At 55.0% G+C, this 115343-nt stretch carries 89 protein-coding genes, 6 tRNA genes, 3 rRNA genes and 2 pseudogenes (2 of these 100 only partly in view); 23 read left to right on the forward strand and 77 right to left on the reverse strand.

Translation table 11 applies throughout. The features are described from left to right. Positions 1 to 593: the 3' portion of a sugar kinase gene (locus ACB496_RS21195; RefSeq protein WP_123429833.1), read on the forward strand. It extends 337 nt beyond the left edge of the window; only the last 593 of its 930 coding nucleotides appear in the window; the start codon falls outside the window, past its left edge; its stop codon occupies positions 591 to 593. Between the two features lie 73 nt (positions 594 to 666). Here ACB496_RS21195 and ACB496_RS21200 read toward each other — a convergent pair whose 3' ends face one another. From ACB496_RS21200 to bcsR, 9 genes are all read right to left on the reverse strand, one after another. Next, positions 667 to 2157, reverse strand: coding sequence for a M16 family metallopeptidase (locus ACB496_RS21200; protein ID WP_100778497.1), 1491 nt, complete (start codon positions 2155 to 2157; stop codon positions 667 to 669). Between the two features lie 224 nt (positions 2158 to 2381). Next, positions 2382 to 3668 carry a C4-dicarboxylate transporter DctC gene (gene dctA, locus ACB496_RS21205; protein ID WP_100778496.1) on the reverse strand — a complete coding sequence of 429 codons (1287 nt, stop codon included), beginning with the start codon at positions 3666 to 3668 and terminating at the stop codon, positions 2382 to 2384. 159 nt (positions 3669 to 3827) lie between these two features. Then, positions 3828 to 5834, reverse strand: coding sequence for a biofilm formation regulator HmsP (gene hmsP, locus ACB496_RS21210; RefSeq protein ID WP_371973676.1), 2007 nt, complete (start codon positions 5832 to 5834; stop codon positions 3828 to 3830). A gap of 119 nt (positions 5835 to 5953) precedes the next feature. Then, on the reverse strand, positions 5954 to 9451 hold the full coding sequence (gene bcsC / locus ACB496_RS21215) for a cellulose synthase complex outer membrane protein BcsC (protein WP_371973678.1): 3498 nt from the start codon (positions 9449 to 9451) through the stop codon (positions 5954 to 5956). Next, a complete protein-coding gene (bcsZ, locus tag ACB496_RS21220) occupies positions 9433 to 10539 on the reverse strand; it encodes a cellulose synthase complex periplasmic endoglucanase BcsZ (protein WP_248860316.1) in 1107 nt (368 codons plus the stop codon). Before bcsZ ends, bcsC begins: the two co-directional genes overlap by 19 nt. Before the next feature lie 6 nt (positions 10540 to 10545). Then, positions 10546 to 12978 carry a cellulose biosynthesis cyclic di-GMP-binding regulatory protein BcsB gene (gene bcsB, locus ACB496_RS21225; RefSeq protein ID WP_100778491.1) on the reverse strand — a complete coding sequence of 811 codons (2433 nt, stop codon included), beginning with the start codon at positions 12976 to 12978 and terminating at the stop codon, positions 10546 to 10548. Positions 12979 to 12988: 10 nt separating this feature from the next. Next, positions 12989 to 15607, reverse strand: a complete 2619-nt coding sequence (gene bcsA / locus ACB496_RS21230) for a UDP-forming cellulose synthase catalytic subunit (RefSeq protein ID WP_371973680.1) — start codon at positions 15605 to 15607, stop codon at positions 12989 to 12991. After that, on the reverse strand, positions 15604 to 16356 hold the full coding sequence (gene bcsQ / locus ACB496_RS21235) for a cellulose biosynthesis protein BcsQ (protein ID WP_100778489.1): 753 nt from the start codon (positions 16354 to 16356) through the stop codon (positions 15604 to 15606). The genes bcsA (ACB496_RS21230) and bcsQ (ACB496_RS21235) overlap by 4 nt, the downstream gene beginning before the upstream one ends. An 11-nt stretch (positions 16357 to 16367) precedes the next feature. Next, complete coding sequence (bcsR, locus tag ACB496_RS21240; RefSeq protein ID WP_100778488.1) at positions 16368 to 16556, reverse strand: cellulose biosynthesis protein BcsR; 189 nt, start codon at positions 16554 to 16556, stop codon at positions 16368 to 16370. Positions 16557 to 16734: 178 nt separating this feature from the next. Here bcsR and bcsE point away from each other — a divergent pair, with 178 nt between their 5' ends. From bcsE to bcsG, 3 genes are read left to right on the forward strand one after another with little or no spacing between them, the layout of a single operon-like run. Further along, entirely contained in the window at positions 16735 to 18297 is a 1563-nt protein-coding gene (bcsE, locus tag ACB496_RS21245) for a cellulose biosynthesis c-di-GMP-binding protein BcsE (RefSeq protein ID WP_102105270.1), read from the forward strand. Continuing rightward, positions 18294 to 18488 (forward strand): cellulose biosynthesis protein BcsF, encoded by a 195-nt coding sequence (gene bcsF / locus ACB496_RS21250; protein WP_100778486.1) that lies wholly within the window; start codon positions 18294 to 18296, stop codon positions 18486 to 18488. The genes bcsE and bcsF overlap by 4 nt, the downstream gene beginning before the upstream one ends. Beyond that, on the forward strand, positions 18481 to 20160 hold the full coding sequence (bcsG, locus tag ACB496_RS21255) for a cellulose biosynthesis protein BcsG (RefSeq protein WP_102105269.1): 1680 nt from the start codon (positions 18481 to 18483) through the stop codon (positions 20158 to 20160). Before bcsF ends, bcsG begins: the two co-directional genes overlap by 8 nt. 67 nt (positions 20161 to 20227) lie before the next feature. On the opposite strand, the gene ACB496_RS21260 is transcribed toward bcsG, so the two are convergent. From ACB496_RS21260 to pepQ, 18 genes are all read right to left on the reverse strand, one after another. Then, entirely contained in the window at positions 20228 to 21220 is a 993-nt protein-coding gene (locus ACB496_RS21260; protein WP_371975266.1) for a glycosyl hydrolase family 8, read from the reverse strand. A 7-nt stretch (positions 21221 to 21227) separates the two neighbouring features. After that, positions 21228 to 21707 carry a cellulose biosynthesis protein BcsD gene (gene bcsD / locus ACB496_RS21265; RefSeq protein ID WP_129034738.1) on the reverse strand — a complete coding sequence of 160 codons (480 nt, stop codon included), beginning with the start codon at positions 21705 to 21707 and terminating at the stop codon, positions 21228 to 21230. Then, complete coding sequence (locus ACB496_RS21270) at positions 21707 to 25732, reverse strand: cellulose synthase subunit BcsC-related outer membrane protein (RefSeq protein WP_371973685.1); 4026 nt, start codon at positions 25730 to 25732, stop codon at positions 21707 to 21709. The genes bcsD and ACB496_RS21270 overlap by 1 nt, the downstream gene beginning before the upstream one ends. Beyond that, the gene (bcsB, locus tag ACB496_RS21275) at positions 25729 to 28011 is read right to left on the reverse strand and encodes a cellulose biosynthesis cyclic di-GMP-binding regulatory protein BcsB (protein ID WP_371973687.1); all 2283 of its coding nucleotides are present in this window, start codon (positions 28009 to 28011) and stop codon (positions 25729 to 25731) included. Before bcsB (ACB496_RS21275) ends, ACB496_RS21270 begins: the two co-directional genes overlap by 4 nt. Then, positions 28008 to 30107: a UDP-forming cellulose synthase catalytic subunit gene (bcsA, locus tag ACB496_RS21280; RefSeq protein WP_107702658.1), complete on the reverse strand. Its 2100-nt coding sequence runs from the start codon at positions 30105 to 30107 to the stop codon at positions 28008 to 28010. The genes bcsB (ACB496_RS21275) and bcsA (ACB496_RS21280) overlap by 4 nt, the downstream gene beginning before the upstream one ends. Before the next feature lie 18 nt (positions 30108 to 30125). Then, a complete protein-coding gene (gene bcsQ, locus ACB496_RS21285) occupies positions 30126 to 30929 on the reverse strand; it encodes a cellulose biosynthesis protein BcsQ (protein ID WP_129034734.1) in 804 nt (267 codons plus the stop codon). Continuing rightward, positions 30920 to 31417 (reverse strand): cellulose biosynthesis protein BcsO, encoded by a 498-nt coding sequence (gene bcsO, locus ACB496_RS21290; protein WP_371973690.1) that lies wholly within the window; start codon positions 31415 to 31417, stop codon positions 30920 to 30922. Before bcsO ends, bcsQ (ACB496_RS21285) begins: the two co-directional genes overlap by 10 nt. A gap of 530 nt (positions 31418 to 31947) precedes the next feature. Continuing rightward, complete coding sequence (gene birA / locus ACB496_RS21295; RefSeq protein WP_102105261.1) at positions 31948 to 32910, reverse strand: bifunctional biotin--[acetyl-CoA-carboxylase] ligase/biotin operon repressor BirA; 963 nt, start codon at positions 32908 to 32910, stop codon at positions 31948 to 31950. Continuing rightward, positions 32907 to 33935 carry a UDP-N-acetylmuramate dehydrogenase gene (murB, locus tag ACB496_RS21300; RefSeq protein ID WP_371973692.1) on the reverse strand — a complete coding sequence of 343 codons (1029 nt, stop codon included), beginning with the start codon at positions 33933 to 33935 and terminating at the stop codon, positions 32907 to 32909. Before murB ends, birA begins: the two co-directional genes overlap by 4 nt. 146 nt (positions 33936 to 34081) lie before the next feature. After that, positions 34082 to 34197 (reverse strand): 5S ribosomal RNA (rrf, locus tag ACB496_RS21305). A 95-nt stretch (positions 34198 to 34292) separates the two neighbouring features. Continuing rightward, positions 34293 to 37198 (reverse strand): 23S ribosomal RNA (locus ACB496_RS21310). A gap of 207 nt (positions 37199 to 37405) precedes the next feature. Further along, positions 37406 to 37481: transfer RNA gene (locus tag ACB496_RS21315), tRNA-Ala, on the reverse strand. Between the two features lie 110 nt (positions 37482 to 37591). Further along, a tRNA-Ile gene (locus ACB496_RS21320) sits at positions 37592 to 37668 on the reverse strand. Positions 37669 to 37739: 71 nt separating this feature from the next. Further along, positions 37740 to 39279, reverse strand: a 16S ribosomal RNA gene (locus tag ACB496_RS21325). Together the 16S, 23S and 5S rRNA genes with 2 tRNA genes alongside form the textbook arrangement of a ribosomal RNA operon. A 379-nt stretch (positions 39280 to 39658) precedes the next feature. After that, positions 39659 to 40201, reverse strand: a complete 543-nt coding sequence (hemG, locus tag ACB496_RS21330) for a menaquinone-dependent protoporphyrinogen IX dehydrogenase (protein WP_312070246.1) — start codon at positions 40199 to 40201, stop codon at positions 39659 to 39661. A gap of 11 nt (positions 40202 to 40212) precedes the next feature. Then, entirely contained in the window at positions 40213 to 41664 is a 1452-nt protein-coding gene (trkH, locus tag ACB496_RS21335) for a Trk system potassium transporter TrkH (RefSeq protein WP_100778474.1), read from the reverse strand. A 39-nt stretch (positions 41665 to 41703) separates the two neighbouring features. Continuing rightward, positions 41704 to 42318, reverse strand: a complete 615-nt coding sequence (locus ACB496_RS21340) for an IMPACT family protein (RefSeq protein ID WP_371975267.1) — start codon at positions 42316 to 42318, stop codon at positions 41704 to 41706. Next, positions 42318 to 43649: a Xaa-Pro dipeptidase gene (gene pepQ, locus ACB496_RS21345; RefSeq protein WP_107702654.1), complete on the reverse strand. Its 1332-nt coding sequence runs from the start codon at positions 43647 to 43649 to the stop codon at positions 42318 to 42320. The genes ACB496_RS21340 and pepQ overlap by 1 nt, the downstream gene beginning before the upstream one ends. 188 nt (positions 43650 to 43837) lie before the next feature. Between pepQ and fadB the strand changes: the two genes are divergently transcribed. Beyond that, complete coding sequence (gene fadB / locus ACB496_RS21350) at positions 43838 to 46027, forward strand: fatty acid oxidation complex subunit alpha FadB (protein WP_100778471.1); 2190 nt, start codon at positions 43838 to 43840, stop codon at positions 46025 to 46027. 9 nt (positions 46028 to 46036) lie between these two features. Next, complete coding sequence (gene fadA, locus ACB496_RS21355; protein ID WP_100778470.1) at positions 46037 to 47200, forward strand: acetyl-CoA C-acyltransferase FadA; 1164 nt, start codon at positions 46037 to 46039, stop codon at positions 47198 to 47200. Positions 47201 to 47292: 92 nt separating this feature from the next. Here the strand turns inward: fadA and fre are convergent, their stop codons facing one another. Together fre and ubiD are read right to left on the reverse strand one after the other, a co-directional pair. Continuing rightward, positions 47293 to 47994: an NAD(P)H-flavin reductase gene (gene fre / locus ACB496_RS21360; protein ID WP_100778469.1), complete on the reverse strand. Its 702-nt coding sequence runs from the start codon at positions 47992 to 47994 to the stop codon at positions 47293 to 47295. 30 nt (positions 47995 to 48024) lie between these two features. Continuing rightward, positions 48025 to 49530: a 4-hydroxy-3-polyprenylbenzoate decarboxylase gene (gene ubiD / locus ACB496_RS21365; RefSeq protein ID WP_100778468.1), complete on the reverse strand. Its 1506-nt coding sequence runs from the start codon at positions 49528 to 49530 to the stop codon at positions 48025 to 48027. Positions 49531 to 49700: 170 nt separating this feature from the next. Between ubiD and rfaH the strand changes: the two genes are divergently transcribed. Further along, positions 49701 to 50192, forward strand: coding sequence for a transcription/translation regulatory transformer protein RfaH (gene rfaH / locus ACB496_RS21370; protein WP_102105636.1), 492 nt, complete (start codon positions 49701 to 49703; stop codon positions 50190 to 50192). On the opposite strand, the gene tatD is transcribed toward rfaH, so the two are convergent. The 9 genes from tatD to udp form a co-directional block, all read right to left on the reverse strand. Further along, complete coding sequence (gene tatD / locus ACB496_RS21375) at positions 50189 to 50971, reverse strand: 3'-5' ssDNA/RNA exonuclease TatD (RefSeq protein WP_102105637.1); 783 nt, start codon at positions 50969 to 50971, stop codon at positions 50189 to 50191. The two genes, rfaH and tatD, sit on opposite strands and share 4 nt — an antisense overlap. 41 nt (positions 50972 to 51012) lie before the next feature. Further along, positions 51013 to 51783, reverse strand: a complete 771-nt coding sequence (tatC, locus tag ACB496_RS21380) for a Sec-independent protein translocase subunit TatC (RefSeq protein WP_100778465.1) — start codon at positions 51781 to 51783, stop codon at positions 51013 to 51015. A 2-nt stretch (positions 51784 to 51785) separates the two neighbouring features. Continuing rightward, positions 51786 to 52325, reverse strand: coding sequence for a Sec-independent protein translocase protein TatB (gene tatB / locus ACB496_RS21385; RefSeq protein ID WP_102105638.1), 540 nt, complete (start codon positions 52323 to 52325; stop codon positions 51786 to 51788). A 3-nt stretch (positions 52326 to 52328) separates the two neighbouring features. After that, positions 52329 to 52583 carry a Sec-independent protein translocase subunit TatA gene (tatA, locus tag ACB496_RS21390; protein ID WP_100778463.1) on the reverse strand — a complete coding sequence of 85 codons (255 nt, stop codon included), beginning with the start codon at positions 52581 to 52583 and terminating at the stop codon, positions 52329 to 52331. Positions 52584 to 52656: 73 nt separating this feature from the next. Next, positions 52657 to 54297, reverse strand: coding sequence for a ubiquinone biosynthesis regulatory protein kinase UbiB (ubiB, locus tag ACB496_RS21395; protein WP_100778462.1), 1641 nt, complete (start codon positions 54295 to 54297; stop codon positions 52657 to 52659). After that, entirely contained in the window at positions 54294 to 54899 is a 606-nt protein-coding gene (gene ubiJ, locus ACB496_RS21400) for a ubiquinone biosynthesis protein UbiJ (RefSeq protein WP_100778461.1), read from the reverse strand. The genes ubiB and ubiJ overlap by 4 nt, the downstream gene beginning before the upstream one ends. A 13-nt stretch (positions 54900 to 54912) precedes the next feature. Beyond that, entirely contained in the window at positions 54913 to 55668 is a 756-nt protein-coding gene (gene ubiE, locus ACB496_RS21405) for a bifunctional demethylmenaquinone methyltransferase/2-methoxy-6-polyprenyl-1,4-benzoquinol methylase UbiE (RefSeq protein ID WP_100778460.1), read from the reverse strand. Between the two features lie 66 nt (positions 55669 to 55734). Beyond that, the gene (gene rmuC, locus ACB496_RS21410; protein WP_371973699.1) at positions 55735 to 57192 is read right to left on the reverse strand and encodes a DNA recombination protein RmuC; all 1458 of its coding nucleotides are present in this window, start codon (positions 57190 to 57192) and stop codon (positions 55735 to 55737) included. Between the two features lie 139 nt (positions 57193 to 57331). Then, positions 57332 to 58093, reverse strand: coding sequence for a uridine phosphorylase (udp, locus tag ACB496_RS21415; protein WP_095283865.1), 762 nt, complete (start codon positions 58091 to 58093; stop codon positions 57332 to 57334). A gap of 251 nt (positions 58094 to 58344) precedes the next feature. Between udp and ACB496_RS21420 the strand changes: the two genes are divergently transcribed. From ACB496_RS21420 to ACB496_RS21435, 4 genes are all read left to right on the forward strand, one after another. Further along, a complete protein-coding gene (locus ACB496_RS21420) occupies positions 58345 to 59151 on the forward strand; it encodes a dienelactone hydrolase family protein (protein ID WP_371973701.1) in 807 nt (268 codons plus the stop codon). Between the two features lie 180 nt (positions 59152 to 59331). After that, the gene (locus tag ACB496_RS21425) at positions 59332 to 61143 is read left to right on the forward strand and encodes a beta-glucoside-specific PTS transporter subunit IIABC (protein ID WP_371973703.1); all 1812 of its coding nucleotides are present in this window, start codon (positions 59332 to 59334) and stop codon (positions 61141 to 61143) included. Next, entirely contained in the window at positions 61143 to 62606 is a 1464-nt protein-coding gene (locus ACB496_RS21430) for a glycoside hydrolase family 1 protein (protein ID WP_371973705.1), read from the forward strand. Before ACB496_RS21425 ends, ACB496_RS21430 begins: the two co-directional genes overlap by 1 nt. Positions 62607 to 62629: 23 nt before the next feature. Next, entirely contained in the window at positions 62630 to 63466 is an 837-nt protein-coding gene (locus tag ACB496_RS21435; protein ID WP_100778455.1) for a PRD domain-containing protein, read from the forward strand. Between the two features lie 27 nt (positions 63467 to 63493). Here the strand turns inward: ACB496_RS21435 and metE are convergent, their stop codons facing one another. After that, positions 63494 to 65755 (reverse strand): 5-methyltetrahydropteroyltriglutamate--homocysteine S-methyltransferase, encoded by a 2262-nt coding sequence (gene metE, locus ACB496_RS21440; RefSeq protein ID WP_371973707.1) that lies wholly within the window; start codon positions 65753 to 65755, stop codon positions 63494 to 63496. A gap of 115 nt (positions 65756 to 65870) precedes the next feature. Here metE and metR point away from each other — a divergent pair, with 115 nt between their 5' ends. Continuing rightward, the gene (gene metR, locus ACB496_RS21445; RefSeq protein WP_107702644.1) at positions 65871 to 66824 is read left to right on the forward strand and encodes an HTH-type transcriptional regulator MetR; all 954 of its coding nucleotides are present in this window, start codon (positions 65871 to 65873) and stop codon (positions 66822 to 66824) included. Here the strand turns inward: metR and ACB496_RS21450 are convergent. From ACB496_RS21450 to pldB, 3 genes are all read right to left on the reverse strand, one after another. Next, positions 66712 to 67611, reverse strand: a complete 900-nt coding sequence (locus tag ACB496_RS21450) for a carboxylate/amino acid/amine transporter (RefSeq protein ID WP_231275210.1) — start codon at positions 67609 to 67611, stop codon at positions 66712 to 66714. The two genes, metR and ACB496_RS21450, sit on opposite strands and share 113 nt — an antisense overlap. 82 nt (positions 67612 to 67693) lie before the next feature. Further along, positions 67694 to 68494: a sugar/pyridoxal phosphate phosphatase YigL gene (gene yigL / locus ACB496_RS21455; protein WP_100778451.1), complete on the reverse strand. Its 801-nt coding sequence runs from the start codon at positions 68492 to 68494 to the stop codon at positions 67694 to 67696. Between the two features lie 25 nt (positions 68495 to 68519). Continuing rightward, on the reverse strand, positions 68520 to 69512 hold the full coding sequence (gene pldB, locus ACB496_RS21460) for a lysophospholipase L2 (protein WP_102105646.1): 993 nt from the start codon (positions 69510 to 69512) through the stop codon (positions 68520 to 68522). Between the two features lie 109 nt (positions 69513 to 69621). Here pldB and rhtB point away from each other — a divergent pair, with 109 nt between their 5' ends. Beyond that, positions 69622 to 70242 (forward strand): homoserine/homoserine lactone efflux protein, encoded by a 621-nt coding sequence (gene rhtB / locus ACB496_RS21465; protein WP_371973710.1) that lies wholly within the window; start codon positions 69622 to 69624, stop codon positions 70240 to 70242. Between the two features lie 433 nt (positions 70243 to 70675). On the opposite strand, the gene ACB496_RS21470 is transcribed toward rhtB, so the two are convergent. The 9 genes and pseudogenes from ACB496_RS21470 to pldA form a co-directional block, all read right to left on the reverse strand. Next, a complete protein-coding gene (locus ACB496_RS21470) occupies positions 70676 to 70942 on the reverse strand; it encodes a hypothetical protein (RefSeq protein ID WP_371973712.1) in 267 nt (88 codons plus the stop codon). Positions 70943 to 71146: 204 nt separating this feature from the next. After that, positions 71147 to 71239: pseudogene (locus ACB496_RS21475) on the reverse strand (RHS repeat-associated core domain-containing protein); the annotation flags it as partial. 245 nt (positions 71240 to 71484) lie between these two features. Continuing rightward, entirely contained in the window at positions 71485 to 71799 is a 315-nt protein-coding gene (locus ACB496_RS21480; RefSeq protein ID WP_371973714.1) for a hypothetical protein, read from the reverse strand. Between the two features lie 145 nt (positions 71800 to 71944). After that, positions 71945 to 72742: pseudogene (locus ACB496_RS21485) on the reverse strand (RHS repeat-associated core domain-containing protein); the annotation flags it as partial. Between the two features lie 48 nt (positions 72743 to 72790). Beyond that, positions 72791 to 73783, reverse strand: a complete 993-nt coding sequence (locus ACB496_RS21490; RefSeq protein WP_371973716.1) for a tetratricopeptide repeat protein — start codon at positions 73781 to 73783, stop codon at positions 72791 to 72793. A gap of 22 nt (positions 73784 to 73805) precedes the next feature. Beyond that, the gene (locus ACB496_RS21495; RefSeq protein WP_371973718.1) at positions 73806 to 77885 is read right to left on the reverse strand and encodes an RHS repeat-associated core domain-containing protein; all 4080 of its coding nucleotides are present in this window, start codon (positions 77883 to 77885) and stop codon (positions 73806 to 73808) included. A gap of 225 nt (positions 77886 to 78110) precedes the next feature. After that, positions 78111 to 78731, reverse strand: a complete 621-nt coding sequence (rhtC, locus tag ACB496_RS21500; protein WP_268195113.1) for a threonine export protein RhtC — start codon at positions 78729 to 78731, stop codon at positions 78111 to 78113. 61 nt (positions 78732 to 78792) lie between these two features. Continuing rightward, positions 78793 to 80622 (reverse strand): ATP-dependent DNA helicase RecQ, encoded by a 1830-nt coding sequence (recQ, locus tag ACB496_RS21505; protein WP_100780793.1) that lies wholly within the window; start codon positions 80620 to 80622, stop codon positions 78793 to 78795. 90 nt (positions 80623 to 80712) lie between these two features. Then, a complete protein-coding gene (gene pldA / locus ACB496_RS21510; RefSeq protein WP_371973721.1) occupies positions 80713 to 81582 on the reverse strand; it encodes a phospholipase A in 870 nt (289 codons plus the stop codon). Between the two features lie 160 nt (positions 81583 to 81742). Here pldA and yigI point away from each other — a divergent pair, with 160 nt between their 5' ends. Together yigI and rarD are read left to right on the forward strand one after the other, a co-directional pair. Beyond that, a complete protein-coding gene (gene yigI, locus ACB496_RS21515; RefSeq protein ID WP_095283881.1) occupies positions 81743 to 82210 on the forward strand; it encodes an acyl-CoA thioesterase YigI in 468 nt (155 codons plus the stop codon). 51 nt (positions 82211 to 82261) lie between these two features. Next, entirely contained in the window at positions 82262 to 83158 is an 897-nt protein-coding gene (rarD, locus tag ACB496_RS21520) for an EamA family transporter RarD (protein WP_100778446.1), read from the forward strand. An 82-nt stretch (positions 83159 to 83240) separates the two neighbouring features. On the opposite strand, the gene corA is transcribed toward rarD, so the two are convergent. The 8 genes from corA to lptM form a co-directional block, all read right to left on the reverse strand. Further along, positions 83241 to 84191, reverse strand: a complete 951-nt coding sequence (corA, locus tag ACB496_RS21525) for a magnesium/cobalt transporter CorA (RefSeq protein WP_095283883.1) — start codon at positions 84189 to 84191, stop codon at positions 83241 to 83243. A 150-nt stretch (positions 84192 to 84341) separates the two neighbouring features. Next, entirely contained in the window at positions 84342 to 84398 is a 57-nt protein-coding gene (ysgD, locus tag ACB496_RS21530) for a YsgD/CorL family protein (RefSeq protein ID WP_212743980.1), read from the reverse strand. A 149-nt stretch (positions 84399 to 84547) separates the two neighbouring features. After that, positions 84548 to 86710: a DNA helicase II gene (gene uvrD, locus ACB496_RS21535; protein WP_107702642.1), complete on the reverse strand. Its 2163-nt coding sequence runs from the start codon at positions 86708 to 86710 to the stop codon at positions 84548 to 84550. Positions 86711 to 86788: 78 nt separating this feature from the next. Further along, complete coding sequence (gene yigB / locus ACB496_RS21540) at positions 86789 to 87505, reverse strand: 5-amino-6-(5-phospho-D-ribitylamino)uracil phosphatase YigB (protein ID WP_100778444.1); 717 nt, start codon at positions 87503 to 87505, stop codon at positions 86789 to 86791. After that, positions 87505 to 88407 (reverse strand): tyrosine recombinase XerC, encoded by a 903-nt coding sequence (gene xerC, locus ACB496_RS21545; protein WP_371973725.1) that lies wholly within the window; start codon positions 88405 to 88407, stop codon positions 87505 to 87507. The genes yigB and xerC overlap by 1 nt, the downstream gene beginning before the upstream one ends. Beyond that, on the reverse strand, positions 88404 to 89111 hold the full coding sequence (locus ACB496_RS21550; RefSeq protein ID WP_129036360.1) for a DUF484 domain-containing protein: 708 nt from the start codon (positions 89109 to 89111) through the stop codon (positions 88404 to 88406). The genes xerC and ACB496_RS21550 overlap by 4 nt, the downstream gene beginning before the upstream one ends. Beyond that, positions 89108 to 89932 carry a diaminopimelate epimerase gene (gene dapF / locus ACB496_RS21555; protein ID WP_102105652.1) on the reverse strand — a complete coding sequence of 275 codons (825 nt, stop codon included), beginning with the start codon at positions 89930 to 89932 and terminating at the stop codon, positions 89108 to 89110. Before dapF ends, ACB496_RS21550 begins: the two co-directional genes overlap by 4 nt. Positions 89933 to 89966: 34 nt before the next feature. Then, positions 89967 to 90170, reverse strand: coding sequence for an LPS translocon maturation chaperone LptM (gene lptM, locus ACB496_RS21560; RefSeq protein ID WP_102105653.1), 204 nt, complete (start codon positions 90168 to 90170; stop codon positions 89967 to 89969). Between the two features lie 137 nt (positions 90171 to 90307). Between lptM and cyaY the strand changes: the two genes are divergently transcribed. The 4 genes from cyaY to ACB496_RS21580 all read left to right on the forward strand — a co-directional run bounded on the left by cyaY (position 90308) and on the right by ACB496_RS21580 (position 92731). Continuing rightward, the gene (gene cyaY, locus ACB496_RS21565; RefSeq protein WP_100778439.1) at positions 90308 to 90628 is read left to right on the forward strand and encodes an iron donor protein CyaY; all 321 of its coding nucleotides are present in this window, start codon (positions 90308 to 90310) and stop codon (positions 90626 to 90628) included. A gap of 239 nt (positions 90629 to 90867) precedes the next feature. Then, positions 90868 to 91347, forward strand: a complete 480-nt coding sequence (locus tag ACB496_RS21570) for an Hcp family type VI secretion system effector (protein ID WP_129036359.1) — start codon at positions 90868 to 90870, stop codon at positions 91345 to 91347. Between the two features lie 15 nt (positions 91348 to 91362). After that, complete coding sequence (locus ACB496_RS21575; RefSeq protein ID WP_371973728.1) at positions 91363 to 92226, forward strand: hypothetical protein; 864 nt, start codon at positions 91363 to 91365, stop codon at positions 92224 to 92226. After that, positions 92183 to 92731, forward strand: a complete 549-nt coding sequence (locus ACB496_RS21580) for a hypothetical protein (protein WP_371973730.1) — start codon at positions 92183 to 92185, stop codon at positions 92729 to 92731. The genes ACB496_RS21575 and ACB496_RS21580 overlap by 44 nt, the downstream gene beginning before the upstream one ends. Positions 92732 to 92782: 51 nt before the next feature. Here the strand turns inward: ACB496_RS21580 and cyaA are convergent, their stop codons facing one another. Then, positions 92783 to 95326 (reverse strand): class I adenylate cyclase, encoded by a 2544-nt coding sequence (cyaA, locus tag ACB496_RS21585; protein WP_102105657.1) that lies wholly within the window; start codon positions 95324 to 95326, stop codon positions 92783 to 92785. 345 nt (positions 95327 to 95671) lie between these two features. Here cyaA and hemC point away from each other — a divergent pair, with 345 nt between their 5' ends. The 4 genes from hemC to hemY are packed head-to-tail and all read left to right on the forward strand — an operon-like array spanning position 95672 to position 99755. Further along, complete coding sequence (gene hemC, locus ACB496_RS21590) at positions 95672 to 96613, forward strand: hydroxymethylbilane synthase (RefSeq protein ID WP_371973732.1); 942 nt, start codon at positions 95672 to 95674, stop codon at positions 96611 to 96613. Beyond that, positions 96610 to 97350: a uroporphyrinogen-III synthase gene (gene hemD, locus ACB496_RS21595; RefSeq protein ID WP_371973734.1), complete on the forward strand. Its 741-nt coding sequence runs from the start codon at positions 96610 to 96612 to the stop codon at positions 97348 to 97350. The genes hemC and hemD overlap by 4 nt, the downstream gene beginning before the upstream one ends. A gap of 21 nt (positions 97351 to 97371) precedes the next feature. After that, positions 97372 to 98559: a uroporphyrinogen-III C-methyltransferase gene (gene hemX, locus ACB496_RS21600; protein ID WP_371973736.1), complete on the forward strand. Its 1188-nt coding sequence runs from the start codon at positions 97372 to 97374 to the stop codon at positions 98557 to 98559. Positions 98560 to 98561: 2 nt separating this feature from the next. Then, on the forward strand, positions 98562 to 99755 hold the full coding sequence (hemY, locus tag ACB496_RS21605) for a protoheme IX biogenesis protein HemY (RefSeq protein WP_371973738.1): 1194 nt from the start codon (positions 98562 to 98564) through the stop codon (positions 99753 to 99755). Positions 99756 to 100324: 569 nt separating this feature from the next. On the opposite strand, the gene ACB496_RS21610 is transcribed toward hemY, so the two are convergent. From ACB496_RS21610 to trxA, 17 genes are all read right to left on the reverse strand, one after another. After that, positions 100325 to 100401, reverse strand: a tRNA-Pro gene (locus ACB496_RS21610). 42 nt (positions 100402 to 100443) lie between these two features. Further along, positions 100444 to 100530 (reverse strand) — tRNA-Leu (locus ACB496_RS21615). 22 nt (positions 100531 to 100552) lie between these two features. Further along, positions 100553 to 100628 (reverse strand) — tRNA-His (locus ACB496_RS21620). Between the two features lie 65 nt (positions 100629 to 100693). Then, positions 100694 to 100770, reverse strand: a tRNA-Arg gene (locus ACB496_RS21625). A gap of 105 nt (positions 100771 to 100875) precedes the next feature. Beyond that, positions 100876 to 102258: a bifunctional threonine/serine APC transporter ThrP gene (gene thrP / locus ACB496_RS21630; protein WP_100778430.1), complete on the reverse strand. Its 1383-nt coding sequence runs from the start codon at positions 102256 to 102258 to the stop codon at positions 100876 to 100878. 194 nt (positions 102259 to 102452) lie between these two features. Next, entirely contained in the window at positions 102453 to 103193 is a 741-nt protein-coding gene (wecG, locus tag ACB496_RS21635) for a lipopolysaccharide N-acetylmannosaminouronosyltransferase (RefSeq protein ID WP_371973740.1), read from the reverse strand. A 12-nt stretch (positions 103194 to 103205) separates the two neighbouring features. Beyond that, on the reverse strand, positions 103206 to 104555 hold the full coding sequence (gene wzyE, locus ACB496_RS21640) for an ECA oligosaccharide polymerase (protein WP_100778428.1): 1350 nt from the start codon (positions 104553 to 104555) through the stop codon (positions 103206 to 103208). Continuing rightward, a complete protein-coding gene (locus ACB496_RS21645) occupies positions 104552 to 105631 on the reverse strand; it encodes a TDP-N-acetylfucosamine:lipid II N-acetylfucosaminyltransferase (RefSeq protein ID WP_371973742.1) in 1080 nt (359 codons plus the stop codon). The genes wzyE and ACB496_RS21645 overlap by 4 nt, the downstream gene beginning before the upstream one ends. Beyond that, positions 105628 to 106878 carry a lipid III flippase WzxE gene (gene wzxE, locus ACB496_RS21650; RefSeq protein ID WP_312156710.1) on the reverse strand — a complete coding sequence of 417 codons (1251 nt, stop codon included), beginning with the start codon at positions 106876 to 106878 and terminating at the stop codon, positions 105628 to 105630. The genes ACB496_RS21645 and wzxE overlap by 4 nt, the downstream gene beginning before the upstream one ends. Before the next feature lies 1 nt (position 106879). After that, positions 106880 to 108010, reverse strand: coding sequence for a dTDP-4-amino-4,6-dideoxygalactose transaminase (gene rffA / locus ACB496_RS21655; protein WP_123429969.1), 1131 nt, complete (start codon positions 108008 to 108010; stop codon positions 106880 to 106882). Positions 108011 to 108014: 4 nt separating this feature from the next. After that, positions 108015 to 108692, reverse strand: a complete 678-nt coding sequence (gene rffC, locus ACB496_RS21660; protein ID WP_371973745.1) for a dTDP-4-amino-4,6-dideoxy-D-galactose acyltransferase — start codon at positions 108690 to 108692, stop codon at positions 108015 to 108017. Beyond that, on the reverse strand, positions 108689 to 109951 hold the full coding sequence (wecC, locus tag ACB496_RS21665; protein WP_371973747.1) for a UDP-N-acetyl-D-mannosamine dehydrogenase: 1263 nt from the start codon (positions 109949 to 109951) through the stop codon (positions 108689 to 108691). The genes rffC and wecC overlap by 4 nt, the downstream gene beginning before the upstream one ends. Next, positions 109948 to 111078 (reverse strand): non-hydrolyzing UDP-N-acetylglucosamine 2-epimerase, encoded by a 1131-nt coding sequence (wecB, locus tag ACB496_RS21670; RefSeq protein ID WP_371973749.1) that lies wholly within the window; start codon positions 111076 to 111078, stop codon positions 109948 to 109950. Before wecB ends, wecC begins: the two co-directional genes overlap by 4 nt. Positions 111079 to 111134: 56 nt before the next feature. Then, positions 111135 to 112181 carry an ECA polysaccharide chain length modulation protein gene (gene wzzE / locus ACB496_RS21675; protein ID WP_100778419.1) on the reverse strand — a complete coding sequence of 349 codons (1047 nt, stop codon included), beginning with the start codon at positions 112179 to 112181 and terminating at the stop codon, positions 111135 to 111137. A 13-nt stretch (positions 112182 to 112194) separates the two neighbouring features. Continuing rightward, positions 112195 to 113298 carry a UDP-N-acetylglucosamine--undecaprenyl-phosphate N-acetylglucosaminephosphotransferase gene (gene wecA, locus ACB496_RS21680; protein ID WP_100778418.1) on the reverse strand — a complete coding sequence of 368 codons (1104 nt, stop codon included), beginning with the start codon at positions 113296 to 113298 and terminating at the stop codon, positions 112195 to 112197. 240 nt (positions 113299 to 113538) lie between these two features. Further along, entirely contained in the window at positions 113539 to 114798 is a 1260-nt protein-coding gene (rho, locus tag ACB496_RS21685; RefSeq protein ID WP_061706582.1) for a transcription termination factor Rho, read from the reverse strand. A 330-nt stretch (positions 114799 to 115128) separates the two neighbouring features. Further along, positions 115129 to 115343: the 3' portion of a thioredoxin TrxA gene (gene trxA / locus ACB496_RS21690; protein ID WP_002437994.1), read on the reverse strand. The gene runs 115 nt beyond the window's last position; 215 of the gene's 330 nt are visible here — the last part of the coding sequence; its start codon lies beyond the right edge, outside the window; the stop codon is at positions 115129 to 115131.

Consider the following 115343-nt stretch of genomic DNA (forward strand, 5'->3'; position numbering starts at 1 on the left):
TGGAGAGCGACGAGTCTGCGGCCATCTGCGAAGAGCTGGCGACCTATGATTATCTCTACCTGAGCGGAATCAGCCTGGCGATCTTAAGCCCATCCAGCCGCGAAAAACTGCTCTCCCTGCTCCACGAATGCCGCGCGAACGGCGGGAAAGTGATTTTCGATAACAACTACCGTCCGCGCCTGTGGGCGAGCCGCGAAGAGACGCAGCAGGTTTATCAGCAGATGCTGAACTGCACCGATATCGCGTTCTTAACCCTTGATGACGAAGATGCCCTGTGGGGCGAAAAGCCGGTCGACGACGTGATTGCTCGTACGCATCAGGCCGGTGTGTCGGAAGTGGTGATTAAGCGTGGCGCCGATTCCTGCCTGGTCTCCGTGGCAGGTGCTGCCGTGGTGGACGTCCCTGCGGTGAAACTGGCGAAAGAAAAAGTGGTGGATACCACGGCGGCGGGCGATTCGTTCAGCGCCGGATATCTGGCCGTGCGCCTGACGGGTGGTACCCCTTCGGAAGCCGCAAAACGCGGACATCTGACGGCCAGTACCGTGATTCAGTATCGCGGGGCGATTATCCCGCGCGAGGCGATGCCTGACTGAGTTCGTGCACGACACCGGCTGACAAACAAAAAAAACGGCAACCATCGGTTGCCGTTTTATTATCTTTTCGCCATTACTGCGCTTGCGGAATATCCGTCGCATCCTGATGCAAATCATCGGCCGCAGGCTGAGCGGTACGCTCTTCGTGCGACATGATCTCATCCCAGGTGGCCTGTAACTCTTTCATGTTGTATTCCGGCTCGCCTTTCGGCTGCAGCAAAACAAGCGCCATATCTTGCGACAACTGCTGACGCAGATCCTGATTAATCATCTCAACGGTCAGGCTGTTCAGGAAGTCCTGGCGCAGTTTCTGATACTGCTCCGGCGCGATATCCACCACCTGATTTTGCAGGGAGCGAATGCGCTGGCTGATCAGGATATCCGTGTCAGTGCGGGCGTAGGTTGCAAACAGTTTTTGCAGCTCCAGATTCTTCTGGGCCACCAGCGCGTTGAACTCTTCTTCGCCCAGGCCATCTTTACGCACTTTGGCCAGCTCTTTGGCGACCACGCTGAGATTCGTGTTCAGTTTGTCGTTTGGCGACTCCACGTTAATCGCACACTGTCCGCGCTGGAACAGCACGCGGCAGTCGAAGCCAATCCCGATATCCTTAGCATTGTTTTTGCTGAGCGTCTGCTGAACATGCCAGAACAGCGCTTCACGGGCGAGATCGGCACGCCAGTAGCGCAGCAGCGCGGCGGATTCACGAATCGGCTGCCATGGTGTATCCCACATCAGCGACAGACGGTCCTGACGCACGGAGTCGGTCATGATGCTCACCGGCTCGGCACGCAGCGGGGCCAGCGTTGAAACCGGCGCAGGCACTTCGCGCTTACCCTTCAGATCGCCAAAGGTTTTGCCAATCTGTTCGATCACCGCGCGGCTGTCGACGTTGCCGACCACAATCAGGGTCATCGCATCCGGGGTGTACCATTTTTGATAGAACGATTTGACCTGCTCGATATCTACCGGCTGTTTGACCGGCTCTGCCGGATCGTGTCCCAGCAGCGATGAGCCTTTCAGGCGGTAACGCCACCAGCCGTCTTTAGTATCCGCAGGCCAGGTTGCCACCATGTCGCTGTTGCTCAGGGCATAGTTGACCGTATCGGGGGTGATCGCCACTTTACCGGCGGTATCGCCCAGCCACGTCAGGGCCTCTTTCAGAAGGTCGTTACGGTTGTTGGGCAGGCTGAGATTAAACATGGTGTAATCGTAGGAGACGACTGCAGGTGGAAGTGGACGTTTCGGGTCGATGCCCTGCTGCCACAGTGAACGCACCTGCACGGCTTGCAAACTGCCGCTTTGGGTCAGCGCCAGTCGAGGAATAAAATGGCTAAGCCCGCTCTGCTGCGTGCTCTCGGTTAATGAACCGGTATTGACGGAAAGACGAATTTCGATGCGGTCACTGGGACGTTGAGGAGTGGCTAAAACCTGCCACTGAAAACCATTCGCCAGTGTGCCCTGCTGCCAGGCTGGGTCGGGCTGGAGCGTATCTGCCTGCACATAACTGGCTGCTGCCATCATCAGCAAACCGCCGGTTAAGAGTCGAATTTTTGTGCCCTGCATGTAAACCCCTGATCAACATTCCTGGTTAAAAAGAGTGTCTCACTACATTGAGCACTCTGAAGATAACGTTCAAACACTTCGATTAGACCGCGTGTTCTGCGAAACGTCACGGCGAGAAGTGAAATATACCCGAAAAAAATCTTGTCGAAGTATGACAGGTATGAGCAGTTATTATGCGCAGGAGCCCGCTCCCCGACAAGGGTGAGCGGGCATAAGTGCTGAATTTATGAGGATAAACCGTGGGATTTGCTCTCTGGCACGCGATTATTCAGCGTATCGTCGAGTTTTTTATGGTCCAGCTCTTTCACCCATTTCGCCACCACCACCGTGGCAACACCGTTACCCACCAGGTTAGTCAGGGCGCGGGCTTCGGACATAAAGCGGTCGATGCCGAGAATGAGCGCCAGGCCCGCCACCGGAAGATGCCCTACCGCCGAAATGGTCGCCGCCAGCACGATAAACCCGCTGCCCGTCACGCCCGCCGCCCCTTTCGAGGAGAGCAGTAGCACCACCAGCAAGGTGATCTGATGGAAGATATCCATGTGGCTGTTGGTCGCCTGGGCGATAAACACCGCCGCCATGGTCAGGTATATCGACGTTCCGTCGAGGTTAAACGAGTACCCCGTCGGAATGACCAGCCCCACCACCGATTTACGGCAGCCCAGTTTTTCCATCTTATCGAGCATGCGCGGCAGTGCGGATTCGGAGGACGACGTCCCCAGCACAATCAGCAGCTCTTCGCGGATGTAGCGGATAAATTTGAAAATACTGAAGCCCGTCGCGCGCGCAATACTGCCCAGCACCACGACCACAAACAGAATACAGGTGATATAGAAGCAGATGATCAGCTGGCCGAGCTGCACCAGGGTGCCGACACCATATTTACCGATGGTAAAGGCCATCGCCCCGAACGCCCCGATGGGTGCCAGGCGCATGATCATATTGATGATGCCGAAAATCACCTGCGAGAAGCTTTCGATTACGTTGAAAATCAGCTGCCCTTTGCTGCCCAGGCGATGCAGGGCAAAACCAAACAGTACGGCGAACAGCAGCACCTGCAGGATATTCCCGCTGGCGAAGGCGCCAATCACGCTGCCGGGAATGACATCCAGCAGGAAGGCGACGATGCCCTGGTCTTTGGCCTGCTCGGCGTAAACGGCGACGGCTTTCGCATCCAGCGTCGAAGGATCGACGTTCATCCCCGCGCCCGGCTGCACGACGTTGACAATAATCAGGCCGATAATCAGCGCAATCGTACTGACCACTTCAAAGTACAGCAGCGCCACCGCACCGGTCCGGCCTACCGCCTTCATGCTTTCCATGCCAGCGATACCGGTCACCACGGTACAGAAGATAACGGGCGCGATGATCATTTTAATGAGCTTAACGAACGCGTCGCCAAGCGGTTTCATTTGAGCGCCCAGTTCAGGGTAGAAATGGCCAAGCAGAATACCGATGGCAATCGCTGTCAGGACCTGAAAGTAAAGGCTTTTAAAGAGAGAGGTTTTCATAGGGTGTCCTTGGAAAGAAAAACCACAGGATTCTTATGGGTACAACTTTCCTGCGGCTTTAAAATAACACCCGTAAAACATGACAGAAATGAACTTAGATCAAATATGAAACATGAATGTTAAAAACTGTGTGCTGACTCGAACAAGCCAGCAACAAAGTTAGACATTTACGTAAGAATTGTCGCCCGTAAAGTAGCGTTTTTCGAACTCTTCCGCCGGAACGGCTCGGGCAAACAGGAAACCTTGTCCACTTTCGACACCCGCCTGCGCCAGCCAGTCGCGCTGGGCTTCAGTTTCGACCCCTTCGGCAATGACGTGCAGATTCAGGCTGCGCGCCATCTGGATAATGGCTTCCACCATGCTGCTGTCGTCCGGCAGGCCGTCAACGAAGGTTTTATCGATCTTCAGGACATCCACCGGCAGCGTTTTCATGTGCTGGAGCTGACGCAGACCGGCGTAACCCATGCCGAAATCATCCAGTGCAATGCGGATACCGGCGTTGCGCAGCGGTTTCAGAATCGCCACCGCTTCGTTCGGATCGTCGATGCGACGGCTCTCCGTCACCTCCAGAATCAGGGTGTCCGGCTTGATGCGGTAGCGGTTGATCAGCTCCAGCATCTCCGAAACCATCGTCGGATGCATCAGCTGTAGCGCCGACAGATTCACCGACAGCGGCATGTTGATACCGCGCTCCTGCCAGGCCGAAAGCTGGCGGCATGACTCTTCCAGCACCCAGTAGCCGACCGTCACCATCAGGCCGCAGGATTCGATGCGCTCAATAAGCCCCTCTGGCAGCTCCCAGGAGCCATCGGGCTGCATGACGCGCAGCAACGCTTCCGCGCTGGTGACTTCGCCCGTGGCCAGATTCACCTGCGGCTGGAGCCAGATCGCAAAGTGGTGATTATCGAGCGCCGTGAGGATATCGCTCTCTTCCGTCAGGCGCTGCTGCGCCTTTTCCATCTGCTCTGGCTCGAAGAACTGGATCTGATTTTTGCCTTTACGACGGGCGGTAAAGGCCGCCGAGAAGGCGCGGCGATAGAGTTGTTCCGCCGTCAGATCGCCATAATACATCGCCAGGCCAATGCTAGCGCTTGGGCGCAGCTGAATCCCCTGGATGGGCAGCCGCTCATTAATGACAGTGAGCACTTGCTGACCTAATGTGATGGCGTGCCACGGCTCTTTCACACCGTGGGCCAGAATCACAAAATCGTAGCCGCTGACCTGCGTCAGCACCATGCGCGGCGCCAGCACCGATTTGATCTTCTCCACCAGCGTTAAGAGCAGCATTTCACGCTGGCTCTCTTTCAGCACGCCCGCCGTGTCCTGCAGGGTTTCACAGGCCACGGCCATCAGTGCGGTGGTCTGCTGGCGCGCAACGGTCTGCTCCAGCAGGGCCATCAGGAACGCCTTATTCGGCAAATCCGAGACCGGGAAGCGGGTCGCGTTACTGTTGATTTCATCATGCTGACGCATCAGGCGCTGCTGATTGATGTTGTAGCTCCGCACCAGCATGCCGATTTCATCGTCGTGGTGCAGGCGCGGCAGGGCAAGCTGGTGTCCGACCTGGTCCTGCGGGGCGAGATTATCTAACTCACGGGCAATTTTACGCAGCGGATGGACGATCAGCCGGTTGATGCACCAGGTGAGCGCCACGGTCAGGATCAGCGTCAAAAGTAAGTAAGTAGTCACTAACGTGGAGATCCAGCTCATGACAAACTTATGCATGCGATAGGCATCTGCCTGCAACACCAGATAAGCCAACGGCTGCGGGTTCGCAGGGCGTTCGAGAGAATAGAGCGGGAGCGAAATCTGCACCGGCAGCTCAAACATCCGCATGATCATCATCGGCACCGGACGTTCGGGAATAAAGCTCATCCGCAACGCCTGGAATTGATTGGGCAATACCACATCCGCGCGGCTGACGATCCCCGCAGGCTGAATGCGCTTGATGATGGTTTCTGCTTCGGGGATATCCCCTTTGAGAATGGCGGCGGAAAGCGGTTCACGGACCGAGCGGGCAATACTTTCCAGTTGCGAAGCCGTGTTGTAGCGATTCTGCTGTACGGAATGAAACAGCAAAATGACGCAAAAGACGAATACAAACACCATAGTGACGGCTGAGACCATCGCCATTTGTTTGATAGTTAAAGAACGGCTGACACGCAAATTGACTCTCCACAAAACCCGAAGCATAGGGTAACAAAGTGTTACCCTATTCCCGGCAGAGTATACCCGATCGCGACGATTTTAAGAGAGCCTAAGCGGTGGATTAAAGATAAATCCGGTTACCAGTCCGCGTAAGGGATCAGCGGTTGCGGAGGCAGGTCCATATCGCCCTGCCAGCCCTCAGCCGAGTAGCGCACGTAAATTAACGCATGACTCGGGGTGTAATCTTTCGCCTCCTGAATATCAACGCCCAGACCGACAAACCAGTTTGAGGTCACGCGACGTTCGATAATCGCCCGCGCGGTATAACCGGTACCGGACGAGCTGCTGCCATTTTCCGGCTCTTTTTTGTCGGAATACATCAGGTTGTCATCGATATCGTAGTGATTATCTGGAATCAGTCCCTGAATCGGGTAACGCATCCCGTCTTTGGTTTTGGAATGCGACCAGGAGACCGACCCGCCCAGCTCCCATGACCAGTTTTCGGTGCGTTTACGCCAGGTGACCGGCAGCGCGAAGGAGACATACTCCTGCGGGCTGTAGTAGCCGCCCTGTCCCAGAGAATAGGCACTCAAATCTTTGTCGTAATGCCAGAGCATATTCGACACGCCCACCGTCAGACGCTCGTTGTTGTCGTTGATAAGCTTATAGTAATAGCCGGTCATCCAGCGAATACGCCAGTTATCCTCGACGTTTTTGCCCTGCAAAGCGTCCATATTCAGGCTTGACCAGACGCCGTTCGCTTCGCCTTTGTCGTAACTGACGCTGACGCCACCGCCGGTTGCGCGCACGCCGCCCCAGGTGGTTCCCGTGTTCGGGTCTTTTTGTCCGGCGAAAGCCAGCAGTGAGCTGGAGATCGGGCGACGATGGGCATTCAGGGTGTAACCGATCGGGCCGAGATCGTTGCTGTAACTCAGGCCGCCGACCACATCGACGACGTCAAAGCCCATCGGCGTGGTGCCGATGTCCATCTCCCAGGTTTTGTTCTGCCAGCCAACGGCCACGCTGGCGCCGTTTTGTTTCTGGCTGGTGTTGCCGCTACACGGCGTCTCGTAACAGGTACCCCATTTCGGGTCGTAGGTGCCGCCGTTGGTATCGAAGGAACCTGCGTCCATGTTCACCATGTCGCTTCGGAAGAACATCCGTCCGTCCGACAGCGGCGCATCCACGTGCAGCATGGTGGTGTGCGCTTTCAAGTCGGAATACCCGCCCGTACCGCTGGAACCCCAGTAGTCGTGCTGCAGCGTGACGTTCACATCCTGCTGCTTATAGAGATCCGCCGCATCGCTGCGCACGCCACGTTTCAGCCAGTCGTCTTTTTCGTCATTGCGCGTCAGACGGGTGAAGCTGTCGTTATCTTCAGGGCGCGACGGGGTGACGCCGGAGGCCACCATTGCATCTTTGTAGGTTTCCAGCGCCTGCTGCGGCTGGCCGCTTTGAGCCTGGAAGTTAGCCGCGTCGCGCAGCACCAGCGCGCTTTCCATCGACGGCGGCTGCGATTTGGCCTGCGGAATAATTTTGCTGTAGGTCTGCTGTGCGGCAGTCGTATCACCGAGATCGGCCTGCACCCGCGCGATACGACGCTGCGTGTTGATCGACGGCGCCTCACCATTCTGCCCGGCAGGCAGTTTGGCAAGCTCAGCGCGGGCGGCGTCTTTATTGCCTTGCGCGATATAGACTTCCGTCAGGCCGAGCAGGGCGTCAACATTTTGCGGTTCGCGCTGCAGGACAGTGTTGTAGGCCGCAATGGCCGACGTGTTATCCCCGCGCTGCTGTGCCCAGTCGGCCAGCGTTAAATCGATACGTGAGGAGGCAGGCTGCTGGCGCAGCAGCGTTTCGGCTTCCCGCTCCTGGCCGCTTTCACGCAGGCGATTGGCGGTTTCCAGCACCTGATCGCTTTGCAGGCGGTTAGCCAGTTCCTGAATGTTGCCGCTCCACTGCGCGCGCGGCAGAGTATTCAGGTGCGCAAGGGCCGCGCGATCCTGATTGTTACCCGAAAGATATAAGCCGTAGGCATACACCTGCTCCGGATCGGCCGGTTTTTGGCTGGCCAGCTGGCGCATAAGCGTATCCGCCTGGCTGTGCTGTCCGGCACTGTAGAGATCGCGCGACAGGCGATAGGTAATCCACACATCACCCGGCGAGAGCGCCAGACGGCGGCGCTGAATTTCCGCTGCCTGTGCAAATTTACCCTCGTTTTCCAGCTGTTCTGCCTGCTGAGATAATCTGTCGTTGGTCAGGCTGCGTTCGATATCGTCGATACTGCGACGCTGGCTGGCAGAGAGCGAACGGATAAACTGGTCGGCTTTTTCCGGCGATTCCGCACGGTAGATATTCGCCAGCCCGCGCACCGCGTTGCTGTTGCCGCTGTCCATCCGCAGGGCCTGGCGGTAGAAACGCTCGGCGGCGGCGTTGTCTTTGCGCGCTACGGCGGCATCACCCAGCCCAAGCACCGCGTAGCTGTCGGTGTTATCGATAGTGCGCGCCTGCTGGTAATAACGTTCTGCCTGCGCGACATTGCTGGCTTTCAGCGCGGCATCGCCCTGCTGGATCAGCAGCCAGTAACGGTTCACTTTCAGCAGACTGTCCCATTTCCCCCGGTTATCACTCTGTGGATCGAGGGCAATGGCTTTTTCCAACTGTGCAACGGCGCGGGCACGATCGCCGCGCTGGGAGTAGGCCTGGCCCAGCGCGCCTACGGCTTCGCTGTCGGTGTGATTGGCGTTTACCGCCTGCTGCAGGTCAGATACCGCTTTATTGCCCTGTCCTGCCTCCACGGCGGCCAGCCCTTCGGCTTTGGCGCGGAACGCTGGATCGGCCAGCTGTTTTTGCTGGGCTTCCAGCTGCGAGCGGGCGGCGGTAACGTTATCGCCCGCACTGAACACCTGCAGATAATCCTGGAGTGCTTTTACGCTGCCGGCGCTGACCGGCAGGTCTTTGATCTGCTGATACCAGATATCAGAGGCCGCATCGCGCCCGGCGTTCGATCTCGCCATCTGCCTGAGAACGGCAAAGCCCTCATCACGACGGCCGTTTTTGAATAACAGCTGGGATAACGAGTTCTGCAGCTCAGTGTTGCCAGGGCTGCTGAGGTTAATTTTTTTAAGCTGATTAATAGCCTCGTTGCTGCGGGCAGGATTTTTAGCCACCACGGTCCAGTATTCCGCCGCCAGAACGTCGTTCGGTGGATCGCCAGCGAAGATTTTATCGTAGGCGGCAATCGCTTCCTGGGTATGGCCCGTTGTGGCCAGCAGGCGCGCCTGCTGCAGATCCTGACGTCCTTCTGGGGTCGAGAGCAGCATCGCATTGCGCGACGCTTTATAGGCGCTGGAGCTGGGCGCAAGCCCTTTGAGACGGTCTAACTCTTTTTGCGCCCCGGCGTTATCACCCTGACGCAGCAAATAGCGGAAACGCGCGGCGACGACATCCGGATTGTTGGGATCGATCAGTTCAAGACGATACAACGACTGGCGAACCAAATCCTCGCGGTTGGTCGATTCGCCCAGGCGCACCTGTTCCAGCAGCTGTTGCTGCTGCGGAGAATTGGCGGCCTGCGCCAGCGGCATCAGCGTCAATCCAAGGGATAAACTGAGTAAACTTAATGAGAACTTGCGCATTCCTGGCCCCAGTCAGGGTGTAATTCACCCTTTGCGGTGAAACGAAAACGGTGCTGATCCCATCCTTGTCCAAACAGGGTCAGTACGTAGCTGTAATAGGCATCGTTACCGGGAAAATGGTCGGCGACACGCTGACGTTGTACCGCTTGTGCATCGCGGTTTTGTAAAAACGGCAGCAGTGAGGCGGAGAAACCAACCGGGCCATTCCCCGTGGTTTTACCGCTGGCGACATCGACTTTCTCAGGGGGTACGCCTTTTTTTGTTGTTAGCGTCGCCATGGGTTTAAAACGCGCCAGCAGTCGTGCTTTCTGCGGGTCCCGGTCGTGCAACATGCCTGCCCAGAGATAGACGCGAATCGCATCGTAACTGCCGATAAACGTTTTTTCTGGCTTCAGTTGCCAGCCCTTATTTTTTTGATATTGCACCCAGTCCGGTGAGAACCCTTTTGGCGCGGTTTCCAGCAGCAGGCGCAAATTGGTTTCACGAAGCGTAGTCCAGGGTGCGCCAAAGCGGGTGAAATAGTTCGCCAGCTGCGGCGGGAGATAGCTTGGGTTAAAGCGCCAGGATTTCTCTTCGGCAAAGCCGACTTTGCCAGGCAGCAGCATCAGCCCCAGGCCCGGCACTTTTACCACCTCTTCACTGGCGATGCGCTTGAGCAGCGCTTTCCCGGTGGCGGTGTACTCTGGCGCTTTCCACAGACGCCCCGCCTCCAGCAGCGACCAGGCAATCCAGATATCGGCATCCGACGCTGAATTGCTGTCGATCACCGCCCAGGCGTCTTTCTCTTTCATTCCCCACAGCCAGGCGGGAAGATGCTGGCTCAAATCGCCCTGCGCGAGGTTGTCGCGCGTCCAGCCGAGCAGGCGATCAAAGGTCTGACGATCGTTCGCCGCGAGGGCAAAAAACAGCGCGTAGCTTTGCCCTTCCGACGTACTGATTTTGCGCGCGTCACTGGGATCAATGACGCGCCCGCCTTCGCTGATATAGTCCTTTTTAAACTGCTCCCATGCAGGCCAGGTGCAGGCGGCGCGAACGTTCACCGCCGCCATTACCACCATAGCCATTACGCACCAGCGAAACCCTTTCATCACCGGTTACTCACGATCCGAATGCAGGCGACGACGGCTGATAATACGCAGCAGACGCCACATCACCCACGCGAGCAGCACGACGCTTATCGCCGCGAAGACTGCCAGCAGCACCGGATGGTTTGCCAGGGCATACCACATACGCTCGAACCACGGCAGATGGCCGACGTAGTAGACGTCACCCACGCGCAGGCTGTTCACGCCGGACTCACGGATCACCGCGACCGAACCAAACATCGCGGCGCGCTTACCGCTGTCATTCATCGCGCCATTCAGCAGCTCATACCCGCGCGGGCTGTCTGCCAGCAGGGCGATGACGCTGCGCTGATCGTTGTAAGGAGACTGGAAGCCGACAATCGCTGCCATCGGTCCCTGGGAGCTGATGTTGGTCTGAGCGCTCGCTTCGCGGTCGGCCATATCCGGCATGATGCTCGGGAAGGAGGTCTGGCGCAGCGGTGTGTTCACCCAGGACTCGGTCGCATGGACCAGCAGGTCGATACGTTTATCGTCTTTCAGCTTATCCGGGATGGTGCCAATGAGCATGATATCGGCGTCTTTACCCTGAATCTGGCTGCCATCATCCGTCAACGTGACGTTCAGCGCCGGTAAACCGGTTTGCGCGCCGACGGACGCCATCGCATCGAGCAGCGTCGCCACCTGGCCTTCGTTAGGTGTTTTTGGCATCACAACGATGGTTTCAGAGAGGTCGGCCATGCGGCTGAACGGGAAGCTGGCGTTAGCAAACGCGCGCAGATCCGGCAGGGCGATAAAGTGATAATACTTCGAGAAGTCGATGGTGGAGTCATCGCCGATGACCACATGATTCGCGACCGGCTGGAAGGTGATGCAGTTATCCACCGAGCCGCCAGGCATTGGGTTCATGTACTGGAAATCAAAGCGCAACTGGTTCACCGCCCCGAGTTTCAGCGCCGGAATGGAGACGTCTGTTTTGCCGTCAAGCAGACCCTGAAGTACCGGCAGACGCAGCAACAGCTTGTTGGTGTCCTGGCTGCTGGTCAGCGGGAAGGATTGCAGGAACTGGTTGTTCAGGCTGATATCCATGCGCGAGCTGTCTTTGGTTGGCGGCGCGGTATAGCGATAGTTCAGATTGATATCGATCCCGTTGCTGCGCAGGAGATAGAGATCCGGCGGCAGGTTCAGGGAGACGTTAATCGCAGATGGCTCAAGCCCGGTAGACTGGAGCTGCTCTTCATAGGTTTTCAGTTCGCCGAAGGTCACTGCGCGATCGGTGCGGATCCAGTTTGGCGCATCGTAAGGTTTACGCGCCAGCAGCGGTTTCACGTCGCCAATGGCGACGCTATTGCCACGGAACAGCACGTTCCCCTGGGCAATGCCTTTCGCCGCCTGGACCAGGTCTTTATCATCGCGACCGAAGACCACTAACAACTTCACATACGGTTTATCCGGATGATTCATCATTTCGACGGTCGGGCCTTTCACCTCAGGGTGATCGCGGAGGAACGCCGGGCGTTTGTCGTTGGTGGCAAACACGATAGCGTTTCTTTCCGGCAGCTTGTCGAACAGTACCGGGAAGCTCTGCCCGCGCCAGCCAGAGCGGGAGCCAAACCACGAGGTGACGATGGTCGCCGCCTGCTGTTGCGCCACGTCCGGTGAACCGGCAAACACCACCGGCAAGTTCAGCTCGCGGTTATCGCGTGGATCAAAGAACGGAATCGGGAACGCGGAAAGGTCATTTTTGACCGCCAGCGTCTGGTAAGTCATGTTCAGGGAGGAGTTACGACCGACGTCCATCCACAGGGTGCTGCTGGCCGGGTTTTCGCAGACGTCGCGATAGTGGCCGACAAACTCGAGGCGCACGCGGTTAAAGTCGGTGATAAACAGCGGGTTGATCGGCACCTGCGCCAGGGTTTTCTTGCCCAGCTGTTCTTTGGTGACCGGCAGTACGCCCATCAGCTCGTCATTGAGATAGACCTTCAGCTGGGACTGAACCGGCAGCAGGGACGGCGATGGGGTGTATTCCAGATTCAGCAGCGCGCTGGAGACCACTTCATCGCTGCGTATGCCAAACTCAACGCCACCGTTCGGGTTGATCCCGCGCAGGATCATGCTGCCCGGAGGCGGCGCAATCTGCGCAAACGTCAGCTTCACGTCACGCGACGGAACGTTATCCGCAACGATAGGCGCATTCGCACCGTTCACGCCCGGCATCACCTGGCCAACCGCCTGCGCGCCCGTCGGCGTTCCCGGCAGGGTGTTCCCCTCCGTTGGCTGATTAGGCACCACGTTTTCGGTTTGCCCAGGTGCTGCGGTAACCACCGGATCCGTCGCTTGCGCCACGACAGGCACCGTCGGCGCAGGGGTTTGCGTCGAATTTTCAGGCGCCGCCTGAGCCATCATTGCGGGCAGCGAACTCATCCCAACCGCCACAGCACATATCCAGGAAAGTTTTCTTTTCATCGCGTTATCATCATTGTTGAGCCATAACCGGGTCCGGTTGTTGTTTCGCCTCATCCCGCTCAGGGCGACGAGGGATAAACGACACCACCCAGGAAACCAGCGAGGTAAGTGAACGGAAAATTATTTTCACTGACGGCGGAGCGAATTCTGCAAGGTGGCGATAACCACGGAACCCCAACTTCAGAATATCCAGCAGACTTTCCAGCGGTTTATCTTCCGGGAAGCTATCCTGCCAGAGTGCCCACGTATCCGCGCGGGCAAATGTACACTGAACAAAATCAATATGTTGCTTCTTGGTGAGCGGCATCAGCTGCAGCCCGACTTCATTGCCCAACACACGCACAACCTGCGTCGGGAATACGTACTCCTGCTGGCCACGCTTGAGCAGCAATTTCACCTTCTGCCCCTCGAGCACTTTCGCCTGGCCGTTAATCTTGATGCCTAACCCCCCGTCGGAGAAGTCGTGGACGGTACAGGAGAAGAGATGGCCATCTTCACGGGCAATCGCCGCAGGCATGGAGATTTCGACGCGATGGGAGCGACGAACCTGTTTGCTCTCCACCGATACCGCCACCGCGCCGCCGAGAATGATCAGGTTGTAGAAGACCCATGCGAGGCTGACGAAGACCGTCAGCACTTCGTTTTCCGGGCCGTAGAAGTAGCGCCAGATCCCCACCATCACGCCGAAGATATTCAGCAGGACGAGGAAAATGTACGGGCGGGAGATCACCCAGTCGACGTACTCCTCCTCCACCAGCCCGCCTTTCGCGGTGACGTTGAATTTGCCTTTATGCGGGTTAATCAGCGCCACCAGCGTTGGCGGTGCGATGTACCAGGCCAGCACCGTTTCGTAGATTTCACTCCAGAACGAATGGCGGTATTTCCCTTGAATTTTCGAGTTAGTCAGGCTGGCGTGGATCATGTGCGGCAGAACGAACAGGGCAATCATCAGCGCCGGGGCAAAGATGATGTACGCGTGCAGCAGCAGGAAGGCCAGCGGTGCCGTCAGGAAGATCAGCCGTGGGATACCGGACAAGAAGTGGAACATGGCGTTGACGTAGCAGAGACGCTGCGCGAGCTTCAGCCCTTTACCCGTCAGCGGGTTATCGAGACGGAAAATCTGCACCATCCCGCGCGCCCAGCGAATACGCTGGCCAATGTGGGCGGATAACGATTCCGTCGCCAGCCCCGCCGCCTGCGGAATACGCATGTACGCCGAGGTGTAGCCGCGACGGTGCAAGCGCAGAGAGGTGTGCGCATCTTCGGTGACGGTTTCGACGGCGATACCGCCAATTTCATCCAGCGGTTTACGGCGAATCACCGCACAAGAGCCGCAGAAGAAGGTGGCATCCCACATGTCGTTCCCGTCCTGCACCAGCCCGTAGAACAGCGTGCCTTCGTTAGGCGTTTTGCGAAAACGCCCGAGGTTGCGCTCGAACGGGTCCGGCGAGAAGAAGTGGTGCGGCGTCTGCATCATCGCCAGCTGTTTCTCTTTCAGGAACCAGCCCATGGTCATCTGCAGGAACGAGCGCGTCGGGACGTGGTCGCAGTCAAAAATCGACACAAATTCGCCCGTGGCATACTTCAGCGCGTTGTTGATGTTCCCGGCTTTGGCGTGCTCGTGGGTAGTACGGGCGATGTATTTCACCTCCACGCTGTCGGCGAACTGGCGAAACTCTTCGCGTCCGCCGTCGTCCAGAATCCAGATAGTGAGCTTGTCTTTCGGCCAGTCGATACCGAGAGAGGCGTAAATGGTGTTTTTCACCACGTTCAGATCTTCGTTATAGGTCGGAACGAAAATATCCACCGTCGGCCACTGGGCGGTGTCTTTCGGCAGCGGAACCGGCTGGCGATTCAGCGGCCAGACCACCTGGAAATACCCCAGCACCAGCACCACCCACGCGTAAGTTTCCGCGAACAGCAGGACCAAACCGCAGGTCAGGCTCACCGGGTCATCCCAGTTCAGCGTCGAGGTATAGCGCCACCAGATGTAGCGGCAGGAGACGGTCAGGGAGAGCACAATCAGCATCAGCGCCGAGAAGCGCCCTGGAATACGCCGCACCAGCAGGGCCACGCCCCACAGCAGAATCAGGAAGATAAACTGCGCCAGCGGATTAAACGGCTGAGTGATACAGAGCAGCGCCAGAATGAGCGAGAAAACGACGATCACCCCGAGAATAAAACGCCGCAAGCCGGGATGCAGATGCCCCAGCTCTTTATGTGAATCGAGATGGCTGGTCTGGTCGCTGAAGCGCTCAGGCAGTGTTTCCAGCCACTGATGGTAACGCCCGCGCACGTTCTTAAAGCGACTGTACGTGCGCCAGCGCGGTTCAGTTTTTTCGCGTTTCGCCTGACTGACGATAAGCCATAACGCCTGAATCGCGTAGCGCGCCGGATCGAGAGGGCGCGGGCGGTCAGGATCGAGATGTGGGTAAAGCTCGCGATGGCGCGCGCGAATCCGCTGCCAGCGCGGATGTTCGAGTGGGATAAACATCCAGGCCAAAATCACCCAGAAGCAGCCCAGCGCAGCGCTAAAGGCAGACGCACCGTGACGGCGATAGTTCCGGTAGCGCTCGCTTAAGCGCGCGCTAACGGGCCGGATGAGGAGCGCATTGGACAGCCGGCTCATAGGCCTCTCCCGGCAGGCTCCGGGCGTCCGGTATAGTGCAACAGGCACCAGTTCGCCAGAGTGAGGATCTCTTCCGCCGCCAGAGAATCGCTACGGTATTCGCCGAGCGGCTGTTTGGATGCCATGCACTCGGCGATGGCTTCGTCGCGATGAATGACCATCGGCAGCAGACGACGCTGGCTTTGCAGCCAGACCTGGTAGAGATCGTCCTGAATTTGGCTGTTCAGACGTAAATCGTTGATCAGAATATGCGCTCCGTTCGGGAGCACCTGCTGATGCAGGCGAACATGGCAGTTGGCATCCGCGTTCACAATCGTCAGCGTGTGATCGCAGTGTTCGATTAACTGGCGGGTGAGCGGTGAGAAGCCGCTTGGGAGATCGAGCAAAATCCACTGGTAGTGGCTTTTTTCCTGTAACAGCTGCAATGCATCGGCAAAATAACCCAGCGTGCCATAGCGGGTGTAAATGGACTCTTTTTCGCTGGCGGTCAGCTGGCCGAACGGCAGGATATCGAGCTGCGACGTGTAACGTTGTGCGGTGTCTCGCCAGTCGCGACCGTCGAGCAACGCCCGCGCCCAGCCATCAGAAGTGTCAAAGTCAACGTTAAAAGACATCCGCAGCAAATTATCGGGACAGGCATCAATTACCAGTACCGATTCGCCTAATATCTGTAATGACCATCCCAGCGCTGCTGTTATTGACGTCGTGCCAACACCGCCACGAATGCCCTGTAATCCAAGTATGGCCATCAATGGCTCCCTTATTGTTGACGGGCAAATTCAGCTAATAATGGCCAGCGTTTAATCGCCGCAGCCAGCTGTTCTCGCTGTGAAATATCGGTGTAGTCTATTTCAGGCAATGAGAAAGCCTGGCTTAACGCCAAAAAATCATTTTGGAATGTGTACCCAAGGCCAGAATCAACCGGCGTTGTTGGTTCGTTATTATGCATTTTAGTTTCATTCCTTTATTAATTCTCAACGAACAACAGAGGTAGTTGCACGGCTTCCTGCCTGCGAAAATTCATTCATATGCTAAATCTGATGGTCTTTAATTTCAATGTTAGGTTTATTTCTGAGCTTTCGCTAGTAAACTGAGATACAGGTAAATTAGTCGCGAAGAGGGACACCGTGAACCCCATATTTTCAGTTGGTATCCAGTCATTATGGGATGAATTGCGCCACATGCCAGCCGGCGGAGTCTGGTGGATCAGTACGGACCGCAATGAAGACGCTATTAGTCTTGTGAATCAAACAATTGCAGCGCAAGAGAAAAGTGCCCACGTTGCTGTGGTGACCATGGGCGAGGACCCCAAAGATATCATCAGCCTGAGTAATGAACAGGGGCCGGATAAAGTGCGTCTGTTTTCCATGCCAAACCAGGAAGATGGTCTATACTTTTTGCCCCGCGACATTCAATGCAGCATCGATCCTCATCATTATTTACTGGTGCTTAAATGCGCGAACAATACCTGGCAAAATATACCCACAGAAAAATTGCGAGTCTGGCTGGAAAAAATCAATAAATGGGTGCGCGATCAAAATTGCACGCTGCTGGTGATCAGTCCTGGTAGTAATAATGATAAGCAGTTCTCATTTTTAATGAGTGAATATCGTTCCCTGTTTGGTTTGGCCAGTACGCGCCATCAGGCCGACAGCCATCTTTACGATATTGCGTTCTGGTGCAATGAAAAAGGGGTGAGCGCCCGACAACAGCTGACGCTGAAGCATATTGCTGGCGAGTGGCATGTCGCCCAGCAGGAAGAAACCGTCGTTCAGCCACGAAACGATGAAAAACGCATTCTGAGCCACATCGCTGTATTAGAAGGCGCCCCTGCCCTCTCTGAATATTGGTCTTTGTTCGAAACCAACGAATCGCTGTTTAATGAAGCCCGCACCACGCAGGCCGCGACGATTGTCTTTTCGCTGACGCAGAATAACCAGATTGAGTCGATAGCCCGACAGATCCACACCCTGCGCCGCCAGCGCGGCAGCGCACTGAAAATCGTGGTCCGTGAGAACAACACCAGCCTGCGCGCCACCGACGAGCGCCTGCTGCTCGGCTGCGGCGCAAACATGGTGATCCCGTGGAACGCCCCGCTTTCTCGCTGCCTGACGCTCATTGAAAGCCTCCAGGGTCAGCAGTTTAATCGCCACGTCCCGGAAGAGATCTCAACGCTGCTCTCCATGACCCAGCCGATGAAGCTGCGCGGCTACCAGAAATGGGATACGTTCTGCGACGCGGTGAGCAACATGATGAGCAACACGCTGCTGCCGGCAGACGGTAAAGGGGTGATGGTCGCGCTGCGTCCGGTTCCGGGTATCCGTATCGAGCAGGCGCTGACGTTGTGCCGCCCGAACCGTACCGGGGATATCATGACCATCGGCGATAACCGCCTGGTGCTGTTTTTATCCTTCTGTCGCATCAACGACCTGGATACCGCCCTTAACCACATTTTCCCGCTGCCAACCGGAGATATCTTCTCCAACCGCATGGTCTGGTTTGAGGACAATTTGATCAGCGCCGAAATTGTGCAGATGAAACAGCTGCAGCCGGAACAATGGGGCAAACCGCTGCTGGTCGCGAGCGACAGCAAACCGGTGCTGAACGCCACCCACGACGGACACGTTTGGCGTCGCGTCCCTGAGCCGCTGCGTTTGCTGAGTGATGCAGAGGAGAGAGCATCATCATGAACAACACTGACATTATTCAGCTCGTGATCCTGTGCGCGATCATCTTCTTCCCACTTGGCTACTATGCGCGCCATTCATTACGCCGTACCCGCGATACGGTAAGACTGCTGTTTGCAAAACCTCGCTATGTAAAACCAGCTGGAACACTGAAACGGGCTTCACACGTCAAGGCAAACCGAAAACATGACTAATTCTACCTATACTGCTTCGGCACCTTCGCCGCTTTGGCAATACTGGCGCGGCCTGTCCGGCTGGAACTTCTATTTTCTGGTGAAATTCGGCCTGCTCTGGGCGGGCTATTTGAATTTCCATCCGCTGCTTAACCTGGTGTTTATGGCATTTTTGCTGATGCCCATTCCGAACCTGAAGCTGCACCGCCTGCGCCACTGGGTAGCGATACCGATTGGTTTCGGGCTGTTCTGGCATGATACCTGGCTTCCAGGCCCGGATAGCATCATGAGCCAGGGCTCGCAGGTGGCGGGCTTTAGCAGCGATTACCTTCTCGATCTGACCGAACGTTTTATCAACTGGCAGATGATTGGCGCCATTTTTGTGATGCTGATTGCATGGCTGTTCCTCTCCCAATGGATCCGCATCACGGTGTTCGTGGTGGCGATTATGATCTGGCTGAACGTCCTGACGCTGGCAGGCCCGAGCATCTCCCTGTGGCCAGCCGGTCAGCCAACAGAAACCGTGACTACCACGGGCGGCAGCGCCGCGCCGACAGTTGCCACCGCCGGAGATACGGCCGTGATCGGGGATATCCCGGCGCAAACCGCGCCACCGACCTCCACCAACCTTAACGCCTGGCTGTCCAGCTTCTATAACGCGGAAGCCAAGCGTCAGACGAAATTCCCGGCGTCACTGCCTGCCGATGCGCAGCCGTTTGAACTGCTGGTGATCAACATCTGTTCCCTCTCCTGGGCCGATGTGGAGGCTGCAGGTCTGTCGTCGCACCCGCTGTGGTCGCATTTCGATATTCAGTTCAAAGATTTTAACTCGGCCACCTCGTACAGCGGCCCGGCGGCGATTCGTCTGCTGCGCGCCAGCTGCGGTCAGCCGTCGCATAAAAATCTGTATCAGCCTGCGGGCAATCAGTGCTACCTGTTCGATAACCTCGAAAAACTGGGCTTTACCCAGCACCTGATGCTCGGCCATAACGGTATCTTTGGCGGCTTCCTGAAAGAAGTGCGCGAGAACGGCGGGATGCATGCGCCGCTGATGGACCAAACCGGTCTGCCGGTGCCACTGCTGGGCTTTGACGGTTCACCGGTGTATGACGACACCGCCACGCTGCAACGCTGGCTGCAAACGGTCGGGAAAGAGGAAAACACCCGTAGCGCGACCTTCTACAACACCCTACCGCTGCACGACGGTAACCACTATCCTGGCGTGAGCAAAACGGCGGATTACAAAGTTCGTGCGCAGAAGTTCTTCGATGAGCTGGATGCGTTCTTTACCGAACTGGAAAAATCAGGCCGTCGGGTGATGGTGGTTGTGGTGCCAGAGCACGGTGGCGCGCTGAAAGGCGACAGAATGCAGGTCTCAGGCTTGCGCGATATCCCAAGCCCGTCCATCACCAACGTGCCCGCCGGGATTAAGTTCTTCGGCATGAAAGCACCGCATCAGGGTGCGCCAATCGAAATCACCCAGCCGAGCAGCTATCTGGCAATTTCCGAGCTGGTTGCGCGTGCGGTAGACGGGAAGTTGTTTGTGGAAGACAGCGTGAACTGGAATCAGCTCACCAGCGGTCTGCCGCAGACGGCGGAAGTGTCTGAGAACGCGAATGCGGTAGTGATTCAGTACCAGAATAAGCCGTATGTACGGTTGAACGGTGGTGATTGGGTGCCATACCCGCAGTAAGGTTCAGTAACTCCCCTACCCTGACGACTCTCCACACAGGAGAGCCGCCGGGGTGGGGAGATCCGTTCTACTGTCCCGCCACCCACACCAGCATCTTCAGGCTCGCCGAGTAATAGTCATCCTTCGCCGTAATCTCCGGCTCACTCATCGCCTGCCCCATCGTTAAATCCCTTACCGCCAGCAGGCCACCTTCCATCATGTACGGCGCATAGTCGTTGGTCGTGACATTGACCCAGGCCGGGGTTTGCTCGCGACTGAACTGACCTAACCAGCTGCGCCACGGCGTGAGCTGCGGGCTTTGTGGATTAAACCAGTGCACATACAGCGGGATGCGGATCGCATCGTAGCTCATGCGCGGTGGCCACGCTTTCGCGGGCGTCAGCGTGCCGTCTGCGGCCAGAGACACCCAGTCGGTCGGCAGATTGGCCTTACCGCTTCCCATTTTCCCGAGCAGCGTTTGCCCGTCTTTGATCAGCTCGCGCCACACCTGCAAATGGCTGCGGTCAGCGAACGCCTGCCAGGCGGGGAAGATAAAGTACGACGGATTGAGGATCACTTCGCTGTTGAGGTTAAACCCCTGCGCGCCCGGCAACATCACGCGCTGGCCCGCGTAGCGAATCACCGTGTGGGCCACCAGCGCTTTGGTAATGGCATCCGAGGCGGTGCTGTAGCCTTTGTCATGCCAGCGGGCGTCGGCTTTTAACAACGCCCAGGCGATCATCGTATCGCCATCGGTGGCGTCGTTTTTGTCGGTGATCGGGTCCGGCTCGACGGGGTTGTAGCGCCAGTAAAACAGGCCGTTCTCTTTATTTTTTAGAGTCCTGTCGGTCCACTGCCAAAGCTTATCAAACGCCGCTTTGTCGTCGCTCGCCACCGCCATCAGCATGGCGAAACCTTGCCCTTCCGTATGGGAAACGTTGCCATTTCCGGTATCGACAATGCGGCCATCCGGCATTAAAAAGCGCGCTTTATAGCTCTCCCAGGCCTGACCGGCCTGAGAAAAAGGCGAAAAACAGAGACTCATCATGACCGCCAGTGCGGCGCATGCAGGCTTTCTCATCATTTACTCACTGTGGGTTGTGGTAACGGAACTGCACGTCCGAAAGGGAATTAAGACGCTCGCGACTCACCGTCACATGCGCTTTCCCGCCCTGCCCCTGCATCCAGCGGACGTACAGCCCTTCCAGTATTGCACAGAAGGCGTGACACCAGCGGCTTTGCTGGTCCTCACGGCGGCTTACGGGCAGCGCCAGATGGCGCAGGGTGAGGTCGGTGTCGGTGGTGTTGATCTCCACGCAGCCCCAACCAAAACGCGCCAGCTGGGCGTTGATGTTGGCTTCCAGTTCGCCCACCGTTTCTGATGGCGGCAACGGGAACTGTTCGGCCAGCGCCACGCCCATCTGATGCAGGAACGGCTGGCTCTCCAGCTCACCGACGTTACGCACCATGCCGTCAACGATCAGCGCCAGTAGGTCAAACCAGCCTTCCGGCGTTTGCTGCGCGCGAAACCAGCTCAGGATCGCAGGGTTTTCCAGCGTCGTTGTCATTATTTATCTCCCAGCATGTAGCGGAAATAGAGTCCCGCCGTACTTTCGTTATAGCTGCCAAAGGTGTCATAACCGACCTTGCCGCCGATGGTCATGTCTTTGTTGACGTTGTAATCGACCCCGGCGCGGACGGTGTAGCCAATGCCGTTTTCAGAGGTGCCTTTGTAGGTCGCTTCTTTCGCAAAGCCGCTCTCGACGGCCCCTTCCAGCAGTTGCTGCCAGTTGTCGTTAGTCGGGAAGTAGTCGCTGCTGTCCTGGCTGTAAGACTGGTAGCCCACCGAGCCGCCCAGTTTCAGCTTCCAGTTATCGATTTTTTGCGCGTAGTCGATCGGCAGCGAGACGCTAACGTAGTTCTGCGGGCTGAAGTATCCGCCCTGGCCGAAGGTAAACTGGCTGAGATTTTTTGAGAAATCCATCCAGCTCATGCTTAGCCCGGTTTTCACTTCGCGGAAGTCGTCGTGATAAGGACGCAGATAGACCCCGGCGTTCGCATTGATGCTGGTGTTGCTCGCCACCTTTTCACCGAGATAGCTGTAACCACCGCCGCCCGCGTAGAAACCGGCATCGCCGTCGTCATAACTCAGCTGCAGGCTGCCGCCGTTTTTAGTGACGCGCCCCCAGCGTTTGCCGGAATATTTGTCTTCCAGCCCCACGTAAGATAACAGGCTGTCTGTTACCGCGCGGCGCTCTCCGGTCATGATCAGCGACAGGTAATTGGTCAGTTTTGGCGACCATTTCACGCCGCCCACCAGCGTGCTCAGATCCTGTCCCAGCGGCGTGCTGCCGACATCAAGCCGATAATCCTTCCCGCTCAGCGCCATGTTCAGCTCCACGCCATTCGCTTTTTGCGCATCCGTAGAAACATCCCCTGGCTGATTGACGTTGGCCTTCAGGTTCGAGGCTTCAAGGTATTCCCCGACCTTGCCGCCGTCGTAGGCTCCAAGTTTCGCCAGATTCAGCTGGCCGTCGGAACTCGTCAGGTTAAAGTCGTTGCTGTCCAGATCGCCTAAACCCACCAGCGATGCAGCCCCCGGGTGCGCGGCAAGATAGGTTGCACGCTCCGTGGCATTCATCGCTGCAATAGCTTTCTGCTCGTTGGTCGCCGTTGCCACCATGTTCGACGCGGCGTTTGCCAGCGGATTAGAGCCGAAGCGGCGCCACGCGTCACCGCTGGCACTGCCCGCGCTGAGCGTAATGGGCGTCGCGGTGAATTCGAAGCGAGACTCACCAAACGGCGAGCTGGACCAGGTGAGCGGTGCTTTGGCTTCCGTCAGCTTGCTGGTGCCCGATTCGCCATCGCGCCCGCGTACGTCCACCCCGCCCTGCAGCCACATACCGGTCTGCTCGTTCATCTGCTGCATCATCTCATCGACCTGACGCAAGGTGCGGCTCTGGGCCGTCTCCTGCGGCAGATCGGGACGCGTGGTGCCCGGCAGCGTCGAGCCTGGCTCGCGTGCCGTTTGCGCCAGTTGCCACGGCAGCCCGTTATCACTGGAGGCCGTAGCGCCGACTGCCTGAGCAGTGCGGCTGGTACTTACGAACGGGTTATCCGCCAGCAGCAAACCGCCCATCGTCGGCGTCGCCGCGCTGTTGGTGGATTGCAGACCCAGCAGTTTGCCGCGTGCGCTGCGCAGATAGGTCATCGCCTGCTGATGGTTGCCCTGGGCTTCTTCCAGACGCGCCAGTAACACCAGGCGCTCCGGCGAGCTGTTATTTTGCAGCCCGTTGGCAAGCTGCTTCGCTTTCACCACGTTGTCTTCAGCCAGCGCCACGTCGATGGCGCCCGCGCGGGCATCCTGATCCGGCGTATCCCGCGTCATCAGGTAGTCGTAGACCACACCCGCCTCTTTGTTCATTTTGCCGGTCTGATACAGACGCGCCATCGCAAACATCAGGTCGGTATTTTGCGGATCGCTTTGCAGGGCGCGGATCAGTTTGTCATACGCTGCCGCATAGTTGCCCTGCTCGCGCAGCTGGTCGGCTTCGTTGATCACATATCCGTTACGCACGCCCGCCAGCTGAGTCGGCGTGCTGCGCGCCAGCAGTTCCGGATTCGCGAGGAAGCTCTGGGCTTCGCCGCTCAGCCCGGCCTGATTGAGCACTGACACCTGATCGGCGTAATCGCCCGCGTTACCCTGCACACCCTCACGCATATTGCTGCGCACCACCGCCACCGCGCCCGTCAGATCGCCACTTTGCGCCAGCATTCGCGCCAGTTTCCCCGCATCGGCCGGGTTTTCCGGTGGGCGCGTTGAGAGGGTTTTCAGGGTATTGGCCGCCGCGACGGAATTGCCCTGCGCCAGGTAACGCTCTGCCGTCGCCATTTGCAGGTTGTAGTTCACGCGCTGAGCCAGCTCGCGCATTTGCGGCGTCTGGCTGGCGGGTGAGATGCGCGACAGAATGGTTTGCGACTGCTGCCACGCTCCGTTTTCGCTGGCGAACAATGCCGCAGCATACAGCGAACTGGCCCCCGCCCCCTGACGAAACGCGGGCTGCATCACCGAAGCGGCTTCGCCGTCGGCACCGGATTTTTGCAGCAAACGTGCCAGATCGAGGCGGAGCCACGGATCGTCCGGCAGACGGGTAATCCCCTCGCGCAGAACCGCGATCGCCTGCTGAGTATTCCCGCTTGCCGCCGCCTGCTGCGCCTGACGACGAATCGGATCGCCCGGTAAACCGGTTACCACGCGCGGCTGAAGTTTCGCCTGCAAACTGGCGGGCAGCGTGCGCAGCATCGCCTGGGCTTCTGCGGTTTTGTTCTGCTCTTTCAGGACGTAATAGAGATTTTCCCGCGCGGCACCGTTGTTTGGCTGCTGGTTCAGCAGCTCGCGCAGGGTCTGTTCGGCCTGTGGATAATCTTTGTTGTGACGCAACACATCGGCGCGGAACAGGCGAGCCGCCGTGCCGCGTTCACCGCTTTGCTGCACCAACGGAGCCGAAAGCGCCAGCGCCTGGCTGACGTTGCCCTCTTTCAGCGCCTGCTGTGCCTGAGCGAGCTGACCGTAAAAGGCAGCGTCGTCGGCCTGCTGCTGGCGTTCGGTGGAGGCGTCGCCGCCCTGGCTGGCTGCGCGTCCGAGATACTGCGCGGCAGACTGATAGTCACCGCTGCGCTGCGCGATGTAGCCCATCCCGGCGAGCGCGTCGGCGTCCTGCGGGTTGGTTTGCAGCACCTGCTCAAACTGACGTCTGGCGGCATCGGTGTTGCCGCTGTTGAGCGCCGTGAAGCCTTCGCCTTTCGCCGCGCCGCCCACGTTTTTGCGGTAGTACGCCTGCACTTCGCTGTCCTGCGGATGGCGTTGCAGCCAGGTGTCGTAGAACTGCTCGTCACCTGCTTTTGGCCCTAACCACAGCAGGGCCTGACGCAGGCCTGCATCCGCGTCTTTGCTGCCGCTCGCCATCTGCTGCAGCTGAATGATCCCGTCGCGGCGCGTGCTCTCCTGCCAGGTGAGCATTTTGCCCAGCGCCACGCGTGCGGCGTTGTCCTGCGGATTTTGTGCCGCAAAACGCTGCAGCTCAGCCAGAGCCTCTGGATAGAGGGATTTGTCGCTGCCCATCGTCTGGTAATACTCCGGCGCGAGGCTCGCGGGCGGTGTGTCGCCGTTGAACAGCGTTTTCCAGGTCGCCAGCGCCGCCGGAATGTTTCCGCTGCGCGCCTGCTGGCGAGCCAGCGTCAGCGTGCCCTGCGGAACCTGAGTCATCTGTTTGGCATTATCCAGCGCCTGCAGGCCGCCATCATTTGGCGAGACGTTTGCCAGCCGCGCGCGCCACTGCGCCGCCGCCTGCAAATCGCCGTTTTGCTGCGCCCACAGGGCCATCAGGTAGAGCGCCTGGGTGTTGTTGGCATCGACCATCAACACCTTTTTCAGCGACTCGCTCGCCAGATCGTCGTGGGATTTTTCGTGCCAGTAGTTGGCCTGGTCAAACAGCGCCTTCAGCGCCGCCTCGTTTTGCGCCGCCTGCGCGGTGCCGCCAAAGGCCAGCACACCGGAAAGACAGAGGACCGATTGTAGACTGTTTTTTTTCACTTTCCGCTCTCCGGATTCAGGCGCTTACGCGCACGCTTTTTCAGCCAGGCGTACAAGCCCAGACCGGCCAGCGAACTCATGATCAGACCCAGGATCGCCAGCAGCGCCGAGTGCTGGTTGGCATACCAGACAATCATCATGTGGGCAGGCATTTCACCGCTCGGGAACTGCGAGCCGACGCGGAAACTGCGCACACCGTTTTCGTTGGTGATAATTGCCGCGTCGCCACGAATTCCGGCGTTGATGCGCGCGGAGGTTAAGTCGTCATGCAGGCGCGAGAGCTGGTCGTCGTTGCTGCCCAGCGCCATCACTACCAGGCGGTCGCTGCTCCACGGCGAGCGGAAGCTGACAAATCCGCGCCACGCTTCGTTGGAGGAGAAATAGCGGTCTGCTTCGACGCCGTCGGAGGTCCAGTCGCCCGCCAGCCAGCGCTGCAGTTTTTGCCAGGTCGACGGCGTACGCACGCCCAGCGTGTTGTCGTGGAAGGTAAACGGCGATGCGTTCAGCAGGGCCTGGTTAAAGTCGTGCTGCGCCATACCGCTGACCGCCAGCACATCACGCGTGCGCAGAAGCTCAAGATTGCCGCCTGCCGTGGGCACGCCAAGCACCACGCGATTGTTGTACAGCGCAGTGCCGGTGGCGTTACCGGAACGCGCCGCCATATCCAGCAGCGTGGCGATTTGCGTCTCCGTTGGCTGTTCAGGCAACAGCAGCACCGTCTGGGAGTAGTCCGCCAGACGCGTGAAGGGGAACGACGCGCCGACAAAGTAAGAGAGATTCGGCAGGAGCGAGAAGTGACGCGTGTGGCTCAGATCGATCCACGAGTCTTCATCGATGCGGCTCTTGATGTTGTTGTTCAGCAGCACGCTGCACGGCGCGTTCTCTTTCGCCGTGATGTTGAAATAGAGCGAGAGTTGGTTGTCGCCGTAAATCATGTACGGCTCAAGCGGCATATCAAACTTCTCCTGCCGCGCGTCGCCGCCCACTTTGTGCCATAAGGTTTCCAGCGCGCCCTGTTTGTTCACCGGCAGATTGTGCAGGAAGGTGTCGTTCAGGGTCATGCTGAGCCAGGACCGGTTTTCGTCAATCCAGCTCTCCGTCGGGAAACGGTAGCCGATGTGCAGCGGAATGGTTTCCCCGTCCCAGAGGAACAGGTCCGGCGCGGCGCGGAAAGCCACCCGCAGCGGCGCATGCCAGATCCCGGTGACGGTCAGGCTTTGATCCTTGCGGATCAGCTCCGAGAGCTTCACCGGACGATCCGTTGGGATCCAGCGCGGCGCATCGTAAGGCTTGCTCGTCGGGATCGTCTGCGCGGGGATCGACATGCTGGCGGTTTGCAGGGCAAAGTTGCCGCGCGTCAGTCGCCATGCCGCCGTGCGTAGCGCCGCGTCGTCGTTCCCGACGACCAGCAGCAGTTTGTACACCGGGTTCGCCGGGTTATCGATCACCTGCAGCATCGGCTCGGTGGATTGCGGCAGCGTCAGGCCGCCGATTTTGTCACCCGGATGGCCAATCAGAATGCCGTTTTTCTCCGGCAGGGTGTCGTGCAACGCCGCGAAAGAGACGCCGCGATAGTCAGCCTGAATCCCCAGCCAGGAGGAGATAAGCGCCGCTGCGCTGAGTGCGTCGCTGCTGAGCGTGGGGGCGAAGGCAAAAGCGATGGCCGCAGGCGTCATCTGCATACTGTCGAAGAACGGGCGCGGGAAATGGCTCAGGTCCGAGCCGATATCCAGCTGCTGCCCTTCCAGCTCGAACCGGGAATCCGGCAGGATGGTGACGCGATATTTATCCGACAGATCGCGCTGGCACTGCATCGCGTCGCCGTCGTTGATCTGCAGGCTCAGGTTATTGCTGGAGACCAGCAGCGCCGCCGGAATATCCAGCTGGAAGCGGGAGATATCGCTGTCCGCCGCGCCCAGAGGCACGGTACCCAGCGGCTGTCCGTTGAGCATCAGCTGCAGGGTGGCGTTACGTGTCGCCATCGCTGGCGAGACTTTCAGGTTCAGCGAGAGCTGGGCATTCGTGATCACCTGATCGACCGGCAGGGTGAAGTTCATTCCCCCCTGAAGCTGGCCGCCGCTCAAGACCAGCCCCTGCGGCTGGCCCATCTGCGCCACGCTGATGCTGTTTACCGTCGAAGGGACAAAAGTCGGAAGCGCAGCCGCCGTTGGCGCAGGCATTTCGACCGGTAGCAGCGAGGCGACGGTGGTCTCTTCGCTGTGGAGCGGCAATGCAAACAGTGATGCCGCAAGCAAGGTGAGTTTTGTCAGCTGTTTCATGCGTTGCCGTCCTCCTGCACCTGCGCTTGCGCACGCCGGTTTTCCCGACGCGTTTTCCACGTCAGCCAGAAGAGATCAAACACGCAGCGCACGATGGTGAACAGCGAACGGAATGGGTTGTCCTGCGGTTTCGGTGGCTGGATCCACGCATCTGCACGCGCGAGCACCACGCGCACCAGCTCACGGCGGCGCGCCAGAGGAATATCTTCGAACATCAGGCGGATAAAGTGTTCGTCCGTCGCGACAACGTTGACCGGAATGCTGATTGCGCCTGATTGCAGCAGCAGCTCGACCTCTTCGATGTCATCTGTCAGATGGCGATCGTCCGGCAGCTCTACGCGACAGCCGCCCATCGACAGATCGGCGGTCTGGCTACGGGAGGAAATCCCGCTGGCGTAGTGGATCAGCACCGGGATTTTGACCTCGATGCGGATGGTTTTGCGCGTCTGGCGCGTTTCCCGGGCGACGGCAATCGCCGCCAGCAGGAAGATCAGGCTGTAGAGTCCCCAACCGACGTTCAGGGCGATCACGCTCGGATCAACGCCGTAGTAGTCGTGAGCGCAGGCGCGGACGATACCGGCGATGACGCCAATGCCCAGCAGGATCGCAATCACCAGGTGCGGGCGCACGACGCGGAAATCGAAATAACCGACGTTAAGCAGCGCCCCTTTGTCCGTTACGTTGAACTTGCCGCGCTTCGGGAAAACCATGGTGACCACGGTGGGCAGTACCAGGTGGAACGCCAGCACCAGGTCATAGATTTCGCCCCAGAAGCTGTAGCGATAGCGGCCGTTCATGCGCGAGTTCAGGTAAATCGCCAGGAACAGATGCGGCAGCGCGTAGGCAAAGACCAGCCCCGCCGAGGAGTGGATAATGTTGAGATTAAACAGCAGATAGGCCAGCGGCGCGGTCAGGAAGGCGATGCGCGGCAGGGCAAACTGGTAGTAAAGCATGGCGCTGAGGTAGCACAGACGCTGCTGGATGGTCAGCCCGCGGCCAAAGAGTGGGTTGTCCAGACGGAAAATCTGCGTCATCCCGCGCGCCCAGCGCGTACGCTGAATAACGTGCAGCACCAGACGTTCGGTTGCGAGGCCTGCTGCCAGTGGAATATCGAGAAACGCGGATTTCCAGCCGAGACGCTGCATTTTCAGCGCGGTGTGGGCATCTTCCGTGACCGTTTCTACCGCGAAGCCGCCGATCTCCTCCAGCGCGCTGCGACGAATTACAGCACACGAACCGCAGAAGAAAGTAGCGTTCCAGTTGTCGTTGCCCTGCTGAATCGGGCCGTAGAACAGCGTCCCTTCGTTCGGGATATTGCGCCCGACGGAGAGGTTACGCTCGAACGGATCGGGTGAGTAGAAGTAGTGCGGCGTCTGCACCAGCGCCAGTTTCGGATCTTTCAGGAACCCGCCCACGGTGGCCTGCAGGAAAATGCGCGTGGCGACGTGGTCGCAGTCAAAAACGGTGATCAGCTCGCCCTGGGTGAGTTTCATCGCGTGGTTGAGGTTGCCCGCTTTCGCATGGGAATTGTCGTTGCGCGTGATGTATCCCACGCCGACATCTGCCGCAAAGACGGCGAACTCGCGACGCTTGCCGTCATCGAGCAGGTAGATCTTCATTTTGTCGCGCGGGTAGTCGATACATTGCGCGGCAAGGACCGTATCGCGCACTACATCCAGCGATTCGTTATAGGTGGGGATATAGACGTCGACCGTCGGCCAGAGCGACATGTCATCCGGCAGCGGCACGATCTCGCGCTTGAGCGGCCAGATGGTTTGCAGATAATTCAGCAAGAGCAGGACCCAGACGTAGACCTCTGCCAGAAAAAGTCCCATCCCGAGAATGGTCTCAATCTCGGAATTAAAATGCAGGGTTTGCGTCAGGCGGAAATACATATAGCGGGTCGACATCAATAATGACATCACCACCATAATCACGGAGATACTGCGTCTTTTGCTGAAGCCCATTAAAAACAGCAGGCCAATGCTAATAAAGCCAAAGATATATTGTTTCTGGCTGTCCATTGGCGTGATGACGATCAGCAGCGCGACGGGAAGCATTGCTAACGTCAGCAAAATATAAAGAAACTTTTTCATAGGTCGTCCTGGGTGGAGTTAAAACCCTGACTTACGCGGAAGGGTATGGACAGTGCCGTCGCCCACTTTTACGCCAAGAATACCTGCGACTTTTTTGGCAATAAGCTCAATGTCGAAGGCGGCGGCTGACGCCGGGCTAAAGTCGAATATGGACTGTTGAGAGGCGTTGGCTTCTCCGACGCTTTCATCGCGGTGAACCACACCCAGCAGCTTGTCGCCGAGTTTATTCTCCACGAAGGTGGTGACATCGCGGCTGATCTGACGGCGGTTGTCACTTTGGTTGAGGACGAAATAGTGTCCGGCTTTGTGGTTGAGCACCCCGCCCGTCAGGCGCTGATTATCAATTTGCGGCAGCAGTGAGAGTGAAGCGGTGTCTGCCAGCAGCGTGATCAGATGCAGATCGGCCAGGCGCGACATCGCTTTTAGCGCCGGTGACGGGCCAGGAGGAAAGTCAGCAACAATAATCAGGCCCGGATAGTTGAGCAGCGTACTCAGCCCGCGCGTGAGGAAGTGCTCATCGTTCTTGAGTCGCTCTTCAAACGCCATGCGCTGATCTTCGCTGGCGTCGCCGTACGGCAGCACGAACAGGTTTCCGCCCGCCGTGAGGACAAACTGGCTCCAGTCGGAGGATTCCGCGGCTTTGGCAACGTAACCCCGGCTGTCGGCAAGCGGCACGCCGAAGTGCAGACGCAGCGCGTTTTGCACATCAAAATCCAGCGCTAATACTTTGCTGCCCGAGCGCGCCAGCGCATAAGCCAGGTTTGCGGTCATGGTCGTTTTCCCCACGCCGCCCTTCGGCGAGCAAACGCAAACTAACGGCATGTGGCGATCCTTTCCAGCAGGGAATTGAGTGGCTGATTCTTTTCAGCCGCGGGTTTTGGCGCACTTGTAGCAGGCGCAAACAGACGTGAAAAATTCACCTCTGTCGGGGCATGGACGGGTGCCGGTGTCGCGACGCGAACCGGCGTAGGTGTGGGCATCGGGAGACTTTCTGCATGAGTAGCAAGTTGCTCAGCAACGCCCTGAAAAATCGACGAGGCGTTGGATGGAATGATATCGACAGCAGCAACATCGGGTAATGGCGTTGCCTCAGCCTGAGTGAAGGTCTCTGCACTGACAGGCTGCGGCGCGGCTAGAGACACATGCCCCCTGTGCGCGAAAGTATCGTTTTCAGCCTGTGGCTGAAGCTGGTTGAGAATGGCCCAACTCCCTTGCTCGCTCACCTGGTTTTGCCCTGAAAAGTCTTTGAAATCGAGCGCTTGATTGCGCGTTTTATCCTTAAATCGCTGCAAATCATCATAATGATTCATAGTTATACTCATGATTTACAAATAAATAATGTACACACCACGTTTTGACTACAGTGGCCATTCACGATCAACAGACGTGTTTTATTCAGGCGCAGGCGTACATTCACGTTTCGGTTTAAACCGAACGCTTATTTTTGGCATGTTTAAATTATGGGTTTATTACCGATTTGCTTATTTACGGCATAAGCTTAAACATCGACTCGACACATGCTAACTGTTTTTAACACATAAAAATATCGAAGTGTTTTTGGTTTAAACTAACCAAAACTGTGGCGATTTAGGAGGGAAAATAACAATAAAAGCAGCGTGATAAATTGCTAACTTGAAAATACTAAGAATTAAAAACCAACCAGGATGAATGTCATTTTAATAAAACGTTACCCTGTGAAATATTTAGAAATACTTTTATGTCGTTATTATTTTGAGAAAATCACTAACCCCTTCTTCTCATTACTGATCTTTGAAACCTACCCGTTTAGGTAGGGCGAGATAAATGGAGATTAAAAAAGGGAGCCAGTGGCTCCCTTTGATTATTCCGCGCTTCTGAGGGAGATTTCTCCGCCCACCCACGGCTTCAGAATGCCATCCTGTTCCAGCAGGAGTGCGCCCTGGGCGTTAATACCGCGTGAAATCCCGAAGATTTCTTTGTCGCCAATGATCAGTTTTACGGGACGATGAATAAAGTTATCCAGTTTCTCCCAGCGGGAGAGGAAAGGTGCAAGTCCGTCCTGCTCAAAGAGCGTCAACGCCTCACGCAGCTCTTTAATCAGACGAACGGCGAGCGTGTTGCGGTCCATCGTGATGCCCGCTTCCTGCAGCGTAATCCAGCCCTGGTTAACGATATCCGCCTGAACTTGTCGCATGACCATATTGAGACCTGCGCCGATCACGATTTGCGCCGCATCGCCGGTTTTGCCTGTCAGTTCCACTAATATGCCTGCAAGTTTACGATCGTTCAGGTAGAGATCGTTCGGCCATTTTACGCGGACTTTATCGGCACCGAGGTCATGTAACACTTCGGCCATCACAATGCCGATCACCAGACTTAAGCCAATTGCCGCCGCCGGGCCTTGCTCAAGGCGCCAGAACATCGACAGGTAAAGGTTGGCACCAAAGGGTGAGAACCATTTGCGGCCACGACGACCACGACCGGCTTGCTGGTATTCCGCGACGCAGCAGTCGCCGGAGTTGAGGGTGCTGATACGGTCGAGCAGATACTGATTCGTGGAATCGATAACCGGCAAGACCGTCACTTTACCCTGATCAAGCTGGCGGCAAATCACTGATTCATCCAGTAACTGGATAGGTTCGGGCAGGCTGTACCCTTTTCCCGGAACAGTGAAAACGTCCACACCCCAGTCGCGAAGGGTCTGAATATGTTTGTTAATGGCGGCACGACTCATCCCGAGATGTTCACCCAGCTGCTCGCCAGAGTGAAATTCCCCATCAGACAGGATGCTAATCAGCGTTAAGGGTACGGTGTTATCTTTCACGCAATCGTCTCCACGGCGTTCACTTCACCTGTACGACCGATAAAGCGAACTTCTGGCTCAAGCCAAACGTTGAATTTATCGCCTACGCACTGGCGAACGTGGTGCGCCAGACGCACAACATCTTCACTGGTCGCATTATTTTCATTGATTAACACCAGGGCTTGCTGGCGATGCACCGCTGCCCCCCCTTCAACCGCACCTTTTAACTGACATTGATCGATAAGCCAGCCCGCAGCCAGTTTTACACTGCCATCAGCCTGCGGATAATGTGGCGCGTTTGGCCATTGGGCGAGCAGCGTTTGCGCTGTTTCGCTGCTGATCACCGGGTTTTTGAAGAAGCTGCCGGCGTTTCCATTCACCTTTGGATCGGGCAGCTTTGTCATGCGCATGTGGCAGACGGCGTCGAACACTTCGCGAGCCGTTACGGTCTGCGGGTTAAGGCGAGTCAAATCACCGTACGTTAGTACTGGCTGCCACTGTTTTGCCAGGCGAAGTCCTACAGAAACAATGACATAACGATCCTGATACTCATGCTTGAAGATGCTGTCGCGGTAGCCAAAACGGCACTGTTCAGCGGTCAACCGGCTGGCTTTGCCCGTCGCCAGCTCAATGCAATCGACATACTCACAAACGTGTTTTAACTCGATGCCGTAGGCACCGATATTTTGAATGGGGGATGATCCTGCACAGCCGGGAATAAGCGCCAGATTTTCCAGGCCAGCCATTCCGTGTTCCAGGGTGAATTGCACCAGATTGTGCCAGTTTTCACCTGCCCCGACGTGCAAATACCAGCTGTCGTCTGTCTCGGTGACATCGATGCCTGAAATGCGGTTAACAATAACCGTACCGGCAAAATCATCAAGAAAGAGAACGTTACTTCCCTCACCAAGAATCAGGACAGGTTGGTGATTTTCAGTGGCGGTTTTCCACGCATCGAGCAGTTGCTGAGCGTTCTCTGCACGCACGATATTGTTAGCATTACGTTGAATGCCAAAGGTATTCCAGGGCTTAAGGGAGTGATTCATAGATGCTATCCTGATGCAAAATCAGGGATAGTTTACCGTATATGTGGGAGGATGGGGGATTAGTTTGACGCGTAGTAAAGGGGATCTGATGTACGACAAAAACGCAAAAAGGCCATCCTTGCGGATGGCCTTTTCACTTGTTTGATGCCTGGCAGTTCCCTACTCTCACATGGGGAGACCCCACACTACCATCGGCGCTACGGCGTTTCACTTCTGAGTTCGGCATGGGGTCAGGTGGGACCACCGCGCTAAAGCCGCCAGGCAAATTCTGTATCAACACGCATCTCTGCGTATCAATTAATCTGTATCAGCTGAAAATCGACTGTCTCTGCTTCGCCAAAACATCTTCGGCGTTGTAAGGTTAAGCCTCACGGTTCATTAGTACTGGTTAGCTCAATACATCGCTGCACTTACACACCCAGCCTATCAACGTCGTAGTCTTCAACGTTCCTTCAGGACTCTCAAGGAGTCAGGGAGAACTCATCTCGGGGCAAGTTTCGTGCTTAGATGCTTTCAGCACTTATCTTTTCCGCATTTAGCTACCGGGCAATGCCATTGGCATGACAACCCGAACACCAGTGATGCGTCCACTCCGGTCCTCTCGTACTAGGAGCAGCCCCCCTCAATTCTCCAGCGCCCACGGCAGATAGGGACCGAACTGTCTCACGACGTTCTAAACCCAGCTCGCGTACCACTTTAAACGGCGAACAGCCGTACCCTTGGGACCTACTTCAGCCCCAGGATGTGATGAGCCGACATCGAGGTGCCAAACACCGCCGTCGATATGAACTCTTGGGCGGTATCAGCCTGTTATCCCCGGAGTACCTTTTATCCGTTGAGCGATGGCCCTTCCATTCAGAACCACCGGATCACTATGACCTGCTTTCGCACCTGCTCGAGCCGTCACTCTCGCAGTCAAGCTAGCTTATGCCATTGCACTAACCTCCTGATGTCCGACCAGGATTAGCTAACCTTCGTGCTCCTCCGTTACTCTTTAGGAGGAGACCGCCCCAGTCAAACTACCCACCAGACACTGTCCGCAACCCGGATTACGGGTCTACGTTAGAACACCAGCCATTAAAGGGTGGTATTTCAAGGTTGGCTCCACGCAGACTGGCGTCCACGCTTCAAAGCCTCCCACCTATCCTACACATCAAGGACCAGTGTTCAGTGTCAAGCTATAGTAAAGGTTCACGGGGTCTTTCCGTCTTGCCGCGGGTACACTGCATCTTCACAGCGAGTTCAATTTCACTGAGTCTCGGGTGGAGACAGCCTGGCCATCATTACGCCATTCGTGCAGGTCGGAACTTACCCGACAAGGAATTTCGCTACCTTAGGACCGTTATAGTTACGGCCGCCGTTTACCGGGGCTTCGATCAAGAGCTTCGCGTTGCCGCTAACCCCATCAATTAACCTTCCGGCACCGGGCAGGCGTCACACCGTATACGTCCACTTTCGTGTTTGCACAGTGCTGTGTTTTTAATAAACAGTTGCAGCCAGCTGGTATCTTCGACTGGTTTCAGCTCCGTCCGCAGGGACTTCACCTACACACCAGCGTGCCTTCTCCCGAAGTTACGGCACCATTTTGCCTAGTTCCTTCACCCGAGTTCTCTCAAGCGCCTTGGTATTCTCTACCTGACCACCTGTGTCGGTTTGGGGTACGATTTGATGTTACCTGATGCTTAGAGGCTTTTCCTGGAAGCAGGGCATTTGTTACTTCAGCACCGTAGTGCCTCGTCATCACACCTCAGCGTTAAAAAGGTACCGGATTTACCTGGAACCTCCGCCTACATGCTTAAACCGGGACAACCGTCGCCCGGCTAACATAGCCTTCTCCGTCCCCCCTTCGCAGTAACACCAAGTACAGGAATATTAACCTGTTTCCCATCGACTACGCCTTTCGGCCTCGCCTTAGGGGTCGACTCACCCTGCCCCGATTAACGTTGGACAGGAACCCTTGGTCTTCCGGCGAGCGGGCTTTTCACCCGCTTTATCGTTACTTATGTCAGCATTCGCACTTCTGATACCTCCAGCATGCCTCACAGCACACCTTCAACGGCTTACAGAACGCTCCCCTACCCAACAACACCTAAGTGTCGCTGCCGCAGCTTCGGTGCATGGTTTAGCCCCGTTACATCTTCCGCGCAGGCCGACTCGACCAGTGAGCTATTACGCTTTCTTTAAATGATGGCTGCTTCTAAGCCAACATCCTGGCTGTCTGTGCCTTCCCACATCGTTTCCCACTTAACCATGACTTTGGGACCTTAGCTGGCGGTCTGGGTTGTTTCCCTCTTCACGACGGACGTTAGCACCCGCCGTGTGTCTCCCGTGATAACATTCTTCGGTATTCGTAGTTTGCATCGGGTTGGTAAGCCGGGATGGCCCCCTAGCCGAAACAGTGCTCTACCCCCGAAGATGAGTTCACGAGGCGCTACCTAAATAGCTTTCGGGGAGAACCAGCTATCTCCCGGTTTGATTGGCCTTTCACCCCCAGCCACAAGTCATCCGCTAATTTTTCAACATTAGTCGGTTCGGTCCTCCAGTTAGTGTTACCCAACCTTCAACCTGCCCATGGCTAGATCACCGGGTTTCGGGTCTATACCCTGCAACTTAACGCCCAGTTAAGACTCGGTTTCCCTTCGGCTCCCCTATACGGTTAACCTTGCTACAGAATATAAGTCGCTGACCCATTATACAAAAGGTACGCAGTCACCCCATAAAGAGGCTCCCACTGCTTGTACGTACACGGTTTCAGGTTCTTTTTCACTCCCCTCGCCGGGGTTCTTTTCGCCTTTCCCTCACGGTACTGGTTCACTATCGGTCAGTCAGGAGTATTTAGCCTTGGAGGATGGTCCCCCCATATTCAGACAGGATACCACGTGTCCCGCCCTACTCTTCGAGTTCACAACGTGTGCATTTTTGTGTACGGGGCTGTCACCCTGTATCGCCGGACTTTCCAGACCGTTCCACTAACACACGCGCTGATTCAGACTCTGGGCTCCTCCCCGTTCGCTCGCCGCTACTGGGGGAATCTCGGTTGATTTCTTTTCCTCGGGGTACTTAGATGTTTCAGTTCCCCCGGTTCGCCTCATGCCACTATGTATTCATGACATGATAGTGTGTCGGAACACACTGGGTTTCCCCATTCGGGTATCGCCGGGTCAAAGGTTCATATCACCTCGCCGACGCTTATCGCAGATTAGCACGCCCTTCATCGCCTCTGACTGCCAGGGCATCCACCGTGTACGCTTAGTCGCTTAACCTCACAACCCGAAGATGTTTCGTAAAACATCATCGTGTCGCGAAAATTTGAGAGACTCGAACACACCGTCACTCTGTTCTTATTACGGAGAACAGACGCAGCGTGTCGTTTCAATTTTCAGCTTGATCCAGATTTTTAAAGAGCAAAACTTCGCAGTGAACCTTTTCAGGTACACTCTGAAGTTTTCTTGTTGTTCGCAGTAAAAGGATGGTGGAGCTATGCGGGATCGAACCGCAGACCTCCTGCGTGCAAGGCAGGCGCTCTCCCAGCTGAGCTATAACCCCATCACAAATGCTAAATCTCATTACCGGTAATTTATACTGAGACAAGGCGTGGAAGGACGAAGCATACTGAAGTATGCGAGCCGTTTCACAACGCAGTATCAGGATAAATTTGGTAGGCCTGAGTGGACTTGAACCACCGACCTCACCCTTATCAGGGGTGCGCTCTAACCACCTGAGCTACAAGCCTGCAGAGATTTTTTACTGCTTATTTTTCATCAGACAATCTGTGTGGACACTACAAAGGCAGGTTCTTTCAGGTAAGGAGGTGATCCAACCGCAGGTTCCCCTACGGTTACCTTGTTACGACTTCACCCCAGTCATGAATCACAAAGTGGTAAGCGCCCTCCCGAAGGTTAAGCTACCTACTTCTTTTGCAACCCACTCCCATGGTGTGACGGGCGGTGTGTACAAGGCCCGGGAACGTATTCACCGTAGCATTCTGATCTACGATTACTAGCGATTCCGACTTCATGGAGTCGAGTTGCAGACTCCAATCCGGACTACGACGTACTTTATGAGGTCCGCTTGCTCTCGCGAGGTCGCTTCTCTTTGTATACGCCATTGTAGCACGTGTGTAGCCCTACTCGTAAGGGCCATGATGACTTGACGTCATCCCCACCTTCCTCCAGTTTATCACTGGCAGTCTCCTTTGAGTTCCCGGCCGAACCGCTGGCAACAAAGGATAAGGGTTGCGCTCGTTGCGGGACTTAACCCAACATTTCACAACACGAGCTGACGACAGCCATGCAGCACCTGTCTCACGGTTCCCGAAGGCACTAAAGCATCTCTGCTAAATTCCGTGGATGTCAAGAGTAGGTAAGGTTCTTCGCGTTGCATCGAATTAAACCACATGCTCCACCGCTTGTGCGGGCCCCCGTCAATTCATTTGAGTTTTAACCTTGCGGCCGTACTCCCCAGGCGGTCGACTTAACGCGTTAGCTCCGGAAGCCACTCCTCAAGGGAACAACCTCCAAGTCGACATCGTTTACGGCGTGGACTACCAGGGTATCTAATCCTGTTTGCTCCCCACGCTTTCGCACCTGAGCGTCAGTCTTTGTCCAGGGGGCCGCCTTCGCCACCGGTATTCCTCCAGATCTCTACGCATTTCACCGCTACACCTGGAATTCTACCCCCCTCTACAAGACTCTAGCCTGCCAGTTTCGAATGCAGTTCCCAGGTTGAGCCCGGGGATTTCACATCCGACTTGACAGACCGCCTGCGTGCGCTTTACGCCCAGTAATTCCGATTAACGCTTGCACCCTCCGTATTACCGCGGCTGCTGGCACGGAGTTAGCCGGTGCTTCTTCTGCGAGTAACGTCAATCACTGTGGTTATTAACCACAATGCCTTCCTCCTCGCTGAAAGTACTTTACAACCCGAAGGCCTTCTTCATACACGCGGCATGGCTGCATCAGGCTTGCGCCCATTGTGCAATATTCCCCACTGCTGCCTCCCGTAGGAGTCTGGACCGTGTCTCAGTTCCAGTGTGGCTGGTCATCCTCTCAGACCAGCTAGGGATCGTCGCCTAGGTGAGCCGTTACCCCACCTACTAGCTAATCCCATCTGGGCACATCTGATGGCAAGAGGCCCGAAGGTCCCCCTCTTTGGTCTTGCGACGTTATGCGGTATTAGCTACCGTTTCCAGTAGTTATCCCCCTCCATCAGGCAGTTTCCCAGACATTACTCACCCGTCCGCCGCTCGTCACCCGAGAGCAAGCTCTCTGTGCTACCGCTCGACTTGCATGTGTTAGGCCTGCCGCCAGCGTTCAATCTGAGCCATGATCAAACTCTTCAATTTAAGTTTGATGCTCGTGAATTAAACTTCGTAATGAATTACGTATGTTCACTCAGAGACTTTGGTATTCATTTAGCGTCTTGCGACGTTAGAATCCATGTCACTTTGAGTGCCCACACAGATTGTCTGATAAATTGTTAAAGAGCAGTGCCGCTTCGTTTTTCTCAACGGCGCGGGGTGTGCATATTACGCTTTCCCGCTTCAGAGTCAAGCTTTATTTTCGCTTATCTCTGTTGGTGTTCATCTCTGAACCCCGCTAACCCGGCGGCGTGTATGCCGTTGTTCCGTGTCAGTGGAGGCGCATTATAGGGAGTTATTCTGGGGTGACAAGCATAAAATCGAAAAAAGTTATCGTTCGCTTATTTTTCAAACTCACCGTCGATTAAACCCGCGAATCGACCGTTAATTGCGCGATTTCCCGCGCAAAACTGGCCACCTGCGGCCAGTCCGTATAAACCACTTCTTTACGGGTATCGGTCTCCCCCCCGGTCATCTTCATAATGAGGCGGATCATAAAGCGGTCATACCAGCTATAGCGTGGATAACGCAGTGCGCCCGCAAACACAGCACAGAGTTCTGGCTGCCACGGCGAGTTCAATAAAAACTTACGCGTATAGCTGTTGGTCTGCGGCGTGCGTTTCTCCGCTTTACGTGCGACCAGGTTCACCGAATAGAACGCACCAGGCAGGCTGTTTAGTGTCGCCAGATGTTTTTTCACAAAGCGATCCAGCGCAGGATGGAAATGGCCATAACGAATAGAAGCGCCAATCACCACGCGATCGTAATCCTGCCAGTGAATCTCTTCCGTCCGATTGAGATTCACCACATCAGCGTAAACGCCCTGCTCTTTCAATTCAGACGCCAGATAAAAGGCAATCTCACGCGTCTGACCATCTCGTGTCGAAAATAAAATAAGTGTCTTCACCAGCTAGATCCTTACTCGCGCCAGAATGTTGGGGTGAACAGCACCAGCAATGTGAATACCTCAAGACGCCCGAACAGCATATTGGCAATCAGGATCCACTTCGCTACCGGATTCATGCTGGCAAAGTTATCCGCCACCACGCCAAGCCCCGGCCCAAGGTTATTGAGCGTTGCTACCACGGAAGCAAACGCCGAGAAATCATCAACGCCGGTGGCGATAATCGCCAGCATGCTGACGATAAAGACCAGCGCGTAGGCAGAAAAGAAGCCCCACACCGCTTCGAGAATACGTTCCGGCAGCGCGCGGTTGCCAAGCTTAATGCTATAAACCGCATTCGGGTGTACCAGACGTTTCAGTTCACGGTTACCCTGCTTGAACAGCAGCAGAATACGGATGACCTTCAGGCCCCCGCCCGTGGACCCCGCACAGCCGCCGATAAAAGCAGAGCACAGAAGCAGTACCGGCAGGAACAGCGGCCAGCGGGCAATGCTGTCCGTGGTAAAGCCCGCCGTCGTGGCCATCGACACCACCTGGAAGAAAGCCTGGTTAAGGGTCATCACGGCCGAGCTGTATACATCGTGGAACCACAGCACCAGCGTACAGATGATGACCAGCGTCAGTTGCACGCCGATAAACATTCTGAACTCTGGATCGCGCCAGTAGACCCTTAGGCTGCGCCCACTCAATAAAGAGAAATGCAGGCCGTAGTTACAGCCGGAGATCAGCAAGAAGATAGCAATAATGGTGTTGATAGTCGGGCTATCGAAATAGCCCACGCTGGCGTCGTGAGTCGAGAACCCGCCAATCGCAATCGTGGAGAAACTGTGGCCAATCGCATCGAAGGCAGGCATCCCGGCAAACCACAGGGCCAGCGCACACGCGACGGTCAGTAACACGTAGATGAACCAGAGCGTTTTTGCCGTCTCGGCAATACGCGGACGCATCTTGTTATCTTTCAGGGGGCCCGGCATTTCAGCGCGATAGAGCTGCATCCCACCGACGCCCAGTATCGGGAGAATCGCCACGGCGAGGACGATGATCCCCATACCGCCGAACCATTGCAGCATCTGGCGGTAAAAGAGAATGGCATGCGGTAGCGAGTCCAGCCCCACCAGCGTGGTCGCACCCGTGGTCGTTAACCCGGAAAAGGATTCAAAAAACGCGTCGGTCACGGTCAGATTCGGCTGTTCCGCGAAGATAAACGGCAGCGCACCCACGCTCCCCAGCACGGTCCAAAACAGCACCACAATCAGAAAGCCCTCGCGGGACTTCAGCTCGCCCTTCTCACGACGGTTAGGCCACCAGAGGATTGAACCAATCACCAGCGCGGCGAAAAAGGTCTGCGTGAACGCACGCCCCGCGCCGTCCCGATAGATAAGCGCTACCAGCCCTGGGAGGATCATCGTCCCGGAAAAGAGTATGACCAGCAGTCCAACAATTCGGGTTATGGCACGAAAATGCATCTCTGCCGTTCCTTTGGTATTCAAAAAGTAAGGTGGGGATTATTCTTCAATCGGCAGTAATTGCAACGCACCACGACTAAAATCAGCCAGTTTTGCTGAAAAAGCCGCCAGTTCCGCCTGAGGAAGCGCCACGCGTAATTGTACCTTCGCCTGGTAATCACTCTGCACAATCACGCCGTTAACGTTTTTAAGCAGCGTTTCGATGCCAGATAACTGAGCGTAATCACACAACAAAGTATATTCGGTAAGTGGCGTTTTGCGGACCGTCTGCAACAGATTAAGCGCCTGCTGCACTCCTCCGCCGTAGGCTTTTACCAGCCCACCGGTTCCTAACAGGATGCCGCCGTAGTAGCGAACCACCACCGCGGTGATCTCCCCGACGCCGCTTCCCATCAACTGAGAGAGCATCGGTTTACCCGCTGTTCCTGCGGGCTCACCATCATCAGAAAAGCCAAGCTGTTGCGAATCATCCGGCGGACCGGCGACCCACGCCACGCAGTGGTGGCGGGCATCAGGATGGTCTGCGCGAACAGATTCAACAAAGGCTTTCGCCGCCTCCACGCCGTCCGTATGGGCCAGCAGCGTGATAAAGCGGCTCTTTTTGATCTCTTCGACGAAGGTGACCGGCTCAGCCGGTATCAGCCAGCTGTCCATCACGCCAGTTTCTGATCTCGCGTCATGTTCTCGATGCTGTTTTCGTGAATCACCACGTTGTCTTCGATACGAATGCCACCAAACGGTTTCAGCGCTTCAATTTTCTGCCAGTTGAAGTGTTTGCTGAACGGGCCTTCACGCCACGGCTGCAGCAGAGAGTCGATGAAGTAAATGCCTGGCTCAATGGTCAGCACCATGCGCGGTTGCAGCACACGGGTGCAGCGCAGGTAAGGATACTTCGACGGCGCGGCCAGATGCGTGCCGGTATCATCCTGCATAAAGCCAGCCACATCATGAACCTGCAGGCCCAGCGGATGACCAATCCCGTGCGGCATGAACGGCCCGGTGAGATCGTTTTCCACCATCGCCTCTTCGCTCATATCTGTCAGAATCTGATGTTTACGCAGCAGTTTGGCGATGCGCTGATGGAATTGAACGTGGTAATCGACGTAGCTGGTACCCGCCTTCAGGGTGCTGATAAGCGCCAGCTGTTCGTCATTCACGTCTTTGATCAGCTGCGCGAAATCCGTATCGGCGTTCGCCGCCCAGGTACGGGTCAGATCGGCAGCATAACCGTTGTATTCAGCGCCCGCATCCAGCAGGAAACTGCGCATCTCGGCCGGCGCGCGGTGATCCAGTTTTGTATAGTGCAGCACGGAAGCATGCTCATTCAGCGCCACGATGTTGCTGTAAGGCACGTCCGTATCACGATGGCCGGTCGCCGTCAGGTACGCCTGATTAATGTCGAACTCGCTCATCCCGGAAAGGAAGGCTTCCTGGGCCGCCTGATGACCGTTCACCGCCGTTTTCTGCGCTTCGCGCATGCAAGAGAGTTCGTAGTCGGTCTTATACGAGCGGTAATAGTGCAGATAATCAATCACGCCTTTCGGGTTGATGTTATCCGCAGAAATATCCAGACCCCGAGCACGCTCCGGTACCGGACCGATATACCCGATGTTGCCACGCGCAGCAGGCAGCTGGCTGCCGATACCGTCGGCTTTTGGCAGGGCAATCACATCCACTTCTTCGGTCCAGAAGCTGGTCGGCAGCGGCTCGACGTTGTGCCAGTAATCGACCGGCAGATAGAACCACAGTTTCGGCTTGTTCACGCCATCCACCAGCAGCCAGCAGTTGGGAACCTGCGTCACCGGCACCCAGGCTTTGAACTGCGGATTTACCTTGAAGGGATACGGATGGTCATCCAGGAAGACGTTGACCAGCTCACCAGAGTGAATAAGCAGCGCATCGAGCTTAAAGCGGGCCAGTACATCGCGGGTACGTTCCTGTAACGTAACAATATGATTTTTATAAAGTGAGGCCAGTGAGTCCATCATTCTTCCTTTCTTTATTGAGCTCAAGTCTTCGCATCTTAGCACACCTCGCTTTTACTGCGTCATTTCCACCGAGCGTGATCAATGCAGCATTTATTTAATGAGTGATTTGCATTTTATTAACATAAATTCCACACTCGACTTCATCTGGTATGACCAGATCCAATTGCTGGATTCAGGAGACTGACATGCTCTACAAAGGCGACACCCTGTACGTAGACTGGCTGGAAGATGGCATCGCCGAACTGGTGTTCGATGCCCCCGGCTCAGTCAACAAACTCGACACCGCGACGGTGGCCAGCCTCGGCCACGCGCTGGATGTCCTCGAAAAACAATCTGATTTGAAAGGGCTGCTGCTGCGTTCTGAGAAAGCCGCCTTTATTGTCGGTGCCGACATCACCGAGTTCCTCTCCCTGTTCCAGGTGCCGGAAGAACAGCTCAGCCAGTGGCTGCATTTTGCCAACAGCGTCTTTAACCGCCTGGAAGATCTTCCTGTTCCCACGATCTCGGCCGTCAACGGCTACGCGCTGGGCGGCGGCTGCGAATGCGTGCTGGCGACAGACTATCGTCTCGCCACGCCGGATCTGCGCATCGGCCTGCCGGAAACCAAGCTGGGCATCATGCCGGGCTTTGGCGGTTCCGTACGTATGCCACGCATGTTGGGCGCCGACAGCGCGCTGGAAATTATCGCTGCAGGTAAAGACGTAGGCGCAGATCAGGCGCTGAAAATCGGCCTGATTGACGGCATCGTGAAGCCGGAAAAACTGCGCGACGGTGCGATCAGCATTCTGCGTCAGGCGATCAATGGCGATCTCGACTGGAAAGCCAAACGCCAGCCGAAGCTTGAGCCGCTGAAACTCAGCAAAATTGAAGCCACCATGAGCTTTACCATTGCCAAAGGCATGGTGATGCAGACCGCCGGAAAACACTATCCGGCACCGATCACCGCCGTCAAAACCATTGAAGCCGCCGCACGCTTTGGCCGCGATGACGCGCTTAAATTAGAAAACCAAAGCTTCGTGCCACTAGCGCACACCAGCGAAGCGCGCGCGCTGGTCGGCATTTTCCTCAACGATCAGTACGTGAAAGGGAAAGCCAAACAACTCACCAAAAACGTTGAAACGCCAAAACACGCGGCGGTACTCGGCGCAGGCATTATGGGCGGTGGGATTGCCTACCAGTCGGCCTGGAAAGGCGTGCCGGTAGTGATGAAAGATATCAACGAGAAATCCCTGACGCTGGGCATGAACGAAGCGGCCAAGCTGCTCAACAAACAGCTTGAGCGCGGCAAAATTGACGGACTGAAGCTGTCGGGTGTGATCTCAACCATTCAGCCAACGCTGGAGTACACCGGTTTTGACCGCGTAGACATCGTCGTTGAAGCGGTCGTCGAAAACCCGAAAGTGAAAAAAGCGGTACTGGCAGAAACGGAAGAGAAAGTGCGCCCGGATACGGTTCTGGCGTCCAACACCTCGACCATTCCGATCGGCGAACTGGCAAGCGTTCTGAAGCGCCCGGAAAACTTCTGCGGCATGCACTTCTTTAACCCGGTCCATCGTATGCCACTGGTCGAAGTGATTCGCGGGGAAAAAACCTCCGACGAAACCATCGCCAAAGTGGTGGCGTGGGCCAGCAAAATGGGCAAAACCCCGATTGTGGTGAACGACTGCCCAGGCTTCTTCGTCAACCGCGTGCTCTTCCCGTACTTTGCCGGATTCAGCCAGCTGCTGCGCGACGGTGCGGATTTCCGCAAAGTCGACAAAGTGATGGAAAAAGTATTCGGCTGGCCAATGGGCCCGGCGTATCTGCTCGACGTGGTCGGCATTGATACGGCGCACCACGCGCAGGCTGTGATGGCCGCAGGTTTCCCACAGCGGATGCAGAAAGATTATCGCGACGCCATCGATGCGCTGTTCGACGCCAGTCGCTTTGGGCAGAAAAACGGTCTGGGTTTCTGGCGTTATAAAGAAGACAGCAAAGGCAAGCCTAAGAAAGAGGACGATGCTGCCGTTGAAGATCTGCTGGCTGGCGTCAGCCAGGCAAAACGTGATTTCAGCGACGAAGAGATTATCGCCCGCATGATGATCCCGATGGTCAACGAAGTGGTGCGTTGCCTGGAAGAAGGCATTATCGCAAGCCCGGCAGAAGCAGATATGGCGCTGGTCTACGGCCTCGGCTTCCCTCCGTTCCACGGCGGTGCGTTCCGCTGGCTGGATACGCTCGGCAGCGCAAAGTATCTCGACATGGCGCAGCACTATCAGCATCTCGGGGCGTTGTATGACGTGCCGGAAGGCCTGCGTAATAAAGCGCGTCATAACGAACCGTATTATCCCCCAGTTGCGCCCGCCCGTCCGGTTGGCGAGCTGAAAACGGCTTAAGGAGTCACAATGGAACAGGTTGTCATTGTCGATGCAATTCGCACCCCGATGGGCCGTTCGAAGGGCGGCGCATTCCGCAACGTGCGCGCGGAAGATCTCTCCGCGCACCTGATGCGTAGTCTGCTGGCGCGTAATCCTGCGCTGGAAGCGGCTGCGCTGGATGATATTTACTGGGGCTGCGTACAGCAAACACTTGAGCAGGGTTTTAACATCGCCCGTAACGCTTCCCTGCTGGCTGAAATCCCGCATTCGGTTCCGGCGGTCACCGTCAACCGTCTGTGCGGTTCGTCAATGCAGGCGCTGCACGACGCGGCTCGCATGATCATGACCGGCGATGCACAGGTCTGTATGGTCGGTGGCGTCGAACACATGGGCCATGTGCCGATGAGCCACGGTGTCGATTTCCACCCAGGCATGAGCCGTAACGTGGCGAAAGCCGCAGGCATGATGGGGCTGACCGCCGAAATGCTCTCCCGCATGCACGGCATCAGCCGCGAAATGCAGGACGCCTTTGCTGCGCGCTCTCATGCCCGCGCCTGGGCCGCCACGCAGTCCGGCGCCTTTAAAAATGAGATCCTCCCGACCGGCGGCCACGACGCTGACGGCGTACTGAAACAGTTCTACTTCGACGAAGTGATCCGCCCGGAAACCACCGTCGAAGCGCTCTCCACGCTGCGTCCGGCGTTTGACCCGGTGACCGGCACGGTGACGGCAGGCTCATCCTCTGCCCTTTCCGACGGTGCAGCGGCGATGCTGGTGATGAGCGAAAGCCGCGCTCGCGAGTTAGGCCTGAAGCCGCGCGCTCGCGTCCGTTCCATGGCCGTAGTGGGCTGCGATCCCTCGATAATGGGTTACGGCCCGGTTCCGGCGTCAAAACTGGCGCTGAAAAAAGCCGGTCTGACGGCCAGCGATATCGACCTGTTTGAGATGAATGAAGCGTTCGCCGCGCAGATCCTGCCGTGCATTAAAGATCTGGGGCTGATGGAGCAGATCGACGAGAAGATCAACCTCAACGGCGGCGCGATTGCGCTGGGTCATCCGCTGGGTTGTTCGGGCGCGCGTATCAGCACCACCCTTATCAACCTGATGGAACGCAAAGACGCTCAGTTTGGTCTGGCGACGATGTGTATCGGGTTGGGCCAGGGGATCGCGACGGTGTTTGAGCGGGTGTAATGAGAAAGCCGGGGGCGTTTCGCTCCCCGGCCTGTAACAGAATAAATGATTTAGTTGCCGTTTTTCCCGCCTGTCAGGGGCGGGTTTTTTATTTAGATAAACGCAAACGCATCGCCGAACAGGCGATCTTCCCGCGCATCACGCTCATGGCAGAACAGGTCTCGAGCAATCTTCGCCATCTCAAAACGCCCGGCAATATAAATATCGTGTCCGGCGAGCGTCCCGTGATCCTGCAATACCGCTGTCAGCACCGTACCTGAGCGCCCGCGCCAGCCCTCTTCCGGCTGCTCAACCACAGGCTCAACGCGCAGATTCGGGTGCGTTACGCTCAGTGCTTCCAGCTCGGAAAGATCGTAGAGATGTTTCTCTTCGCGACCGCCCCAGTAGATGGTGATGTCGCGGTCCGGGTTTTGCGCCAGCGCAGTCAGCAGAATCGAACGCACATAGGAGAAGCCCGTTCCCCCGGCAATCAGAATCAGCGGACGATCTTCGTCTTCACGCAGCCAGGCTTCGCCGTGCGGGATATCGACATTGATTTCACGCTCTTTCAGAATACGGTCCATCACTGCCATGGCATACAAGTTAAGCTCTGACGCACCAATATGCAGCTCAATAAATTCCTGCTCCGCTGGCGTAGACGCCATAGAGAAAGGGCGCTTATCACGTTCATCCATCACCACCATCAAATATTGGCCAGCGCGGAAAGAGAACGCCGCCTCCGGAACCAAACGGACGCGATATACGGTGTCGGTGATAGCATCTACCGAGGTCACTTTACAGCTTAAGGTTGTCATTCGCTCTCTCTGTCGGGAAGTCTATAGGGCTTAACGGTCAGACTCGGGCTTACCGTCATTCAATATGGCCAACTCGTCCCAAATCGCGTCAATTCGCGCGGTCACTTCAGGATCTTTTTTAATCGGGCGACCCCATTCACGCTCAGTTTCGCCGGGCCATTTATTGGTGGCATCCAGTCCCATTTTTGAACCAAGCCCAGAAACTGGCGAGGCAAAATCCAGATAATCAATCGGTGTATTTTCCACTAACACCGTGTCGCGCGCCGGGTCCATACGCGTGGTGATGGCCCAGATAACGTCATTCCAGTCGCGGGCATTGACGTCGTCATCACAGACAATAACAAATTTGGTATACATAAACTGGCGCAGGAATGACCACACGCCCATCATCACGCGCTTGGCGTGACCTGCGTACTGTTTCTTCATCGTCACCACAGCCAGGCGATAGGAACACCCTTCCGGCGGCAGATAGAAATCGACAATTTCCGGGAACTGCTTTTGCAGAATCGGTACGAACACTTCATTCAGCGCGACGCCTAATACAGCAGGCTCATCCGGCGGACGGCCGGTATAGGTCGAGTGATAAATCGCATCTTCACGCTGCGTAATGTGCGTAACGGTAAACACCGGGAAGCTATCCACTTCATTGTAGTATCCCGTATGGTCACCATAAGGCCCTTCCGGTGCCAGCTCGCCCTGTTCGATATAACCTTCAAGCACGATTTCCGCGCTGGCAGGCACTTCCAGGTCGTTAGAAATACACTTCACCACTTCGGTTTTGGTGCCACGCAGCAGGCCTGCGAAAGCGTATTCCGACAATGTATCAGGCACCGGCGTCACGGCGCCGAGAATGGTCGCCGGATCGGCACCGAGCGCCACTGAAACCGGGAAACGCTCGCCCGGATGCGCCGCACACCACTCCTGGAAATCAAGCGCACCGCCGCGATGCGACAGCCAGCGCATAATCAGTTTGTTTTTGCCAATCAGCTGCTGGCGATAAATACCGAGATTCTGACGCTCTTTATGCGGGCCACGGGTAACCGTCAAACCCCAGGTGATCAGCGGCGCGGCATCTTCAGGCCAGCACTGCATGATAGGGATTTTGGTCAGATCGACGGCATCGCCTTCGAGGATTTTCTGCTGGCACGGCGCACCGCGCAGGCGTTTGGTGGGCATATTCAACACCTGCTTAAACTGCGGCAGTTTGTCGAACAGATCGCGGAAGCCTTTCGGCGGCTCTGGCTCTTTCAGGAATGCCAGCAGTTTACCGACTTCACGCAGCGCACTGACATCTTCCTGGCCCATCCCCATCGCCACACGCTTAGGCGTGCCGAAGAGGTTGCAGAGCACCGGCATGGAATAACCTTTTGGATTTTCAAACAGCAACGCGGGGCCACCGGCACGCAGGGTGCGGTCAGCGATTTCTGTCATTTCCAGATAAGGATCAACAGGGAGCGTAATGCGTTTGAGTTCGCCCTGCTTTTCCAGCAGCGCCAGGAAGTCGCGTAGATCGTGGTATTTCATGCAGTTAGTCATGGCCTCTCTGTAAGCGCTTCATTATACGGCGTTCGTCATCATGACGCTGTAATTTTGTTAAATAAGCGTGAAGTTCTGCCTCAACTTCCGCTTTCGGCCATTATAATCACCTTAGCGATCCCTTCGGGGTTTTGATATGCTTGCGCCGCGAACAAAGGGAAAGAGTGATTATGCAAGCCTGGTATTTACTGTATTGCAAACGCGGGCAAATTCAGCGTGCGCAGGAACATCTTGAGCGTCAGGCAGTCAATTGTCTGATGCCTGTTATTACGCTCGAAAAAATGCTGCGCGGCAAGCGTACAACTGTCAGTGAGCCGCTGTTCCCTAACTACCTTTTCGTCGAATTCGACCCGGAAGTGATCCACACCACCACCATCAATGCCACGCGGGGTGTCAGCCACTTCGTGCGCTTTGGCGCGCATCCGGCCACCGTGCCGTCGACGGTGATCCACCAGCTTTCGGTCTACAAACAGCCGGAAGATATTACCGATCCTGAAACGCCGTTCCCCGGCGATAGCGTTGTTATCACCGAAGGGGCATTCGAAGGGTTTGAGGCAATATTTGCCGAGCCAGACGGCGAAGCGCGCTCCATGCTGCTGCTGAACTTCCTTAATAAACAGGTACGTCAGAGCGTCAAGAATACCGAATTCCGCAAGGTTTAAAACGTCACGCCGAACAGGCGACGAACGTTTTCATCCGTCTGTGCGTCCAGCCACTGCAATTCTTCGCCCCGCCAGTGCGCGATCCGCTCCACGATATGGCCAAGATAAGCCGGTTCGTTGCGTCGTGAGGCGGGTTTGGGCCGCATGTCGCGCGGCAGAAGGTACGGTGCATCCGTTTCGACTAACAGCCGATCGGCAGGAATAACCGGCAGCAGCTCGCGCAGCTCCAGTCCACGTCGTTCATCACACACCCAGCCGGTAATGCCCAGGTACAGCCCGCGATCCAGACACTCAATCGCCTCCTGGCGGGAGCCGGTAAAGCAGTGCAGCACCGCGCCAGGCAGCTTATCCAGCCAGGGTTCCAGCAGCGTCAGAAAACGTTCGTGGGCGTCGCGGCAATGCATAAACACCGGCATCCCGAGTTCTGCCGCCAGCGCCAGCTGCGCGGTAAACGCCTTCTCCTGCTCGGCAGGGGTAGAAAAGTTGCGGTTAAAATCGAGACCACATTCGCCAATCGCCACCACCTCTGGTGTTTTCGCCAGCGCATACAGCGTCCCGGCACTTTCATCATTCCAGTGGCTACTGTCGTGAGGATGTACGCCTGCGGTTGACCAGCAGTGCTCAAAGCCTTGCGCCAGCTGCTGCGCATGCTCGCTTTCCTGAAGGTTGGTGCCCGTCAGCAACAGTCCGTTGACGCCCGCGGCAAAGGCACGCGCCACCACCTCATCACGATCTTTGGCAAACTGCGAACTGGTCAGATTTAAACCGATATCAAACATGCTCTCTCCCATATGACAACCGCCCTGTCGGGCGGCTGGTTTTACTCTTCTGTCGGATTCTCTGGCTCATCTTCTTCGTCATCCCGTGAGCGACGTTTGCCCACATAGAAGCGCGAGAAGAACACGCCCACCTCAAACAGGCAGTACATCGGTATCGCCAGCAGGGTTTGCGAGAAGACATCCGGCGGTGTCAGCAACATCCCGACCACGAACGCGCCCACCAGCATATACGGGCGTTTCTTACGCAGATCTTCCGGCGTGGTGACGCCCATCCAGCAGAGCAGGACGATCGCGACCGGCACCTCGAAGGCCACGCCGAACGCCATAAACAGCGCCATCACAAAGCTTAGGTAGCTGGCGATGTCCGTCGAGACCTGCACCCCTTCCGGCGCGGTGTGCGTCAGGAAGCCAAAGGCCAGCGGGAAGACGACGAAGTAGGCAAAAGCCATGCCGATATAAAACAGCAGCGAGCTGGAGACCAGAAGTGGGATCACCAGCTTACGTTCATGTTTGTAGAGCGCTGGCGCCACAAACGCCCACACCTGGTACAGAATCACCGGCGCAGACGCAATCAGCGAGACCCAGAAGGTCAGTTTGATTGGCGTGAAGAACGGCGACGCCACATCGGTGGCAATCATCGTTGCACCCAGCGGCATCTGCTTAATCAACGGCGCGGAGACAACCTGATAGATGTCGTTAGCGAAATAGACCAGGCACAAGAAAATCAGGAAAACGGCAATAATGCAGTTTAACAGACGCTTACGCAGCTCAATGAGGTGCGTAATAAGTGGTTGAGTATCATCTACTGCCATGTTTACGCTTTATCACTCGACGAGGGGGCGGATTCGGAAACGGGCGCGGCGGCTTTTGCTTCTGCGGCTTTCGGTTTTACCTCAGGCTCTTGTGCAGGGACGGGCTCTTGCAGATCAGGGGCTTGCGATGGCGCACTGGCCTGATGCTCCGCTTCGGCAGGCGTAACGCCTTCGCGCTGAGCGTCGCTATCTTTTACCAGCGGATTACGAATAGTGTTCGCTTCATCGCTCGCTTTTTCAGGATCGTTGACGCTGTAAGAACGCTTCATGGACTCCGCAGCTTCACGCAATTCATCCATCGAGGCTTTTAGCTCAGGCGACAGATTATCCATGCTCGCCTTTTCAACCTTTTTCAGGCTGTCCTGAAACTCCTGGAGCTTGAGTTCCTGCGCCAGTTCATTTTGCACCGTCGTGGCCAGCGAGCGCAGCGCGCGTACCCAGCCTGCGACAGTTTTTACTGCCACCGGCAGACGTTGCGGGCCTAATACAATCAGGCCAATCACGAATACCAGCAGCAGTTCACCAAAACCAATATCGAACACGACTTACACCTGCTCTTTATCGTGGCGTTTAGCGTCTTCCTTTTTGGCTTCGTCCTGTTTGTCTGCGATGGTTTTAGCCGTGAAATCCGCGTCCTGGCTGGATTTTTCTTGCTTGTCTTCATCATCGCTGATGGCTTTCTTGAAGCCTTTGATGGACGCGCCAAGGTCGGAACCGATAGAACCGAGCTTTTTGGTGCCGAACAGCAGCACGACGATGACGGCAATGATTAACAATTGCCAGATACTGATACCACCCATACTACATCCTCGATAGATGATTAATTAATCAGGTTGCATTATACGTATGCAACCTGGCGATAGCGACGCAAATTCAGCGCGTTTTTCTCCAGCCGATCAGCCAGACCACAAGGCCTCCGGCCATCACCCAGGCGGGCATCATCTCCCAGTCCGGGCGGTTGATCAGCAACAGCGTGCCGCTGAGCAACAAGGTAGCGCCAATGCCAAAGAGGTAGCGAGACTGCCCCTGACGCACGCGATTGGACTGAAGCTCGCTGGCGATTTTATCCATGCTGTGCTGAAGGTTCTTGCTCTGACGCAAAGTGTCGTAAACCAGTTCAGGGATCTCTGGCATTTTTTCGATCCAGAACGGCGCTTTGTCTTTAAACGCACGCACCAGCGAAGGAAGGCCCACCTGATCCTTAATCCACGACTCAAGGAAAGGTTTCGCTGTTTTCCATAAGTCTAACTGAGGATAGAGCTGGCGGCCTACGCCCTCAACGTAAAGTAGTGTTTTCTGAAGTAAAACTAACTGCGGTTGCACTTCCATATTGAAGCGTCGCGCGGTGTTAAAGAGATTCAGCAGAACGTGACCAAATGAGATTTCTGACAGCGGCTTCTCAAAAATCGGCTCACAGACGGTGCGGATCGCAAACTCAAACTCTTCGACGTTGGTATCCGGCGGAACCCACCCCGAATCGACGTGCAGCTCGGCCACCTTACGGTAATCGCGATTAAAGAAGGCGATAAAGTTCTCTGCCAGATAGCGTTTATCTTCTTTGTTCAGCGAGCCGACAATACCGCAGTCGATGCCGATGTATTTCGGATCTTCCGGATGTTCGTAGCTGACAAAAATATTACCTGGATGCATGTCGGCGTGGAAAAAGCTGTCGCGGAATACCTGAGTGAAGAAGACCTGCACGCCGCGCTCCGCCAGCAGTTTCATGTTGGTGCCCTGATTTTCCAGCGCCACCACATCCGAGACGGGAATGCCGTAGATGCGCTCCATCACCATCATGTTCTGACTGCAATAGTCCGAATAGACCTCAGGCACATACAGCATCGGGCTGTTTTCAAAGTTACGGCGCAACTGAATGGCGTTGGCCGCTTCGCGCAATAAATTCAGTTCATCGATCAGCGTTTTTTCGTATTCACGCACCACTTCGACTGGGCGCAGACGACGACCATCCGGTAACAGGCGCGGGACCCAGCGAGCCAGACGATAAATCAGCTTCATGTCTGCTTTAATGATCGGCAGGATATCGGGGCGAATGACTTTGATGACGATCTCTTTGCCGTTCTCTTTCAGGCGCGCAGTATGCACCTGCGCAATGGAGGCTGAGGCCAGCGGGGTGATCTCAAAATCATCGAACCAGGTTTCAACAGGAATGCCGCCCATCGCCTCTTCAATCTGCTGCTTGGCACGCGCACCGTCGAAGGGGGCAACGCGGTCCTGAAGCAACGCCAGCTGATCGGCAATTTGCGGTGGGAAGAGATCGCGGCGGGTAGAGAGCATCTGCCCAAATTTAATCCAAACTGGGCCGAGCTCCTGCAACGCCAGTCGCAACCGCTCGCCGAGCGGCTGATCTTTATGACGGTTTGGCATCCAGAACAACATGCGCCGCCCGAATCGCAGCGGCAGCGTAATACGCATTTTGGGGATAAGCTCGTCGAGCCCGTAACTCAAAAAGGTGCGGACGATAAAGTAGAGGCGCCGAATTTCACCAGGCGTCATTTGCCCTCCAGTTTTTCCAGCCGTTGGGTTAGCGCGTCAACCGCGCGTTCGACAGCGGCAGTTTCTTCTGCAAACCACGCCATCTCAAGCGGACCGGGCGCCATACGCCACTCTTCAGTCAGCACTTCAGCCACGTAGCGTTGCTGGCGCTGCACGCCTTTACGTAAAAAGGACGACCCGCCGCGCAGAAACTTGCCGATGCCTTCGGCCACGATGTCACCGGTATAAGGTGCCAGCAGCTCCGCCGGGTCAAACTCGGCCAGATCGGCCAGTGCGACAAAGTTTTGCACCACCTGAATATCGCCTTCGACTTCCAGCTCACCGCTGCGGATTAGCGCCGTGAGTTGCTGACGGTCGCGCAGTTTTGGCAGCACGCTCATGTGCGTAATGACAGAGCAATCGGCGTCGCCTTCCCACTCGCCCACGACATCCAGCTGGCGTTCGCTGAACACCAGCACCAGCGGCGTCGAGAACTCTTTTAGCACCACGCGAAGTACCTTGCCGTTTAGCCGCTGGCGCGCCGTTTTCAGCGCAGGCGAGCGATACAAAAAGGTATTCAGGACATTCTCGATGCCTGCGGTGACTAACGGTTTAAAAGGCATACGTTGCCTCCAGTCAGAACTTGTAGCCGCGATGCAGCGCAACAACACCCGCCGTCAGGTTGAAATACTCAACGTTTTCAAACTCTGCATCCTGCATCATGGCTTTCAGGGTGTCCTGATCCGGGTGCATACGGATAGACTCCGCCAGATAGCGATAGCTTTCTGCGTCTTTTGCCACTAATTCGCCAATACGCGGCAAAATATGGAATGAGTAGGCGTCGTACGCTTTGCTCAACGGCTCAATAATTGGTTTGGAGAACTCCAGCACCAGCAGACGTCCACCCGGCTTCAGTACGCGATACATGGAACGCAGCGCTTTTTCTTTTTCGGTGACGTTACGCAGACCGAAAGAGATGGTGATACAGTCGAACGTGTTATCGGGGAACGGCAGGGCTTCGGCGTTAGCCTGTACATATTCAACGTTACCGACCACGCCGATGTTGCGCAGTTTTTCGCGCCCCATTTTCAGCATGGAGTCGTTGATATCAGCCAGCACAACGCGGCCCGTTTCACCGACCATGCGGGAGAATTTTGCGGTCAAATCACCGGTACCGCCGGCTAAATCCAGAACGGTTTGACCACGGCGAACACCGCTACAGTCGATAGTGAAACGCTTCCACAAGCGATGAATGCCGAATGACATCAGGTCATTCATGACATCGTACTTTGCCGCCACGGAATGGAATACGTGGGCCACCATGTCTGCCTTCTGCTCTTTGGCGACAGTCTGAAAGCCAAAGTGCGTTGTTTCTTGTGAATCTTCAACCATCTCAGTGCCTGCTAATCAGTCAAATGTGCATGAAGTGTAACAGATTGGGCGCGTTTGCCCTACGATTCAACCACCCTGAAAGAATCGTTCTGACTGCGTTTCAGGGGCGGTTTGTGCCGCTAACTCACTGTCATCACTGCTCATATTTCGTTCATTCACGCCTTCGCGCAGACGATACTCTTCATCCTGGGCTGTGGCCTGCTCCGCCAGTTCCGGATTAATCTCGCGTTTAACCTCTACGCCCAGCGTACGAAACGCTTCGGCTTGTGCCAGCAAATTACCCCGCCCGGAGGAGAGTTTTTTCATCGCCTGTCGATAGTTATCCTGCGCGCGATCCAGGCTTTGCCCCACGGAGGACATATCGTCGACAAACAGGCGCATTTTGTCATACAGCTTGCTGGCGCAATCGGCAATCTGCTGCGCGTTACGGCTTTGATGTTCGTAGCGCCACAGGTTGGCAATGGTGCGCAGCGCCACCAGAAGCGTGGTCGGGCTGACCAGCATAATGTTGTTTTTCAGCGCTTCGGTGATCAGCTCCGGCTGCCTGTCGAGCGCCAGCAGGAACGCCGGTTCGACCGGGATAAACATCAACACATAGTCCAGCGACCGCAGGCCGGGTAACTGCTGATAATCCTTACGGCCCAGCAGACGAATGTGATTGCGCACGGAGGCGATATGTTCCTGCAGCGCGGATTCGCGGGTGAAATCGTCTTCCGCATTGAAGTAGCGCTCGTAGGCCACCAGCGTCATTTTGGCGTCAATCACCACGTCTTTGCCCTGCGGCAGACGCACGATCACATCGGGCTGCATCCGCGAGCGGGAATCGGTCTCAATGCTGACCTGCGTTTCATATTCGTAGCCTTCGCGCAGCCCGGAGGCCTCCAGCACGCGGGTTAGCACCACTTCTCCCCAGTTGCCCTGGGTTTTGTTGTCGCCTTTCAGGGCGCGCGTCAGGTTGACCGCTTCTTGCGCCATTTGCGCATTTAACTGCTGAAGATTACGGATCTCGTGCGCCAGCGTATGACGTTCACGGGCTTCCTGACCAAAGCTGTCCTGCACCTGGCGACGAAAACCGTCGAGCTGTTCGCGCAGCGGCGTCAGCAATCCATTCAGGCTCTGGCGGTTTTGTTCATCGACGCGGCGATTGCTCTGTTCAAAAATACGGTTGGCGAGGTTTTCAAACTGCTCGCTGAGGCGCTGTTCGCTGTTGATAATCTGGCGGATTTTATCTTCCGCATGCAGCTGGGTGGATTCGAGACGGGTGGTGACTTCGCGGAGATCCGCTTCCAGGGAGGTATTAATATCGCGCAGATTGCGCAGTTCGTTGTTGAGCAACTCGCACTCATCGCGCCAGTGACTGCTCTGGGCCAGCTGCTGTTTAGCAGCGCTCAGCTCAGCGACCATCTCTTCACGATCGAGCAGCTGTTCCGCTTTATGCTGAGCATGTTGATAGCTCGAGATCAGCCAGCCAATGACCAGCCCCGCCAGCGCTATCGCCGCATAAACGATGATTGAGATATCCACAACGCCTCCTGCATCAAACCATTACCGCACAAAATAGAATTGTGCTGTATAAACGTCCAGTTTGAAAGGAATTTCCTGCGAGGCGTTACGCAAAAAAGAAAAGGCCGAACGCGTCGGCCTTGAACAGAATGTTGTGCGATTAGATCAGGCGGCGAGCCGCTTCGACCACAATTTTCACCGCGTGGCTTTCGGTTTGCTTCATGGTTTCTGCGTTCGGGATCTCTTGCTGAGTACGGTTAACGATTACGCCCGCCACCATACCCGCACGCAGACCCTGGCTTGCGCACATGGTCAGAAGCGTTGCCGATTCCATTTCGTAGTTCATGACGCCCATCGACTGCCACTCTTCCATAGAACCTTTAAAGCGGCTCACCACGCGACCGGAGAAGGTGTCGTAGCGCTCCTGGCCTGGGTAGAAGGTGTCAGAAGAAGCGGTCACGCCAATGTGCGTGGTTGCGCCGATAGATTTTGCCGCTTCAACCAGCGCCGTTGTACATTCGAAATCAGCAACAGCCGGGAATTCCATTGGTGCGAAGTGCAGGCTAGCACCGTCCAGACGCACAGACGCGGTCGTCACCAGAACGTCACCGACGCTGATGTGCGGCTGAATCGCACCCGTGGTGCCGATACGCAGGAAGGTACGAATGCCCAGTTGCGCCAGCTCTTCCACAGCAATAGAGGTAGATGGGCCGCCGATACCGGTCGAGCACACAATCACCGCTTTGCCATCCAGCTCAGCACGCCAGGTGGTGAATTCACGATGCGCTGCCAGCTTAACCGGCTTATCCATCAGCGCGGCGATCTTTTCCACACGCTCAGGATCGCCAGGGACGATAGCCAGCGTAGCCCCTTGTAAATCGTTTTTAGTGAGGCCGAGATGAAAAACATCAGACTTAGACATAGGTGACTCCTCTGTGGGTCGGTGTGTCAGAAGAAGTAAAACGGTACTTTACAGAAGCACCAGGCTTAATTTCGTGACACACCTCACCATGAATGAAAATGGTTGCAGTTAATTTCCACAAAATAGTGATTTACATCACATTAACAAGTTATATCGTTCAGGGCTGCACAAAAGATAGCCCGTTTCGGGCACTGTGAGTTGTTAACTTGAGGTCTATATTTACTTTTGCGCTTACAGGTACGGAGAATACCATGACACAAAAGACCCATTTTGCACCTGCTGCTGCCCCTCTCGCCGCGACCATCGTCTCCACGTCAGAAGAAGCCATTACCGCAGGCGAAACCTCGATCCCCTCGCAGGGTGAAAACATGCCCGCTTATCACGCGCGCCCGAAAGAGGCCGACGGTCCGTTGCCGATCGTCATTGTGATACAGGAGATTTTTGGCGTTCACGAACATATTCGCGATATTTGCCGCCGTCTGGCGCTGGAAGGCTATCTGGCCGTTGCGCCGGAGCTTTATTTCCGCCAGGGCGATCCGAATGATTACAGCGATATCCCGACGCTTTTCAGCAATCTGGTCAGCAAAGTGCCGGATGCGCAGGTGCTTGCCGATCTGGACCACGTCGCCAGCTGGGCCGCGCGCCACGGCGGCGATCCGCACCGTCTGCTGGTCACCGGTTTTTGCTGGGGTGGACGCATCAGCTGGCTGTATGCCGCGCACAATCCGCAGCTAAAAGCCGCCGTGGCGTGGTATGGCAAACTGGTCGGTGAGAAAACGCTGAATTCACCGAAACATCCGGTGGATATCGCGACCGATCTTAACGCACCGGTTTTAGGGCTGTACGGCGGACAAGACACCGGGATTTCGCTTGAGAGTGTGGACACCATGCGCCAGGCGCTGCGTGCCGCCAATGCCAAAGCCGATATCGTGGTCTATCCCGACGCGGGACATGCCTTTAACGCCGACTACCGCCCGAGTTATCACGAAGAATCCGCCAAAGATGGCTGGCAACGTATGCTGGCCTGGTTCAGGCAGTATGGGGCGAAAAAGGGTTAAGTTGCTCACACATTGACGCAACAACCGCAGCCGTTGTTTGACTTTTAAACAGAATTTCGACGATATAAAAAGCACAGGCGTGTAACTACGATCCGTAGGCAAGACCTGAAGCCCATCTCTCTCTTTCGGGGGGAAATGGGCTTCAGGTCTTTTTTTTTGCTCTGGAGACAGGGGCCAGACATGAATCACTTGCAGACAGCACTGGATATCATCGCCCAGGTGGGCGGCGCTGAAAACATCGAACATCTCGAGCACTGCTCCACCCGCTTACGGCTGAGCCTTTACGACAACGGGAAAGTGAACGAGGGCGAACTGGCGAAAATTGATGGCGTGCTCGGCGTGCGCGTCAACGTGCAGTGCCAGGTCATTATCGGTCATGAAGTGGTGCAGGTTTACGAAGCGGCGCGCTCCCTCATCGGCACACCCCAGGCAAATGCGTCAGCTCAGACGGTCAAACCCCATCGTGGCGCGCAAATCGTCGACTTTGTGATAAGCGTCTTTCAGCCGCTGGTCCCGGCCATTGCGGGCGGCGGCGTACTGAAATCGCTGCTGCTGTTGCTGGATGTACTTGGCTGGCTCAGCCGCGACAGTTCCACTTACAAAGTGCTGGATAACATCGGCTCTGCCCCACTCTATTTCCTGCCGATACTGGTGGCGATAACCACTGCGACGAAGCTCAAAGTGAACGTGCTGGTTGCCGTCTCTGCCGTGGCGGTAATGGTGTTACCGGCAATGACAAAGCAACTGGCTGATGGCGCAGAGTTCATGTCGTTTGATCTGCGCAATGTCGCCTACGCCTCGCAGGTCTTCCCGGCCATTCTGTGCGTGCTGTTTTACGCTCAGACCGAGAAGCTGTTCAACCGTTACTCTCCTGGCGCCCTGCGCATTTTTCTCTCGCCGATGCTCTCTCTGCTGGTCACGGTGCCAGTGACGTTGCTGATCCTGGGACCATTGGGCTATGAGCTTGGCGCGGGCCTGGCCACGGTGATCTTATGGCTTTATGGCAAGCTGGGATTTGTGGCGACCGGGTTACTCGCGGCAGCCCTGCCGTTTATGGTCGCAGCTGGCATGCATAAGCCGATGCTGCCTTATGCCGTCGCCTCGATGAGCCAGTTCGGGCGCGAAATGCTCTATCTGCCTGCGTCGCTGGCACACAACATCGCTGAATCTGGCGCCTGTCTGGCCATTGCACTCCGGAGCAAAGATAAGGTACTGAAATCCACCGCCTTCTCGGCAGGAATTTCCGCGCTGTTCGGTATTACCGAACCCGCTCTGTATGGCGTCACGCTTCTCAATAAAAAAGCACTTTATAGCGTGCTTGCGGGTAGCCTGGTGGGCGGCGCATTTATCGGCTGGATGGCCATCGAAGCCTTTGCGCTGGTAGGGCCAGGCCTTGCCAGCATTTCCATGTTCGTCTCACCCGATAACCCAATGAACATCGTCTGGGCCTTTGCGGGTGCCGGTTTATCTTTTGTCATCGCCTTTCTGAGTGCTCTGCTGTTATGGCGCGATAAAGCCCCGGAACAGGCCGATGAACTGCACTTTCTCCGTCCCGTAGAGGGGCAAATCATCCCGCTGGAAAACGTTAACGACGATGTTTTTTCGCGCAAAATCATGGGCGATGGCGTAGCCATTGTCCCTTCGCAGGGCGTCCTGCGTGCTCCCGCCGACGGCTCGGTCGTTAACGTCTTTGAAAGCGGTCATGCCCTAAGCCTCTTAACGGATGCAGGGGTTGAGCTGATTTTCCATATCGGCATCGACACCATCAGGCTGCAGGGCGACGGATTCCGCCCGCTGGTGAAAGAAGGCCAGCACGTCAAAAGCGGCGACACACTGATTGAGTTTTCTCTCGACACCATCACCGCCGCCGGGCTGGATCCGGTTGTGGTCATGATCGTCACGAATGGCGAACGATTCTCGCTGACACCAGGCAGTAACCACGACAAAGACACTCATCCTAATATCATCATGACGCTAAAGGAGTCCGTGTAATGGATAAATCCCTCCCGTTTCCGCAAGGTTTTTTATGGGGCGGCGCGATTGCCGCTAATCAGGCAGAAGGAGCATGGAACGTTGATGGCAAAGGGCCATCCGTCGCTGACGCCATCACCTGGAAACCGAACCTGTCGCTGAAGGATTATGACGGTCATATGGCGCTGACGGATGAAAATATCCGCGATGCGTTTGAAGGGCGCAACGACGCGCTTTATCCCAAGCGTCGCGGCATTGATTTTTATCACCGCTATAAAGACGATATCGCTCTGTTTGCCGAGATGGGCTTTAAGGTTCTGCGCGTGTCCATTGCCTGGTCGCGTATCTTCCCGACAGGCGAGGACGCAGCCCCTAATGAAGCGGGCCTGCAGTTTTACGAGGAGATGTTCCGCGAGCTGCGCCGCCATAATATTGAACCGCTCGTCACGCTCTCACATTATGAAATGCCGCTGGCCCTGAGCGAGAAGTACAACGGCTGGGTACATCGTAACGTGGTGGATGCTTTCGTGCGGTTCAGCAATGTCTGCTTTGATCGCTACAAAGATCTGGTGCGCTACTGGCTCACCTTTAACGAAATCGACAGCATTCATCGCCATCCGTTTACCACCGCCGGGATTCGCGAAGAGAAAAGCGCGCCAGGAAAAGCGCAGCAGGATATTTATCAGGGGCTGCACCACCAGTTTGTGGCCTCTGCGCTGGTGACCCGCGACTGCCACGCCAAAATTCCCGGCAGCCAGGTCGGGTGCATGCTGACGAAGCTCACCACCTATCCTCACAGCTGTCGCCCGCAGGACGTAGAGGCCACGCTGAAAAAAAATCTCGAAAATTACTTTTACGCCGATGTGCAGGTCTTTGGTGAATATCCGCCGCTGATCCTGCGCGATCTCGCCAGCCGTGATATTCAGATTGAGATGCAGGCAGACGATCATCGTATTTTGAAAGATCACACCGTCGATTTTGTCTCGTTCAGCTATTACATGTCCCTCACCGAATCGACGCAGGCTGATGTCGAGCGCACCGCGGGTAACACGATTCTGGGGGTAAAAAACCCGTACTTGCCTGCATCCGAGTGGGGCTGGCAGATTGATCCCGTCGGGTTGAAAATCTCCCTGCTCGAACTGTATGACCGTTACCAAAAGCCGCTGTTTATTGTCGAAAATGGCCTAGGGGCAAAAGATACCATCGAGGAAGGGAAGATCCACGACAGCTATCGTATCGACTATTTCCGCGCCCACTTCGAACAAACATTGGCAGCTATCAACGAAGGGGTAGATGTGATGGGATTCACCACCTGGGGTTGTATCGACATTATCAGCGCGGGCACATCGCAGATGTCCAAACGCTACGGCTTTATTTATGTCGACCAGGATGACGAAGGGAACGGCACGCTGGAACGCCTGAGAAAAGAGTCGTTCTGGTGGTACCAGAGAGTGATTGCCAGCAATGGCGCTGACATGAGCTAAACGGCCAGGCCGCAGGAATAACCGTGATAACGATAAAAAAATCGCTCAATAACAGTATGCTGCTGGTCGACCACGACCAGCGGGAGATGATCCTGTTTGGTAAAGGGATTGGTTTCGGAGCCAAACCCGGTACGCATATTGACCTGGCGCAGGTGGAGAAAGTCTTTCTGCCGCTTAGCGATCTGAAATCCCGCCATTTTTTATCCCTGACGGATACCATTCCTGCGGCGTACTTTGACGTCAGCCATGAGATTCTCACGCTCGCCCGCAGCCTGTGCGGCGAAAAGCTGAACTCCGTGCTGCTGTTTACGCTCGCCGAACATCTGCATTTTGCGGTGGAGCGTAGCCGTAACGGGCAGCTGATCCTGAATAAGCTGAGCTGGGAAGTGAAGCGCTATTACCCGCAAGAATACCGCGTCGGGATGCAGGCGCGAGACAATGTGAATGAACGCTTTGACGTAGAGCTGCCGGAAGAAGAAGCGGTCAATATTGCGTTCCATCTGATAAATGCCAGCAGCCAGGATGACAACAGCTCCGCCCATCAGCAGGTCGAACTGGTGAATCGCATCGCCGAGATCGTGCGCTACAAGCTGAGCAAAGCGATCGATACGGAGTCGGTGAATTACCGGCGGTTTATCACCCATCTGCGCTATTTCGCGGAACGCGTGTTAAGTGGAAGCGTGGTGGTCAGTGAGACCGAGGATTTTTATCAGGAGCTAATGCGCCATCGCCCGGACGCAATGACCGTCGCGTGGGTGATTCGCGATTACGTGCAGGAGAAGTATCAGCTAACGCTGCCGAAAGATGAGCTAACGTGGCTGAGCATTCACATCAGCCGGTTAATGGACGGTCATGCCTAGGCCGGGCAATCGCCCGGCCATATCGCATTACGCCTGACGCAGGTTCTGCGCGGCTTTCACCATGTTCGCCAGTGCCGCACGGGTTTCTGGCCAGCCGCGGGTTTTCAGGCCGCAGTCCGGGTTGACCCACAGACGTTCAGCCGGAATCCGCTGGGCGGCTTTCTGCAGCAGGGCTTCAATCCACTCCACGCTGGGTACGTTCGGGGAGTGAATGTCATACACGCCCGGCCCGATTTCGTTTGGGTAGTCGAACTCTTCGAATGACTCCAGCAACTCCATATCGGAACGCGACGTTTCAATGGTGATCACATCCGCATCCAGCGCGGCGATCGAGTCCATGATGTCGTTAAATTCGCAATAACACATGTGGGTGTGGATCTGCGTGTCGTCCTTTGCCACGGCGGCGTTGATGCGGAACGCTTCCACGCCCCACTCCAGATACGCCGCCCAGTCGCTGCGACGCAGCGGCAGACCTTCGCGCAGTGCCGGTTCGTCAATCTGGATGATGCCAATGCCTGCCGCTTCCAGATCCGCCACTTCATCACGCAACGCCAGCGCAATCTGTTTGGCGATAGTTTCGCGGGTCACGTCTTCGCGCGGGAAGGACCAGCACAGAATAGTCACCGGACCGGTCAACATGCCTTTGACCGGTTTGTCGGTCAGAGACTGGGCGTACTTCGCCCATTCGACGGTAATCGCTTCCGGGCGGCTCACGTCGCCAATCACCACCGGTGGTTTCACGCAGCGTGAACCGTAGCTCTGCACCCAGCCATTCTGGGTAAAGACGAAACCGTCCAGATGTTCGCCGAAATATTCCACCATGTCGTTACGCTCGGCTTCGCCGTGAACCAGCACGTCCAGACCCAGACGTTCCTGCTCAATAATCGCCTGTTTGATGTGTTCGGCGATGCCGGTGCGGTAGTTATTGGCGTCGAGATTGCCTTTTTTGAAGTCCAGACGCAGGCCGCGAATTTCAGTGGTCTGTGGGAATGAGCCAATAGTGGTGGTTGGCCAGGCCGGCAGATTAAAGCGCGCGCGCTGGGCTTCTGCACGAACTTCATAGGCATTTTCACGCTGGCTGTCTTTTGCGGTGATCGCCGCCAGACGTTTTTCCACCGCCGCGTTGTGAACACGAGTCGAGTGACGGCGCGCCTGAATCGGTGCGCTCCATTCGGTAATCGCAGCCGTGTCGCCGCTGTTCAGCGCATCGCGCAGCAGGGCCAGCTCTTCACATTTTTGCAGGGCGAAGGCAAACCAGCTTTTCACTTCCGCATCCAGACGCGTTTCCACGCTTAAATCGATCGGGCTGTGCAGCAGGGAGCAAGACGAGGCTACCCACAGATCACGTTTGCCGACAATGTCTTTGATCTGCGCGTATTTCTCAGTCAAATCGGCACGCCAGACGTTACGTCCGTTGACCAGACCGGCAGAGAGCAGCCAGTCAGCCGGCAGCCGTTTGTGCAGCTCAGCTACGTCATCGTTGCCGTGAACCAGATCAACGTGCAGGCCCTGCACCGGCAGCGCGGTGATGGTGTCGAGGTTCGGCGTGACGCCTTCGAAATAGGTGGTCAGCAGCAGTTTAACCTGCCCGGTGAGGGCGTCGTAAACCGGTTTGTACGCATCCAGCCATGCCTGCGGCAGCTCCAGCACCAGCGCCGGTTCGTCGATTTGTACCCACTCGATGCCGCGTTTTGCCAGCTCAGCCAGCACCTGCTGGTACACCGGCAGGATGTCTTTCAGCAAGCTCAGGCGGTCAAACTGCTCGCCTTTCACTTTGCCCAGCCACAAGTAGGTTACCGGGCCGAGCAGTACAGGTTTGATTTTGTGGCCCAGCGCCAGCGCTTCGTCCACTTCATCCAGGATTTGCGTCCAGGTCAGTTTGAACTGCTGGCCTTTCACAAACTCCGGCACCATGTAGTGATAGTTGGTGTTAAACCATTTCGTCATTTCTGCGGCTGCCGCTGGCTCACCGGTCGGTGCGCGCCCACGACCCAGGCGGAACAGGGTGTCGATATCTACCGATCCATCGTTGTTCTGATGACGAGCCGGCACATTGCCGAGCAGCAGGCTGGTGGTCAGAACATGGTCGTACCAGGCAAAATCGCCCACCGGCAGCAGATCCACGCCTGCCTGTTTTTGCTGATCCCAGTGACGCGCACGCAGCTCGCGTCCAACCGTCAGCAGCTCTTCACGGGTGGCGTTGCCCGCCCAGTAGCTCTCTTGTACTTTTTTCAGCTCGCGGCGAAGGCCAACGCGAGGAAAACCGAGGGTGTGGTTAATAATTGTCATGTCGCTGCCTCTTATGAATTCGTTATTTAGCCATCCAGATGTTTACACATCCATAATGTGAATGTACTGTATGATCCACAAGCGCAAATTGTTCATGGCGAAGTGAAGGACTTTCATGATCGAGATAAAACACCTGAAAACGCTACAAGCGTTGCGGAACTGCGGTTCGCTCGCAGCGGCTGCGGCCACGCTGCATCAAACACAATCCGCCCTGTCCCACCAGTTCAGCGATCTGGAACAACGCCTTGGCTTTCGTCTGTTCGTGCGTAAGAGCCAGCCGCTGCGCTTTACGCCGCAGGGTGAGATTTTGCTGCAGCTGGCAAATCAGGTGCTGCCGCAAATCGCCAGCGCCCTGCAATCCTGCAATGAGCCGCAGCAGACACGGCTGCGCATCGCAATTGAATGTCATAGCTGTATTCAGTGGCTGACGCCCGCGCTTGAGAATTTCCGTCAGAACTGGCCGCAGGTAGAGATGGACTTTAAATCGGGCGTGACCTTTGACCCGCAGCCGTCTCTCCAGCAGGGCGAGCTGGATCTGGTGCTGACTTCCGATATTCTGCCGCGCAGCGGTCTGCACTATTCGCCGATGTTTGATTATGAAGTGCGCCTGGTGCTGGCACCTGACCATCCGCTGGCGGTGAAAACGCGCGTCACGCCGGAAGATCTGGCGACCGAAACGTTGATGATCTATCCGGTGCAGCGCAGTCGTCTGGATATCTGGCGCCATTTCCTGCAACCGGCAGGCATCAGCCCGAACCTGAAAAGTGTTGATAACACCCTGCTGCTGATTCAGATGGTGGCGGCTAAAATGGGGATCGCGGCGCTGCCGCACTGGGTGGTGGAGAGCTTTGAACGTCAGGGTCTGGTAGTAACCAAAACCCTTGGCGAGGGATTGTGGAGCCGACTGTACGCTGCCGTGCGCGATGGCGAGCAGCGTCAGCCGGTCACGGAGGCGTTTATTCGCTCAGCGCGGAACCACGCTTGCGACCATCTGCCGTTTGTTCGGAGCGCGGAGCGACCCAATGGCGATGTACCCACAGGGAAGCCAGAATCACCGTTCCCCCAATAATAAAGCTCGGCCAGTGGGGTTGTTCCTGCCAGATTGCCAGGTTCACCAGCAGCCCCGCAGGCACGTGAACGTTGTTCATGATGCCCAGCGTCCCGGCATCCACCTGCGTGGCTCCGTAGTTCCACATAAAGTAGCCCAGCCCTGAAGCGACTACCCCAAGCCAGATCAGCACGCTCCATTGCAGTGTGGTGGTTGGCAATTTTTGCGGATTGCCCAGCATAAACCACGCCACCACCGCCACGATGAACGCCCCCATATAAAACCAGGCGAACGCGTTGTGCTGCGGCATCGGGTGGATCTCCATCAGGCGTTTGTAACCCACCATGCCGATCGCAAAGCTGATGTTCGCGAGCTGGACAAACATCAGCCCGGTCCAGAAGTGATCGCTCACTTTGTCGTAGCGAATAATCGCCGCACCGGCCACCGCCAGCAGCGCGCTCAGGACATAGCCCCAGCGCAGACGGCGTTTGCTCAGCAGGTCATAAATCAGCGTGATGTAGAGCGGTGTCAGCACCGTGAACAGCAGGAATTCCGATACCGACAGATAGACATAGGCGCGGAAACTGAACAGATACATGATGCCGAGCTGCATTGCGCCCACCAGCATGTACAGCAGAATGGTTTTGATAGTCTGTCCGCGCAGGCGCAGGAACGGCAGGAACACCAGCGCAGCCAGCCCAACGCGCATCAGCACAGAGAAGTAGCTGTCGACGTGTCCGGCAAGATATTCACCGATCAGGCTGAACGAGAAGGCCCACAGGATAGTGGTGATAATGAGTAGCGCCACAATGCATGTCTCTCAGAAAGAAGGACGAGCATTGTAGCGAACTCTTCAGTTGACAACTGAGCAATAAATAATCAAATGAAGATTATTCAAGGAACAGTTTGCGCAGGTAGTTCGGCACGGCGTTATCGGTGTTGGTGCCAATCACCTCCAGCTCCGGATGCAGATCTTTCAGACGCTGGTGCGCGTTTTCCATAATGCAGCCTTTCCCGGCCATCGACAGCATTTCAGCGTCGTTCATGCCGTCGCCAAAGGCGATGCAATCTTTCAGCTCGTAGCCCATGCGTTTTGCCACCGCTTCCAGCGCGTGACCTTTCGATACGCCGCCCGCCATCACTTCCAGACAGGTCAACGTTGAGAAGCTGACGTTCACCCGGTCGCCCCAGCGCGCGTTAATGGCCTGCTCCAGCGGCAGCAGCTCTTCGTGGCTTTCGCAGGTGAAGAACACTTTGCTGATCCCTTCTGGCTCCAGCAGACCCGGCTCGTACAGGGTATAGTTGAAAACCGCTTCCTTGAAGAAACGCATTTCATCCGGACGATGACGGTTCATAAACCAGTCGTCGTTGCGGTAAACGTTGGTGACGATTGACGGGTTGCTATGCACCACGCCAAACAGGTCGGCGGCGATATCGCGATCGAGGTTATGGGTGAAGATCAGATTGCCGTCGGTGTCGTGTACACGCGCACCGTTGGAGGTGATCATGTACGCTTTGATGTCCAGATTATCGCGGATCTGCCCCACGTCCACGTGGTGGCGGCCTGTTGCGAAGACGAAGTTCACGCCACGGGCTGTCAGGAGTTTTAAGGTTTCTTTCGCGTAAGGCGACAGGGTGTGGTCGGGAGAAAGCAGCGTGCCATCTAAATCAGATGCGACAACCTGGTACATAGGAAAATTTAACCTCAATAGGAAATCAGTTATGCCTGTCGAAAAACTCGACGATAGCGTTGAGCGCGACTGAGCGCATGGTGTCCTTTTCAAAAAGGATCTCATGGTACGCGCCCTTTATGACCAAGGGTTTCTCCCCTTCACAGGGGTGCCCGGCGGCGGCGCGCAATTCGCAAAAACGGTCGTGCATGCGGTTATCCACCACACGCTCTTCTTCAGCCTGAATCAGTAACGTTGGCGTGGCATCTTTACCCGCACCGGCCAGCGCAGACTCACCCGCGCGGATACCTTCACGCACCCAGTGGTACGTTGGCCCACCGACGCGCAGGCGCGGCTCATCGGCGTAGAAACGCAGGTTACGCCGATAACGTTGCCGGCTGTGCGTTAGCACGTTCACGGCAAACGGCAGGGCGCGCCAGCGACCGGTCCCGATCGCGTAGCCTTCACGAATGCGCTGATGGCCCTCAGCCCAGTCGAGAATATGGCGAACCATCCAGTCCGGAAAGCGCATCACGATGCCAAACATCGGTGCGGTGAGCGCGATGGCATCGCACTGATGCGGATGACGTTGTAAAAACAGCGTCGCAATCGCCCCGCCCATGGAGTGTGCCAGGATATAGCGCTTGCGCCACGGCCCAGGCTGCACTTCCTGCTCCCAGAACGCAGCGAGATCGTCGACATAATCGCTGAAATTCACCACATGCCCGCGGTGCGAGTCGGATAACAACCGACCGGAGCGCCCTTGCCCACGATGGTCGATAATCAGTACATCAAACCCAAGATGGAAAAGGTCGTAGGCCAGTTCAGCGTATTTAACGTAACTTTCGATACGACCGGGGCAAACCACGATCACGCGGTCGTTTTTGACATTCCGAAAACGAACAAAGCGCACCGGAACATTGTCCACGCCTGTGATTTCGGCTTCTTCGCGCTGACGCCAGAAATCGGTCAGCGGCCCCATGGAGAAAGCAGCAAATGCGTTCTCGCGTGTTTCCCAGTCCTTTTTCTGCTGAAACATCGGGTTTCCACCCCTGTAAGCCAAGGAATATCGTTTTTTCTGGTTGCGTCACACAATGACGCGACAATAGCGTATTGTGGCATAAAAATAGACGATTCGGGAGTTTCAAATGACCTTCCAGTGGTGGTTCGCTTACCTGCTGACATCCATCATCCTGAGCCTTTCCCCTGGCTCTGGCGCGATCAATACCATGACCACGTCCATTAACCACGGCTATCGCGGCGCGGTCGCGTCCATTGCCGGCCTGCAGACCGGGCTGGGCATTCATATCGTGCTGGTGGGGATTGGACTTGGGACGCTGTTCTCGCGTTCAGTGCTGGCGTTTGAAGTGCTCAAATGGGCGGGCGCGGCCTATCTGATCTGGCTGGGCATCCAGCAATGGCGCGCGGCAGGCTCGATTGACCTGAATACCCTCGCCCATACCCAGACACGCGGTCGTCTGTTTAAACGTGCGGTATTTGTGAACCTGACTAACCCGAAAAGCATCGTCTTTCTCGCCGCCCTCTTTCCGCAGTTTATCGTCCCGCATCAGCCACAGGTGATGCAGTACGTGGTGCTCGGCGCCACGACCATTATCGTCGATATCATTGTGATGATTGGCTATGCGACCCTGGCGCAACGAATTGCCGCGTGGATCAAAGGGCCGAAACAAATGAAGGCCCTGAACAAAGTGTTCGGGTCGTTGTTTATGCTGGTTGGTGCGTTGCTGGCGTCGGCGAGGCATGCTTAGTGCCGCTGCATGACTGCCACTTCGTCCTCGCTTTGGACGGTGTGGCACTGCAACTTGCGGGAAAACTGAGCCAGGCAATTGGCCTGGTCACTGCAATTTTTCGCTTCGCACCTCCTCGCAAATCAGCGCCGCAATCAGATCATTAATCGTATCCGCGCGAGTGACCGTTTTATATTATTTAATATCCTTTGCTTCACGTTTTTTTCATCTAACCAGTGTTCACAAAAAAAATAACTTTTTAATCCGATGATCAAGTTAGGTAAGATTGCCAGTTGGCTTAGGTAATAATTTGAATACCGCTTTCCACCATGAATAACAACCACAGAAACTGTAACAAGTATCAAAAGAATTGGTATTACAATCCATTTTGGTAACATACTTTTCTCATTAAATGTAAATACTACAATTATTTCATCGCTGCTTTCGCCGCCGTCTATGCATTATTGTATGCATCACCACCCAATTTTCTGACTGCCATCTGATATATACCCGCTGCCATATGACAACTTGATAGCACTTCTTCAGCATGGGGGATTCCCTGCAACTGTTTATTGCAAGCCTGTACAATGTTATTACCTAACTGGCTATCACAAAAAGCCTTATCTGAGCCCAGTATCCCATAGCACTTGTCATGAGCTTCGCATACAGAAGCAAAACTAACACCATTAATAACATCAGGGACATAGCTGTCTGTATTCACATAACCACATCCGGACCCCAATGGTTTACCATCAGGTCGTAAAGGTATGGAAGGATTCGTATCTACAATGGGACCAGGCATGGCGTTTGTAACTGATGAGTTGACTCCTGGTTGCATAAGTAAGCCACCTAAGGAACTCCACCCATAAAGTCCTAATGGATCCACCAACTGCACAGGATCTAGTGGATACTCATACGGATTCTATCCCCCCTCCAATCCAATCGGATCCTACGTAATATAACTTCCCTGCCGCGAATCGTAGTAACGATGCCGGTTATAATGCAGTCCTGTTTCTTCATATAGTCGAATATTCATTAGATTTGGTCCTCTGTACTGATAACTGCCAAAGGTAGACTTAGCTGGTCAGAGTAGGCCACCTATTTATGAATACAAAAACCAATAGCTATTAAAGGCGTCGATTGCTATCAAGTCGCGTTCATCCTCCGATTTATATCTGACAAATTCATATATTAATTTTTTTTGTAATTCATCAAACTGCTCTATAAAATCAAAGAAAGTATCTTCTCCCATAAAATCTGGCGTTAAATAATGTATAAAAATGAATATTCAAAAGCCCATCCTTCAGAATTAAGTAGACTAGCATAAATATATAATGAAAAAAAATATCTAAATTCATTTTTATCCAGATAAAGACACGCTTTTTCTAAAATATCACCATCCATTCTAAAATCAAGATTGCTAATTAGTTCAAGCCATGAATGTCCATAAAAAAAATAATACACAGTTTCACTTTCATATTTCTCAAGAATATTGAGAGAAACTTCACAATTATTTTTTATGGGGAATACCTCATATAGTTCAGTCAGAAATATTTTTTTATCTTCTAATTTAATCATTTCATACTCGCATAACGGCTACAAACGGCACCGACACCATAGGCCTCGCTTTCTTCATTCATATAAATTTTATCCCCACCGCCAAGACATTGATTATTAATTTGTTTTCTGACTGAGGCACATGCCAAATTTATATCATAACGCCTTAATAGTTCATTTTTGGCATTTGTGGCTTACAGGCTCGAGATTGATTGCATAGTCTATTTTTTTCATTTTTCAGATCATTAAGATCTTGAGGTGTACAATTTCCACCTAAATTTAAACCAGACTTATGCTCTCTTGTTAATTTATCCGCTTCCGAGTTAACTTTACGTCCATATTGATCGGTAAAGGCCTGTTGCAATTGTTGCTCCTGAACCGTTGTACCAGCTCCTAAAATGAATGATAAAAGTATTCCTCCCTCAATTATATATAAATCTTCAACATATAAACCTAATGAATCTGGATATTGGTTTGAATTCAGTGGGTACGAATACGGGTTCCATCCTCCCCGCAACCCAATAGGATCCTGGGTGATATACCGCCCCTGCCGCGGATTGTAGTAACGATGCCGGTTATAATGCAGTCCTGTTTCTTCATCATATTGCTGGCCTGGCAAACGGATGAGCTGTTGCAAATGTTCCGGATTATCTTCATTCACTTGATTACCCCACTCGTCGTACTCTGCACGCCAGACTACTGTGCCATCTTCATTTATCAGCGCCAGCGGCAGCCCACGATGGTCACAGTGGTACAGGTGGATTTTTCGCTTTGGCACATACACAGGTTCCATCTGATTGACCATCTGCTCCAGGGTCAGCCCACATTCGGCGAGCCACTGACGTATGTCATCACTGACCGCATTTTGTTGCAGCTCACGCTCCAGCATGTTCAGCCGTGAAATCACCTCTGCGGGGAAGGCGATACCTCCTTCCTGTTGCAGTTTATCCGCCAGGGGCGTCCGGTACGGTTGTAAAATATTATTCTTCTGCTTAGCTAAAAAAATTCAGTCCTATGGAAAGCGACATTCAGTTTTAGATTTATAGGCATCATCCTCATCTAATGGAAACTCATGTCTTAGTTTATATTCTTCTGCCAATTCATCCGCTTTTATTAATTCTTGAGACGTCATTTTACTTCTTATTTCAGCTATAGATTTTTGAGCACTACCAATGCCATTAAATAAAGATACAGAAAACCATGCATAAGCTTGCTCAATATTTTTTGGTACTTCTTCGTTCCCTTTAGAGTACAGCAACCCTAAATTATTTTGAGCTATCGGATATCCCTGACAAGCAGATGAACGTATCAAAGCAACAGCTTTAATACGATCTTTTGGGAGATTACCAACCCCTTGTGCATATAATAAAGCAAGAGAATTTTTTGCACTCATCGACCCCAAATCAACTGCGCGTTGATACCATTTAGCGGCTTCTGATAAATCTTTTTTGACACCCAATCCATTGCTATACATCTTAGCAACATTGTATGTTGCAAGTGGATCATTATGTTCAGCTCCGACCATGAACCATTTCATGGCTTCCTTATAATTTTTAGGAACACCACGACCGATAACATACAAATCGCCAAGATTAACCTGTGCCTTAATTACTCCTTGTTTAGCAGCCTGCTGATACCACTTAACGGCTTTATAGATATTTTTTTTCACTCCTCGTCCATTAGCATATGCAACACCAAGGTTGTACTGTCCCATCATAAAACCTTGATTTGCAGACCTCGTGTACCAATAAATTGCCTTGCTATAATTCTTGTCTACATGCCATCCTCTATCATATAAAAGTCCGAGATCATTTTGTGCTTTCGCATCACCGCCATCAGCATTTTTAATGAGCTCTTTTAAAGTTATTTTTCTGCCACTAAGAATATCATTTCCAACAATGACATTTTCATCTCTTACTAATACTGCATCAATACTTATAATAAAAATTGCACATATCCCAATAAGGACAATTACGATTTTGAACACAATTTTTTTTCTGAGCATAACATTTTCTCAATACTAATTATTATTGTTTCTGGCTATAGGATGCCAAGGAGTCAATTAGGAAGTCTGATATTTTACTTTGCCAATCTGGTGCTCCCTCATTTAAAAAGCCTTTCCCACAGGTAAGAGCTATTGCTTTGGGATCTCGTTCACCATCCTTAATTACGGATTCAACGGTGTCTTTCACACATGCTGTCACCCTTCTGGTCAAAGATGCTCCTGCGTTGATTGCTGACATACCCACTACTGAGGGAAGGACGGCTATCCCATAAACATATTCAGATAATGGATTGTATACATTGTGCATTTTTGCATTATTGTCCAAAACAGCAATTACATCCTCTGGTGGCAGATACCTCATTGCCGATTCATTGGCCGCACAGAATGAACCAAATCCTCCATCCCCCAACGAGCCAAAATCACCGTCAAACAAACCTTGAGGATCAATTCCTTGTGCTGGGTTATACGGATATTTATAAAAATTCCATCCTCCCCACAACCCAATAGGATCCTGCGTGATATACCGTCCCTGCCGCGGATCGTAGTAACGATGCCGGTTATAATGCAGTCCTGTTTCTTCATCATATTGCTGGCCTGGCAAACGGATGAGCTGTTGCAAATGTTCCGGGTTATCTTCGTTCAGTTGATTACCCCACTCGTCGTACTCTGCACGCCAGGATACTGTGCCATCTTTATTTATCAGCGCCAGCGGCAGCCCACGATGGTCACAGTGGTACAGGTGGATTTTTCGCTCTGGCACATACACAGGTTCTATCTGATTGACCATCTGCTCTAGGGTCAGCCCACATTCGGCGAGCCACTGACGTATGTCATCACTGACCGCATTTTGTTGCAGCTCACGCTCCAGCATGTTCAGCCGTGAAATCACCTCTGCGGGGAAGGCGATACCTCCTTCCTGTTGCAGTTTATCCGCCAGGCTACGACGAGCCGTCTTCGTCAGTTCAAAGATTTCTGTTTCAATACGCAGCAGTGGTGTAAAACTCCCCGGCTGGTACACCGTCTGGACGCGTTTGCTTTCCGTTTGTGTCGTGACCAGCGTGTCGCCATCCCAGCCATACCAGGTAACTTCAGGTAACGGATTTAAAATGACAAGTTCGCCGTCTCCTTTGCCGTAGTGCTTACTCTTCCATGCTTTTTTGCCTATACGTCTGCCGAGTGGGTCATAGACATAACGGCTCTCAGAGATCACCTTTCGGCTCCAAATCTGTTCACAGACATAGGCAACAAGACGGTGCTGGTGGTCATAACGATAATGCCGAACCAGCTCACCGCTCATGTGTACTGCACCCGGTGGCAAATTGATTTCCTGCCTGGTGAGTCGGCCGTGGTTATCATAGTGATATAGATAATGGGCGTTCTTCGCGATACGATTATTTGGCCACGCGGTTAGGGAATGATCGGGATGCAGTTCCAGATTTGTCATCCGGTTACCTGCTGGGTCAAAGACATACGGAATATGGAAATTCAGATCTGCGGAGGTGATGCTAACCCCGGTCAGGCGTCCAGTTTGGCTGTAATGAAAGTTTCGCTGCTGGTTCGCCTCGCTGATACGAATAAGCTCTCCATTATCATTCCAACCGTATTCGCGATTCAGGTGCGGGTTATTCAGGTGACAGCTTTCCAACTGCCCACCAGAGGTGTAGCCAGTAACCTGTTCATAAGCGCCAAATGTTCGCAGTGTTTCTCGGTGCAGACGATCACGGGTGAAATCAATCAGTGGTACATCGCCTAGCTTCATTCCAGCTACATAGCCACTACCATAGGTTAACCATTCCACCGGAGCCAGACTGTCAGGTATATATCGCTTTAGTTGCCCCTGTGCATCCCAGTCGTGTTGGGTTTCGTGCTGCCATAACAACTCATTGGTATCTGGATGATGTACCGTCTGGCGTTCGCCAGTACGGTGCCCCTGCTGATCATACGTATAGTGAATAGCAACACGGTGAGCTTCATTAAGATGGCTGATGCCGACAAGCCATCCGCGATCATCGTACTGCCACTGTTCAGCGGGAATATCATTGACAGTACGATGTAACAGGCGATCGCCATCATCGTAATGCCAAAGTGTTGTCAGGCCTTCTTCTTCGCGTTGGATCAGTTTACCCGTCAGATCATAGTGGTAACGCTGTGTACGTCCGTCGAAGCCGGTCTGCTGAATTAACCTGTCCAGAAGATCATATGTGAACAGGGTATTACTGCCGTTTTCATTTGTCAGTCGCGTTGTACGGCCAGCGGGATCGTATTCTATTTTACGCGTCAGGCCACCGGAGGTGACGGAAACAGGTCGCCCTGCAGCATCAAGTTCAGTCGTACTACGATTACCATCGGGCGCAACAACTGCCGTCAGATCACCAGCAGCGTCGTATTCATAGTGAGTATGATGACCTGCAGAATCCGTCTGGTTTATCAGTCTGCCATGCGCATCGTATTCACTGCGCTGACTCAAACCCTCTTCCCGATAGGTTGCGATAAGCTGCCCAAACCGATCGTATTCGTAGCGAGTTTTATATCCTGAGCAATCGATAAACGTCAGTAACTGGCCATAGTGGCTCCAGACCAATTGCTGTTGACTTCCAGTGGCGTCTTCACGCGAGGTAGGAAAGTCACTGTGCGGGTCCGCGTAGAAATACCTCAACGTTTCACCATTACGAGAGGTGTCCGTGATAAGCCTCCCCGCCTCATCATATTCCCTGTGGCTGCGCAGTCCGTCTGGCCATAGAGTGGCGGTGAGTTGACGTTGGGAGCTGTAGTAAAACTCGGTAACCTTACCATCAGGAGAAACGCGAGCACTCGGAAGCCCGGAAGCGGGGTTCAGCCTGAACGTCGTTTTGCGGCCCAACTCATCCGTTTGCGCTACCAGACGCCCATAAGGATCAAATTCACTGTGAGTCATACTGCCATCAGCAGCGACTTTTTTTACCACTCGTTTCAGGCCATTCTCACCTTGGGTGTGGAGCACTTCGCAGCGATTCAGGCTATCCGTAATTGTGATTTTATTTTTTTCATAAGCGTAAACATAGCTCAGCCCGGCCGGGTTGCGCTGTTCGATCACTAGGCCTGCTGCATCATATCGATAGAGTATATCCGGGCGACCAGTATAACAGTGGGCCACCATCCGTCCCGGGAAGGTTTCGTCGTAAATGAAAGAGCGCACTTTTGTATCACTGCGGTCATATACATCAAGTAATTCACCCCGTTCGGAATACTGATAACGCACCAGCGGGGCGACAGGTAAATCACCAGGATATTCAGGGTCGCAGGTTAACCAAACCTCAGTCAGACGCCATCCGTTGTCCGCACCAAAGCGAGTCTGGGGCACATCAGTAAATCCAGTATATTTCAGCGCGAAACGTCGGCCAGCACCATCCGTGACGCCAAGTATTTCTCCCGCTAACTCTCCATCAGTGGCACGATGAAACGTGAGCATGCGCCCCAGATTATCGATCAGGCTGGTTAAACTACGATATGGCGGTAACGGCGCGGGCAGAATCTCATCAATACGTGGCGCAAATGTTGTCCAGCCAAGAACCCACCACGGCCCCTGCGGACTATTAGTCACAAAATAATTATGCGGACTGATGCGGACATTTTCAGGAAGGGACTGCCACAAGTGATACAGGGGGTTGCTATCAGATTGCTTTAACACGCAACCCCGCGCCAGCCAGAAGGATTCGCTGTGGCTGAAAGCCATTTCGCCAGGCAACAACAAATCAAAGTGGATACTGCGCCCACCGTTGTCATTGAGTATCAGTTCGCTGTTGCGTATTTGCAGGCGAATATCGACGGGAGTCTTCCAGCCCGGTCCCAATATTCCAACAGATGATGGGGTTTTTGTCTGATAACTGCTGTAGGTACGCGCAAGGAGAAATGGCAAAGGGCCTGGAAGGGCGAAATCTGTTTCGCCAGGCTGTACTTTTGCCCCCAGCAACGGGTTAACAGGGTTACCAGAGATATGTCCTCCGGGACATACCGAACAGGCTACGCCGGTTGGTGCACCAATCATGACGCCAAGAGAGCCCTGTATTATCGGGCCGCCGATTGCGGTCATATCTCCCTGACGTGCTGCGGGTTTTCCACTCATGGCCAATTCCTTTTGTCCTGAATTTGGTATTAAACTGATATTCACAAAATCAATTCAAAAGCAATAAATATCAATTTAATCAATGAATTAAATTTATTGCATCAATCTTCGCACGCAACTATACCCACAAATGTGAGCGTCATCGCGAAAGACAATTGGCAAAGGGCAGGAGGGGTATTTTCGGAAAAAGACAGGGCTGGTTTGCCCTGTCCTGAAATGAGGATATTAGCGGGAGATAATCAGGTGAATCCCAAACCCTGCGAAGAGCGCACCCGCAAAGCCGTCGATCCACTTCGCCAGGCGCTGATAGCCACGGCGCATGGACGGTAAAGCGAACAGGCTCGCTACCACGGTAAACCACGCGAAGGTTTCGACGACGATCAGCAGGAAAATGCCCCAGCGCGCGCCCGCGCCGACGTCGTCACCGACGAACAGGGAAAACACCGAGCCGAAGTAGATAATCGCTTTTGGGTTTGCAAGGTTGGTCAGTAAGCCGCGCACGAAACTGCGTCCACCGGTCGCCAGCTCAACCTTAGGTTCAGCGGCTACGCTCTCTTCTTTCTTCAGCGCACCGCGCAGCATCTGGTAGCCCATCCAGCACAGATACAAGCCACCGCCGACCATAATGATATTATGCAGCCAGGCCATTTTCGCGAGGATCAGGTTCAGGCCAAGCAGCGCAACGGCAGCCCAGACCATGACACCCATGGTAATACCGAGCACGCCCATCATCGCCTCTTTGCGGGAGCGGCTGACGGCAGTCTGCGAAACGAAGAAAAAGTCAGGGCCAGGGCTCATCAACGCAACGATGTGCACCAACGCCACAGTGAGGAATAGCATTAACATAATTAACTCGCGGGAAAATAATTCAGTGAGTCACCATCCTGGCACTTTTTAGCCGGACTGACTACTCCTCATCGTCACCATCAGCATGGGAACGAATAAGCGCCATAAATTCTTTGCCAAAGCGCTCGAGTTTGCGCGTACCAACGCCGTTGACGCTCAGCATTTCACCGGCGCTGAGCGGCATCTGCTCGGCCATTTCGATCAGTGTCGCATCGTTGAACACCACATACGGCGGGATGTTTTCTTCGTCGGCAATCGCCTTACGCAGCTTGCGCAGTTTGGCAAACAGCTTGCGATCGTAGTTGCCGCCGTAGGATTTCTGCATCACGCGCGGTTTCAGGGCGACGACGCGTGGAACCGCAAGCTGCAGCGCTAACTCACCGCGCAGCACAGGACGCGCCGCTTCCGTGAGCTGAAGCGCGGAGTGCTGGGCGATATTTTGCGTGGCGAAACCGAGGTGAATCAGCTGGCGGATAATACTCACCCAGTGTTCGTGGCTCTGTTCGCGGCCAATGCCATAAACCGGCAGCTTATCGTGGCCCATCTCGCGGATACGCTGATTATTTGCCCCGCGCAGCACTTCCACCACGTAACCCATACCAAAGCGCTGATTCACGCGGTAAATGGTTGAGAGCGCCTTACGCGCGTCCATCAGCCCATCGTACTGTTTTGGCGGGTCGAGACAGATATCGCAGTTACCGCACGGCTCCTGGCGCCCCTCACCAAAGTAGTTAAGCAGCACCAGTCGACGGCAGGTTTGCGCTTCGGCAAACGCGCCCATCGCGTTGAGCTTATGACGTTCGATATCCAGCAGCTGACCCTGCGGTTTTTCTTCCAGGCAGCGGCGCAGCCACGCCATATCCGCCGGATCGTAAAACAGCATCGCTTCGGCAGGCAGACCGTCACGCCCGGCGCGGCCCGTCTCCTGATAGTAGGATTCGATATTGCGCGGGATGTCGAAATGCACCACAAAGCGCACGTTCGGTTTGTTGATCCCCATCCCGAAGGCCACGGTCGCGACCACGATTTGCAGGTCATCACGCTGGAATTTTTCCTGCACGTCGGCGCGGATGTGATTTTCTAGACCGGCGTGGTAGGCCGCAGCGCTAAAGCCACGGTTTTGCAGGCGCGCGGCGGTGTCTTCCACTTTCGCACGGCTGTTGCAGTAAATAATGCCGGATTTGCCGCGCTGCTCCTGCACGTAGCGCAGAAGCTGGTCCGTCGGCTTGAATTTTTCCATCAGCATGTAGCGGATGTTGGGGCGGTCGAAGCTGCTGACCTGAATAAAGGGATCGTTAAGCCCGAGCAGGCGCACGATGTCCAGACGCGTGGTGTCATCCGCCGTGGCGGTGAGCGCCATAAACGGCAGCGCCGGGAAACGCTGGCGGAGCTGGCCGAGCGCGGCGTATTCCGGGCGGAAATCGTGACCCCACTGGGAGATACAGTGCGCTTCGTCGACCGCCAGCAGCACCGGATTCCAGTGCGCCAAATGTTCGAGGAAGTTGTCCAGCATCAGACGTTCCGGGGCGATGTACAGCAGGCGAATCTGCCCGGTACGGCATCCGGCCATCACTTCCTGCTGCTGTTCACGAGTCTGAGTGGAGTTGATACACGCAGCGGCCACGCCGTTCGCCAGCAGCTGATCCACCTGGTCTTTCATCAGGGAAATGAGCGGTGAAACCACCACCGTAAGACCATCCAGCACCAGCGCGGGAACCTGATAGCACAGGGATTTGCCGCCGCCTGTCGGCATCACTACCAGACAGTCGCGGCCTTCCAGCACGGTTTCAATGATGGTTTCCTGGCCAGGGCGAAATTGCTGGTAGCCAAAGGTTTCATGCAAAACCTGTTTAGCCAGCGATTCCTGATTCATTACTTCCGCCTGCGCCACGTTAACCCCATTTGCCAGATACAAAACAGGCGCTATTTTCAGCGCCTGAGAGAGAAACTTCAACGTTTAACGCAAAAACATTCTAGCAGGCTAGAAAAGATCGTTAAGCATCACGCCCACGCCGACGCGGGTCTGATTGAAGTTGTAGTCGATCAGCGACTCGCCGTAACCGCTGTACACCTGAGTATAGATGCGTACATGTTTGGTCATCGGATAGCTCAGGCCCAGCTCTGCGCCGCCGTAGCCGGTGTTCCAGTTGTACTGACCTTTGGCGCTCAGCACCGCGTCGCCCAGCTGATAGCCAATCTTCAGCTGATAGTAGCCCATGTATTTGGTGATATCCGGGTTGTCATCCGTATCGCCAACCACATACCACGGCTTCACTTCCACCATCCAGTTGCCGTTTTCCGCCATCAGACGGGTATAAAGGCGGTTCCAGCTACGCGAGGTCGGATCGGATCGGCCGTTGGAGTCGTGGTTATAGCCAAACTCCACATCGCGCAGCGTCCAGCCGGCAAATTCGTCATCGGTCGCAAAACCGAGGAACAGCTGCGGCTCATAGTTGGTTTCGCGGAACGGAGAAGATTCGCCGCTATTGGAGAGCTGCCACCAGGATTTCTGGGTATACGAGCCGCCCAGAACCGAGTTCGGCCCCAGAATGCCGCGCCAGAACGGGAAGGCCAGGCTGAGCTGGAACTTCACTTCGTCTTTACGCGCATTATCGGACCAGTTATAGGAGCTGATCGCTTCTTTGTTGAGATCGCTCGTCTGGGTGTAGATCACATAGTTTGTGTCGTACGGGTAGAGCGTGAACGGGTTATCGTGCTCCTGAAGCATGTTAGCAATAATGCTGCCGCGAACGGCGGGCTTATCGTGCACTTCCTTGAGCGTCGCTTCCTGCGCAAATGCTGTGAGCGGCAGCGTAACCGCCGCCAGTAACCAACCCAGATACGTCCGCATCGGTGGGGTTCTCCTGCAATATGAAATTATGTGAATAGTTATGTGGGCCACATTCTACCTATTTCTCAATTAACTTCCCCTCTTCGTTTCTGAAAGTGGAATTCCTTATCTCTGAAGCATAAAATCAACATTTTGTTAACAACGAAGGATGCGACTTTTCATGTCAGCCACGCTTACCGCTGAAGAAGCTCTGAAACTGGTGGGAGAGATTTTTGTCTATCACATGCCTTTTAACCGCGCGCTGGGGCTGGAGCTTGAACGTTACGAGAAGGGATTCGCTCAGCTCAGCTTTAACAATCAGCCGATGATGGTGGGTAACTGGGCGCAAAGCATTTTGCACGGCGGAGTGATCGCCTCTGCGCTGGACGTTGCCGCCGGGCTGGTCTGCGTGGGCAGCACGCTGGCGCGCCATGACACCATCAACGAAGATGAACTGCGTCAGCGCTTATCCAGAATGGGCACCATTGATTTACGCGTAGATTATTTACGGCCAGGCCGCGGGAACCGTTTTACCGCCACCAGCAGTCTGCTGCGCGCAGGCAATAAGGTCGCCGTCGCTCGCGTCGAATTGCATAACGAAGAGCAGGTTTACATCGCCAGCGCAACCGCCACTTATATGGTGGGTTGAGAAGGTGTAATCGGGTAAAATGAATTTACTTTTTTGTAACGGATTATCCCGATGGATGCTAAACAGACGCGGCAGGGCGTTTTACTCGCTCTAGCCGCTTATTTTATATGGGGTATCGCGCCTGCGTACTTCAAGCTGATCTACTTTGTCCCGGCCGATGAAATCCTCACCCACCGTGTGATCTGGTCCTTTTTCTTTATGGTGGCGCTGATGAGCGTGAGCCGCCAGTGGTCGGGCGTGAAAACGCTGATGCAAACCCCGAAGAAGATTTTCCTGTTGGCGCTGTCTGCGGTGCTGATCGGCGGCAACTGGCTGCTGTTCATCTGGGCGGTGAACAACCACCATATGCTGGAAGCGAGCCTCGGTTACTTTATTAACCCGCTGGTGAATATCGTGCTGGGGATGCTTTTCCTCGGCGAGCGTTTCCGCCGAATGCAGTGGGTGGCGGTACTCCTGGCGCTCTGCGGCGTACTGGTACAGCTGTGGACCTTCGGCTCGCTGCCGATCATCGCTCTGGGGCTGGCTTTTAGCTTTGCGTTTTACGGCCTGGTGCGTAAGAAAATCGCCGTGGAAGCGCAAACCGGGATGCTGTTTGAAACCCTGTGGCTGCTGCCGCTGGCGGCGATTTATCTGTTCGGCATCGCCGACAGCAGCACCAGCCATATGGCGAATAATCCGTGGTCGCTGAATCTGATGCTGATTGCCGCCGGTGTTGTCACCACCATCCCGCTGCTGTGCTTCACCGGTGCCGCCACACGCTTACGCCTTTCCACGCTTGGCTTCTTCCAGTATATCGGCCCGACGCTGATGTTCCTGCTGGCGGTGGTGTTCTACGGCGAAGTACCGGGCGCGGATAAGATGGTGACGTTCGCGTTCATCTGGGTGGCGCTGGCGGTATTCGTCGCCGATGCGATTTATACCCAGCGTAGAGTGCGGAAAGGGGTGTGATTTTTTGCCGGTGGGCGCTTTGCCACTCTGGCCTACAGGTTACGTAGGCCGGAGAAGGCGTAGCTGCCACCCGGCATCACGCTCAAAGCCAGTTACGACGTTTGAAATAGAGATACGGTGCCAGCCCGGCGAGGATCATAAAGATAATCGCGCCCGGGTAGCCGAAGCTCCAGCGCAGTTCCGGCATAAACTCAAAGTTCATCCCGTAGCTCGACGCCACCAGCGTTGGTGGCAGGAACACCACCGACACCACCGAGAAGATCTTGATGATGCGGTTCTGCTCGATATTGATAAAGCCCATCGCCGCCTGCATCAGGAAGTTAACTTTCTGGAACAGGGATTCGTTGTGCGGCAACAGGGATTCGATATCGCGCAGGATCTCACGCGCCTGCTCCAGCTGACCGCCCGGTAAACGCGCTTTACGCACCAGGAAGTTCAGGGCGCGCTGGGTATCCATCAGACACAAACGCACTTTCCAGCCGATATCTTCCTGCTCCGCCAGCGTCGACAGCGCTTCGTCATATTCATCGCCCTGATGGCCTTCCATGATCACGCGGCTCAGCTTTTCCAGATCGCTGTAGATGTTTTCGATTTCGTCCGCCAGCTGCTCGATTTTGGTTTCGAACAGGTCGAGCAGCAGTTCGTAGGCGTTACCATCTACCATCGCCTGGCTGCGGGCACGCATGCGATAGAGACGAAACGCAGGCAGCTCGCGTTCGCGCAGGGTGAACAGGCGACCATCACGAATGGTAAATGCGACGGTGGAGTTACCGGCGTGATCTTCCGCATCTTCATAGAAGAAGAAGGAGTGAATATGCAGGCCGTCTTCGTCTTCAAAGAAACGCGCGGAGGCCTCGATGTCTTCCAGTTCCGGGCGGGTCGCCAGGCTTTGTCCGAGCTCTGATTGTACGCGAAGGCGTTCATCGTCGTCCGGCTCGACCAGATCCACCCATACGGCATCAATGAGGGGCTGTGACTCTTCAGCTTCAAGCCGAATCAGTCGGTTTTTTTCCAGTTGAAATGCGCTCAACATGACCGGGACTCCCAATGCAAAAAATATCGGACAGTTCGGTGGGCACACAGAAACAATATGGGTTTCAGACCATTAAAAGCCTGACTCAGCGCGACGGGAATTAAGCAGGTCGCTGACAACCACTAAGGCCATCAGCAAGAGGAGATAGCCTTAGGAGTTGTTCCTGGATGACAGGGAATTGAGCCAGTATCTACTGGGTGTGTCCAAGGCGAATGTCCTCTTAGCGTAATCGTGCGCGCATGTTACGCCAGCAATAACTGTGGCGTCAACACGCAACGGAACGCTGAAGAGCAATAAATAGCCTTCAGCTTATAAGGCTAGCAGATTATTACAAAATAATGATATTTTTCTGAATGTTACACTGTTTCCAGCTTAGCGTAAGCCGCGACCAGCCATTTGATCCCCTGCCCCTGGAACGCCACCTGCAGGCGACTGTGCTCGCCGCTGCCTTCCAGATTCACGATGGTGCCTTCGCCAAATTTGGAATGACGAACGCGCTGGCCCAGCTTGTAGCCCGTATCGTTTTCCGAAATCGGCGTGCCCATCCGCTGATGGTTGACCGGACGGCTGATACTGGCGCGCAAACGCACCTCTTCGACGCACTCTTCCGGCAGCTCGCCGATGAAGCGCGACGGGCGATGGTAGACCTCTTTGCCGTACAGACGGCGCGTTTCGGCATAGGTCAGGGTCAGCTTTTGCATCGCACGGGTGACGCCCACATAGGCCAGCCGACGCTCCTCTTCCAGACGCCCGCCTTCATCGAGCGACATCTGGCTTGGGAACATCCCCTCTTCCATCCCGACGATAAACACCTGCGGGAACTCCAGCCCTTTCGCCGAGTGCAGCGTCATCAGTTGAACCGCATCCTGCCAGGTATCCGCCTGCCCTTCGCCCGCTTCCAGCGCCGCGTGGGAGAGGAATGCCTGCAGCGGCATCAGATCTTCGTCTTCTTCGTTGTAGCTGAACTGGCGCGTTGCCGTCACCAGTTCCTCTAAGTTCTCAATACGCGTCTGGCCTTTCTCGCCTTTTTCCTGCTCGTACATCGTGCGCAGACCGGAATCTTTCACCACCCGGTCCGTCTGCACGTGTAGCGGCATGTCTGCCGTTTCCTGTGCCAGCGCGTCAATCAGTTCGATAAAGCGCTGAAGCGCGCTCGCGGCGCGTCCTGCCAGCGCTTTTTCCTGCAACAGCTCACGGCACGCTTGCCACAGGGTGAGCTGGCGGTCACGGGAGGCCTGGCGCACCACGTCGAGGGTGCGATCGCCGATGCCGCGCGTGGGTGTGTTCACCACGCGCTCAAAGGCCGCGTCGTCGTTGCGGTTGGCAATCAGGCGCAGATAGGAGAGCGCATCTTTGATTTCCTGACGTTCGAAGAAGCGCATGCCACCGTAAATGCGATACGGCATGCTGACCTGTAACAGCGCCTCTTCCAGCACGCGCGACTGGGCGTTGCTGCGATAGAGAATGGCGCACTGCTCAAGCGCTCCGCCGTTTTCCTGCCAGGTTTTAATGCGGTTGACCACAAAGCGGGCTTCGTCCAGTTCGTTGAACGCGCAGTAAATTGAAATCGGCTCACCGTCGACGCCGTCGGTCCACAGCTTTTTGCCCAGACGCCCGTTGTTGTTTTCAATCAGGGCGTTTGCAGCGCTCAGAATATTGCTGGTTGAACGGTAGTTCTGCTCCAGACGAATGGTTTCGGCGCCCGGGAAGTCGTTCAGGAACCGCTGGATGTTTTCCACCTGCGCGCCGCGCCAGCCGTAAATCGACTGGTCATCATCGCCGACGATCATCACTTTGCCGGTGTCGCCCGCCAGCAGGCGGATCCACGCGTACTGAATGTTGTTGGTATCCTGGAATTCGTCCACCAGGATGTTGGTGAAGCGCTCGCGGTAATGCTGAAGAATATGCGGTTTGTTGAGCCACAGCTCATGGGCGCGCAGCAGCAGCTCGGCGAAATCCACCAGCCCCGCGCGGTCGCAGGCTTCCTGATAGGCCTGATAGACCTTCTGCCAGGTTTGCTCCACCGGATTACCGAAGCTCTGAATATGGTGCGGGCGTAGCCCTTCGTCTTTCTGGCTGTTGATGTACCACATCGCCTGACGCGGCGGCCACTGCTTCTCGTCAAGATTCATCGCCTTAATCAGGCGTTTAAGCAGGCGCAGCTGGTCTTCACTGTCGAGGATCTGAAAATCCTGCGGCAGATTGGCATCCATATGGTGCGCGCGCAGCAAACGGTGCGCCAGCCCGTGGAACGTGCCTACCCACATGCCGCCCTGGCTGGTGCCCATCAGCTGTGCGATACGGTGGCGCATCTCTGCCGCTGCTTTATTGGTAAAGGTCACCGCCATGATGGAGTACGGCGAGCAGTTCTCTACGCTCTGCAGCCATGCGATGCGATGCACCAGAACACGCGTCTTACCACTGCCCGCCCCTGCCAGCACCAGCATATTGGTCCGCGTCGCGGCAACCGCGTCGCGCTGTTTGTCATTAAGGCTGTCGAGAAGGTAAGAAACGTCCATTGGCACCGCCAGAAGTCATCTGCCCGACAGCGTTTTTTCTGCCGGGCATACTGTTGATTTATACAATACTGCTGGTGATTATATCAGCGTGGTGAGGGATGCCAACCGCGAAATTTCGATGTGTGGCAACAGGCGGCTGTCGGCGGTCTGCATCAGGTCGGCCCTTTCCGGTTTGATCCAGCAGGCCTGCATTCCGCAGCGGATCGCGCCCGCCACGTCGGTGGTCAGGTCGTCGCCGACGTGCAGGATCTCGCCCAGCGGCAGATCGAGTTTTTCGGCAGCCAGATGATACATGTCGTTAAAAGGCTTCGAGCGCCCGTGCGGGCCCGCGCGCAGGACGAACTGGAAATAATCGCCCAGGCCAAACAGTTCCGGCTGCGCGTTGCCGTTGGTGATCGCCACCAGCGGCCATTTTTTGCCGAGTGCCGTCAGGGTGTCGTGCGTTTCCTGCGGCACATCGATCCGGCTGCGCCATTTGGCAAAGTTCGCCATTGAAGCTTCTGCGCCCAGCGCCGCCTCTTGTGCGTTCAGCCCGGCATTCAGCATCGCCTGCTCTACTGCACGACGACGCCATTCGGTTACGTCGTGGTAGATGTCCGGTTCGGTTTCGCGCAACGCCTGGCGCAGGCGCTGAAAATCTTTGTTTTGCAGCGTTTTTAAAGCGGGATGGTAGTTTTGCACAAACGCCAGCGACTCCTGCTCGGTGCGCAGAATCACTTCGCGGTTATCGTAAAGGGTATCATCAAGGTCAAACGTCAGGGCAGAGATCTGACCCAGTGGGCGGTAAAAACGCATTATTTCCCCCGTTTTGCGCGTGGATGCGCCGAGTCATACACCGAAGCAAGGTGTTGAAAATCAAGATGGGTATAGATTTGAGTGGTCGATAAATTGGCGTGACCTAACAGCTCCTGCACGCCGCGCAGGTCGCCGCTGGATTCCAGCATGTGTGTGGCAAAAGAGTGGCGCAGTTTGTGCGGGTGAACGTGGCTGTTCAGCCCCTGCTTAATGCCCCATTCGGCAAAACGCTTCTGCACATTACGCGCGGAGATCCGCTTGCCAAGCTTCGAGAGAAACAGCGCGTTCTCTTCGGCACCAAACAGCCCGCGCAGATCGAGCCAGTGCTCAATCCATACCACTGCATTGCGGCCAATCGGTAAACGGCGCTCTTTGCTGCCTTTCCCCATCACCCACACTTCGCCGGTATCCAGATCGAGATGTTTAAGATCTAACCCCACCAGTTCCGAAAGACGTAAGCCTGCGCCGTACATCACTTCCAGCATGGCGCGATCGCGTACCGCCAGCGGATCGTTAAGATCGATATCCAGCAGCCGATTCACGTCATCAACGTCGATATTTTTCGGCAGATGGCGCGGTGCTTTCGGGGTAGCGATGCCTTTCGCCGGATTGGCTTTTAGCTCGCCCTTGCTCACCAGCCAGTCGAAGAAACTGCGCAGGGCAGAGAGACGTAACGCGAGACTCGCGGGGCCTAAACCTTTGCGGCGACTGCGCACCACAAACCCGCGCACGGTGGCAGCGTCACATTGTTGCCAGCTTTTCAGGCCGGTTTCATCGGCGATCTGCATGATGGCATCAAGCTGACGCTGGTAGTTCAGCAGCGTGATCGGGCTAAGCTGACGTTCAACGCCCAGATAGCGCAGGAAACGCACCACCAGAGGCGCAAGCAGGGAATCCGTCATACGCGCTCAATCCAGCGCTCCAGCAGCTCAGGGAGCATCAGGGCGATTTCCTGCAGCAAATGCGTGGCTTGTCCCTGCTCATAATGATGCGCGTCGCGGCTGGTGAATAACATCACGCCCAAATCGCCTTCACGCCCCATCAGGGACATGGCAACCGAACCAATAGCCTTGGCGTCAGGAAGCACTACCAGCAGCTCAGGACCGTTCAACGGGCCGAGATAGTGATGCTCATGACCAAGACGCTGAATGCGCAGCGGTTCAAACGCCTGACGGCTTAGCGCCAGATGCGTGAAACCGGAGGGTGCACCGATGCGCCAGCGGTCGGGAAACAGGCGAATAGTGGCGCCTGCCAGCCCAAGCTCACGCGCCCAGCGATGAAAGCGGCTGAGAAACTCGTCAAGGCTGTGCGCCGACGCGAGCCGCGCCTGCAAATGCAGCAGACGATAAAACAGGCTTTCGTTATTGCTGGCCTGTTCCATCAGCAGGGTCATGTTCTCTTCCAGCTGATCGATGTGCTTGCGCGAGCGCGCCATATGCCATTCGACCAGCGAGACGGTGTCGCGCACCGGATGCGGCACGCGCATCTGTTCGACCACGCGTGCATTGCGGATAAAAAACTCAGGATTGCGCAGCAGATAATCAACAACAGTCCGGTCGTCCAGCTCCGTTATTGCTTCCTGCAGTTCTTCCCCTGGTTGTTTCATAAATGGATAAACCCGTCGTATACATGTGCCGCCGGGCCAGTCATATACAGTGGATGACCCGGACCTTTCCAGGCGATATCAAGACGACCGCCCGGCAATTCCACGCGAACCTCTTCTGCCAGTAACCCTTGTGAGATACCCACAGCCACAGCCGCGCACGCGCCGCTGCCACAGGCCCGCGTTTCGCCCGCGCCGCGCTCATAGACGCGCAGGCGGATATGTTCACGTTTCACCACCTGCATGAAACCGATATTGGCGCGCTCAGGGAAGCGCTCATGGCTTTCCATAATCGGGCCTAAGGTTTCAACGGCAGCGACATCAACATCATCAACCTGAATCACGCAATGGGGATTGCCCATCGAGACAACGCCGCACAATACTGTCTGCTCGGCCGCCCGCATAATATAGGTCTTTTCCGCTTTGATTGCCCGAAACGGGACCGCAGAAGGCTCGAAGTTGGGCTCGCCCATGTTCACGCGCACCAGCTCGTCGTCGGTGACGCTGAGCACCATGCGGCCATTGGCCGTACTGACACGAATATCGCGCTTGTTGGTAAGCCCTTTCAGACGCACAAAGCGCGCAAAGCAGCGCGCGCCGTTGCCGCACTGGGAAACTTCGCTACCGTCAGCATTAAAGATACGGTAGTGAAAATCGAGATCCGGATCGTAGGGTGGCTCAACGACCAGCAGTTGATCAAACCCCACGCCCAAATGCCTGTCCGCCAGGCGACGAATCAGCTCAGGGGAAAAAAAGACATTCTGCGTTACCGCGTCGACGACCATAAAATCGTTGCCAAGGCCATGCATTTTAGAGAACTGCATCATTTACTCCATTGCGCGGTTGAACAACTGATTGTCAGTAGTTGACCTGGCTTGGGCCACCGTTATCGCCGCGATCGTTGCTCACTGGCGTCGATGATTCAATCTGGGTTTGAACGGGTTTGGTTGGCGGCGGCGCTGTTTTATCGGCTGGCGGGAAGTAAAGCGGCCCTTTCAGACCACAGCCAGTCAGACTAAACAGTGTGATGAGAACGGCAAGCGTTCGAAAAACGTTTTTCATTATGGGTTGCCCGTAAGTTCATGCTTTCTGTTTCTATCATCGCAGGAGAAGACACAAAAGCAAGAGTTAGCCGCTTTCCTGCAACGGGAATTATTTAGCGTTATACTGCCGCCATCACGAAAAACAGGAACAAAACCATGAATGACAGTGAATTCCATCGCCTGGCCGATACCCTGTGGCAGACCATTGAAGAGCGCCTGGACGACTGGGATGGCGACAGCGATATCGATTGTGAAATCAACGGCGGCGTGCTGACGCTCAGCTTCGAAAACGGCAGTAAGATTATTATCAACCGCCAGGAGCCGCTGCACCAGGTGTGGCTGGCAACAAAACAGGGCGGCTACCATTTCGATCTGAAAGACGACCAGTGGGTGTGTGACCGTAGCGGCGAAACGTTCTGGGATCTGCTGGAGCAGGCTGCGACGCAGCAGGCGGGCGAGGACGTCAGCTTCCGTTAAGTGAATTGATACCGTTTCTTTTTGGAAACGGTATTCACAAAAACACGCTTTTCCTTTTTATTTATTTGATAGATCCCCAGTAGACCTTCCGTTAATTAATTTAAATTCCTCTATTATTCACACCTCATCATTACACTAAATTGATTGATTTCTTTTTGGGTCGGGCACAGAATTATTTCCGTTATTACACTGCAAATCCAAAAATTATAATCCAGCTGAATATATAATAAGGAAATGATATGTCTGACTTGGTTTATTTAACCCTGAATGGCGACCAGCAAGGGTTAATTTCTGCTGGCTGTGCATCCATGAGTTCAATCGGTAATAAGGCCCAACTCGCCCATGTTGATCAAATCATGGTGTATGCGCTCAAGCATGCCCTCTCTCGCGTACAGAACGTTAATCATCAGGAGTTAAGTATTGTAAAACCCATCGATAAATCTTCTCCTCTGTTAGGAAAAGCCATAAATGATAACGAAACGCTAACCTGTGAATTCAGTGTTTACCGTACCAACCGGGCAGGTATGAATGAGCTTTACTATAAAATAAAGCTGACCAACGCCCATATTTTGCACCTGGAAACGGTCATTCCGCACAGCGTTATTGAAAACGGAGCAGAATCACAGGAAAAAGTTTCCTTCAGTTATGAATCTATCACCTGGGAGCATTTCTCAGCCGGAACAAGTGCATACAGTTTGTGGAGTGAGCGAATTTTATAATCTCAAGGAACGATAATGAACATGAATGAATGGCACACAGATCCAAACCCCTGGGATAACCACGACTCTCATCCGTTTCCCAGCATGAATCCTATGCTGGGTGATATGGCAATGCTGAATGAAACGTTCATTAATGAGAGCCACCATATTTTATTACTCACACTGGAAGAAGCTCAGGGGATAGTAAATGATCTTCTCGGAGGTATAGACGAGTTTTTCTCCTACAGGGCGGGGCCGGGCAATATCAAAGATATGGTGGATGGGTTCCACTCTCTCAACCGACTGACAACCTACTATAACCCAGCCGGTGAGCTTGTTCGTCATTTCTCATCTCTGCGTATCAAGGCCACAGAGTACAAATTACAGGGTCAAACTTACATCAAAATCACAGGCTATCCAGGTTTGCGTAGAATTTTAAAAGGAACCCGTTACGGTGCGCGTAATGTTCAGATGATAGAGCTGGCCATTGGTAAACGAGGGTTCTTTGGCGCCATTGTCGGTGGTATCAAATGCTGTATCCTTTTTTCGCTGGCATGGCGGGGAGTAGAGCTTATTTTCAAGTCGGACTATACACTGAATGATTTTTTGGTGGATGTCCCGATGGATATCGTAAAAGCGATTGTTGGTGGGGCGGTGATTGGTTTTGTCGGAGGGGTAGCGATGCTTTTTACTTCGGCTGTTATTGTTGGTCCAGGCGCTATAATCTTGCTTGGTCTTTTTCTTAATGCAGAGTTGAATTCTTTGGATGACCATTTTCATCTTACTTATCGTATTAAAATGTTATTACATCAAGCGCTAATTGAAGAACAAAAAATGGCTGAATGGAATATTGAGCATGGCAACCAGTCAATTTTTAGAATTCTTAACCCTGGTTGGTGAAATGAAAACTACACAGAAAAAAAACTGGCGCACAGTCATAATGATGAAATGCGCAGCTATCTTTCTGGTGATAGCAATGTCAGCATTCCTTCATTTTGCTCTAGCATCAATTCCTATGCGAAGCGTTATCTCGCTAATTCATCATGGCGACATTATTTTTTATTACCGAATGTCTGCTGCTATGGTGGGTGGGATTCCTTTTTTGCTCTACGGCATCTTTATCGCGCTTCGCGCTTTATTCTACCCGGGAATAAGATCGCCCGATAAGACTACCATCATCGATAGTATATTTATCCCTGTTTGGGTTTTTACTCTCGCTATTTCTCTGGTCATATCTTACCTGGTCCCTTTCGGACTTATGTTTGCAGGCTACAGCCCCTGTCACGACAAGGATCTTATGGGTTATTACACGACCAATCCTGAACTGTGCAAAACGATTGTCCCATCCGAACTTTTTTCATGGCCTGTTGATTTGCGTAGAAGCGGCGATGTTACGTTAGATTGAGGTGATTGTGCCGGATGGCGCTTGATGCGCTTATCCGGCCAGGGGTAATTATCAGGAAAAATACTGCTGCAACAGCGGCTGATTCGCGTCCTGGTTGGCCGGCGGAGCGGGGATAACCTGGGTGCGGAACGGAATCACCTGCGCGCGGCCATCGACTTTCACAATCTGATAGAACTGCGGCAAGTTGAAGTTGATAAAGCTTGAGCCGTAGGTGAAGCGGTCGTGTGAGGACGAATAGAAACGGCTCACGTCGCGCACCAGCTCTTCTTTGCTGCCCTCGCAGTGGTGATACACCTCGGCGCGGTTGGTCTCATCCAGAATATAAATGGTAAACCCGGACTCATCGGCCGCTTCTTCGAAGAAGAACTGGATAATCCCTTCGCTGGCAAACCCATCCACCACCTGCGGCAGTTTAACGTGGTTCGTTTCTACCTGCACAGAGAGGCCATGCAGCTTGTTGTGGGAAATCGCGCCGTAGAACTCAATCGCGTTTTCCAGCTTCTGCACAGAGACGTTGAGGCGTTCAAAGAACAGGCCCCAGGTCTGGCCGGAGACGCGCAGCGCTTTGAAGCGCCCGGTTTCCTGACGGGTACTGGACAGGCGCAGTTCGATACACTCTGACACCAGCTGCTGCACGCGGGTACGAATCAGGCCACGCAGATGCTGGCTGTAGCAGAACACTTCCACGCTATCCGGCGGCGCAGCGTCCTGGTGCATTTTGCCGAGAATGGTTTTCAGCGCTTCGATCATCGCCTGCTCGCCGTTGAAATGCAGAGTACGCACTTCGTTCCACGAGTTGCGATACAGCAGATCCACGCTACCGACCAGGCAGTTTTGCTGCTCGCCAAAGCTAAAGACATCCAGCTTGCGGAAATCAAAATGGACCACCTGATTGCGGAAGGCCGCCGTCGGGTCGTATTCCAGGTTGACGATAATCGCCAGATGGCGAATCTCACACGGGCTGTAGAGCGCTTTTGGTGTTGGTGCTGGCAGACGCAGCGGGAAGTGGTGCGACACATCGGCAACCATTTCCTGCAATTTGGCGAGATCAACGACCTCATTGCCTTTGATAAACAGGCGCGTCCGCGATGTCAGCAGGCCGTTGAACCAGGCCCAGGCCACCAACTTGTTCAGATAGCGGTTATATTCCAGCGGCTGATGGCTGATGATCGAATCCATGCTTGGCGCACGGTTGTACAGATACCAGCCCGTGCGGTTGGCGCGGCCTGGCGGAACATAGATAAAGGTCAGATTAGGTTCTGACAGGTCCGGCGAAATCTGCGGGTTAACCAGCGTGACTTTCCCGGGCAGCGCTTCGAACGCAGCGTACAGTTTACGGGTTAAAACACCGATATCCTGCGGGCTGGCGGAAACGCTGAGGTTGTTACGGCGGGCGAAGCGAATCAGATTGCGGTAGCTCTGCATCATCGCATCGAGCAGTTCGTTGTGCGCTTCACGCACCTGATCGATTTTCCAGTTGGCGCGGTTATCGAGCATAGACAAACGTTCTTCGTCCCAGCCCCACTCTTTGACTAACTGACTGACCACTTCACGACGCCAGCCAACGCATGCGCGTTCGCGGCTGAGTTTTTCACAGACTTTGAGATAGAAACATCGACGCACCAGGTCGAGACGCGTGGTGTCATCAATGGCTTTCAGGTATTCGGTCACGCGTTCAAGCATCATGCAGTAGGCATCGAGACCAAAGGAGACGATCTCTCCATCATGCAGACGCTGTTTGATATCTTTCGCCAGCAGTCGCGGCGTAGGGTATTCCCAGGAGTAGGCTTCCAGCAGCAGGGTTTTCAGCACCGCTTTATACGGGGAATCAATACTCTTATAGAGCTGCCACAGACTCGCGCCAAAATACTCTTCGGCGGACAGAGAGCTTAAACCGCCCAGATCCAGCCATTCGTTTGGCGTCAGGACACCCTGCGAGTAGAGCGACATGACGTAATCGTCGTAATGCTCTTCTTCTTCGCACGGCACCATATTCCACAGAATACGCTTCCCGGCAAGGCGCACGGCGCTCCGGTAGAATTCGTCGAGCAGCAAAATATGCTGCGTGGAGCCACAGTCTTCACCACCGAGACTGCCGCTTTCGTTATGGCGGAAACGGTTTTCATCAATCAGGAAGAAGCTCACTTCCACGCCGAGCGACGCCGCCCAGCTCTCCAGCAGGCTGCATTTACGCTGCAGCAACTGGCGCTCGTCATTATCGAGCCAGGACTGATGGCAGACCCAGATATCGAGGTCAGAAGAACAGCTTTGCCCTACGGATGAGGTACTCCCCATGGTGTAGACGCCGGTTATCGGCAGCTCACCTTTTGGAGACACCTGCGGCGGCATGCCACGGTAGAGTTCCAGCTCGGTCAGATAGTGCTGTTGAGTTTCATCAGGCGTGAAAAGGCAAATGCCCTGGGGAACGTTACCATCGAGGTAACCTGGCATCAGCGGATGGTGATAGTGCAGTAATGTTGGCAGCAGACTGTAAACCTGTTGGAAAGCAGGTCCCATGGCAGCAAGCGCACGATCCACGCGCAATTGATTTATGGCATCCAGTCTCTGTTTCAGAGTCTCAATATAGAGGTACAAGACATATCGCCTGATGTTGCCGGACGTAGCAATCGTTCAAAAGAGCAATGATTACGAGCCCGCAGTATTTCAAAAAAGAACCGTTACCCTTTTTCGTCCTCACTCAATGGTGGTAGCGACGAAAAAATGGTCTAAAACGTGATCAATTTAACACCTTGCCGATTGACCGTAAAGAAAGATGCGCTACATACAAGTGTAGCACCGTTCTGTACGTGTAAATTCCTTAATACGGCAGCGGGTGTCCTGCGCACCGCCTTGTCCCTCACCCCTTCATCGACCGTAAAACTGACATCCCAGAGTCAACAATGTTAGGATGGTCTGCGGACGATAATGACGGTAACAAGCATGTTAGACAATGTTTTGAGAATTGCCACACGCCAAAGCCCCCTTGCGCTATGGCAGGCACAATATGTTAAGCAGCGCCTCGAAGCCTGCCATTCCGGGTTGCGTGTCGAACTGGTTCCTATGGTGACGCGCGGCGATGTGATCCTTGATACGCCGCTGGCGAAAGTGGGCGGAAAAGGCCTGTTCGTCAAAGAGCTGGAAGTTGCACTGCTTGAGAACCGCGCCGATATCGCCGTCCACTCCATGAAAGATGTTCCGGTCGAATTCCCCGAGGGATTGGGCCTGGTGACGATTTGCGAGCGCGAAGATCCGCGCGATGCGTTTGTCTCAAACCACTACGCTTCTCTGAACGATTTACCCGTCGGGAGCGTGGTTGGCACGTCAAGTTTACGCCGTCAGTGTCAGCTGGCGGAGCGCCGCCCGGACCTGGTGATTCGCTCCCTGCGCGGCAATGTCGGTACACGTCTCGGCAAACTGGATAACGGCGATTACGATGCCATTATTCTGGCGGTTGCGGGCCTGAAACGTCTGGGGCTGGAGTCTCGTGTACGTGTCGCCCTTGCGCCAGAGCTTTCACTTCCGGCCGTCGGCCAGGGCGCGGTGGGGATTGAGTGTCGTCTTGATGACGACCGCACCCGTGCTCTGCTTGCACCGCTGAATCACGAAGAAACCGAGATTCGCGTCAAAGCCGAGCGCGCCATGAATACGCGCCTTGAAGGCGGCTGTCAGGTGCCGATTGGCAGCTATGCTGAATTCATTGACGGTGAATTGTGGCTGCGTGCGCTGGTTGGCGCACCGGACGGTTCACAGATGGTGCGTGGCGAACGCCGCGGACGGGCGCAAGACGCCGAAGCGCTCGGCATCTCGCTTGCAGAAGAATTGCTGAATAACGGCGCCCGCGAAATTCTGGCAGACGTCTACAACGGAGAGCCACCAGCATGAATATTCTCGTCACCCGCCCTTCTCCCGCAGGAGAGCAGTTAGTGAGCCGTCTGCGCGCACTGGGGCAGGTGGCATGGAGTTTTCCGCTGATTGAGTTCTCCCCTGGCCGGCAGCTCTCTGCGCTCGCCGACCATCTGCACGCATTAAATGAAGGCGATTTGGTTTTCGCCTTATCACAACATGCCGTGGAATTTGCACACGCCCAACTGCAGCAAGAGAAACAGCACTGGCCGACTGCGCCGCGCTATTTCGCCATTGGGCGCACTACCGCCCTGGCCCTGCATGCGGTCAGCGGAATTGACGTCCAATACCCGTTAGATCGGGAAATCAGCGAAATCTTGCTACAATTACATGAATTACAAACTGTTGCGGGAAAGCGTGCGCTGATTTTGCGCGGAAACGGTGGCCGTGAACTGCTGGGCGAAACCTTAAGCGCCCGTGGGGCTGACGTCACGTTCTGCGAATGCTACCAGCGCTGTGCAAAACATTATGACGGCGCGCAGGAAGCGATGCGCTGGCACACGCGCGGCGTGGATACCATCGTCATCACCAGCGGCGAAATGCTACAGCAGCTCTGGTCGCTCATTCCGCAATGGTATCGTGAAAACTGGTTACTCCGCTGTCGGCTTCTGGTCGTCAGTGAGCGTCTGGCGAACCTCGCCCGGGAACTGGGCTGGCAAGATATTCGGATCGCTGATAACGCCGACAACGATGCGCTGCTGCGCGCATTACAATAACTCTCATAATGGGAAGCCATAATGACGGAACAAGAAAAATCCTCCGCCGTGGTTGAAGAGACCAGGGAGACTGTGGCCACCCCGCCGCAGCCAGAAAAGACTGAACACACTGTTGAGAAAAAAAACAGCAGCAATAAAACCAGCCTGGCGCTGAGCGCGATAGCTATCGCCATTGCTCTGGCGGCCGGTGTCGGTTTATACGGTCTGGTAAAAAAACAGGCCACTAACCAGACGGTCACCAGCGATGCGCTGGTGAACCAAATCACCACCCTGCAAAAAGCGCAGGAGACGCAGAAAGCAGAGCTGGAAGGCGTTATTAAGCAGCAGTCTACGCAGCTTGCCGAAGCCAACTCCCGTCAGGAAGAGCTGACGAAACAGCTCGGCGAAGTGCAGCAAAAAGTGGCGACCATTTCCGGCACCGATGCCAAAACCTGGCTGCTCTCTCAGGCCGATTTCCTGGTCAAACTGGCCGGACGTAAGCTGTGGAGCGATCAGGATGTCACCACCGCCGCCGCGCTGCTGAAAAGCGCCGACGCCAGCCTGGCCGACATGAACGACCCGAGCCTGATCGCCGCGCGTCGCGCCATTACCGAAGATATCGCCAGCCTGGGTGCGGTTTCGCAGGTCGATTACGACGGCATCATTCTGAAGGTCAATCAGCTGTCGAATTCGATTGATAACCTGCGCCTCGCGGATAACAACGACGACGACTCCCCGATGGATTCCGACGGCACGGAGCTGTCCAGCTCCCTGAGCGAGTGGCGTATCAATCTGCAAAAAAGCTGGCAGAACTTTATGGACAGCTTTATCACCGTCCGCCGCCGCGACGAAACCGCTGTTCCGCTGTTAGCGCCGAATCAGGACGTCTATCTGCGCGAGAACATCCGCTCCCGACTGCTGGTTGCGGCGCAGGCCGTCCCGCGTCATCAGGAAGAGACCTACAAGCAGGCGCTGGATAATGTTTCAACGTGGGTACGTGCTTACTACGATACCAGCGATGCCACGACGACCGCGTTCCTGGACGATGTTGATAAGCTCAGCCAGCAAAATATCACCATGAATGTCCCGGACAAACTGGAAAGCCAGCCGATTCTGGAAAAACTGATGCAAACCCGCGTGCGCAACCTGCTGGCCCAGCCTGGCGTTGCAGCGCAGCCGGATGCAGCAGCCCCTGCGCCAGCCCCTGAAAGCGCACCTCAAGGAGAGTGATCATGTTAAAAGTCTTATTACTCTTCTTATTGTTGATCGCCGGGATCGTCCTTGGGCCGCTGATTGCTGGCCATCAGGGCTATGTGCTGATCCAGACCGATAACTACAACATTGAAACTAGCGTGACGGGTCTGGTGATCATCGCGATCCTCACCATGGTGGTGTTGTTTGCGATCGAATGGATCCTGCGCCGCATCTTCCGTACCGGTGCGCACACCCGTGGCTGGTTCGTTGGCCGCAAACGCCGCCGCGCGCGCAAACAGACGGAACAGGCTTTGCTTAAACTGGCTGAAGGCGATTATCAGCAAGTTGAAAAGCTGATGTCGAAAAATGCCGACCATGCCGAGCAGCCGGTGGTGAACTATCTGTTAGCCGCCGAAGCGGCCCAGCAGCGTGGGGATGAAGCGCGTGCGAATCAGCATCTGGAGCGCGCGTCGGAGCTGGCATCGAATGATCAGATCCCGGTAGAAATCACCCGCGTGCGCATCCAGCTGGCACGCAATGAGAATCACGCAGCGCGTCATGGCGTTGACCGTCTGCTGGAGATCACCCCGCGCCATCCGGAAGTGCTGCGTCTTGCCGAGCAGGCTTATATCCGCACTGGCGCCTGGGGTTCACTGCTGGATATCATTCCGTCGATGGCGAAAGCCAACGTGGGCGATGATGAGCATCGTGATGCGCTGCAGCGTCAGGCGTGGATTGGTCTGATGGATCAGGCGCGAGCCGATCTGGGTAGCGATGGGCTGAAAACCTGGTGGAAAAATCAGAGCCGCAAAACGCGCCAGCAGGTTCCGCTGCAGGTGGCGATGGCCGAACATCTCATCGAATGTGACGATCATGACACAGCGCAGGAGATCATCCTTGATGGCCTGAAACGCCAGTATGATGACCGTCTGGTGATGGTGATCCCACGTCTTAAAACCAACAATCCTGAGCAGATGGAAAAGATACTGCGCCAGCAGATCAAAACCGTGGGTGACCGCCCGCTGCTTTGGAGTACGCTGGGCCAGTCGCTGATGAAACACGGCGAATGGCAGGAGGCAAGTCTCGCCTTCCGCGCAGCGTTGAAACAGCGCCCGGATGCGTTTGACTACGCCTGGCTGGCCGATACGCTGGACAAACAGCACAAGCCGGAAGAAGCCGCTGCCATGCGTCGCGATGGCCTGCTGTTAACGTTGCAGAACAACGGCCAGTAAGCTTAAGCACTGCGAATCAGGAGGCCCAAGGGCCTCCTTTTTTATTGCCGCAATCCTGATGATCGCCCATAAAAAAACGCCTGCTATAAAAGCAGGCGTTAAACAGGTCTGTTTGACAACATATTTGGTGCTTCACTCAACGTTGTGTCCATGGTGTTTGATGAGGCCGAAGCGACATCTGTCTGTGGACGATAAGCACCTTAAATGGCTCTGCGTCATTCCTGAGTTTATGAGGCACTAAGGCGAACATAAGAGATGGAATGAGCATCTACGCGTATATTATTGCACGTTACGTGCCAGGGTTACAAAAAGAAGTTTTACATTTCGCAACATGATAAGAAGAAAGGAATTTTTATTTTGATGGGGTATTCAGAACAGCTGAAAAGGACCTAAATTTGGCGCAAGTGTCTCCTGAGAACGACACAATTATCGCTAAAGAATAATAGTCATATAAAACAGTGAATTAGCTGTCTCTGAATCGCGACAAACTGAATTAACGTTGTCGGGAAATGACAACAGAGGAATAAACGACAGAAAACAAAAAACCCCGCCGAAGCGGGGTTCAAAATTGGTCGGCGAGAGAGGATTCGAACCTCCGACCCACTGGTCCCAAACCAGTTGCGCTACCAAGCTGCGCTACTCGCCGATGTACTGCTTTTTTGAATTTTTAGTTCAATTCGTTAAGTCGTGGTGCGAGGGGGGGGACTTGAACCCCCACGTCCGTTAAGACACTAACACCTGAAGCTAGCGCGTCTACCAATTCCGCCACCGTCGCAATGTCACAACTTATCAAATAATGGGGTGGCTAATGGGATTCGAACCCACGACAACTGGAATCACAATCCAGGGCTCTACCAACTGAGCTATAGCCACCACTACTTATTCTTTCACGCGGTATGTACTACTACCACCGCAGCTCGAACGCCACACTACTTTATTGGCGCGCCCGACAGGATTCGAACCTGAGACCTCTGCCTCCGGAGGGCAGCGCTCTATCCAGCTGAGCTACGGGCGCTTAGCGCCGTTGCGGGGCTGGATATTACGGAGGTCTCGGTCTGCTGTCTAGTGCTTTTTTGAAAATAATGCGCGTTTGGTTACGCTTTGTGCATTTTGTCGCTTATTACTCCACTTTCTGGATTTCAGCGTGGCGGCTGAGACCAAAAAGCTTATAGCCAATCGACACGGCGGCCATAAAGATAATCCCGACAAACAGCGACATGCGGGTATCTTCATTAAAGTACATGCCGATTAAGACGCAAATCAGGAACGCCATCGTTAAATAGTTCGCCCACGGGAACATAATGGAGCGGAACGGGTGACTGGCGATCGCCTGCTTGTGCGCCTGACGGAAACGCAGCTGGCTAATCAGAATCACAAACCATGGCACCATGCCCGGCAGCACGCTGGCACTGTAGACATAGACGAACACGCGCTGCGGATTGGGGATGATGTAGTTCAGGCACGAGCCAATCAGCAGAATGGCAATGGAGACCGTTACGCCCGCTACCGGCACGCCAGCGCGGGAGACTTTCCCCATCGCCGCCGGCAGCTGACGGTTTTTCGCCAGTGCGTAGAGCATACGTCCACAGCTGTACATGCCGCTGTTACAGCCTGAGAGCGCCGCCGTCAGCACCACGAAGTTGATAATACCTGCCGCCGCCGTGATACCAATTTTCGCGAAGGTCAGCACGAAGGGGCTGCCGGTGGTGCCAATCTGGTTCCAGGGGAAGATGGTGACGATAACGAAAATCGCGCCCACGTAGAAAATCAGGATACGCCACAGCACTTTGCCGACCGCGCTACGCAGCGTGACCTGCGGGTTTTTCGCTTCCCCGGCGGTGATACCGATAAGCTCCACCCCCTGATAGGAGGCAACCACGATACAAAGCGCCGTCAGGAAGCCCTTCCAGCCGCCCGCAAAGAAGCCGCCATGCTCGGTCAGATTGCCAAAGCCAATCGCCTGACCGCCGTTGCCGAAGCCAAAGAAGATCACACCCAGCCCCACCACAATCATCACGATAATGGTGGTGACTTTAATCATCGCAAACCAGAACTCGATTTCGCCGTACAGACGCACAGCCGCAAGGTTCGCGAGCGCCACCAACCCTACGGCGATCAGCGCGGGTATCCACTGTGCCATTTCCGGGAACCAGAACTGGACGTAGACACCTATCGCTGTGATCTCCGATATCCCCACCGCCATCCACATAAACCAGTAAGACCAGGCCGTGAGATAGCCGAAGAAGGGGCTCATGTACTTGTGCGCGTAAACGGCGAATGAACCGGCAACCGGCTCAAGGAACAGCATTTCGCCCATCGAGCGCATGATGAAGAAGACGAACAATCCCGCGACGATGTATGCCAGTAAGACCGACGGGCCTGCCCATTTAAGCGTGCTTGCGGAGCCCATAAACAGGCCGACGCCGATAGTGCCGCCTAGCGCTATCAATTCAATGTGACGAGCTTCCAGCCCACGCTGAAGCTCAGGTTTTTTCTCTGCCATAAATCCTCGGTTGTGTTTGCTGTTGCCCGGCTTTTGCCGGTTATTATTTTTGGGTACTGAAATACGGGGAGGAATGGTTTCTTAAATCCTGCTAAATGGCAAACGATGCATTAAAAAAATGAACGTATTGCACAGAAACGCAGCAGTTTTGCAGGCGGGTTGCAGCGCGAATAGCACATCGCGCTACATTTTGATTACATTTTGCCGGTGTAATGCCAGGCCAGATAGCGCAGGAGTTTAATCTGTCGTTTGATGCGGCTCGGCTGGGACAAGAGGCGATATAACCACTCCAGCCCTAAGTTTTGCCACACTTTTGGCGCACGCTTCACATGGCCGGTAAAGACGTCGTAGGTGCCGCCTACGCCCATATACAGGGCATTCGGGTAAACCAGACGGCAGTCGCGCATCAGGATTTCCTGGCGCGGGGAGCCCATCGCCACGGTCACGATTTTCGCGCCGCTGTCGCGAATGCGTTCAAACAGCGCCTGACGATCCTCGGGTTTGAAGTAGCCATCCTGGCTGCCCACGATATTAACATTCCACTGCGCGCGGAGTTTCTGCTCCGTCTGCGCCAGCACATCGGGTTTACCGCCAATCAGGAATACTGGCGTTCCGTCCTGCCCTGCCCGCGCCATCAGCGCTTCCCAGAGATCGGCTCCGGCAACGCGAGAGACCTGCGCCTGCGGAAACTTTTTGCGAATCGAACGGACCACGCTGATGCCGTCGGCATACTTAAACTCGGCGGCTTCAATCAGGCTTTTCACTTCCGCGTTGTCTTCAATCGCCAGCACTTTTTCGGCATTGATGGCCACCAGGGTGCCAGATTTAATCTGCCCATCAGCGCAGAGATAATCTAGCGCATGCTGCATATCACGCCAGCCGATGAGCTGCAGACCGCGCAGCGCATAGACCGGCGCAGAGGTATTGTCAGTCATTATTATCCTTACTCAGACTTGGGAAAGCGTGCTGGTTGCCCGCGTCAGTCGTCGGTGAATCAAGCCCGCGCTATCAAACAGCCAGTACAACAGTTTCGCCAGCAGCAGACAGAGACCGAAGACCACCATGAAAAACACCACGCGCGATACAAACGAATCCAGCCCTTCACGCGCCAGCACGATCATATTGAAAATGGCACCAAAACAGAAACTGTGCAAAATTGCCGCTTTATAGCGGTTGGTCTCTTCGTTCCCGCGCACATAAAGCCAGTCGAACCATTTGATGATAAGCCCAACGGCCACGGCGCCCGGCAGGATAAACCACACGCCGCCCATCACCACCAGCGAGCCAATCAGCGTCGGGGAGATCGCCAGGCCAGAGTGGTTGTTGAGCACTTCCCAGGTAAAGTAGTTCGCCGTGTTCAGCACCACGCCAGGCCGGTCTGGCCATAGCCAGGTCGGGATAAAGACGTAGAAATCACGTGCGATGGGGGCCAGCCCCTGGAAGTCGATTTTGTCGTAGTTTTGCAGCAGTAGCGCCAGGTTTTCCCACGGCGAGAAGGTGTCTCGGGTGAGGTACAGGAAGGTGTAAAACGCCTCGTCACCACTCACGTCCATGCCGTAACGCTTGAGCGCCAGCCAGAACATGCCGACAATCCCAAACACCCCTGCCGCAACCAGCATCCAGAGCGAGATCCAGCCGCGAATGATGCCGATAAACAGGAAGATCGCGAAGGCAATGATGATATTCGCGCGCGTCCCGCCGACGATCATATAGGTCAGCAGACCAAATGCCACCGTACTCACGAGGAAAAACAGCCAGGCTTTGCTGTCCTGACGCAGGAAGTAGATCACCAGCATCGCCGGGATGAAGAAATAGAAGAAACGCTTAAGTGCCACGCCGGACACTTCGGCGGAAAAAATCTGGCTGTAAGAGTGCAGTTTGAACAGCAAAAAGCCGTTATGCATGAAGAAAATACCGACACTCACCAGCGCGATAATCATCAGCATCACCCAGGTCAGGTGCGTTTCCACCCGATTCATGGTGAACAGCGGACGGCGCGGCGCGTGGTTCACCGGACGTAAACGGGTCTTATAGGTGACGTAGTACACCGCGTAGAAACAGGTAGCAGACAACAGGGCCTGCATCAGAATTTCTGGTGGGGCGACGGCCACGTCAAAGCGGAAGACCAAAATGCTGGTCAGCGGGAAGCCGAAGAAGAAGGTCAGCAAGAACAGCAGCGAGAAGAAGACGTTGAAGTTAAAGCGCACGCGGCGGAACTCAAACCAAGTGAGCGTGCCGATAAACAGCGAGGCCAGAAGCCAAATCACCAATAAGCCGCTAAATTCCAACTGGCTCATGCTTTGTCTCCTGCAGCTATCCGCAGCGCCTGATGCCAGGGCGTGAGAAAATTAGGGCTGAAAAAGTCGATGGCATTTTTATCCACCATCGCCAGCTGACGCTGTGCTTCACGTACCACGTCCTCATTGAGATCGTCCGTGGTAAACAGCACCGGAATGTGCTGCTCCGCCATATCCTGCCAGAAAGGATTTTCACGGTTAAGCACGCACGGAACGCCGGCCTGAATCAGGAGGCACAGCGTGCCAATCCCCTGCTGGCGCGCAAAGATGAAGTAGCCGAGATCGCATTTTCTGAGCAGGGCCAGGTAGTCGTCAAACTCGAGCTTTTCGCTGAGGATTTGCAGATTATCCGGGCTGAACAGCGCCAGCCCGCTCTGACGGACTTCCGCAATATACGCGTCGTTATGAGCAGGATAGCCCATCGGCACAATCACGTTCACCGTGTCGCCAAACTGCTTATGCACGGCTTTCAGCGCTGCGATGTGTTCGTTACTGCGATCGCCCGAATTGCCCACCAGTATGGTCAGCTTGCCTTCGCGCTGCGTCTCGTTCGCCATCGAGTTCAGCGCGGGGTCCATCCGCGTGGGGAAATAGAGCAGTTCGCCGCGCACGCTTGGGTGCTGTTGCGCGAAAAAGTTCAGGTCGCCGCGCGTCGCAAACACGCAGCCAACGCGCCCCTGAGCCATACGGCGCAGGGGATAGAACAGGCGGAATTTCCAGCCTCGCGACACTTCATACAGATCCGCGCCCCAGATATGCCAGTTAAACTGCGCAGGCTTGATGCCGCCGCTCAGCAACGCCAGCCACAGGCCGGTATTAAACTGGCCGTGAAAGAAGAAACGCTGCTCGCGGTTGGCTTTGGCTTTAGCGATCACCGCGTTTGCCAGCGCGGATTTATCCGGCCAGAAGCTTAACGACAGCGCAGGAAAGGCGGCGCTTAGCCCCTTATCCTGGCCCGCGACCATAAACTCGCGCGCGTCGGCGCTGCCGGCCGCCAGCGAGTCATTAAAAAACTGTAATACTGTGCGGTTGTGATGCGGGATATCCGAACCCAACACGTGAATCAGTGCAGTCATGCGCGTCTACGCCAAAGTAAAAATACGCCGCAACAGGCAGCAAAATAGACAATGTAGGTGGCCATATAGGCCTGTGCCGCCCCCAGCGCGCCATGCGTTGGGATCAGCCAGTGCGAGAAACCGGTCAGCAGCGTGAACTGGCTAATCTCTGCCAGGATATACAGCCGCAGAGAGGCTTTGGCAATCACCAGATAGCCGAAAACGTAAGCACCCACTTTCAGCACATCGCCCACCAGCTGCCAGGCGAACAGGTCGCGCATCGCGGTAAATTTCGCAGAGAACAGCAGCCAGATGGCGACGTCGCGCAGCAGCCAGACGGTTAAACTCGCGGCAGCCACCGCAGGAAGCACAAAACGCAGTGAGCGGCCAATTTCGCGGGTGATGTCTTGTCGGGAGGTCAACCGCGACAGAGTCGGCAGCAAATAGACACTGAACGAGGCGGTAATAAACTGGAGATAGGCGTCAGAAATACTGCTGACACCCTGCCAAATCCCGACCTCATCCCAGCTGTAGTGCGCTGCCAGCAGGTTTCGCATCATCACATACGCCACGGGGAGCGTGACGGAAGTGATGAGCGCCATCAGGGTAAATTTCCCTAACTGCCCCGCCAGAATTTTGTCCCACTGCGGCTTGAGATAGCTCAGGGGAATAGTGCGCCTGCGCATCAGCATAAACGCGGCGGGAATGACCACCAGTGCCGGAACCAGCGCCAGCCCAAGCAGCGCGCCTTCATAGCCGCCAAGACGATAGCAGACGTAATAGGCAATGACGCCGATAAGACTACCCAGAATCAGCGCCAGCGCATTTCCGGCGGCGTCGCGGAATCCTTTCATTAAGGCTAACAGCAGGTTAGCCCAGGCGATCCCCATCTGCACCAGCGCCACCAGACGTACCAGCCCCTGGTAATGGGTATTGCCGAAGAGTGCCTGACTGACAGGCGCGGCCGCCAGTAAAAAGACGATGGCCAGCAGCGTGGAGAACCCGAGCACCATCGCCGAGGACGTGCCGACCACCCGACGCAGCGCGGCCTCATCGTCGTGATGCTGGGCTACGTATTTGGTGACACCGTTGAAAATACCGGCCCCGGCAAGCACGCCGAGTACGGTGACGAGCTGACGGAAGTTACCGGCCTGCCCGACACCAGAAGGGCCAAACGACACCGCCAGCATTTTTACAACCAGCAGCCCTGCGCCAATCTTGACGAGTGTGGACGCGGCGGTCCACACCGATGCTTTCGCCAGTGACATATCAGCGGAAGTAGCTCAGAAGGGTATTAATCACCGTGCGCTGATTCACCGGCGCGAGGTTGTAGAACAGTGGCAGACGAAGCAAACGCTCACTTTCTTTGGTGGTGTAGCGATCGTCACCGACAAACTGGCCGAACGCTTCACCCGCCGGGCTGGAGTGCAGCGGAATGTAATGGAACACCGCCATAATCTCAGCTTCTTTCAGGTAAGCGATCAGACTGCTGCGATCGTCGTTGTCGCGCAGTTTGATGTAAAACATATGTGCGTTGTGAACGCAGTCTTCCGGGATCGTCGGCAGCTCAATACGCCCTTTTTGCGCCAGCGGCGTCAGGGCATCGTAATAGGTCTGCCACAGGGTCAAACGCTGCTGGTTGATGCGCTCAGCCGCTTCGAGCTGCGCCCAGAGATAGGCGGCCTGCAGATCGGCCATCAGATAGCTGGAGCCGATATCGCGCCAGGTGTATTTGTCGACCTGACCACGGAAGAACTGGCTGCGGTTGGTCCCTTTTTCGCGGATCACTTCAGCACGCTCCACCAGCGCGCGGTCGTTAATCAGCGTTGCGCCACCTTCACCGCCCGCCGTGTAGTTTTTGGTTTCATGGAAGCTAAAGCAGCCAATATGACCAATAGTACCTAGCGCACGGCCCTTGTAGGTGGACATCACGCCTTGCGCGGCGTCTTCCACCACGAACAGGTTGTGCTTTTTGGCGATGGCCATGATGGTGTCCATCTCACAGGCCACACCCGCATAGTGTACCGGCACAATCGCCCGCGTTTTATCGGTGATCGCCGCTTCAATCAGGGTTTCATCGATGTTCATCGTGTCCGGACGGACATCCACAAAGATAATTTTGGCGCCACGCAGGACAAACGCATTCGCCGTCGAGACGAAGGTGTAGCTCGGCATGATGACTTCGTCGCCCGGCTTGATATCCAGCAGCAGAGCAGCCATCTCCAGCGACGCCGTACAGGATGGCGTCAGCAGCACTTTCGCACTGTGAAAACGCTGCTCCATCCACTGCTGGCAGCGACGGGTGAAACCACCGTCTCCGCAAAGTTTGCCGCTGCCCATGGCAGACTGCATGTAATCAAGTTCGGTGCCCACAACGGGAGGCGCGTTAAATGGAATCATCTTGTCACCTGTATAACCAGTAAGCGGTCGCATCAATGTTGCCACCGCTGGCAATGTAACGTTTAAGCGCGGCGGTGTTGCCCAGTTGGGTCGCCACCCGCAAAGTTGATAACTGACGCTGCGCCGCCCAATTCAGTGCGGCCTGCATAAGTTTCTCGCCCATTCCGCGACCAGCGAGCAGGCCAATACGCGCTTCGCTATCGCTCAATTGGCGCAGCGAGACAAACGCCTGGATATCACCGCTGTTTTCGCGGAAAACCAGACATTCATGGTCAAACGTGCCTTTGACGGCGTTTTCAATCCACTGGGCGTAAAAACGACCGCTGGCGTCGGGCGCATACCACGGGGCGCGGAAACGGCTTTGCGCAAAAGCCTGCGCGGCCATCTGGCGCAGCGCGGGGATATCCTGTTCGGTCGCCACTTCTGCGGCAGCCAGGCTGTGCTGGGTGACGGCAAGGCTCAGATCGACTTCGCCTTCCACCAGCTGAAAACCCAGCGTTTGCAGGGCATCCAGCCAGTCGGCGCGCCCCGCCGGAATTTTGGCCTGTACCCGCTCCCACGGCGAAAAATCCGCCGCCGTGAGTGCCGGAGCATCGTCGCGAAAGCGCACTACCGCAGAGGAGAGACCAAAAAATTCACTCTCCCAGGTTAGCGGTTCAAGTACGCCGGGCAACTCACTCAACGCCACACCCCTTTCGTATCAACAATATACTTCTGCTGCACCGCATCGCTGCTGATGGCTTTGAATTGGCTATGGTCTACAAGCAGAACCAGCACGTCGGCAGAGTTCAGTGCGCTTTCCAACGTCGCGAGCTGGCAGTGCCCGGCCAGTTTCTTCGGCAGGGTATGAATATTTGGCTCCACAACCAGCGTTTCACCGGTGTGCCAGCTGGCAATCATCTCGGCGATGCCCATCGCCGGGCTTTCGCGCAGGTCGTCGATGTTTGGCTTAAACGCCAGGCCAAAGCAGGCGATTTTTATCTCGCTGGCGCGCTTGCCGCTTTCGGCCAGGCAATCCGCTACCGTGGCTTTCACCTGGTTCATTACCCAGTGCGGTTTACCGTCGTTCACTTCACGGGCCGTGCGGATCAGGCGAGCCTGGTCCGGGTTTTGTGCCACGATAAACCACGGGTCCACGGCGATACAGTGACCGCCCACGCCAGGGCCTGGCTGGAGAATATTGACGCGCGGATGGCGGTTCGCCAGGCGAATCAGTTCCCAGACGTTAATTCCCTGGTCGGCACAAATGAGCGACAGTTCGTTAGCAAAGGCGATGTTGACGTCGCGGAAGCTGTTTTCGGTGAGCTTGCACATTTCTGCCGTGCGGGAGTTAGTGACCACGCACTCCCCTTCGAGGAAGATGTTGTAGAGTTCGCTGGCACGCGCAGAGCAGACGGGCGTCATCCCGCCAATTACGCGGTCGTTTTTGATCAGCTCAACCATTACCTGACCGGGCAGAACGCGCTCCGGGCAGTAGGCGATATTGATATCCGCCTGTTCGCCTGCCTGCTGCGGGAAGGTCAAATCAGGGCGTGCTTCCGCCAGCCATTGGGCCATTTGCTCCGTCGCGCCGACGGGAGAAGTGGACTCCAGAATCACCAGCGCGCCTTTCTTCAGCACTGGAGCAAGGGATTTTGCTGCCGCTTCGACATACATCATATCCGGCTCATGCTCGCCTTTAAACGGCGTCGGCACCGCGATCAGATACGCATCGGCCTCCACCGGCGTTGTGCTGGCTTTGAGAAAACCGCCTTCAACTGCGGTTTTGACCACTTTGTCGAGATCCGGCTCCACGATATGAATTTCACCACGGTTAATGGTATCCACCGCATGCTGGTTGATATCCACCCCGATAACCTGTTTTTGACGCGACGCAAAAGCGGCCGCAGTCGGCAGTCCAATGTAGCCAAGACCAATGACAGAGATGGTAGAAAAACTCATAGCGTTACCCGATTATGTTTAAGTGCATGCAAAATACGACTGCAGGCCTGCCCGTCACCATAAGGATTATGGGCGTGGCTCATCGCCTGGTACTCTTTTTCATTGTGCAGCAGGCGTGTCACCTCTGCCACGAGATGTTTAGTGTCGGTCCCAACCAGGCGTACCGTTCCGGCTTTAATAGCTTCCGGGCGCTCGGTCGTTTCACGCATCACCAGCACCGGTTTACCCAGCGACGGTGCCTCTTCCTGAATGCCGCCGGAGTCGGTCAAAATCAGCCACGCGTGGTTCATCAGCCAGACGAACGGCAAATAATCCTGCGGCTCAATGAGGATCACGTTTTCGATATGGCCGAGGATGCGGTTAACCGGCTCGCTGACGTTCGGGTTGAGGTGGACCGGATAGACGATCTGGACGTCAGGGTTTTGCGCGGCGATCTCCGCCAGCGCATGGCAGATCTGCTCGAACCCACGGCCAAAGCTCTCGCGGCGATGGCCCGTCACCAGGATCATCTTTTTGCCAGCGGTGAGGAACGGATAGCGCACCGCCAGCTCTTCGCGCAGAGCGTCGCTGGCCATCACGCGATCGCGAACCCAAATCAGGGCGTCAATCACCGTATTGCCGGTCACGAAAATTTTGTCATCACGGATGTTTTCGCGCAGCAGGTTCTGCCGGGAATTTTCGGTTGGCGCAAAGTGATACATTGCCAGATGACCGGTGAGCGTACGGTTGGCCTCTTCAGGCCACGGAGAATAAAGGTCGCCGGTGCGCAAACCGGCTTCAACGTGCCCGACCGGGATGCGTTGATAGAATGCCGCCAGGCTGGTTGCAATGGTGGTAGTGGTATCGCCGTGCACCAGAACCACGTCTGGTTTAAACGATTCCAGAATAGGCTTTAGCCCTTCCAGAATGCGGCAGGTAATTTCGGTCAATCCCTGCCCCGGTTTCATAATATTGAGATCGTAATCCGGGACAATAGAAAAGAGATTTAAAACCTGATCAAGCATCTCCCGATGCTGCGCGGTAACGCAAACTTTCGCCTCAAACCAGGGATCATTTGCCAGCGCATGGACCAGCGGCGCCATCTTGATGGCTTCCGGCCTTGTGCCAAATACGGTAAGTACTTTCACATCGATTCTCTTCGATTAGGTGATGAAGGCCGAAGCCTTCATCGTAGACGGCGTTCTTAATTTGTGCGACGACGTGTTAACGCCACGCCTGCGCCCGTCAATGCGCCCACAATCCCCCACATGATCATCAGGAATGCGCGACGCGGACTATCGCGTTTTACAGGTTCTTCAGGCGTTCGCAAATAACGATAGGTCTGAAAACGCGGGTCCAGTGTAGGACCGACATTCAGGGTATTGAGCATCGCGCGGTTCTGGTCGTAGTCGAGATCAAAATCTGGCCCAACGGCCTGCAGATTTTCCAGGCGTGCCTGCAGCATCGGACGGCCCAGCAGGAACATTTCTGAATCCGGCAGTTCATCAGCCGGAACGTCCGTTTCACTGCGGGAGATATTGCGCTGCTCGGCAATTTTCAGTGCCTGTTCAATGTTATGGACGCGGCGGGAGAAAATGGCTTTGGCCACCTCTTCCTGGCGTTTGACCTGCGCCTTCATTTGGATAGTACGCGCGGCCCAGGCCCCTTTCAGCTCATCATTCAGATGGCTCGCGGCGCGCTGGCTGGCAAATGCCACGTACTGACGCAGCAGGTTATTGGCGTCCGGCGCGGTTTCGGCAATCAGCTTAACGTTATCGTTTATATTGCGCAGGATGTCGCCTGGCGTGAACTGGATGTTGTTGATCAGATCGTCGAGCAGTGCGGCGTCGGCTTTACTGTTGCCGACCATACGCTGCTTGTAATAATCGGTCTGGGACCAGAAATCACGACGCGTATCCCAGGAAGCCAGCTGCATGATGAACTCCTTGTAAGATTCATCCATCACCGAGGGCTGATCCGAAGAGGCCAGATTGGCTTTAATGTCGAGATTACGCAGGAACTGCTGCTGCGAATAGAATCCGCCCAGCATATTCACCGTTGGTCGATCGGTAATCGCTGTCGCGCTCCACTCTTGTTTCGCAAAAAAGGTATACGCCAGCGCTAATAGCGCGAACCCCAGCGCGATCCCAGCAATCCACAGTTTGCCCGCCCATAAAACACGAAACAAACCACGAACATCTAGCTCATTCTCAGTTACCACTGATTTCGCTCCCGCCAACGGTTGAGTCATCACAATCCCGTTTTTACTTAGTTAATGTTGGATTTTTACCACTGTTTCTACGCATCCGGCGTTTTACACGTTTAATGAAGCGCGCGACTTTCCATGCGCGTTTAATGCAATAGCCGTACATGAAGAATGCTAGCAAGAATAATACCAACATTACCCATTCAGGAATAAAGTGCGCATATTCTGCTGCCACGCCGATACCTGCCAACAGCGCGGCGGCGAGGGTAATCAGCACAAATGCCTGACGTGAAGTAAAACCTGCACGCATGATCAGATGATGAATATGCTGGCGGTCCGGCGAGAAAGGACTCATACCTTTACGCAGACGGCGGTACATGATTGCCACCATGTCCATCAGCGGAATAGCAATAATCCACAGCGCCGTTACCGGGCTAATCGGGTGGGTTTTACCCTGAGTGGTTTCCAGCAAAATCCAGATAACGGTGAAACCAATCAGCGTACTGCCCGCATCACCCATGAAAACTTTATAGCGACGGCCCAGCACACCGAGGTTAAGCAGGATATAAGGAAGGATGGCCGCAATCATGGCGAAACACCACATTGACAGGCTGTACTGACCATCAAACCATAGAATGATGCCGATTGCGGCAAAGGATACGGACGAGAGACCGCCCAACAGGCCATCAATCCCATCTACCATGTTAAAGGCGTTGATAGCAGCCCACACCGCGAAGAGCGTCAGGAAGAAGCCGAAGGGACCGAGCACCATCTCCCAGGTACCGAAGATGTAGCCGAGACTGCTCAGATAGAGCTTACCAACCACCATCATAATGATGCCGATTGCAGCCTGCACCGAAGCGCGGAATTTTACGCTGATATCGAAACGATCATCGAGCGCGCCCACCAGCACCAGCACCCCTGCACAGGCCAGATAGAGTGCTGCATGGGGGATATAATAATCTGCGATTCCAAAGGTGAAGCAAATACCCGCGTAAACGGAGATCCCCCCGACCAATGGGATCAAGCCCTGATGGCGTTTACGATAATTGGGTTTATCCACTAACCCGATTCTTTTTGCCACCTTGCGCGCAATGAACAAAAAACAGGTTGTGAATAAAAATATACTGATTAGCTCAGTAACCGCAGTGAGTAGATTCACAATGCATGCTCTCAACAAAAGTTAGTCCTGGAAGTATAACTACGAAGCCATAGCTCCCGAAGGATTAAAGCCAGCCTCTTACAACTCCCTTTGTATGTTTTTCAATCAATTACTTTTTGACGCAACAAACATTCTAATTGTCGCACTGGTTAGTCAAAAATGGGAGTCTGCGGTTATAGCGTATAGTCCAAAAAAAGAAAACGCCACGTAAAAACGTGGCGTTGGCTGGGTTTATTTGTATTACGAGCGTTTCATCATGTCGAAGAATTCGTCGTTTGTCTTAGTCATTGCCAGCTTATTGATGAGGAATTCCATTGCATCGATTTCGCCCATTGGGTGAATGATCTTACGCAGAATCCACATTTTCTGCAGCTCTTCCTGGGTGGTGAGCAGCTCTTCTTTACGGGTACCGGAACGGTTGTAGTCGATTGCCGGGAAGACGCGCTTCTCTGCAATTTTACGGGAGAGGTGCAGTTCCATGTTACCTGTACCTTTAAATTCTTCGTAAATAACTTCATCCATTTTGGAGCCGGTATCAATCAGCGCGGTCGCGATGATGGTCAGGCTTCCGCCCTCTTCCACGTTACGCGCAGCACCGAAGAAGCGTTTTGGACGGTGCAGGGCGTTGGCATCCACACCACCGGTCAATACTTTGCCGGAAGCAGGAACCACGGTGTTGTACGCACGCGCCAGACGAGTGATGGAGTCGAGCAGAATGATAACGTCTTTTTTATGTTCAACCAGACGCTTCGCTTTCTCGATAACCATTTCAGCAACCTGAACGTGGCGAGACGCTGGCTCATCAAAGGTAGAAGCAACCACTTCACCTTTGACCAGACGCTGCATCTCGGTCACTTCTTCTGGACGCTCATCGATCAGCAGAACCATCAGCACGCAATCAGGGTGGTTGTAAGCAATGCTCTGTGCGATGTTCTGCAGCAGCATTGTTTTACCCGCTTTCGGCGGTGCCACAATCAGACCACGCTGACCACGACCAATCGGAGAAGCCAGATCCAGAACGCGAGCCGTCAGGTCTTCGGTAGAACCGTTACCACGCTCCATGCGCAGACGCGAGTTAGCGTGCAGCGGCGTTAAGTTTTCGAACAGGATCTTGTTGCGCGAGTTTTCAGGTTTATCGTAGTTAACTTCGTTAACTTTCAACAGCGCGAAGTAGCGTTCACCCTCTTTTGGAGGACGAATCTTACCTGAAATGGTGTCACCTGTGCGGAGGTTGAAACGGCGGATTTGGCTAGGGGATACGTAGATGTCATCAGGACCGGCGAGGTAGGAGCTGTCTGCAGAACGGAGGAAACCAAATCCGTCTTGCAATATCTCCAGGACACCGTCGCCAAAGATATCTTCGCCACTCTTTGCGTGCTGCTTCAGGATGGCAAAAATAATGTCCTGCTTGCGCATACGAGCCTGGTTTTCCAGCCCCATATTTTCGCCGAGAGTGATCAGCTCAGAAACCGGCGTATTCTTTAATTCGGTAAGATTCATAATGGTGTGGGTTCTTAAACTCGGGGTGAAACTCGAACTTAATGTTGTGAATGGTATGGCAGGGTCATCCATGCCTGTTAGCGGCCATCAACTCATGTCTGTTCGCTGTCTGGTCAAAGGGGAAGCACAGAACTGAAACGACAAGACGGATTGAGTGACAAGCCCGGAATCTATCTGCCTCTCGCATCGTTCATTTAACAATGGGAAGCATCGGGTAAAACCAGAACGACAAGGTATGTTTAAATCGAAGTCATAGGTAACTTAGCACGACTAAAGCCGGGCGTCCAGAGATCCACAGAATTTCGGAATCCAGACCCCGGCCGAGAAACCTTACGCCAGATTAGCGTCCAGGAACTCTTTCAGCTGACCTTTGGACAGTGCGCCCACTTTGGTTGCAGCCACTTCGCCGTTTTTGAACAGCAGCAGGGTTGGGATACCACGGATGCCGTACTTCGGCGCGGTGCCCGGGTTCTGGTCGATGTTCAGCTTGGCAATCGTCAGTTTGCCCTGATATTCGTCAGCGATTTCATCCAGAATCGGAGCGA

This window comes from Lelliottia nimipressuralis, from assembly GCF_041464075.1.
GTDB lineage: Bacteria > Pseudomonadota > Gammaproteobacteria > Enterobacterales > Enterobacteriaceae > Enterobacter > Enterobacter nimipressuralis.

Excerpts from the sequence above, each read along its gene's own strand:
- ACB496_RS21200 (WP_100778497.1), bottom strand. The coding sequence starts at position 2,157 with ATGCAGGGCACAAAAATTCGACTCTTAACCGGCGGTTTGCTGATGATG.
- dctA (WP_100778496.1), bottom strand. The coding sequence starts at position 3,668 with ATGAAAACCTCTCTCTTTAAAAGCCTTTACTTTCAGGTCCTGACAGCG.
- bcsC (WP_371973678.1), bottom strand. The coding sequence starts at position 9,451 with ATGCGCAAGTTCTCATTAAGTTTACTCAGTTTATCCCTTGGATTGACG.
- bcsZ (WP_248860316.1), bottom strand. The coding sequence starts at position 10,539 with ATGAAAGGGTTTCGCTGGTGCGTAATGGCTATGGTGGTAATGGCGGCG.
- bcsB (WP_100778491.1), bottom strand. The coding sequence starts at position 12,978 with ATGAAAAGAAAACTTTCCTGGATATGTGCTGTGGCGGTTGGGATGAGT.
- bcsA (WP_371973680.1), bottom strand. The coding sequence starts at position 15,607 with ATGAGCCGGCTGTCCAATGCGCTCCTCATCCGGCCCGTTAGCGCGCGC.
- bcsQ (WP_100778489.1), bottom strand. The coding sequence starts at position 16,356 with ATGGCCATACTTGGATTACAGGGCATTCGTGGCGGTGTTGGCACGACG.
- bcsR (WP_100778488.1), bottom strand. The coding sequence starts at position 16,556 with ATGCATAATAACGAACCAACAACGCCGGTTGATTCTGGCCTTGGGTAC.
- bcsF (WP_100778486.1), top strand. The coding sequence starts at position 18,294 with ATGAACAACACTGACATTATTCAGCTCGTGATCCTGTGCGCGATCATC.
- bcsG (WP_102105269.1), top strand. The coding sequence starts at position 18,481 with ATGACTAATTCTACCTATACTGCTTCGGCACCTTCGCCGCTTTGGCAA.
- ACB496_RS21260 (WP_371975266.1), bottom strand. The coding sequence starts at position 21,220 with ATGAGAAAGCCTGCATGCGCCGCACTGGCGGTCATGATGAGTCTCTGT.
- bcsD (WP_129034738.1), bottom strand. The coding sequence starts at position 21,707 with ATGACAACGACGCTGGAAAACCCTGCGATCCTGAGCTGGTTTCGCGCG.
- bcsB (WP_371973687.1), bottom strand. The coding sequence starts at position 28,011 with ATGAAACAGCTGACAAAACTCACCTTGCTTGCGGCATCACTGTTTGCA.
- bcsA (WP_107702658.1), bottom strand. The coding sequence starts at position 30,107 with ATGAAAAAGTTTCTTTATATTTTGCTGACGTTAGCAATGCTTCCCGTC.
- bcsQ (WP_129034734.1), bottom strand. The coding sequence starts at position 30,929 with ATGCCGTTAGTTTGCGTTTGCTCGCCGAAGGGCGGCGTGGGGAAAACG.
- bcsO (WP_371973690.1), bottom strand. The coding sequence starts at position 31,417 with ATGAATCATTATGATGATTTGCAGCGATTTAAGGATAAAACGCGCAAT.
- murB (WP_371973692.1), bottom strand. The coding sequence starts at position 33,935 with ATGAATCACTCCCTTAAGCCCTGGAATACCTTTGGCATTCAACGTAAT.
- trkH (WP_100778474.1), bottom strand. The coding sequence starts at position 41,664 with ATGCATTTTCGTGCCATAACCCGAATTGTTGGACTGCTGGTCATACTC.
- ACB496_RS21340 (WP_371975267.1), bottom strand. The coding sequence starts at position 42,318 with ATGGACAGCTGGCTGATACCGGCTGAGCCGGTCACCTTCGTCGAAGAG.
- pepQ (WP_107702654.1), bottom strand. The coding sequence starts at position 43,649 with ATGGACTCACTGGCCTCACTTTATAAAAATCATATTGTTACGTTACAG.
- fadB (WP_100778471.1), top strand. The coding sequence starts at position 43,838 with ATGCTCTACAAAGGCGACACCCTGTACGTAGACTGGCTGGAAGATGGC.
- fadA (WP_100778470.1), top strand. The coding sequence starts at position 46,037 with ATGGAACAGGTTGTCATTGTCGATGCAATTCGCACCCCGATGGGCCGT.
- fre (WP_100778469.1), bottom strand. The coding sequence starts at position 47,994 with ATGACAACCTTAAGCTGTAAAGTGACCTCGGTAGATGCTATCACCGAC.
- ubiD (WP_100778468.1), bottom strand. The coding sequence starts at position 49,530 with ATGACTAACTGCATGAAATACCACGATCTACGCGACTTCCTGGCGCTG.
- rfaH (WP_102105636.1), top strand. The coding sequence starts at position 49,701 with ATGCAAGCCTGGTATTTACTGTATTGCAAACGCGGGCAAATTCAGCGT.
- tatD (WP_102105637.1), bottom strand. The coding sequence starts at position 50,971 with ATGTTTGATATCGGTTTAAATCTGACCAGTTCGCAGTTTGCCAAAGAT.
- tatC (WP_100778465.1), bottom strand. The coding sequence starts at position 51,783 with ATGGCAGTAGATGATACTCAACCACTTATTACGCACCTCATTGAGCTG.
- tatA (WP_100778463.1), bottom strand. The coding sequence starts at position 52,583 with ATGGGTGGTATCAGTATCTGGCAATTGTTAATCATTGCCGTCATCGTC.
- ubiB (WP_100778462.1), bottom strand. The coding sequence starts at position 54,297 with ATGACGCCTGGTGAAATTCGGCGCCTCTACTTTATCGTCCGCACCTTT.
- ubiJ (WP_100778461.1), bottom strand. The coding sequence starts at position 54,899 with ATGCCTTTTAAACCGTTAGTCACCGCAGGCATCGAGAATGTCCTGAAT.
- ubiE (WP_100778460.1), bottom strand. The coding sequence starts at position 55,668 with ATGGTTGAAGATTCACAAGAAACAACGCACTTTGGCTTTCAGACTGTC.
- udp (WP_095283865.1), bottom strand. The coding sequence starts at position 58,093 with ATGTCTAAGTCTGATGTTTTTCATCTCGGCCTCACTAAAAACGATTTA.
- ACB496_RS21420 (WP_371973701.1), top strand. The coding sequence starts at position 58,345 with ATGACACAAAAGACCCATTTTGCACCTGCTGCTGCCCCTCTCGCCGCG.
- ACB496_RS21425 (WP_371973703.1), top strand. The coding sequence starts at position 59,332 with ATGAATCACTTGCAGACAGCACTGGATATCATCGCCCAGGTGGGCGGC.
- ACB496_RS21430 (WP_371973705.1), top strand. The coding sequence starts at position 61,143 with ATGGATAAATCCCTCCCGTTTCCGCAAGGTTTTTTATGGGGCGGCGCG.
- metE (WP_371973707.1), bottom strand. The coding sequence starts at position 65,755 with ATGACAATTATTAACCACACCCTCGGTTTTCCTCGCGTTGGCCTTCGC.
- metR (WP_107702644.1), top strand. The coding sequence starts at position 65,871 with ATGATCGAGATAAAACACCTGAAAACGCTACAAGCGTTGCGGAACTGC.
- yigL (WP_100778451.1), bottom strand. The coding sequence starts at position 68,494 with ATGTACCAGGTTGTCGCATCTGATTTAGATGGCACGCTGCTTTCTCCC.
- pldB (WP_102105646.1), bottom strand. The coding sequence starts at position 69,512 with ATGTTTCAGCAGAAAAAGGACTGGGAAACACGCGAGAACGCATTTGCT.
- rhtB (WP_371973710.1), top strand. The coding sequence starts at position 69,622 with ATGACCTTCCAGTGGTGGTTCGCTTACCTGCTGACATCCATCATCCTG.
- ACB496_RS21480 (WP_371973714.1), bottom strand. The coding sequence starts at position 71,799 with ATGATTAAATTAGAAGATAAAAAAATATTTCTGACTGAACTATATGAG.
- ACB496_RS21490 (WP_371973716.1), bottom strand. The coding sequence starts at position 73,783 with ATGCTCAGAAAAAAAATTGTGTTCAAAATCGTAATTGTCCTTATTGGG.
- ACB496_RS21495 (WP_371973718.1), bottom strand. The coding sequence starts at position 77,885 with ATGAGTGGAAAACCCGCAGCACGTCAGGGAGATATGACCGCAATCGGC.
- rhtC (WP_268195113.1), bottom strand. The coding sequence starts at position 78,731 with ATGTTAATGCTATTCCTCACTGTGGCGTTGGTGCACATCGTTGCGTTG.
- pldA (WP_371973721.1), bottom strand. The coding sequence starts at position 81,582 with ATGCGGACGTATCTGGGTTGGTTACTGGCGGCGGTTACGCTGCCGCTC.
- yigI (WP_095283881.1), top strand. The coding sequence starts at position 81,743 with ATGTCAGCCACGCTTACCGCTGAAGAAGCTCTGAAACTGGTGGGAGAG.
- rarD (WP_100778446.1), top strand. The coding sequence starts at position 82,262 with ATGGATGCTAAACAGACGCGGCAGGGCGTTTTACTCGCTCTAGCCGCT.
- corA (WP_095283883.1), bottom strand. The coding sequence starts at position 84,191 with ATGTTGAGCGCATTTCAACTGGAAAAAAACCGACTGATTCGGCTTGAA.
- uvrD (WP_107702642.1), bottom strand. The coding sequence starts at position 86,710 with ATGGACGTTTCTTACCTTCTCGACAGCCTTAATGACAAACAGCGCGAC.
- yigB (WP_100778444.1), bottom strand. The coding sequence starts at position 87,505 with ATGCGTTTTTACCGCCCACTGGGTCAGATCTCTGCCCTGACGTTTGAC.
- xerC (WP_371973725.1), bottom strand. The coding sequence starts at position 88,407 with ATGACGGATTCCCTGCTTGCGCCTCTGGTGGTGCGTTTCCTGCGCTAT.
- ACB496_RS21550 (WP_129036360.1), bottom strand. The coding sequence starts at position 89,111 with ATGAAACAACCAGGGGAAGAACTGCAGGAAGCAATAACGGAGCTGGAC.
- dapF (WP_102105652.1), bottom strand. The coding sequence starts at position 89,932 with ATGCAGTTCTCTAAAATGCATGGCCTTGGCAACGATTTTATGGTCGTC.
- lptM (WP_102105653.1), bottom strand. The coding sequence starts at position 90,170 with ATGAAAAACGTTTTTCGAACGCTTGCCGTTCTCATCACACTGTTTAGT.
- cyaY (WP_100778439.1), top strand. The coding sequence starts at position 90,308 with ATGAATGACAGTGAATTCCATCGCCTGGCCGATACCCTGTGGCAGACC.
- ACB496_RS21570 (WP_129036359.1), top strand. The coding sequence starts at position 90,868 with ATGTCTGACTTGGTTTATTTAACCCTGAATGGCGACCAGCAAGGGTTA.
- ACB496_RS21575 (WP_371973728.1), top strand. The coding sequence starts at position 91,363 with ATGAACATGAATGAATGGCACACAGATCCAAACCCCTGGGATAACCAC.
- ACB496_RS21580 (WP_371973730.1), top strand. The coding sequence starts at position 92,183 with ATGGCAACCAGTCAATTTTTAGAATTCTTAACCCTGGTTGGTGAAATG.
- hemC (WP_371973732.1), top strand. The coding sequence starts at position 95,672 with ATGTTAGACAATGTTTTGAGAATTGCCACACGCCAAAGCCCCCTTGCG.
- hemD (WP_371973734.1), top strand. The coding sequence starts at position 96,610 with ATGAATATTCTCGTCACCCGCCCTTCTCCCGCAGGAGAGCAGTTAGTG.
- hemX (WP_371973736.1), top strand. The coding sequence starts at position 97,372 with ATGACGGAACAAGAAAAATCCTCCGCCGTGGTTGAAGAGACCAGGGAG.
- hemY (WP_371973738.1), top strand. The coding sequence starts at position 98,562 with ATGTTAAAAGTCTTATTACTCTTCTTATTGTTGATCGCCGGGATCGTC.
- thrP (WP_100778430.1), bottom strand. The coding sequence starts at position 102,258 with ATGGCAGAGAAAAAACCTGAGCTTCAGCGTGGGCTGGAAGCTCGTCAC.
- wecG (WP_371973740.1), bottom strand. The coding sequence starts at position 103,193 with ATGACTGACAATACCTCTGCGCCGGTCTATGCGCTGCGCGGTCTGCAG.
- wzyE (WP_100778428.1), bottom strand. The coding sequence starts at position 104,555 with ATGAGCCAGTTGGAATTTAGCGGCTTATTGGTGATTTGGCTTCTGGCC.
- ACB496_RS21645 (WP_371973742.1), bottom strand. The coding sequence starts at position 105,631 with ATGACTGCACTGATTCACGTGTTGGGTTCGGATATCCCGCATCACAAC.
- wzxE (WP_312156710.1), bottom strand. The coding sequence starts at position 106,878 with ATGTCACTGGCGAAAGCATCGGTGTGGACCGCCGCGTCCACACTCGTC.
- rffA (WP_123429969.1), bottom strand. The coding sequence starts at position 108,010 with ATGATTCCATTTAACGCGCCTCCCGTTGTGGGCACCGAACTTGATTAC.
- wecC (WP_371973747.1), bottom strand. The coding sequence starts at position 109,951 with ATGAGTTTTTCTACCATCTCTGTCATTGGTCTTGGCTACATTGGACTG.
- wzzE (WP_100778419.1), bottom strand. The coding sequence starts at position 112,181 with ATGACTCAACCGTTGGCGGGAGCGAAATCAGTGGTAACTGAGAATGAG.
- rho (WP_061706582.1), bottom strand. The coding sequence starts at position 114,798 with ATGAATCTTACCGAATTAAAGAATACGCCGGTTTCTGAGCTGATCACT.